This is a genomic window from Thermoplasmatales archaeon (assembly GCA_026127925.1).
Taxonomy (GTDB): domain Archaea; phylum Thermoplasmatota; class Thermoplasmata; order Thermoplasmatales; family Thermoplasmataceae; genus JAKAYB01.
The window spans coordinates 1-115,343 of sequence record JAJSLM010000003.1 but is presented as its reverse complement, the minus strand read 5'-3'; the positions used below and the strand labels follow the sequence as shown (position 1 = coordinate 115,343).

Here is a 115,343-nt window from a genome sequence, read left to right as displayed (position 1 = left end):
AACAGATCAATCCCTCAACGAATTAATTCTCTAGGCTATGACCTGAATAATTCTGGCCTGTCCCAGATACATATTGAAAGGCGTATTTATCGTATCAACCGTAATAATGATATTTTGGAGGATATAATTGGTCGAAAGGTTAAATCTGACCCCACCGTATGATGTTGTGGAAAAATTCGTGTATATCGCAGAATTTTTGATTGTTGTACTCAGCTTGGCAGAGATAGTAACCTCTGAGTCGAATAGGTATGCAGAGTTCCCTTTTGGCGCCCTCAGCGACACCGTGTAATTTCCTGGAAGCAGATCCGGAATGAAGAGATAACCTTTCGATAAACTATTGTCCACTAATCCAGCAGATTGGCTAGAATGGAAGGTCAGTGACTCGTTAAGTGGAATAATAGCCTCAGGCACACTTAGCGAGCCCTTCTTGATAATCAGAATAGAGTAATCGGAGTACTCCGCCATTATTTTCCAGCCGTCCTGCAAATAGGAATTTGCATAGCTATCGAGACTATAACCAACGCTGGAATAACTTGCCCATGAACTAGAAGATTGAACTATAACATAGTTAAAATTTCCAAGATTTGGCTCGATTGTATTGGAATAAGGCGTAGAGTCAGCATGCAAATAATTTGAAAAATACGGCATGAGATTATTCTGCGTGAGAATGTATGCATTTGCCGGTATGTCCTTTCGGATTTCCAGGAGAAAGTTCAAAGCAGGAGAGCTCCTATAACCATAAACACTGTAAAGATGCCCGTAAGAATCGCCAACATAGATGCCCTGTGGGGAAATAGGAGAGAACGGGATCGATATAAGAGTTGAGGCAATGATGACTGCGGCTATCCCCGGTTTATAATTTTTCAAGATGTTCTTAAATTTTGCTGTTTTGACCTTCCCAATCCGTCCAATCAGCCATATCACGGAAAATGGAAGAGAAACATAGAAGATTGGCTGAATCATCGAGGAATACTGGTACCCAAGAATATAGTAGGGCGAATAGGCGGAGAATATTGCGAGTGGAAGAAACGGGATAATAGGGATTAGGGCAGGAAGATACAAAATTGAGATTATTCCTGTAGTCCCTATAACAATAAAAAAAAAGTATACCTTGCTAAGATAGTTCGCGCCTACAAAGCCGAGAACATAAGCTGGAGATTTAAAGAGAGCTATCAGTAACCCGATTGGGGTTGAGGCTGCAGATTCGACCTGACTGGTCGGAGGAAGGAGGGAAAGGTGCGAGAGGCCCATTAAGAGGCCTTTGTGGAAGCCGACAAGTATTATTCCTTTCGCAAGCCCTGACAGAATCAGGTATATGAATAGAACAACAAAAGAAGAAAGTAAGATCATCAACTGATAATTTCGGGTTTTCATGGGCTTCCACTCCAGATAGTCTGCGCCTTTACGCATAAGATAGAATTCAAAAATTAGTATGCATGCAACAATGTATACGAAATTGGAATGAAGAGAGACTATTAAGGCAAGACTGCCCAAATGCGTAATTTTCTTCCCGGTCAGAAATGAATCTATTGCAAGAAAGTAGAAGAAAGGAAGAAATGAAAGGAAGTGAAAATCAAACATCACGGAACCAAATGTTAGCGGTGAAATAAGGTAGGATAAGGTTAAGACGAAAGATATTAGCAATGAGTACCTCAGATCCGTAATTCTCTTTTTAAAAATTCTGAAAGACAGATCGAAAAGAATCACAGCAGAGAAAGATAGAAAAAAACTCTGCAAAATTAGGAGCGATATGGGTGTCGGAAAAACCTTGTAAAGAGGAACTAAAAAGAATATGAATGGCTGGAAGTGAATAGCAAGTAGACTCTTTCCAAGAAGAAAAGAATAGAAGAATTTCCCATCAAGGTAGCTCGACAAAACCTGGGCATGCAGACCAAGATCCCAGGCAGTTGCGTTCGAAGAATCATATCTCAGCACGGAGAAATAAGAGTAGACTACAAAGAATATTGCAGAAAGCGCTATAGCAAAAGAAAGAGCACAATGATCTGAAGTCAAGGATCGGTATACTTTAACAAGAAAATTCTTGAACATTCCATTATTATCATGCAGAATTGGATATTAAGTGTTGTTGCTGTCCTCTAGGATAGTTTTTCTTGTGCGGTTAGAGGACGATTGGTTGTTCCATTTCCCAGCAAATACAAAATTCAATGAATGAAAACTGAGGAACGCTGAATTCATGGTTCGGCGCATACGATTCTTCTGCAAGAGAGTATTATGATTTTGAAAAATAAAATGAATATAAGATAATAGTAAATCTTAAATAGGATTATATATTGTTATTTCTTATGACCGAGAAAAACGAAGAACAAAAGAAAAAAGTCTCCACAAGGAAATATTACCTTTATTTTTCCTCGTTCTTTTTGATCCAGTTTGTTATAACATTCGCGATCCTATTCACTGACCACAACCTTCAGACGGATTTCGGAACAGTCCCGAAATACTTTATTCACTGGTACGGTCTTATGATAACCGGGATAGGAGACATAATTGCCTTCATTGTTCTGCTTGTTATTAACAGGAGACAGTTTGTACTGGTAGGCTTAATATGGGCAGCATTCATGGCCGTCTTCCAGGTTGCTGATATCGCAACATACGCGTCACTCAAGGTAGGGCTTACGGCAGGAAAATTCGCTACCTATCTCTTTGGATTTTCGAAATTTCCAGGAGCGTTGCCATACATTCCCGGACTCTATGATGTACTGTTTGCTATATATATAATAGCTGCAGGATTCGGCTTCTATGTTTACAGAAAACTGCCGAAGGAATCCCCTCAGAAGAAGAACACAGGCGATAGTACCAAGACTAAGTAAATCTCAGCCACAACTATCCGGAGAGTCTGTATTAATAAAACTCATTGCGTGTTTCTCTTTATTAGAGGCCATATGAGATAACTTTTTCCACTAATGATACGGATCTGAGCCATTGTTATTGAGAATAGTTCAATAAAGAAAACAAAAGGAAGAATAAACGCATCCTGGGGATACTTTTTCAGATAAATTCTAAGAATGTCAAAGAATATTTTTCTATTTGTAAGAACCATGGTGCTCATGACAAGTGGGTCCATTTTCATATTGAGGAGCTGCCTGTGTCCGAAATTGATCCTAATCCTCTGACGAATCAGGTCATAAGTGTTCAATGGCAAAAAATTGTGCACTATCGCGCCTGCATTATAAACCACATAATATCCACTGCTTCTGGCTGAGAGACAAAGATATGCATCATCATTCACTACGAGAGGGAGAGTTTTGAGCAGGGACCTCCTGATTCCTATAAATTCTCCACCGTGAACATTCATTCCCCTTGCAGAAAGGTACGACAGTTGAATGTCATGGAGCTTCCATATTATCGCCCCAAGGGTGCCGTGCATTCCCCGCTCTTTCCTTGGTTGAACCTTGGGAACGACTACACCAACATTATCACTGAATGAGGAGAAAGCTCTCTCAAAAATGCCGTGATCGATTTCAATATCTCCAGACATAACAAACACAAAGTCGCCGGTAACGTGAGTAAGGGCGCGGTTAAGGCATTCACATTTTCCCAATCTTTCTTCGTTCTCCTCCAGAATCAACCGCTTATCCTGGATTCCCTTAAGTGATTTCGATTCCCCGTTATGCCCTCCGTACATAACGACAACGCGTGACACATCGGAGACGAGAATTTCCTTAACTAGTCTGTAAAGGGTGAAACCATCATCATAGCTTATTACTACCGCGGTAAATTCATTCATTTATGCCCTCCTCCTTCATCAGGCGATTCATTTTTCTGTATCTTTCCGATTCGAGATAGAAATGGTGTAGACCAAGAATCGTTTCGAATTGATCATCAGGCGGTCCTTCACGGCGGATCTTGCTGTTTGTATACATGGATTTAAGCTCCAGCCAGCAGGAAAGAACAAAGAAGCAGCCTTCCTCGATTATGCCTAAACGGGCATTTCTGGTCTTATTTGAGTATCTTTCCCCGGTTAAATTTTTGCGGGGTAGGGAATAAACATCTCTTATTCTTGGCGAATTGGATATCAAATCTTCGTAATATTCCTGGCCAAATATACTGACAACATTAACAGAATCCTTCAGGGGCAGACCTGAAATCTTTTCCTTAAAATAACTGACTACAAATCTATCATCAAAGGCAAGGCTTATGCATATGTCTTTATTTCGAAACAGCCTTCTTGTTATAAACGCCTTTAGCAACCCACTCCACAACCTGTTCGTTCTGGTAATGAGGAAGATATCTATGTCATCCTCAGCTTTAGGCTTATAGGAAACAGAGCCTGAAACACCCGCAAAGAGAATATCTTTTTTGGATAGTCTGTTAACAAATCGTCTTGCAATCGCAAGTTTTTCCTCCTTGATAGCCTCTTCAAAACTGAAATCTTCTACCGAGTTTCGCCCAAGGGACGGAGGGTATTCTAACATCACGTCATCTACAATTCTGAATATAACCGCATACGATATTTATATCTTTTGTGAATCTAGGGATTACACCGTCGCTGCACTAAATTGGATTCCCAATCCTTATAAACCGCGATTAATTCTTAATTCTGTATTTCAATGAATGATTTTTCTCAACTTGACTTTGAGAAGCTGTGGAGCGGTCGCGATAATGTCACAAGGGTCGAGAATGCAATAATCCTTTCAATGATTAAATCACATACTGGCTCCACGGCTCTCGAGATTGGGGCCGGAAAAGGAAGGATTGCAAATGTAATTTCAGATTATTTTGGGACATATTTTGCCCTTGACTACATTCCAGAATTTTTAATGGATATCCAGGTTAAAGATGATCAGAAAAAGATTATCAAAATAAGAGGGAATCTGTATAAGATGCCCGTATCAGACAATTCAATAGATGTTGTTTTGATGATACGCGTATTCAATTTCCTGGACGAACCGCAGAAAGCACTTGACGAAATCTATCGGGTCATAAGGCCAGGTGGAATAGCGGTAATTAGCTTCTTCAATACGGGATCTGTATCAGAAATATTCGACACGCTGTTCAGAAACGAGAATGATGAATATGACCATGCGAGATCGATGAAAAGGGACAAGGTTAGGGTTCGTCGATCAAACTTTACGGAATACTTTTATTCAAGAGCGCTGTTTAGGCATATGGCCCAAAACTCAGGTTTTTTTATTCGTGAAATTCGCGTTTCAGGAATGGAAGATTACAGACCCTTCAAGTATTTTCCATGGCAATTCTTTGCCGGACTTTCCGATATTCTGAAGTTTTCTAAATTCATACCGCACACATTTGTTTTGATGAGTAAATCCGGAAAAGACAATGATTTGGTCTTTTATGAGGAGGATATCCTGTGCTGTCCAGACTGTCATTCTTCCATAAATTTAGATTCTTTATTTTCGTGCAGTGAAGTCGAGTGCACCAACTGCCACCACAGAGTCGGATTCAGAGACGGGATAATATTTTCCTGAGGACAAGCGAATCGGTAAGGAGTCGATTACTTAATTAAGTGGATAGCATCCATAGTTTACTATACATTATTATAGCTAGTCATAGTAAAATTTAACTATACGCATATAATTAAATCAATGTGAAGACAACTATCCAAATTAAAAAGGACCTTAAGGAAAAGCTCAATGCTTTGAGACTCTACCCAAACGAGTCTTACGATTCAGTCATAAGAAGACTTTCAGAACTGGCAGAGGACGAAGAACCTCTTTCCAAAGATACAATTGAGAAGATAGAAATGTCCCTGAAGGACATTAAAGAGGGTAGGGTATACACAATAGATGAAGTGAGGAAGAGGCTAAAAATTGCCTGATTACGAGGTAAAATGGAGAGAGACAACTGCCCGGTTGTTAGAGAAAATGGAAAAGGCTGACGCAAAAAGAATTTTGGAAAAGTGAAGCTTGTCAGCAAGAACCCGTTTCATTACATTAAACGCATGAAGGGAGTCCCACTTTATAGTTTGAGAATCGGAAAGTACAGGGTAATCATAAGTATAGAAAGGAATAAACTCGTAATCCTTGTGGTTGATGTGGGAAACAGGAATAACGTTTATGATGACTTGTAAATCCCAGCTAAGTACATTTAGACAGGTTTTGACATTCTGGTCCATGTCTTATAGAATTCTTCTGATAATCCTAAAACCTTTACAAATCCGCTTTTCTCGTAAAATTTGATAGTCGGTTTATTAATCAGCGGTGTATCTACGACAATATCTTTCAATCGATCTTTTGGTATTCCCCTTAACAGAAAGCTACCGACCCCTTTTCTTCTGTAGTGAGAATCGACTACTATCTCTTCGATATAAAAATCCCCTAACGAACAGCTATGCTCAGAGAGGATGTCAGTCTTGCCGCTTCCAGCCAGCCATCCCGCAATTATTGAATTGATCTCAGCGACCAGACACAGATAAACATCCTTTTTCACATAATCCTCACCGATACTTTTATCAATGATCAATTGAGCATTCTTAGAGGAAGAGTTGTTAATAGTCAGATACGGACTTAGCGAATTTTTCAGCATAATGTACATGCTTTCAATGTCTGTTTCTACGGGCTTTCTTAACAAAAGTTTTGTAGCATTCATTCTATATTTATAGCTTTGATGTATTAACGTTTTGGTCAAGAATTCTGCGTTGGAACTAGACGAATCAAGTGGAAAAAGATAAGGTAGGTGGCTATCCAATATTCATTCCAGCAGTTTTTGACCCATGACCATTAGAAAGTGATCTCCGAGAAACTTCGTCGGCCACACTCCTGAAAGCTTTTCATCCAGCCAGTTCATTTGTCTGTACCGGTTCTTTATGAACGGAAACAATTTCTTGTAATTTGATGGCGGAAATATAACAGGAACGCCAATTATCTCGCTTACATTGAAGTAGTCGCTAAATATACGAAAGAATTCCGAAGGCGTAAATGAATAGACATCGATACAGAATCTCGACCTACCTTCAGGTACCGGATTCCTGAACCTCCATGAAAGCTGGTTAAATTTCATGGAAGAGAGCTGGATCATAAGTTCAGATAAACAGAATTTATTATACACTCCGGCCACGAAATGGCCATCTTTCTTCAGAAGCAAACTGAGGGGTCTTGCCATCTTTTCAATGTGTGGTTCGCAATTAAGAGCCCCATAGGTAGAGTATCCGAGATCGAACATTTGTTCTCCTTCCTCACGCAAAAGGATATCGATCATGGATGCACTCATCTTTCTCGTTTCAAGCTTATCGTTTAAGCCTTCCAATTTTGCTTTCTCTTTAATATTTTGAAGCATCCTTCCAGAGATGTCTACGGCGAGCACGCTATGACCATCTTTAAGCAATTCCAGAGTTTCTGCGCCTGTGCCGCAACCTATCTCGAGGATACTGCTGTTTTTTGGAAGGTATTGCCTCAAGACCTTGAGGGATCTGTTCCGAAGTAATACGTTTACTATGTTGCCGAATATGTGTTCGTCATAATCATCTGCAACCGTGTCAAACTCCTCTTCAAGCCATTCGTAGTAGTTCTCCTTATCCAAGCCACCATCTATTCCGAGCTTTATCTTTATGATCCTTGAAGGATGGGAAAAGTACTTTGATACATATGCGTCTCCGTATTTGTTGGTAAATTTTTGAATTACTTCCCTTTTCTCTGTAAGATCCCCGATCAAATACGGCACTCCTTTCCGCTTCTGTCCCATCAGGTCCAATGCAGCACTGCGTTCCCTTAGGATATGGGAAGGCCATCTTGCACCTGAATCGGTAGAAATGACGAATATGGTGTCGTCTTCATAGACAAACGCAAGCCTGACCAACTTACCCCGTACATCCAGGGAGAGCGAGCTTTCATTTTCATTCTGAATTAACGTAATTGCTCTACTTAACAAATGTACGTATTAAATCTTATCCTACCTTTTCCTCTGCTAGAATGGCGTCATATATTTTGTCGATCTCGTACCCGTGATTTTCAACAACTTTGTCCCCGACGGGCCTCTTCCTGAAGAGTATTCCTTTTTTAGAAACTATGAAAAGAAAGGATCTCCTCTTCGTATCTGCACCAAGGCAAATACCCTGATTCGAGAAGAGGTATTTTACGGGAAAAAGCTCAGAATAGATCTTCAAACATCTCACCTGACTTGGTTTTGAAAGAGGAGCATGGCCCAAAAATCTCATCACTGCCTGACAATCTATTCATTCTTCCTCAGCTCCGGCTCTATGATCCTTCTGTCAATCGACCCCCACTTTCTTGGATTGGAATAACCGTTCAGCAATTTGAGGTAATAGATCGGTGAATAGAGAAAGTTCTTCTTGCTCTTACTGTTGATGTGCATCATGAATACGACCGTTAATGCGTTTACCAGTTGCCTGAAATGACCAGAAGGTGTGAACCTTATCTGTGCCCCCTGCCATTCAGGCCAGTAGCGGTACTTTCTGTATGTGGACCGGTGGATCATGGAATCCCTCACATAACGAACCTTCAGGGAATTCTTTCTCATCAGTTCTTCAAAATAGAAAGTCTCCCGGCCCTGGATGCTATCTGGCATATCGATCTTTTTCAGAAGTTCGAGAGGCATAAGCGTTAGCCCCAGTGGGATACCGAAGAGAAAATCGTGCCCGAGGGCACACCCAACAACGGCTCCAGTGTTCTTTATCTTAAATAGTTCCTTGGCATCTTTAGCGAAGTTAGGATTTACTATAGTGATATCGCCGTCAACGAAGAGAACATACCTAGTTTCAGCAAGCGAAATTAACATCTTTGTTGCGTAACCCAGGCCAACCTCTTCCTCGTGTACTTCTGCACCAAAACTTTTCGCTATGGAAACCGTATCATCGGTGCTGTTATGATCCGCAACAATTATTTTTCTTTTTGGGATGTGGTTCTCTACCGAAGTCAGACAATCGCGTATGGTGTCGCCCGAGTTAAATGTCCGGATAAGAACGTCCATCTCTTCAGGATTCGAAATACCCATCACTGTAAACATGCAAAATAGGGATATCTACTTTATTGATCTCACGAAATGAATAATCAATTTTTGTTAACGATTCCAATGATCATAACTTCTTATCCTCATTGAGGCCTATGCTGTTGATCACCTTTCCAGAATTTCCGTCGACGACTATAGATATTTCTTTAGATTTATAGGAAAACTTCGCAAACCATACAGGGACATGAATTAATTCCGGATCGGAAACATCATCCTGGGTCACGATCTTCTGAACCATGTGATGTTGTTGATGGACTTTCTGGCTCTGGAGTTGATCGACGTATGTCTTTGCCTCGTACTTTGCTGCATCTTCTCCTATCTCCCCATTCAGAACCTTTATGCCCTTTGGGACCTTTGATATGTCAAATGGTATTCTTTCATCCAGGTTGAAGGAGAAATCCTTCGGCTGGTATTCCAGTAGCCCCTTCACTGCAACTACAGGATAGTTGTAATTCTGGTCATATGTGTAGGCTCTAAGGTTTCCTCCTCCCATGCCCATTCCTCCACCGATCATACCCCCCATTAGAGCGCCATCCATCATTCCCATACCCATTCCTCTGCGTCCGCCCATGGCCCCGCCCATGAGGCTCATAAGTGCAACGCTGCCAGCCACTGTTCCGATGGTCGACGCTTCGCTTACTGCTGTGTACTGCGTCCTTGCCGACACAGTTACGACCCAGTATGGAATGTATGCAAGGCTTACCTGTTCAAGCTTGGATTCTTCCTCGAGGTGGCGCCTCAAAAGGCCACGATCCATATATCCCTTGAGGACGTTGACAAGAGAATCCTGGTCCGGGATCTTCAGAGGAAGCATGGAATTCTTTTCTATATTCTTCCATCCGTTCGTATTTAGGCATATACTTGCTCCGCAGTATTCACAGGTTATAACCATCTCACCGAACTGTGGTTTCAACGGGGCTCCGCAGCTCGGGCACTTGAGTTCTTGTGCATCAGGTGGGGCCACAACCTGGACAGTCTGTCCCTGAGAAGGCGATCCACCGCTATTACCCTGTGATTGACCAACCTTATATCCACATTTCGGGCAAAATACTGCATCATCTGGTATCTGTGCTCCACATTTTTCACAAAACATACTCTCACCTATAGTTTAGCACCGCAATTTGGGCAAAATTTAGTACCTGCAGGGGATTCGAAGCCACAGCTGGGGCATTTAGTCATCTGAGGAACAAGGCTCGTACCGCAATTCGGACAGAACTTTGTGCCAGGCGGTGACTCCGTTCCACATTTTGGACACTTGATCGCCCCCTGATTCTGCGCTCCCTGCAAGGGAGCCCCACAGTTAGGACAGAATGTCGAGTTTATCGGTACAATTGCACCGCATTTCGGACATGCCTTCGTCTGTTGCTGCTGAAGTCCGCCAGACATACCGCCCATCATCTGGCCACCCATGGCGTAACCCATTCCAGCACCAGCACCAAGGCCTATACCTATTCCAGCGCCTGCACCCGCTACACCCGTCGGATTCTTAGCCGCATCAACCATAGCTTTGCCAGCCTGTAACTGAAGATAGTTCACGCCAAGCACAGACATCTCCGATCTCTTATCCACTGCTTTCTGTACCTCATCTGGCAGGTTTATGTTAAGCCCAGAAATTTTGTTTATCTCCACTCCGTACTGCTGGAATTGATCAGGAGCTTCTGCAAGAACAACCTGCTCAATATTGAGAAGGTTTGCAGGTATGTCCGTAACTTTCAGACCCTTCTCTTTCATCTTTCCAAGGGCATTATAGATGAGAATGACCATCTGGTCCTTCATCCTGTCTTCAACCTGATCGGTGGTTTCGAGATTAAAAGTTCCGACAAATTGATTTATGAAATTCTCAGGATTCGATATCTTCCATCGATATTCTCCGTAGACCTTCAGGCTGACAATGCCAAACGTGGGGTCTGTAAACTGATATGGCTCAGTGCTCCCAAATTTTCCATCCAGATAACGCCTCTGAATGTAGTACACCTCAGCTTGTTGCTGGACTCCGGTAAAAAATTTCAGGAGACCCTGCACTACAGGAGCGTTAAAGTCTGTAAGGGCATACCTGTTCGGTTGATCAAAATAAGTAAGGACTTTACCATCCCTGTAGAAAACTGCGGTCTCATCTTCCCGTACGACTATGTTATCGTTTAGCCTAATGAGCCTCGGGACCTTCCACATAATGTTGCCTTCCTTAAACTGTGTTTCCCAGGCAATTGTGATTGAACCGAGCACGCTTCCCCCTTTGTCTGGTATAATCTTTGATTTTTTACCTATCATATATCCTCACATCCACTCATTTTAAAATGATTTTCTCAACACTTTCTATTCTCTTCTCCCAGTTCGTCCTGGTAGCCGCGATCAAATCCTGAACCGATCGCATTTGCTTTTGGATCGAAGCAACGTCGTTACTGTCCACAAATGAGGAAATGTCTGATGACTTCTCCAGGTTGGAAGCAGAATCAAGAAAGTTATAGTCGTATTGATAAAGATCTTTTAACTTGGAATCATCAATCCTTATTGATGGAGATATTCCCGTATACCCCTGGGCTGAATGCAGGATCTCGCCGTCTAGCTGCTGAAGCTCAGATAGAACTGATCCGATCGCAGTGAGATCCTGAAAATCCCCCTCTTGAGCCATGCGGCTTCTGGCCATTTTCAGATTGTTCATGGCATTTTGCAGGTTCGAGGAAACCTGCTTGCGAAGGAGGGCATCCGCCACTCTCAGATCATCGCCCATACGGTAGGCCCTGAATCCGGGAATAAGAAGCTGTAATTTCTTTATAATTCCCATATTTTCTGAAACTACGTCCTCGATGTTTGGATCATGATCATTGGATTCCATTTTCTCTTGACTAGAGATATTCCAATCAGAATAAATATTTATCTTAATACCCATTTGGATATTACCTATGAGCGTGGATGCTTTTGTCTAACAAATTTTATTAACAATAATTTCAGTCGAGGTTTGTGAAAAGATGGATCCAGATAACGATGATATTCAAGATAGATTTTTGTTTTCGCATCTTTCTTGAATCCCTGCTTCCATATTCCGCGATAGATTCGATCCAAGGGAACATCTGCATTGATCCGCGTCTATATAAGCGATATTCTTAATCAACAGCTCTGTTTAAAAGGAAACCTGAAAACAAGGCAATTGAAAGTCCAGCGATTTAAATGTGGACAAACGCAGGAAAAGACGTGAGATGATAAAGCAATATCCCAACTACTAGGCCGATGAAAAATAGGAATCCAAAATTCCTGTTATATATGAAAGCTGAACCAACAAACCATAATGGCCAAGCCTCTTTCGGATAATTTTCTGGCGGCGATTCTGGCCTTGACTCACTAAAGAATTTGATGGTTTTATAATAAGTCCCAAGAGTGAGAAAAACAAGGAGAGTTGGCCATGGAAGTATACCGAGAATAACAAATAACGGTGTAATTATGAGCATTGCAGTCAGTAATACTATCGTAACATATCTTGCAGGCTTTTCTCCAAGAATAACGGGCAGTGTCCTTATCTTCTTAAATGAATCATATTTTATCTTGTCTATGTGCTTCCCAAAGATAACTAACGTAGTGCCAAGCGCATAGGGTAATGAAGCCAAGACAACAAACCAAGAGAATACTCCTGTCACGATAAAGTAGGCACCTCCCACCATCAGCGGACCCCACGTTATAAAGACTGCAACTTCACCTAGACCAAATCTCTTTAATGGAAAAGGCCCACCTGAATATAGTGTTATGATCAAAAGACCAAGTGCGATAAGCACAATGACGATATAACCACGAACATAAACAAGATACCCGCCTATTACAAGACCTATTACTGTTGTTATAATCGCCCACTTCAGAAGCTGTTTCTCTGAAAGTAATCCGGAAACAATGGGTTGTGGGCCATATTTTGCCCTAAAATAATTGTCTGTGTCAACACCTTCCCTATAGTCCCAGTAATCATTAAATAGGTTACTTGCCGCATGTGAAATCACGAGACCAACGATAACTAGGATCGAAAGAAGTGCATTGGAATAACCGTAGAGAACAGCAAAGAGTACGCCCAGTAATCCACTAATAAAAGTCATTACGAGAACTGCTGAACGTGAAGCGACCAGCCATCGGGAAAATATATCGAGTTTCCCAAATTCCTGCTTACTAACTTTAGGAATAGAATAAGTCAGGTACAGCCAGTATCTAGGTCCCCCTTCAGACATAAAATGCTATGTCCTGATTAAATAAAACGTTTATCTCCATAAAAGCAACACGGATACAAACTGTCAATAATTGTAGTAAACAAGAACTAGAAATTCGCGCGCATAGGCTATCTAAGAAAATATTATCAGAGGTTAGCGACGTTTTCTGGTTTTTTTAGTTTTCTTTTTCGTATCCTTCTTAGGAGGTTTCCAGAGCCCCTTGTACTCCCCTCTTTTACCGTACTTTGTGTTCCTCTGCCGAATGGCGTAATATTTTCCATTTGCAGAATTCAGTACTCTCTTTCTCGGTTTTGTTGACTTTTTCTTTGCTGGAATATTAACCTCCCCCTATATATACAGTTATAGGATTCACAATATAATAATTTCTGCTTAAAATCTACAAAATTTAAACCGAACGCGTGTCTTCATAATATTTCATTACAGAGAATTCTCAAAAGAAATGAGTTGTCTGCGGATTAAGTTAACCTACTTCAAAGAGAAGTTGGATAATGATTTCAAGTGTGCATGCTTTTACGATGTAAATAGCACTCGACGGGAATAAACCTATAACACTGGTAATACCCACGTTTTAAATTCGTGTTTTAAATTTGTATCTTATATAAATCGTAAGAGGAGCGTATAGGCAAAAATATAAACAACATTGTCCTATGTATTTCAAAACTTACGTGGAAAGTACCTATTATGGGAGATCTTAAATTTCACATTTCAAAGAATCCTTACCTTTACACCACCATTTCGATTTCGTTAATCTTCTCGATCATTTTTTCTTTTTATACCGTGACGAAGTATCTATCGCTGAACGCATCTGCATTCGATTTAGGTTTAGAGGCACAAATCTATGCGACTACTATGCATGGTGAGTTCTTCTACACGTCACTTTTGGGCGAGAGCTATCTTGCCGAACATTTTTCACCAATCGTGTTTCTGATTTATCCCATTTACTATTTCTTCCCTTCCCCAGAAACCTTATTGATACTGCAGAGCTTTGTAATTGGTTTTTCGGCTATTCCATTATTTTTGCTTTCGACCGAATTAATGAAAAGACGTTTTAATGTTAACCCAAACGTGACAGGTATTGTTTCTGTAATTCTTTCTACTGCGTATCTGCTTTCTCCATACACAGAGAGTCCACTAAGTTTTGACTTTCATCTTATGCCTTTCTTAATTTTTCTTGTTCCACTCTCGTACTATTTGTTCTTAAGAAAACGGTGGCTGTCTGAAGGCATAACTCTGGCGCTAATAGTTGCACTTCATTCCGCCTTTGTGATCATGGTCATCTTCATTCTCCTTTCTCAACTTTGGATAATTATGAGAGACAGAAAGGGAACCAGAGCTAAGATTTCCTATCTTAATACTTCACTTTCCTTTAACACAAAAGTACTGCTTCTATCTCTCATCGCTACTGCAATTTTATATTTCATACTTGCTCCTTCAGTTAAAGTGTTTATAGCAACTGGAAGCTTCCAGCTACATCCAACTTATGTTGCTGTTTCATCCTCACCATCTCATAGTCTCTCTGGACTGATTACTTTGCTTTTTACAAATCCGAAAGTTATAGCAGGGTACCTATTTTCAAATTATCATTATAAAATTGGTTTTGCGTTCTATGCTTTTGCTGGAACGGGCTTTATTTGTTTTCTTGATCCGGTACTGTTGATAACAACCATACCTTATTTTGTTTACTCTTACTTTTCTTTTTACTTATCCTATTATCAACTTGGATACCAGTACAGCGCTATGTTAATTCCATTCGTTTTTGTAATAACGGCTTTCGCAATTTCTAGGACGATTGAAAGGCTCAGCAAACACCGAATAGGTAAAATACTAACTCCCGGGAGAGCAATTGCACTGTTTATAGTTTTGATATTGGCAGGGACAATTTTCGAATTTCCTATGACACCACTTGCACCGCCTTCAATGTTTGTTCAGCATGGAACCATGGCTAATTTCCCATCTTACCATTATGACGTAGGATCAAAAACTGCGTTCCTTTTGCAGAAAGAAATAGGTAATGGCCAACCTTACTTATTAACTACAAACAACATCTTCCCAGTCTTTTCGAATGACAAGAATGCGTACGCTGACGCATTCATTAGCGGAGCTTACTTTAAAAATATGATTTGTGATTATAAGTTTGAGTACCTTGTGAATCAACCAGGAAATGGATGGTCGAATGCAGGATATCCCAGCTTAAATTCACTTGCTTCAAATACAACATTTATATCACACTATGGGATTTTAATGAGATCATTCGGACCTTCTTCAGTTATTGTCTACAAGTTAAACTATTCTGGCCCTACACTAATTGTAGATTAATAATAAGCGAAATTTTTAGAAGAAAACTAACCTCCGATAGTAATGATAAGATTTAGTTAAGGAGAATACAGTAAAAGCAATTAATAGGCTTCTTGTTATCCTCTCTTAAGAATGCCCGATAAGCCCCTTATTACAGTGTTAATAACATGCTACAATAGAAAAGAATTTCTGATTGACGCTGTTAGCAGCGCCTTAAATCAGACGCTCCCAAAGCAATATTATGAAATACTTGTCGTAAAGAACTTTCACGACAAGGGTATAGACAAATTTCTTGATAAACACAATATAAAGTACTTTACGAAAGACGGATCTGAGCATTTTTTCCTTGAATTCGGATTACGAAATGCAAGCGGCCAAATTTTATCGTTTCTTGACGACGATCTCTTCGAACCGGATAAATTGAAAATAGTTAATGAAACTTTTAAAAATACTGAAATTTCTTATTATCACAATAATTTTGAGCCTTTTATGGCAGGCCGAGTGTTCAAGGAAAAGACAGTTACTCCACCCAACCAAACGACGTTGTTGATAAAAAATTCCGACAAACTCAAAAAAATATACTGGCTTGAACATATGCTAGCTTATGAAAACAATTCTTCCATTTCAGTCCGGAAGAATATAATCGAGCCCTGGCTTAATCAGAGCGAAAAACAGATTGAGTTGCCAGAGACCAACATTGATAGATTCCTATATCTATGCGCTTTATTATCTGACAAAAGTATGTATATAGACAATCGTAAATTAACCTATTACAGACTCCATGAAAATCAAACCAGCGCCCTTATACGCAATAATTTTGATTCGCTTTTGCAAAAAAAGTTGGAATTTATTGAAAAAAGTTTAGTCGCGCACAACAGAATGGCAAAAATGTCCAACGGCTCATTATTCGCCAATTATCTAAAAACGAGATTAACGAATCTAAAAATTGCCTATAATTTTTGGAGTTTAACTAAAAAATATAGCATTGGATTGGAAGATTACAAGCTATATCTCAAGGAACACGATATTTATGAAATTCCAAGGATTGCAGTTTTGAGCTCACCCACTTTCTTAAGAAGGGCGATAATTAAATTGATTTATCATGTTTGATCTTTAAAATGTGCTAACATATTATATGAACTTATCTATTGTATATAATTGTTCCACAATGCTTTGCATCATTCTCATTAATCGTTCCACGAAATTAACGCTCTAATCACTAGTCAGGAATTTTTTTTATCTACTTTGAATATTTGGAATCCATGGAAACTTACGTTAAAAATTTTCAGCACGTAATAATTAACTTTTGGCATCCTCACACTGCCATTTATCGGTATGTAACCTTCTTGTCTGAAGTTGGTGCTTCAACGCAGATCAATGTTGTAGATAATAGAGTAAAATAGATCGAATCTCATTCAGGCACTGATTTCTATGGTAAGTTTTCTAAGAGTTTTTTGAATGTTTTATTTCCAAGATATGCCCATAGCGATTTGACCAATTATCTTAAGGGTCTAGATACAGATCACACCATATTTCACTATGCGTCCCAGAGGGATGTTATGTTTAACTATGAAGCCAAAACACTTTTTACAGTGCACGATAATCCATTTTCACTTTTCAAAACCGACCTTTATTTTAACGGCAATGACAACATAAGAATTCAAAAGCTACATAGAATACTCGGAAAATTCATTTTCGATCCCAACTGTCTAAGGTCTCCATACATTACTACTAACACTGATTATGTCAAGAATTCACTCATAAGATATGGATATAGAGGAAAGATCGAAACAATACACCATCCTATTTCCAATATTTTCAAGGAACTTACTGAAGCAAAAGAAAAATTAAGAAGGGAACTTAATCTTCCAACTGATAAAGTATTATTACTCAGCGTTTCTACTAATGTTTTAAGAAAAAATCTGAAGTTAACTAGGGAATTGAGTAAAAGGATGGACACCAAATATAGGATTGTCAGGGTTGGTGAGGGCATTGGAGACAGCATAAATTTCAACGGTATTGATGATGTTACTCTAAATAAAATCTATAACGCTTGCGATGTACTTTTGTTTCCGAGCCTTGAAGAAGGCCAAGGACTACCGGTATCGGAAGCGTTGAGAGCAAGGCTTCCTGTTGTTGCCTCCGATATACCAGTTTTGAGAGAAATAAGTGGAGATGCTGCAATATATATAGATCCTTTTGATGTTGATTCTTATTTTAATGGAGTGAAAGAAGCACTAAACTCTAGTAACATCCTTAGAGAGAGAAAGGTTTAACACAATCAGAAAAGTATTCTTTTGATGTTTTCAAAAATAAAATGAACATGCCATATGGACGTATAGCCGGGGCTAAAAACAAAACCTAGAATAATAAATACTTCTCATTTATAATGTGATGCGAGTGATATATTCCAGATTTCAATGATTACTATTGCGTGCGACCTAAGAGATTCCGTTTTGGGCAGTGCTAATTGCATCATAAACAATCCTCCAGAAGAGATAATTCCCACAATTTAATTTCTAGTTGTCACATCGTTTTAATAGAACTGCAAATGTCGACGAAAATTTGAAAATGGAATTTCTAGCTAGAATCTTAACTGTTCATTCCTTCACTTATCGGTAAACTGATATATATGATCATAAGGATTAGGATTATTTCTTTGTTCTTGAACGCAAATTTTAATGCTTCTAGCAAAGAGACTCTGCTTTTTATATCATTAAAACCATATTTTTTTATTTCCCGCAATATCCCTATTCTTTGCTTATAAACTCTTGCTTGTATATGTTCGCTATAATCCCAACCAAAATATTGAATAAAACCGCAATACTGATGGACTAAATGTTCCATAATATCAATTCTAGATCTTGCTGACTCAATGTCATTTCCTATCTTTCTGGATATACTACTCTTGTGAATTCTAAAACCGGTTAGTTTATTCTTTAGCACTAAGATGCTCTTATCCGATTTCAAAGCCAATAAGAAGAAAAAAGTGTCCGGGGAAATATCCACGCTTTCTCTGAGGTATTTTAAATCGCCCTCCTTCATTATTCCCCTTAATATAGACATTGAGCTCAAGTTGAAATCCACACCTCGATCACTGAGGTAGCCTAAGCGTTTTCTAAACTGTGAAGGGGCTATGACGGCGTCGCGTATAATGGGCAGTCTCATGCCTATTTGAGACGCTATTTTTAGCTTATCTTCTTTAATGGGATTTTCGCTTGTGTCTATGAAAAATATGTTGTTCTTAATAAGAGAAACGTTATTGCCCGAAAACTTTTCATAAATTAACGATAATTTTTCCATAGAAAATATATCATCATCATCCAAAAAGCAAATGATCTCACCCTCAGAATTGACAATGCCAGAATAAATAAACTCTCCGAGTGTACTTTCACTTAGCATTAGGATACTCTTGTATCCAAAGGATCCTATAATAGAATCTATATCCTTATCTTCAAAGTCCTTAACTATAATGACTTCATATTTATCCTTCGAAATGTTCTGCTCTTCTAATGACTGTAAGGCTTTCAAGATATATTGCCTTCTTTGGTAAGCTGTGACTATAACTGAAATTTTCATTTGAGTAACTAAGTATGTTATAGAACGTGCATAATTAATTTTTTTTACTTAATTGTAGATACAATAGACATTTTCGTGCTCAGAACTATGACGTAATGAAACCAACTAACACTAAAAAAATGTTCAAGTATACAAATTTATCGTTGACTCCAGATATACAAAGAATTCAGTCAATCCACTATTTAGAGAACTTTGTTTAATCCATAGAGTAATAGAAGTGTTTCATTCAAGTTTTCGAAGTCACAATACGTGTTCCAGAAAAGAAAACGTGATATTGTCCTTTCAGAGAATAAATAAAGAGAAAAAATTAGAAACTGTTTTAGAAACGGCCAAAAGGTATGATGATAATTTCATAATTGCGGGTACAGTAAATGAAGGTGATCGGGAATATTACAAAAAAATTGGTCAGAGAAAAGACGGACAATGTCGATATAGTGCCTAGTCCGACAGACAAAGAAAAAAGAAATCTATTCCTCACGTCTAAAGTTTTCTTGCATACAAACAGAAAAGAACATTTTGGTATTAGCATTGTCGAAGCCATGTCACATGGTTTAGTTCCTGTTGTTCCAAAATCAGGTGGACCTTGGATAGATATCATAGGAATGGGGAAATTTGGATTTGGATATTCAAATAATGAAGAACTGATACAAGTACTAGATGAGGCAATGAAAACTACACAAGCTTTTCAGAAACAAATATTAGATTCAACAGCAAGATACTCTTTCGAGCAATTCCGATTACACATTAATTCATTTGTGCTCGATCAAATGAAAAATAATAAGTTACCTTAGCTTACAAAGTCCAAAAGAAATAAGTTTAACTAAAAAGAGCATTAATCAGATGTTCCTATAAGAATTTAAATTAGTCCAAAGGCGGATCCTTTATTGTAAATCTTAAGAGTCTTCCGAGCAGGTATTCAGGTAATCCTACGAAAATAGCCTTTGAGCCCTTAAGTTTATACTTAACCATCAGTTCGGAGTAACCAATATTATTGACAAACAGTATGTCTCTCGTTGCTATTACTCGTCTTTGGATCCGCCTGAATACGTTGTTCTCATACCTTGCTTCACTTCCGGAGCCCATTCCCTTAATCTCCAAACATTTGATAGGGACATCTAGTGATACAACTTTTAAGAGATTGAGTTTATTAGCCTTTTTATTAAAATAAAGATCTTCAGCATAGTTGAGGTCAGGAAAATTACCTACCTTCTTAAAGAGTTCTCTTCTGCCGACGTAAAGAGTGGCGTTACATTTTTTCCCTGGGATGATGTAATAAAAAATTTTACTCGTATCTGACTTTTCATAGTACTCTACAGCCCTGTATAAACCCACGTACCCGACATCAAACTCTATATGAATTATTATTTCACCATGTGAGAGATCTATTGCCGTTTGAAACCCTTTTCCTCTTGTGCACTTTTTGCTGATAGCTAATACCCGTTCCGGGTATGCTTTCAGTTTTTCAAATGTTCCATCATCAGAATCGTTGTCTACTACAACAATTTCGTAATTATCACCTAAAGAAAGCAACGGATCAATGAAGTCTTCAACTAACGAGACTGATCTATAGCTGGTAGTGCAAATTGAGTACTTAATTGGCATAGCGAAACATGGATGTCTTTTACTTATATATTTTCACGGTGTGGTGAGCCTTTGAGCATCGGAATACCCTTTGTCAAAGCCTGCAAGGTAAATACGCGACTTAAACTGCTTTGTACTTTAAACATCCATCAGAAAGATTTGCTTGATTTTGAAAGTGACCGTATAACCGAAAAAATGAAATTGGAATGGCACTTTCTGATATCGGCAAGTTGGAGAGCGGAGCATGATAATTTAGAGGTAATATAGATCTCCCATAGAATGCATTTCTCAGTTTTGGAAAAACCATAGAATGACCTATGAAGTAGCTCGTTTCGTTTCAATATTTTTCGCAACCCCGTACATGTATAGAAATAACCAGAAGAATATGCTTGCTCTCTCTTCTACATTTGAAGAACACAAGATATAATTCGAGCAAAGTTAGTAGCATAATTCTTAAAAATTATGAATATTGATAGATCGGAAATTATTTTAGTATTACAGTCATAACCAATTCATTCATGGCCAATAGTTGGTTACATCGTATAGAAACTTTTTCAGGGCATTTTTTGAGGATATGTCTATCAAACCTGCCGTTATCGCTTTATCATGACCATTATTTTGAAAAAGGTGTCTCTTTTACTATCATCACCAAAAATGACCCATGGCTTCTTGAGTCTCTTGTGTCAGTACATCATCTTGCCGACGAAATTGTGATTATAGATTCATCTGACGATGCTGATTATATCAAATATAATAATATGATTGTCAACAAACTAAAGGATAAGATCGTAATAAAGTACTTTTTCGAAGATATGAGAATAACTCAGGCTAGACGAAGAGCCAAGAGTGAATCGAGCAAAGAGATCATAGTCCATTGGGACGCAGACATGGTTGCGTTAGATAATGGAACCGGGAGCTTGAGTGAAATTATCAATCTTGTCAAGTCTATAAAAGTTAAAAAAGTTGCGTATTTTCCCCTCTTGACGCCATATAATGATCTAACTAAGGTCGTCACAAAACCTATTGATGTTGAAGGATGGATCTTCTCGAATACCACCAAGGAACTTTACAGGCCAAGATCAGCTAATCTAGATTCCAAAAAATTTGTTGAAGGATTTTCCCCACCGAAATATTTTAGGAGAATTGTTCTCAATTCCTTTGGTGGGATACACCTTAAGTATGTGATGCCATCTGAAAAAGCCATATATAAGCAATATGATGGATATCTTATTAATGATAAACTTGTTGAAGAGTATGGTGATTATAAATCAATAAGAGAGAATCTAAAAGAATTTTCTCCTGATGAGGAACCAAACTGGGAACCGTACAATGAAAGCGTTCACGGATCGTATCCAAAGATTCTGGAAAGATTCGTTGGGCTATCAAAACCGGATATACTAAAGATTAAACAAGACGAAATTAAGAATATGACAATCGCCAGCAGTATTGAAGAAATGATACACTCCTGAATCTTAATACCTGCTAAGTTATCCACATGTTCCTCTTAGAATGGGGCCAAATTCACACGATGGAATGTATTGAAGCCCACCTAAAATATTTGATGGGGGGACAAGGATCGGTTTTGTATTTGGGCGTGGAAAATTAAAGCTTTATGGCATTAACCAGTCACAGAGAGTATCTAACCAATCACACAGTATTGCCACATGACAAGAAGCTATTAATGACACGTTCATTTTTGAAACAGGAAAATATATTCATGTTTGAAGACATAGAAACCGCCTACTAAAGCCCTGTAGCGCCACAACTCAGAAGAATTCATTTTTCCTCGCGTCATGTCATAATTCTTTACTATTATAGATTTCAAGCCAAATCCCGCATCAAGAAATCTCTGCATGGAATAAAAACCAAGAGGTACCCACTTCCCCTCGCTGTATTTATCGCCGATAACCAATGCAAGGTACCTCTCATCCCCTAACACCGGTCGAAGAAGTTTTGCTAATCGACTCATACCGTCCAGAAAAAGCTCCATAGAGGCAAAGTTTGAGAAGTTCCTGTCATTCTCACTGAATTTTATTATGTCCCAATACGGAGGATGCAATAAAACAAACTGAAATGATTTGATACCCAACTCATCGACTAATGCCAGATAGTCCACGTCAAGATTATCTGACATGATAATCTTAGTTTTAGAACTATAAGTATCCTTGGTTTTTTTGAGATTTTCCTGAGCCTGCTCAATAGCCTTATCTTCCAGATCGATGCCGACTGAATTCCGGCCGAGTCTCCTGCACTCAATCAGTGTTGTCCCGCTTCCCATGAAAGGATCGAGAACCCAATCGCCCCTCTTCGTAAATCGCAGAAGCAGCTGATGCGGTATCTGAGGAATAAAGTTCCCCCAATATTTGGCATTGTGTCCTTCTCCTCGTTCCCGTTTGTCAAAAGTCCACAAACTGTCAGTGATTATGTAATCATATTCCTTCCAGCGATTAAGATTAATGTCATTGAATTTTGATGTTCTCTGCTCCGTAATCCCCTTAATTATCCTTTTAACGTAATGCTTGGCTCGCTCCGCAGTGAACGAATTAACGACTTGTTCCAGATCCGACACGTTTACCTCTAATGCGCTTTCTAAGGGATTATGGCCTATGTCCTGATTAAAGACTGGTTTGATTTCCTCGATTCTTGAAATTATCCACTTCACTTTCCTTCTTATCTCGCCTATATCATTGTTATCAAGCACACTGGAAAGAGATTTTACTATGTCTTCCCTTGAGGCAACGATAGGTGAGTTATCGAGGTCCAAGATCGATTGAATATCACGTGACTTCTTTTTTCGCATTATTATTGTGTAATAGCCTGGGACGTTTAAATATTGTGAATCCTCAGCATTGTCTAATAACGGGATCAGAGCTTGCTATAACGTGAAGCTTCATTATAGCTATTTGGTCAAAGTTAGAACGCTTTAAGTAAATTTTACGTTAGAGCCTAATGTTATCGAAAATTATTTCACTTTCTTTGGGCTTTCCAGGTAATTTGTGACGATTGCCGATTTTATTATTTAAAAACTCATGGTAGTATTAATTTACTTCGTATCTCTTTCATCGTAGATGGATTCGATCAGAGTTTTGAGGATAACTGCCAGAACGGATGCTCCTGGAGGAGTGGAACAGTACATCCGGGAAGTTAATGGTATGCTCGCCAAGACCAGGGTAGATACATACACTATTGAAATTACAAGTTCGAACACGAAATTCGACTATGGAAAGGAGAGCACAGTAATAAAAATCGATAGCTCAAGAATCAGAAGATTCATGAACGATTCTATTCCTAACGAACCCCTACTCAACCGCATAGAGGAAGTTAAAAAAACCTTCAATCCGGACATCATCCACCTACACAGATTCCGGATAGGATATTCATCCATCACTGAATTTACTAAAAATATGGACAGGCCTGTAATCTTCACTGCACACGATGCCGATCTCATTTGCCCACTTTCGACTCTTGTAATACCAGATGGCAGGATATGTGAAGGTGGAATAAAACCAAGGTGCGCATTTACAGGTTGCAAGGTCGAAGTAAATTTACCATACGAGATGATGCGTTACCGTGAGTTTATTAAGCATTTGTCTAAGCGCATAAATCTCTTTGTTGCTCCAAGCGAAGCCCTCACCAGGTACCTCAGATCGTTCAGCATAGAGAATGCAAAGGTGTTGAGGTCTTTTATCCGATTTCCTGATCATGTATCTAAGCTGGGAAAGGATGGAGTTTTTGGCTACATAGGCAGGATAGTTCCGGAAAAGGGGATGAAACAGTTGCTCCTAGCGTGTGAACTCATGAAAAGAAGAGGGAGATCATTTAAGTTGCTCATAGCCGGAACGGGAAAATATTCTGCATTCGTCAAAAGTCTCATAGATCAAAATCACTTGGAAGAGAACGTTGAGATGCTCGGGCAGATTTCTGGAAATGAGAAGGAGCAGTTCTATTCTGATATTCAATTTTCGGTTATACCTACCATTATGTTTGACAACATACCGCTATCTGCGGGCGAGTCTATGGTGAGGGTAAAGCCAGTTATAGCATCTGATATAGGGGGAGTATCAGAACTTGTACATGATTGCGTCAACGGCATTCTTGTGAAGCCGTACGATATAGGTAACCTCGCGGACGCTATAGAGTATATGATGGATCACGCTTCTGAACGGGAGAAAATGGGAAAACAAGGAAATAAAGACGCTAGGGAAATTCTGAATCCAGATAGCCATTTGAAAAACCTATTGAAGATATACGATGATCTTCTCTCAGGAAAATACCCATGTAAGGCCTCAGACTAATCTTACGTTACCTTTCCGACTATGCCATGAATATTTACTTCAAATTAAAATAGCTCAGGAGATCCACCAATGTTATTGTAAAGCTTTGGTAAGAATGTCCACTATCTCCTTTCGCATCACTTCGTCTGGAGGGCGCTTCCCTGCTCTTATCATGTCCCTAATCCTAGACATGCTCAGTGCAGATTCTTCAGGAATTCCATGCCTGCAACTACGCTCTGATACTACCGTTGCACACTTTTTGCAATAATATATTTCTTTGAACGGTATAATGTTGATTCCTAGATCAAGCGAAGATACGAACTCCTGCGCTGCGTAAGGTGAATAATACTTTCCAACACCTGCCATATCCCTGCCTATCAAAAAGTGCGTGCATCCATAATTTCTTCTTATTATGGCGAAAAATGCTGCAGCCTTTGGACCGGCATAACGCATTGCAACGTGCAGAGGACGGAGCAAAACTCGGTCATGGGGGTAGAAATTATCAGTTATGTAACGGTATGATTCCATAATAGTGTTTTCGTCAAAATCGCCAGGTTTTAATTCACCAACGACTGGGTTTATAAATAGGCCATCCATGATCTCCAGAGCAATTCTTTGAATGTACTCATGCGCGATATGCGGTGGGTTTCTGGTCTGATATCCTGCAATCGTTTTCCATCCTTGTTCTCTGAAATATTTCTTTACCTCTTCTGGTGTAGGATCGCCACCAAGGCTTTCAAGGCTGCTAAGCAGCGTTAGTTTGCCTGATAAAAATTTTCCCTTGAATGAACGCATCTGTTTAACACCTGGATGACTTTTATCCTCGGTCATATACAGTCTGCTTGCAATATCTCTAACATCAGGTTTAAAAATACTTTCTAGTCGCATACTTGCAAACGTCTCTCCCCTGTATTCGAGAAATATCTCGTCTCCTCCCTTAAAATTTTGTTCATTCTCCACGTGAAGGAATATGGGCACCGTCCATGTTTTTCCATCCGGGAGATGATCAAGAGTTAGAACAGAATTTATTTCGTTCTCATCCATGAATCCTCCAAGGGGTTTGTAGGCCCCTGTTCCTATTTTCTCCGCATCCATAGCGAAATATTTTGAAATCTCTAAAGAATTAGACCTCCTCTCGGAATCAGTTAAGAGAGCAGACTTTTTACTGTTCACTTCACTACTCAAGTCTATTCCCTCGCAGTATGAAGACCGCATTCCTTTATTCCCTCTTCCCACCACCATCGCCCGGCTCTCTCATCTTCTCCCGGTTTTACGGCCCTTGTACACGGTTCACACCCTATGCTGACAAATCCATGATCTATCAGGTGATTATAGGGCACGTCATATTTATGCAGGAAAGAAACCACTTCCGGAAAAGTCCATAGAAGTAACGGATTTACCTTGTATATCCCGTGGTGCAATGGATCCGGTTCAATTTCGTTCATCAACCTACGAACCTCAGTTTGGTTTGACCTCACCCCGGTGATCCAGGCACTATAACCCTCAATGGCGCGACCTAAAGGCTCCACTTTTCTTATTTCACAGCATTCATGTCTGTTTTCCCTTGAGAGATAGAATGAATTCGGACCTTTCAACGATGTAAAACTCTCAAGTTTAGAATTATCCGGAAAGAATATCTTTACTTGTACTTTGTATTTGTTTCTGACGTCCTCTATCAGGTTATATGTCTCCTGGAATAGCCTTCCTGTATCTATTGTATGGATCGGTATATTTAGATCCTCTGAAGCTATGACATGTAGTACTACCATGTCCTCTGCACCAAAACTTGATAAAAAAACTATATTGTTGTCGAATCTATCCATAGATTTTTCCAAAAGCTGTTTTATGCTTAGATATTTTTCATCTTCGTCCATTAGTTTTCAGCGTTTAATCAGGACCCTAACAATATCGTTTTCCATGCATGAAGATCACCAAAACAATGTGTAATATATTCCTATTATTTTCGCAAAGCGTATGAGGAAATTTCATATTGTTCTATTAGATATCGGAGCATGAAATCCTCGATTGCCGATTTCATTGACCGTTCAACAATAAAAGACACGGTCACGATGATAATTGACAGGCTCGCATTCCCTACTGAGGTCCTTTATTACTCCGAGCACAGCAAGAATACAATTGTGAAAATTGGATGGGGACTTTCGCTTATCGTCGACGAAAACATTCTTGTAAAGAGGGTCGGAGATCTTAAAGCTCATAATTTTCTTGTCTCAAATGGAGGAACAACGCTGGAAATAGCTTATTCTAAGGGCCGCTTAGATAACATTTTGAACAGGCTTAAAAGGAATGGATTCGACACAATCGAGCTTAGCGAAGGCATAATTGAAATGCCAGAAAATGCAAAAAAACGAATCTCAGAATTTGCACATTCAAACGACATGAGATTGCATATAGAGATAGGTAAAAAGAATCCCCGTAACCAACTCTCGCTTGAAGAAACCATTTACAAGCTGGAAAGGTCACTGGACTTTGATCCTGACACACTCATTATTGAAGGGAGGGAGACGGGAAAGGGTGTGGAAATATTCGACAACAATGGCGAAATAAAATGGGACTGGGTAGATCGAATCGTTTCCAGCATAGACAGGAGAAAGCTCATGTTTGAGGCACCACTGGAATTTCAGCAGGCCCAATTAATCCTCCGTCTTGGCCCAGATATAAATCTTGGAAACATATCCTTTGGGAGCTTTTATGCACTGGAAACTCAAAGACTCGGCCTTAGAGGTGACACTTTTGGCGCCTTCCCTGCCCAGATGAAATTGAAAATTTCACCTTCTGCCAGGTTCGTAATGCACGTACTTTCGACCTATGGACCTATGGAACAGGGATCGATAATGAACGCAACCGGACTTAACAGGAGAACCGTACAGAATTCGCTTGAGCAGTTAATTGAAACTGAGGTTGTGACAATATCTCACGACTTCAAGGATATGAGGAAGAAAGTTTACTCTGTGAGAACCGAAAGGAGTCAATGATTACACTCAGGCTGAGGGGAGACATATTCTTTGTTAATTTTCTATTGTGTTTGTCCATGAAGACAGATCGCAGTATCCTCTTCGAAAAGAATCATAAACTATTCCCCTGGGCAATTGAAACAAACTTATACTCGAAGCCCTGTTGCTTCATCTAATTGCACCTTGGTGAGGAGTTTTTCCTTGTGCATATATGATCTATGAAACAAATTAAATACGATCATGAAAATACTGTTGCATGTCGAACCTATTTTTGAATCCGGATGTGTATGACAATCGAATAGCATTCATTTGCTGCGATGATCTCTGGGAATATAACATAGTCAGCAAAGAGAAAAGAAAGCTGGTTTCCGGTGTAGGCGTAATTAACAATGCGCGTTACTACGACGGTGGGACTAAAATCGTATTCAGGGCCATGACCGGTGAATCCTTGAACTCCGCTGATCTATATACTGTAGATCTCTCGACAGGATCGATAAAACGCCTTACATATTTTTCAGGAAAGAGTGTGGGAAGAAGGATGTTTACTGATGTTGCAGGCTTTTCTAAGGATGGATCAATAATCATCTCCACCGACACTTTCGCACCATTTGGATCGATGACATTCCTTTACAGAGTGGTCGATGATGGGAGAGATTTTGAGCCTCTAAACCTTGGTCCTGCGACTCACATAATCTATAGTAATGATAAGACTTTCATTGGACGTAATACGTTTGATCTGCTGCACTGGAAAGAATACCACGGAGGAACGAGAGGAAAAGTATGGGCAGGGAACACCGACACTGGTTTCAGTAAAATCATCGATCTTAACAACCACATATCTTCACCAATTCTCTTTGGTGACAGGATATACTTTGTTTCTGATTTGGAAGGATCTGGGCAGATATATTCTACAGACCTAGAAGGCAAAGGTCTCAAGAAGCACACGAATTTCGACGACTACTATCCAAGACACTTGAACACAGATGGAAAAAACATAGTTTTCTCAAAAGGCGGAAGGATATTTTTCTTCAATCCCGAAACTGATTCTGTAGAAGAAATTGAGATCGGCCCTGTTTCCGACAGGGATGATGCATTATTCAGCACCCCTTCGAAATATCTTGATGATTATCATGTTGCAAACGATGATATTTTCCTGTTCGTTTCCCGAGGTCAGAGTTTTCTCAGCGACACTTACCTGAGTTATCAGGTGAAGATTCCTGATACTTTGAGAATAAGGAATGCGCAATTTGCAGGAAAAAACATTCTCTATGTTTTCGGAACAATCAATGGCGATGTCTTGAAGCTTTACGATAAAGACACCGATAAGACGGAATCTATTCCTTTTGATTTTGGTAACATATTTTCTCTCAGGACTTCTATTGATGGCAGATATGCTGTCGTTGGAAATGATAGATTTGAAATTCTTCTTGTGGACCTAAAGGACAAAAAAGTGAAGAGAATAGACAAGAGCGAGGAAGAGATGATACTTGACTTTTCGATCTCCCAGGATTCTAGATTCATAGCGTACAGTTTCCCCATCAAGGCCACTTTTCTTGGTAGCTATTCTCAAAGGATAATAAGGTTATATGATTTAAAAACCGAGAAAACGTATGATATGACATCAAGGAATTCCAATGACTATGCACCGGCTTTCGACCCAAAATCGCGGTATCTCTTTTACCTCTCGACCAGAAGCCTTGATCCAGATGCTGACAAATTAATCTTCAATTTCAGCTATAGCAGCATATCTAAACCATTTGTCATACCACTAAAATTAAACGATACAAATCCCGCACGAACTGTAGCAGAGAAGTTTATCGGAGAACCCGGAGAGTACGATCTGGAGAATGCTATCTTGAGGTCATCAATCATAGATGTGGAAAGGGCAGACTACAGATCCATCATTCCGACAGAGAAGGGCGTGTATCTGTTCAAGGTTCCACCTCATGGAGAATTCTCAGCTTATTACAATGGAACGCCTGAAAAAGGAATTCTTCAGAAATACGACTTTAAGGAAAAGAAGTCAAAGGACATTAAGAAAGATGTTGTGGATTTCAGGTTTTCTGACGACCTCAAAAAGATGCTGTTTCGCAAGGATGACTTGAAAATATACCTAATAGATCTTGAAAAACCAGATGAGGAGATCAACATTGACATTGATCGTTTGAAGCTAAGATCTTCCAGAACAGACGAATTCAGGCAGATGTATGATGAGGCTTGGAAACTAGCGAGAGACAACTACTGGGACGAGAAAAAAGCGGATAAGATATCCTCAACCATCTATGATAAATACAGAAACCTACTGCCTTATTGCCAGACAAGATTCGATCTCAGTTTCGTTATAACTGAGATGCAGGGTGAATTCAGAACCTCACACTCTTACGAGACCATTGGCCATGCTACCGAGATAGAAGCATCGAAGATCGGAAAACTTGCTGTGGATTTCTCCTATCATAATGGTGAATACTCTGTCAAGAAGATTTACTGTGGCGATCCATCTAACGAAAACGAGAAATCGCCATTTCTGACTTCAAATATTCCTGCCAAAGAGGGCGACGTTATCCAGGAGATAGATGGGATAGAGATAGGAGAGAAAACTAGCGTTTTTGAGGCTTTAAACAACAAATCTGGGGTATCCTTGAGGGTCAAGCTAAAACGAAAGGATTCTGAAACGCTCTCTCTGTATTCCAATGTACTTGATGATGATCGATACGTAAGGTACCGCTCATGGGTCGAGCAGAACAGAAAATACGTGCACGAGAAATCGAATGGCAAGATCGGTTACGTGCATATCCCTGACATGGGAATGATGGGCCTTAATGAATTTTATCGGCTGTATGTCACTGAACTTGCGTATGATGGCATGATAATAGACGTAAGATATAATGGCGGAGGCTTCGTTTCTCAACTGATTTTGGAGAAACTCCTGAACAGGAGATTGGGATATGACAAACCTAGAAGAGGGAGCCTCCATCCCTATCCCACCAACTCCGTTAACGGGCCCATGATCGCTATCACAAATGAGTATGCAGGATCCGACGGAGATATATTCAGCTATTCTTTCAAAGCCCTGGAGCTGGGCAAACTGATAGGTGTCCGCACATGGGGCGGAGTTGTTGGAATTTCGCCAAGGCGTAAGTTGATTGATGGTTCGGTTTTGACCCAGCCGGAGTACTCGTTCTGGTTCAAGGAAACCGGCTATGGCGTGGAAAACTACGGAGTCGACCCGGATGTCGAGGTGCATTACAGTCCTTTGGACTACTACAAGAACGTTGATCCTCAGCTCGACTACGCTCTGACTTCTATGGCGGAAGATATTCCAAGCTTTAACGACCCCGTCATTCCGGAGTAGATGAAATACCCTCGTTTACGTGATTTGAGAATTATACGGTTGGCTAGATAGCCGAACTGTTCAGTGATGGGTCGGATCAGAAGTCAGGAAAATACCATGCAAGAAATTGTATAATCTTTAATCTAAGAAACGTATCTCTTACTCAATGCCCTATTACGATAGTGTACCAGGGCTACAGATCTCCTAAAAAAACTATTATAAGATCTCTATTATGGTACATAATAATACAGCAATAAAGCGCTCAGAAAATATAATCCACTTATTCCAATATAAATACTAGTCATTATAAGTTGTTGTTTGTTTATGTATCTTACATCATTTTCTTTAAGAGGAACCCCATGCTCGAAAATCTTAAGTACGTATCCTTTTGCACCAAAATCATAGAAAGCACCGAACATCGCAACAAAGAATCCGATTATAAATATTACCAATGGCATTGGTTCCTCCGATGATTTTCCACGGTAATGAAACAGGGTCGCAGTGAATAGCAACAAAAAAGCCAGCAGAAGGAGAGGGGGAAGTGAAAGCTTCAATTTTGCGTGACGCGGTCCTGTGCTTTCATCTGAAGTCTCTAATTTATCCATATTTTTCCTTAAATCAACTACAGCAAAGAACTTGAATCATCATCTATCATATCATTCTTTGTAAGAGTTCCCTGATCAAAGTGACAAACGTAGAATCTATCACCGCTTCCCTTAACCGGTGGAGGAGTATCACGGCATATATCTTTACGGAAAACGCATCTGTCATAGAATCTGCACCCTTTAGGCAAATTAATGGAATTCCCGACTTCACCGATAATATCTATACTGGTTAATTTAATCCTTGGATCCGGTTGGGGAATAGCGCTAATTAGAGCCTTAGTGTATGGATGCAAGGGGTTTGCTATAAGCTCTTCAGATGGCCCCATCTCCACCATTGCGCCGAGATACATGACAACGACACGGTCGGCCATGTAACGTGTTGAGGCAATGTCATGAGAAATGTAAAGAATCGTGAGGCTATACTCGTCTCTTATCTTCTTCAGGAGATTCATTATGTTAGCCCTTATAGAAACATCCAGCATAGAGATTGGTTCATCAGTTACAAGAAACTCTGGCCGGGTAACAAGCGCCCTGGCTATGGAAACCCTCTGTCTTTCGCCTCCCGAAAGTTCATGCGGATACCTGTTCACATAATTGGAAGCGGGTTTTAAATTTGCAGTTTCTAGAGCACTATAGACCGTCGCTTCTATATCCGTATCTTTATATTTCTTCCGTTGTGCGTTCAATGGTTCGGAAACTATATCGAGAACGGACATTTTTGGGTTGATGGAATCATACGGATCCTGAAAAATTAACTGATTCCTCAGACGAAAATCCAGAAAATTCTTGTTTCTGGTTTTAAGTTTAAAGAGATCCAACTCTTCTGTTCCACTTGACGATTCATGATAGAATACCAACTTACCACTTGTGGGAGGAATCGACAGTATAAGGGTCCTACCAAGCGTCGTTTTTCCTGAACCACTTTCACCGACTACGCCAAGAATTTCTTTCCGCTTAATATTGAAGGTGACATGATCCACAGCATGCACCTTTCTTTTGCTGCCAACACTAAAAAGACGTTCGGAGGCGCTTCCTATCAGATCGTAATACTTGGAGAGATCCTTTGCTTCAATAACATCCCCTGTAAACGTTGTATACGACTGCTGAAAGTTGTCGTCCGAGCTTTCCGGAAAAGTTCTAGAGGCTTTGAGCTTACCCTGAGAGAATGCTTTAGCATAATGACATAAACTAAAATGATTTGGTGATATTTCTATAGAGTCAGGTACCTTCTCGTAACATGTCTTATCTGCATATACGCATCTTTCTGCAAAGTAACACCCAGTTGGGGGATTAAGAAGATCCGGGACAGAACCTGGTATTCCCTTTATGAGTCTTCTCGTGCTCCGAATTGATGGATAACTTTCGGCCAAAGCCTTTGTATAAGGATTAGCAGATTTAACGTAAATTTCTTCAGGTGTCCCTACCTCCATGACCTTTCCTCCATAGAGAACCATTATACGATCTGCGAGTTGGGCTACGACGCCTATATCATGCGAAATTATGACCATGGACTTAATTCTTCCAGTCTCCTTCAGCATTCTAAATTGTGAAATAATTTTGGCCTGGGTTATAACATCCAAGCCGGTAGTGGGCTCGTCGGCAATGACCAATTTCGGATCAAGTGCAAGCGCCATCGTAAGAACGGCCCTCTGCTTCATTCCGCCACTAAGTTCATGAGGGTAGGAATCCAGATAACTGGTATTAAAACCAGCCAATCTAGCAGTTTCCTGAATTTTATCATTTATTTGATCCTTGGAGTAATTCGTATGTAAATGGAACACTTCTTCAATTTGTCTCCTGACAGTGTATACAGGGTTTAAGGAGTTCATTGCCCCCTGAAATACCATAGAAATACCTTTCCACCTGATATTGGCGAGCCTTTCGTCAAGTATCCTCCTCTTTCTTGGAGGAATCTTAAAATAAGCCTTGCCCGAGTTTTTGGCAGATGTAACTTCTTCATCTTCAAATTTTACGTTACCGGAAACTATGGCATTTTCCGGAAGCAGAGACATCATACTTAACGCCAACGTCGACTTCCCCGAACCGCTTTCGCCAATTATTCCAAGTATTTCTCCTTCCTGCAGTTCGAAGTTTATGTTTCTTAGAGCGGCAACCTGACCGTCCACTGTGATGAATGATACGTCAAGGTTGTTCACAGATACTACACTGGTATGTTTTGAAATCGTCTCGGTTTCTTGCCTCATGCGATTACCTCCTCCTCAGTCTTGGGTTCACAACCTCATCCAAGCCCCTCGAAACAAAGATGAAAGCTAGAATAAAAACAGTCAAGGCTACGATCGGAGGAATAACCCACCATGGCGCGAGTATGCCTTCAAAGAAGTCCCCATCAAGTCCAGAGAGCATCCCCCCCCATGTATTTACAGTTGTCGGAGCTATACCGAGAAACTGAAGAGTCGAAACACCACCAATGGCACCACTTATGCTCAACGCAAGGAGGTAGACTAGTAAGGGTGCTATATTTGGTAATATATGTCTTCTAAGAATACTTGTTGTGCTGGAGCCGAACAGTTTTGATGCTTCCACAAAAGTTCTCGACTTAACTTGCCTGACAACACCTATAAGAGTGAACGTCGTAAAAGGCCATCCGATCACCGTCACGATGAGAATCAAATTGCCAAAGCTTTCTCCCAAAATTGAAGCCATAGCTATCAAAAGAGCCAAGCCAGGAATAAGATATATAGCAAGAGAGATAGTCTCCAGGAATTTACTAACAAAGTTTGTGAGGAAGCCAACCAGCATGGCAACTAAAACAGCGATAAATATCGTAAAAAGACCGATAGCAAGGCCCAGTTCCCAGTCGGAAGCAAAACTCTGGATAAATTGCGAAAAAACATCATTTCCGGAAGGATTTGTGCCAAGAGGAAGCCACATCCCCGATCTGGTGTTGAAAGTTGGAGGAATAGGATTGTTGTTTTTGTATAAAACATCATAGACAACTAGATGGCCATTTTGCGTGATTGTTCCGAATTCCTCCCTGCCCGTAGTAGTATCCAGGAAAAATAGAGGTTCCGTGACATTCAGTGGAGTAGGGGTTATCTGAGCGCTCCACGTAAATGGATCTGAAACATTGGATGTGGAGGCACTTACGGAAATAAACAGACCACGAGTGGAAAGAATTACAAATGTACTGGACGAATGATCATATGCCGGCGTGAACAAGAAAGAGCCAGCAGAAGTAGGGAGGTTATATCTGAAAGTACGAAACTTATCACTTGTTAAGTTCTGTGTTGTGACATAAAGGTTGTGTCCAGTTTCGGTCAACAGTACGGTGGGGAATCCAGAAGACCCGTATGTACCAGTTAACGTATAAATTCTACTGGAGGTAGTAAGAATTTCCCGCGAAGTTCCGTTTGCAAGAGACGCCATATAAACTGAATTTCCTGAAGCTACAAAAATTGAGTTATACGTAGAATCAGTTATCTGATAGCTGCGCGGAATGAAAAAAGGAACGCTAGAAATGCTTGAATTGAATTTATGAGACCAGACTAAGGCACCATTACTTGAATTAAAAGCATAGAGCACAGATCCTTGTCCTACGAGAGCCATTGTACCTTTGGATGAACTAAAAAAAGAACCATAAAATTGCGGAGACGAAACCGCAGATGTTCCAGGCAATTTCACTGTCCAATTAACTGAAAGTGGATAAGCAAAAAGTTGCGTAAGAAAGAGCGAGCTTTTATTTTCTGTAATAACCAATATTTTTCCAGGGTTACCTCCAATTGCAGATGAAACAACATTAGTTCCATAGAACGGAACGTACGTCGGTATAGTAGATTCGAGCCTTGGTGCATTTGAAACGGGAGTGGAAATAATGGAACCGTTCAACCTCACGCTTTCATTACCGCTTGTGAATGGCTGCCCTGCGCCAGGCGAATGGCCGGTCCAAGATATCTGACTTATACCGACAGTGCCGTTTGAAGTCGCCCAAACAAGGAAGTTGGAGAGGGATTCCTCAAACTGATGCTCCATGATATAATACGATGACAAAGTTATCACAGAAGGGGGGAGCATTCTATTTGTTGAGTTAACATGCACGGTAAATATCCTATATGCAGACCCGATTGAAGCGGAAGAAGTTGCTCCATCACCGACGGAATATACAGTGCCATTTGAAAGGCCAAAGGTAATTATAGTGGTACCGGAAACCGAAGGAGATGAGGCTTGAGGTGAGAAATACGTTAGTGAGGATGAATTTACTCCCGGGAGATACTCGGAGAAGCGTAATTCTGCAGAGTGGGTATCTATAGCAGGGACAATATAAGAATAGGGTTGTGGCGCCAAAATAGGCGTAAGAAGCGCAACTATAGCAAACAATAGCAGTATATAGAAACTCGTTTTTCCATACGCTGATTTATAGAAAATCTTAAAATTTTTCCTTAAGTTTCTAAATTCAGGTGACTGCAAAAATGATCTTTTTTTATTCTTTAAATCATTATCCATAAATTCTCCGCCTCATACCCTTATCCTTGGATCCAACCATGAATGAATGTAATCAATTAAAATGTATGCAACTACAGTCATCAGGGAAATAATAAAAACTGCAGCCTCAGCGAGTGGGTAGTCCTCCTGAAAAGTAGCGTCATAAAGGAGCAACCCCATTCCTGGTATGCTAAAGATTATCTCCACGATCAGAGCCCCACTGACTATCAGAGCAATCTCCAGCGCCATCCTAGTCGAAACTGGAATAATCGCATTCCTTGCAGCATGTCTTCTGAGTATCGCCTTTTCTGGTACTCCTTTTGCTCTAGCTGTGGTAATGTAATCTTCACCCAAAGTAGAGACCATTGATGCCCGCATTGTAATCAAATGTCCCGTCGCACCAACAACGGTTAATGTTATAACAGGAAGCGCTAAATCTCTTGCTATAGTTAATATTGAATTTTTACTAAGATTAAAGTAAAATTCAGAAGAAACAGGGAATATACTAGTTGAGGGATTTGCCACAAGAAAGAGGTAAAGAAAAATGGCGAGAGCAAAGTATGGTATTGAAGTAAGAATCACACTCAGGGAAAGAGTAACACTTTCTGATTTTCTGTTCCTTAACCTAGAAACAGTAATACCTAGAGGGATACCTATAACCCAACCCAGAACGGTAGCTGTTCCGACTAAAACAAGTGTATAGGGTAAGGCAGTTTTGATAAGCTGAAGAACCGTTTCGCCAGAATAATAGTCGGTCCCGAAATTACCCGTGAACATGTCTTTCATATATATGAGAAACCCAGAAAGCGACCATTTACCATTTTCAAGGCCCAATCTAATAGCAAGGCGTTTGGCATCAGCAGGCGTTGCCTTGGGCCCCAGATTGTGGATGAAAAGATCAAGTGGATTACCTGGCATTAATCTATAGACTACAAAAATGATTATAGCTACGAATATTACGAGTATAACACCCTGTAAGATCTTTCTCAAAGCTAAGTAGACATTCAAAGTTACCACTCTTTAAGCAAACTTTCACAACGAAAAAAAAAATAAATGTTAATTAGTTCCTTGCTGCGGAGGCTTTGAAGAACCGCCTCCCGAACTTTTCTTTCTAGTAAATATGACAGATACTGCTCCAATTACCGCCACTATGACGACAACAGCGATGATCACGTACAGCCAGGGGAAAGGTGCAGGTGGAGCAACTTTGTGAGAAGGAGGCGGTGTAACAGTAGGTGTTGGGGCTGTTGAGCTTCTACTAGAGACAACAAATCCAGATGCAACTGTAGAACCATTGCCAACCTCAACGGTAACTATCCAAGAGTCTGCAGGTACATAACCCGTGTAGCTCACATTTGTAAATACTGGGCTGCTCGCGTTAGAGTAAGTAAATAGGTTTGGATAGAAGGTCACATTAGCAAATCCGTGCGAATCTGTCTTAACAGCAATACCTTGAAGGTACAGGCTCCCGAATGCGGCATTTGGATTGCTGAACAGCTGATCTACCCCAGAAGGAGCATAGAAGTATCCTCTATTCGCTCCGAAAATGTTCTGCAGCATCAAATCAACACTGGCATTGGCCACTGGAGAACCGGTAGAATTAGTAACCTTTACGGTAACCGTTGATGATCCGTTATATGCTATTGTTGTGGCACTCTCGGTTATGTTCAGTTTAACGGCTGGTGCTGATGATGCGATGGTTACAGGAAACTCGATTACTTGTTGCACCCCAAACCCACCTGCATTGTTAGCAGTTGTCATTTCAGCTGGCAACATGTAACCAGGAAGTCCTCCAACCGGGGCTCCTGACACGATACTCCCGAAAAAGAGATAGCTTGTTACAGAGCTACCAAGAGCAGCAAAGTTAAAACTCGAATTTGCTTGGACGTATATATCTATGGTTCCATTTGAACCCGTTACACCTGATATCGAAGTTACGTTGTTATTCACATGGTTATTTGTATCGTTTGCAGAAACATATGGAGTTGTAGAATATGACACAGTCTGTCCAGACATCGCGGTACTGATTATTACAGCACCATTTAATGCCTGCAGTTCATATGAGAACCCAGAAAGAGGAACACCCGTACCGTTTTCCACTGTTATGGCATAAAGTTGCTTTGCATTACCGGAAATTAGAACAGGTGTCGAGGCAATCTTCAACATGAGGCTACGCGGAACAATATTGGTAGAATTATAACCTAGTCCAGGTCCAACTCCGCTTGTAGTTACAGATGCGACAGCACTTATATTCACCATTCCGGTGTATCCGTTCGTATATACCAGTGTTTGAGAATTTAATACCTGAAACTCCCAGATAGCTACTCCGGAAGAATCGGTGGTTAGTGTGTTAGATGTAATGTTTAACAGCGCTCCAGTTGGGTTATACCCAACATACACAGATGCCCCGCTAACGGGAGTTGAAGTCTTATTGTTAGTCACGGTTATAGTAACATTAGCGTATTGTCCATTGTAATACAGCAGACTTGGAATACTGACGCTAACATCCAGGTGTGAACTAACGTGTGATACGAGCGGCGTAGATCTCTTATGAACGGTCATAAATGCCCAGTACATATAACCTGCATACGGTAAAGCTGACGTTCTTGATATATTTGCAAAGGTTGAGTTGGTAAATGGTAGTATATCTACAGGATATCCTGGATTGATATTCACAGATTCTATTGCGGCGATACCTTGTATCTCATCAGAAATCTTAATTCTCTGGCCTAGTGTGTAATTTCCGTTCATTTCCACTGTGAGCTTATTCATCAAAGCATCTATTTGTTTACCGGTATAATGAACACCACCGAATGTGATTGAGGAGAATGGGCCTTCGTAGAAGCCTGTTCCAATTGAAGCATTGTTATAAAATGCAAATAAGTCACCGGTCGGATCGCCTGTTATTCCTGTGATCGCAAGTTCTATAACATTGTAATGGTAATCCTCAAGATTCGGAATAAGCGTCGTAAATGATTCGTAAGTTATGGACGTCTTAATTCCAATCGCGTCCCACCATCCCTGTGTGAGCAGTGCACCTTCCACAGCTAGAGGGGTTTCACTACTTGGAGTTATTTGAATATTGGCTGTAACCTGCTTTCCGTGATAGTACCATTCACCGGATACATTTGTCATTCCAGGTATCGATCTAATTAGTTGCTCCGCCTTGGCAGGATTGTAAGCGTACGAAGGGGTCGTATCATTTCTCCAGAGTGGATCAGATGGAGGAATGCTTGGCTGACCAAGTATTTCGTATCCGGAATCAACCACACTTGCAAGATATGCTTTGTTTGTTGCATAATTAAGAGCCTGCCTCAAAGCAGTAATGTTGAAAGGTGCGTCAGAGGAAAGGGAATTTACTTGCATAATACCAAACGTAGATGAGGGTTTGTGGTAGATGTACGTAAATGGGATAGTCTCAACAGTTGGAACAAAATTAGGACCAACGCCTTCAATAATGGTTGACACTTCACCTTTCACCAGAGCAGAAACCTCGTTTGATGCCGATGTGTAGTATTTGATCTCAATCGAATATATTTTTGGCGTATATTGCCTCAAACCGGCAGACGCATTTGTGTACTGACCGTACCAGTGAGGATTGACATAAAGCTGCCACCCATGATTTTCAAGAATGTATCCCTTAGGCATTCCATAGCCGCCATTCATCATGAACGGACCAGACCCTATTAGATCGGGTGCAAATCCAGTCGCTGCATTGTACCCAAGCTCCCAGTCGTTATATCCCATTCCTGCGTTTTTGGCGGCGAATGTCGCATTGTAGTTCCAGTAGCCCGATGTATCAGCGAAGATATGAGAATCCCAGATATGATACGGGATTATGGAGGTTTCTAAGGTGTATGTCAAAAATTCGGCTGAATAATTGCTGAGTTCGTACTCGACGGTTAGATTGTTGATTGGAATAACGTTTACGACATTAGAATATTCACCCGAGAAGTCCGTAGCAGTATTAAGTATCTCCCATGAAATTATAAAGTCAGCAGATTGAACATAATGCGTTTTCATCGTAACTGGCGACCATTTATAGGTGTGATTAAATTCCGCCCCAGTTGTGTTGTACACCGTTGTATGGTTACTGTAGACATAAGTATCTGCGGCATTGGTAGAATTAAAGTCAGTCCATTGAACACCGGGTCTGATGTGGACGATCCACGTGTAGTTAACGTCCTGTTCTGACTGAGTCAGTGGATCCCAAGTTTTCATATGCTGAGCTGTAACATTCTGTGATGAATAACTGGTTGCCAGACAATTAACTATGGTATCGTTTGGCAGAAGATTTGTCGCTGAATCGTATATTTCGTTGAATACCATAGCAGCATACAAACTTGAATAGAGGTATATACTTTCATGCCCAATATTATTCACTGTTGCGACTTTGTATGTGCCGTTAGTATAACCTGGTTCATTCATAGTCGTTGTTGGATAAGTCCAAGGAGCTGCCGAAGCGCTTGGAGTTACTGGCAAAGTGGAGCTTCCACGTGATACGTGATTTGCCCCCGGCATACCAGAATAAATAGCCACAAAACCAGAAAGCACCATTAAAAGCGCTATTCCTATAGCAATCAAAACTTTCTTTTCATTTAAATGCATGTTTCTTCTATGCACCATAATTGACCTTATCGCAATATCTGTATATAAATTTTGGCGTTTCGTAACCTTGTCGGATATTAGTTGATTTTCTCGCGATTCATGAGGCCAAACCAAGAACATGAAACATGATGGAATCATTCCTTTAAATGTGACTGAGGAAGGCGCCATACACCGAATTCAAGGGAATTTCAACGCGGCTCTACGGCTTCTCATCCGTAGGTTCTTCGCTAATTTTCATGCTTAACAATATACCAATGATGGATCTCGAACTGAAGCAAAAGGACCTAATCAGTTTCCCTACCTGAATGGCGCTCGATGTGCCACCTCCAGAATCTGGTATTTATTTCGCCCGTTTTTTTTCGTTGAATAGTTTCCCGTAGCCGATCTTTTTCAGTATTTCTTTGAAAGAAGGCTTAAGGTTCAGATACCTTACCCAGTACTCTTTTCCCAACGTGATCTTTATTATCTACACTCTTGAAAAGGAGTCAAGGATTTTCCGCATGGTTTCCCACGGCTCTCTGTGGCTGGATTCCCCAGGGAATATACAAGAGCAGCGATGAGGCGGTATGCCGTGATCATGACGAAAACACATACTCTTGCATACCTCTCCAGCCGGTGCCTTGCGGGAACGATCTTCTCCTGCGTCTTCATTGTACGGAATACCGTCTACACTAAATCCTTGTCCAGATGCATGTTAACTATCTCTTCAGCGGAAATTGATGGAACCGTGCACAGGATCGCAGATCTGCCGTCAAGCTTCTCCTATGCATTCATCGCATGCGAATGGTATCGCCATTTAATCCACTTTCCGCCTTTGCTGTTTATCCTCACGTCCATGTAGGGCCTCCATTCACCCACAACGCGATATCTCATTGTGGTTCTTCACCTTATTGCATTCCACGCATTCGGGGGGAAGGTTCTATGGTTCCTTGTCGATACGGAAAAGCTCTGAATTGAGACCCGCCCTTTCGTTCAGGGGGTTTCCAAGGTATTCAGGTATACCGCGATGCTTGTCAATGCCGTAGATATCCAATTCACGAGAGTTGCATAGACATTTGCCACTTTCGTCTTCCTGACAAAATTCTGAGGTATCTCTCTTTTTTCTGCATTGCGGATGATCTATGCTGCGGCATTCACGCTTTTCGGAATCCCCGATATGAGATTCTATGACGTGAGTTCGTTATCCTTCACATTCTTCATGGAATTATTTCCGCAAACCTATATTATTGTGCCCAGAGATTTACTGTACCCCAGTTGAGTGAGCGCGGCTAACAGATTCCTTATGGTGGCTAGGCCTGATCTTGAACCCTCAAACACCGCACGGTATTCGAGCTAGTGATCCTACTTCGAAACCATCAGGGCTATATTGATCTGGTTGATGTGAAGATGTTTCGGATTATGACCTTTTTCTGCAAGGTTGATGTTTTCCGACTGTGAGAATATAGATGATAAATCGAACGGTATGCGAGCTCCATTGCTGGTGAGCGACTCGAAAAACCGCGTCTGAGAGGCTATGTCTGATCCGATGATCCTCAGTTTTTCCAATATTGTATTTTCAGAGAGGAATGCATTGATCTGCGTTGACAGCTCTTCATATAGCGTGTCGGTTTAGGATCCTGTGCCCTAATCATGGACATAGCGATGATCTCAGGCCAGTGATCCAGAAAGTAGTGCTTGAGTTCAGGAACTATGTCCTTCACTGCGGATAGAAGGAGTTCGAAATTGCCGAACTCGTATATCGATCTCCTATTCTTCTCCACAAGGCCATGTTCATCTGCCCTCTTTGTGTATTCCGATACACCGAAACGTTTCTTCTTCTCCCTGTCCTACCACGTTGTGTCCCTGTATAGAGAGATAAGAATTTCCGCTTTTCTTGACTTTAACAGGATTCCGCGTTCCTCTCCAATCCTTTTGGCAATCTCCCTGATTTTGGGATTCATGTACTCACGAAAAAGCGAAGGATTAGGAACAATAAAGATTTTTTTTTGACTTATGTCCTAGAAAATTGAGGAGTTAAGGTTATAATTATGACCGAGATGAGAAAAATTAGGAAATCTCTGTGGCGTTATAGTAGTTTTCAGGGGCGTAAAAAGAATACTCGCTTCCTTGCACTGTGAAGGTTACTGAATAAGAGCTTTCGTAAAGAGGCATCGTGTAGTTTGAGCCGTTATCTATTTGATTGTAATTGTTAAAGGAGTAAATCGTACCACCAGGATATTGAGTACTGTCAATAAAACTGATGGAAGAAAATTGATTCAAAATTGTTGCAGCAAGGCCTATAGTAGATGCTATAAGGCTGAGAGATTCCGCGATCACAGCACGTTCTCCCAAATCAAGCTCATTTACAGCAGCAATACCGTCCACGACAGCCAAACCCAGTGAGAGAGGAGAAGAAAAAGAATAGAATAATTTCATTGCTTCTGCTGTTTTCTTAAGACCATTTGTCGCGTTTGTCCATCCGGATGTAATTGCCCAGAGTGTACTTGACTGATAAGCCTCGCCGTTCCCTTTTGTTTTAAGTTGTATTGTACCGTTACTGAATTGCAGAAGTGCATGTTGCACTGTCCACGCCACAGGTATAGGGACATCTTCGGCCGTTATCTGAATCCCGGCTGTTGAATTTATGTTTATTATCTCTCCGATTGTAGAATTTCCATCATAAATCGCTGAAACCAGTGTATCGGATATGAGGTACAGACAATTCGGATATATGTATTGGTATGTAAGTTTATAAGTATATGTATTCCTGACGTAGTGCGAGAACTGGTATTCAGCCCCCTGAATCCCTACAAACGCAGTCGTGCGGTTCATAGCATTTGAACTATTATCTCCTAAGATTTCTGATATCTTTGTCGGCACAGTACTCGTTGCATTTCCGCTTGCAGAGACATTGATACTAACAACGTGCATGAAAGAGGGGGACGTAGACATTGTAGTGGATTCCTCGCCTGAACTCGAAACGTAGACCTGGTTTGAATTAAGACCTATTGTGCCGTTCAATACAAAAATTGAACCTCCAAAAACCACCTGGGAATTTCCATCATCCGCCCTTCTGCCAATGTGAATACCTCCGAGAGGAAGTATATAATAGAATGTTTCTGTGTGCTTAAGTGTGTTCACGGTTTCGGTAACGTATCTCGTTATCAGTTCCTCTTTTCCACTGCATAAGGGATTTACAAGGGGTGAACTTAGATCGGAATGAGAAACCGCATAAGATGACGCATTATCCATAATTACTGTCTGGATTGGCTGCGAAGGGAAGGTAAGATTAAGGGTAAAGTTAATATCTGAAATATATAAGCTGCTAAATCGGGATAAATTTAATTGTGTACCTTTAAGATATGACGATAGTACAGGCGTCACATTCTTTGTTATGTTGAAATGTGTCATCCCCTGCATTGCTGGATTGAAAGGAAAATTGTTGTAGTACTGGAATATCTTTGCCGTTCCATTGTCAACAACAGTTTTGAGAGCCTCAACTGTTAAGGATGGATAATTAATACCTTCATATTTGAAAAAAAGGTCTCTCCATTCATTTGTTATATTGTTGAATGTTGGATTCATAAAGAATGAACTTGTGTTGTTTTCCGGTGTCAAAGTTACGTTTAAAACCATGTCGTCAGCACCGTTGCTTGACTGATTAGACGTTGATACATTATATCCGTATAGAGAATCCCTGAAAGATGCAGGAACTGGAAAGAACATCTGAACATTAATCGTTGTATTATTGTTGAGAAAGGGTTTTCCATTATTGACCATTACGTCAACCTTAGGGCCAAGGTAACCTACTATCCTTGACGATTCTTTTTTAGAAGGTACCGTTCTGGACACTTCATAGTATGTGAAGAATGACACTACTATGATGGCAGCAAGAACTATGGCAACAATCTTTAAAGACTTTGATATTGGCGGTTTGTCTTTACTCGATTCTGCCATGCTTAGTTATAAATTTATGATATATATATATATATATATATATATATATATATTTGTGCCAATAGCGATTGTGATGTGATGCTTAGGGGAATCGAAGGGCAAATAAGAACATAATCACATGGTTATTAATAGATCGCTGTTAGGGAGGTTGTGACCCTATACTCATGGAAATAAACGTGCCAACAAAAAAATATTTTGTGTATAAGACAGGATACAAATAGAACCAAAGTTGGAAGAAACGAAATTAAAAATAAGTTTAAGAGGATTCTAAAATTCTTTGTGAAATTTTGTCTTACAGGGATTCGTTTTTCAAGAAGGTTATTGTTCTCTGTTCGCTCTTATTTTATTGTGATATATCGAACAAACAGGAGCAAATATTTATCATAACCTTATCAGCTCCGTATATTGATCTGTTGCCTCCTCCACGCTTATCCTGACGTTTTTTTTGCAGTACCAATGAGAAAAATGTTCATCGTTGATATCTCGATTTCGAAAGATTATTTCTTGCCGTTATCATGTTTCGTAACTTTTCTTTCCCTATTTCCCGGCTACGAGTCCTCAAACCGCAATCGGGATTTATCCTCATTATTTCCGGATCACTTATGATTCCAAGCGCGTAATTTATTCGATCTTCTATGAGTTTCACCGGTTCAATAAAGTCGGTATGAACATCAGTAACGCCGACACCCAGAAACTTCTTTGCCGATAATGTCTCATTGACAGCCGCAAAATATTTTATGTCCTGGTATCCTACGCGTTCTTCATCATCCGTTCCAGGGTTTATCGTGTCCCTGTTTGCGTATTCCAGATTGTATCCATCAATATCTAGCTCCGGCATCTTGTCGTAGACTAGGCGATAATCCGTGCTGTAGCAGACATGCAAACTCTTTTCTGCTGAGATTCCGCTAACACTTCGGTTAATAGATTCCACAACGAGATCCATTTCTGATGGATGAGTGGTGGCAGCCGGCTCGTCTATTTGAATTTCCAGCTTTCTTCCATTAGAAACCTTATCCCACACGTTCTGTATTGCCTGAAGTTCCTCATTTATGACTCGTGCAAATTCCATTGCGAGTTCGCGCCTATTTGAATAAAAGTCATTGAAGGACCAGTCCATCATAGTATAGGGACCGGTCACCGGTACCTTCATTGGTTTTCTAGACGATCTTGCAACAAATTCCACCTCGTCCAGATGAAAGGGGCGAGACCTTTCAAGCTCGCTTACTACACTCCCTTTCTTATAATAACGATTATCAAAGGATCTGACCATGCCATAGAACTTGATCCCACTAAGTTTATCAGCCAGGTGTTCATACATTTCCCACCGAAACATCTCCCCTCCAACACCAATGTTATCCATACCAACTTCATCAAATACCGAGAGCGTTTCAACCGTAGCCTTTCGTGCAAGCTCCTCAAATTCAGGGGTACCATAAATCTTGTGAAAAACCTTTGAAAGATAAAGCGGCTTCCTAAAACTCCCGATTTCCTGTGTAATGAGTCCGGCCAATTCAATCACCTGCCGTTCCCAGAAGCTCCACCTTGGAATTAGCTATGGATTCGGGGAGGAAATCCAGGTAATCGTTTGTAGTCAGTATCAAATCGTCATAGTTCTCAAAATTCTTCAGTCCATCGGCTTTTTCCATAGCAGTTTTGTGAGCATCAATAAATTTTACACCCGGAACTCGAGAGTGCGCTTGTGCAACATCCAGGTATTCAGTATCTGTGATTACTGATTCTAATCTGGAATCGAATTTTTTAAAGTTATTCTCGCCCAGATTGCCAGTTGTTATGAGCGTCAAAGAAAAATTTCTTGCAAAATCAGATAAGAACGATATATCGTCATTGCCATATGGAACAGACTCAAAGAGGACTATTTTTTGAATTCCGAAAACTCGCGCGATCTTTGCATAATTATCAAGAATTGAACGGGAGAACTTTAAAAAATCTAATTCATCCGGGACTATAGACATCTTGAAAAATGTGTACGGGGATGGAAAAAACAGGGATGCATTTTTGTCAAGATTGAATAGTGGAAGAGGCGGATTCTCCTTCAGTTCGAAGAAATCCTTTGGATCTGCCTGGATACCGCCTACAGATTCTACAATGGGTTTGCGATAAAAAGTGTTTGTTTCAAGGTAACGAGTGAGAGGTCCAAGTTCTATTCCCTCCATGCTCAAGGCAAGTGGCCGGAATATATCATACCAGTTGAGGAGTGGATCCGTATAATAGGTTATTCCGTTGTCCTGAAATAATTCATATATGCGCCTCTTCTCACTGTCTATAGCCTCACAAATTTCTTTACCAGAAATGATGTCTCTTTCCCATTGACTGAGCTTCTTCCTCAAATTCTCGTTCTTTGGATATATTCCATAAACCATGGTTTTTATTCTCATACCACACCTCGAAACAATTTAAGCATCGGATTTATTGCAGATTTTTTCCCTTATTCCCGAGAGCCATTTACATCATGGTTATCCTGAGGTTAGAATTAACTTTTTTTAATACAATATTTGTGCCAGTAATAATTTTACCAACCAGATAAACGATACATAAAAGATTCATCAGATGTATTTGAGATCTTATCGCTTTCGGATAATGCCTTCGAGTTTTCTGTACCTGATCAACTCCATAAAGTACCACACGAAGAAAGCTGGCGTTTTTGTCAGTTTACTCTCTCCGTGATCCCTTTCCTTGAACTGAAACGGTATTTCTGCTATACTTAATTTCGCATTAGACGACATGATCAGCATTGGAATCTCATACCCTACCCAGTTATCAAAAATTTGTACCTTAAGATCCTTTCTGAAGGCGATGAAATTAGATAACGGATCCGATAACTGATTTACAGATCGAAGAAAATGTCTTGCCATGAATGTCGCACCACGTGATATAACGCCCCTGAGAGCCTTTCTGTCACCCGGCGAACCACCTTCCATGTATCTTGATGCGCTGACGAAATCATACCCTTCCTCCAATTTTTTATACATGTCCATTATTTTTTCCGGTGGGTGTTGCAAATCCGAATCCATGATAATTAGATATTTGGAATTGGAAACAATGATTCCTTTGTACCTTGCCAGAAGGGTACCCCTTTTCTTGTTACCAAATATGTATTTTGCATTGTGATTCTCACAGTAATCCATAATGAATTCCCTCGTTCCGTCTGTGCTTCCGTCATCCACGAAAATTAACTCGTATGGAATTGTAACGGAATTCTCAATACGGCTTACCAGTTCTGGAAGGTTATATATTTCATTGTATGTAGCCAGGATGATACTTAGATCTGCTTTCTCTTCTCTCATTTCAAGCTGAAAATAGGAATGGTTATATTAATCTCTTTCCATATGTGTGCTTAAATTATGTATGAATGAACAATTGTGGGGATCTATAATTTAAAAAGAGATCCTTTATATCACTTAATTCGTAATTAAAATCTGCATCCGGTATCGGCTAAAAAATACAACTGCCTGTTTTCTGACAAAACATGAAGCAAAAGAGTATTGTGAAAATGATTGTCTCAGGATGTCCCATCCTCCTTTGCCCTGGAAACTCTCTTCATAGTGAAATAATACGCAAGATACATCACTATCGCCACTGCAGCAATTATTGCAAAGAGTATGTAGACATGATGTCCCTCGAGAGCGTATGAGAGCGCGTAAAACCCAAGAGTGAAGAGGACAATGTCCCAGACAAAAGTACCGATGAAAGAATAGAGAAAGAATTTTTTCAACGGCATTTTCGCAAACCCAGCAGGGAAACTTATAAGTCCGCGGATTCCCGGGATCAGCCTTATTATCAAAACTGCAGCAGGTCCATTTACAACGAACCATCTATCGAACGCATCGAGGCTCTCCTTCTTTATGTGAAACCAGGCCAGATGCTTGTAAACAACTTCTTTTCCAATTCCGTAGGCAATGTAATAATCTACGGCCATCCCGATCAATCCGCCAATAACTGCCATGGTAAAGGCAAGAAATGGATTCAAAACACCTATCTTTGAGTAATACCCAGCAATGGGCATTATTATCTCGCTGGGGATCGGCAGAGAGGCGGATTCAAGAAGCATCAATCCAAATATCCCCTCATAACCGTACTTCGATACTATCTCGGTAACGAGGGAGGATGAGGCATGAAGAAGGCTAAGTATGGATTCAATGAAACTCATTTAAAAGGGAAAATAAAAGTTGTTTAAAGATGTTTGTGTTGAAAAATTATGTTGCAGAACTTACATGGAAGCGTAATAGGCTTCATCGTATGGTTCTGGCTTCAGGCCCTTGCGTTCCCTTATCTTTCCGACTATCTCAGGTTGAAGCTCGCGGGGAACCTTCTGGTACCCGGAGTTCTCGGAATTCCATAGAACCTTACCGCCGGTGGCGCTCCTTATCGCGGAAGCAAAGCCGAACATATCAGCAACCGGGACCCTTGCAGAAACGATTATCTCGTCTCCTTCCTGGTTCATTTCTTCTATTACTCCCCGTCTCTGTTGCAATTCGTTCGTGACCGATCCCATAACTTCCTGCGGAACATTGATGTAAACCTTCTGTATCGGCTCCATAAGGATCCTTTCGCCTTGTGTCATAGCTCCGTATATTGAGTTTCTACCCGCGGGGATAACCTGTGCGGGTCCCCTGTGGATACTGTCCTCGTGTAGCTTGGCATCAACGAGCCTTGCCTTAACACCGTAAACCTTCTCGTTTGCGAGCGGGCCTCTTGCCATGACCTCATCGAATGAATCTATAAGGAGTTCCATGGTTTCATCGAGGTACTGTATTCCCTTTGTCACGTCAACCATAAGATTGTCTCCACTAACTGCCTCTAAACCACGTGCTTCTTCCCTGCTCAATCCAGCTTTCTCAAGCAGGTCTGTTATTACCTTTTTGTCCTTGAAACGTGAACCCTGAGGTATCGTGCCTTCCTTTATCAGATCTATGACCGCAGGTGGGAGAGGTTCGACTTCAAAATAAAACCGGTTGTGCTTATTCGGCGACTTCCCTTCAAACGGACCACCTTTATGCTCAACTGTTTCCCTGTATACAACGATCGGATCGGAAGTTGTTACATCAACCTTATAATCGTTCCTGATTCTGTAAAGCGTAATCTCTAGATGAAGTTCCCCCATACCAGAAATAAGGTGCTCGCCGGTCTCCTGATTTATATCCACCTGAATCGACGGGTCAGCCTTTGAAACACTTCGGAGGACATCGATCAATTTCGGTAAATCCGCGGTATGCTTTGCCTCTATAGCAAGCGTCACGACTGGTTCAGAATAATGCACCATCGGTTCGAATGGCTCCATATCCGGAAGTGACGAGACGCTGGATCCCGCCATGGCAGCCTTGAGACCAACCATTGCTGCTATGTTTCCTGCGGCTATCTCATCCACCGGTATTCTATCCGGACCCACCATCATAGATAACATCTGGATCTTGTATTTAGTGCTTCCCTGACCGGATATATACAGTTCGCTTCCTTTTACAATTGTCCCACTGAATACCCTGCCAACGGCTATTTCACCTGCGTGCGGGTCGACGATTATCTTTGTAATCATTACGCTTACCGCACTATCATGTCTGCAACCTAGCATTGCTTTTCCCAAGTCCGAATCAAGATCCCCTTTCCAGATCTGCGGAATTCTGTACTTCTGGGCTTCCTTTGGATTCGGAAGATGTTTGATAACAGCGTCAAGAAGAACACGATGCAGTTGTGCTTTTTTTGCAAGTTCCTTTTGCTTTCCGTCCCTTACAAGATCAACAATATCCTTGAATGATATCTTATACAGAGCCATTGCTGGGACCGATATAGCCCAGTTATTATATGCGGATCCGAAGATGACTTTTCCGTTCTGCACATTCAGTTGCCAGTCGTTCCCGAACTCAGGATGCGAATACTTTGTTATCAGCCTGTTGACGTCCGTAATGATCTTAACGAAGCGTTTCTGCATCTCGTCCGCATTCAGCTTCAGCTCGTTTATGAGCCTGTCAACCTTATTGATAAAGAGTATCGGCTTTACGCGTTCCTTGAGAGCCTGTCTAACTACGGTTTCCGTCTGCGGCATAACACCTTCTACGGAATCTACAACTATGACTGCACCATCGACAGCACGCATTGCTCTTGTAACGTCACCACCAAAGTCAACATGACCCGGCGTATCTATGAGATTGATCAAATATTCCTTCCCTTCAGAATCATGAACCATAGAAGCAACGGCAGCGTTGATCGTTATGCCACGTGCCTGCTCCTGCTCGTCGTAGTCAAGCATCAGCTGTTTTCCTGCGAGGTCTTCACTCATCATGCCAGCTCCGGCAATAAGGTTGTCACTAAGTGTCGTTTTTCCGTGGTCTATATGCGCGGCTATGCCTATGTTCCTGATTCTTTCGGGTTGCTCGATAAGTTTCATAGCCTTGGCAATATTGTCTTCTTTTCTTCCCATACCCAATTCATTCCTTAAAAATTGAAAATGTGTAATACCTATGACTTGATCTGTATTTCTATCTGTACACCGTCTGGAATTGGAATCCTCATCAGTTGCCTCAGGGTCCTTTCGTCTGCATCGACGTCGATAAGTCTCTTGTGGACTCTCATTTCCCATCTGTCCCACGTAGAAGAGCCTTCTCCATCGGGGCTCTTCCTGACCGGAACAACTAATCTCTTTGTCGGGAGAGGAATCGGACCATGGATCTCGACGCCCGTTCTGCTTGCGATACCCTTTATTTCGTTGCAAACTAGGTCCAATACGTTATGTTCTGTACCACTCAAGGAAATCCTTGCACTATATGATGCCATAATTAATCGCCTTATTTTACTTCAAGGTCAATGCATTGACCGGCGGCGACAGTCTGACCCATATCCCTAATAGCAAATCTTCCAAGCTGAGGGAATTCAGATACCTTTTCTATTACGAATGGCTTGTCTGGAACGATCTTAACTATAGCAATGTCACCTGTCTGTATGTAGTCTGGATGATCCTTGAGTGTTGTTCCATCCTTGGGATTGAGTGTTTTTACTATTTCCTCGAAGCGGCACGCTATCTGGGTTGTATGGACATGAAAGACCGGCTTATAACCTGCTGCTATCACACTCGGATGATTCAGGACCACGATCTGCGCTGTGAATCCTTTGACGACCGTGGGTGGACTCGACAGAACACCGCAAACGTCTCCTCTCTTAACGTCGTTCTTTGCTATGCCCCTCACGTTAAAACCTACGTTATCTCCAGGCTCGGCCTGTTGCATAGGTTCATGGTGCATTTCTATTGATTTAACTTCACCCTGCTTGTCAGCTGGCTCAAATATGACCTTATCGTTAACCTTAAGGATACCAGTCTCAATTCGTCCTACCGGAACTGTTCCGATACCAGTGATTGAATAAACATCCTGAACAGGGAGCCTCAACGGTTTGTTTGTTGGTTTATCTGGAACTTTCAGAGCATCAAGAGCTTCCAGAAGTGTAGGGCCACTGAACCATTTCAAGTTATCTGATTTCTTTACAATATTGTCGCCTTTGTATCCGCTGATCGGTATTATCGGAATGTCTTTATATCCAACAGATTTAAGCAATTTCTCTATCTCTGCCTTGACCTCATCGTACCTCTTCTGCGAATATGGCGGCTGCGTCGCATCCATCTTGTTTATAAGAACGATCAATTGCTGAACGCCAAGTGTTCTGGAAAGGAAGACGTGTTCTCTTGTCTGAGCCATTACACCCTCTCCTTCCCTTGCCGACACAACAAGCATGGCAGCGTCAGCCTGGCTTGTCCCTGTAATCATGTTCTTAACAAAGTCCCTGTGGCCGGGAGCGTCGATCAGCGTAAAATAATACTTTGACGTTTCGAATTTCCTATGGGCAAGATCGATTGTAACTCCTCTTTCTCTCTCTTCCTTAAAGCGATCCATCACCCAAGCGAACTCGAATGTCGCCTTTCCCTTCTCATCGGCTTCTTTCTTGTACTCGTCGATAATGTGCTGTGGAACCTCCCCGTGCTCGAAGAGCAGACGCCCTACAAGTGTGGATTTTCCATGATCAACGTGTCCTATTGTAACCAAATTTATGTGTGGTTTCTGCTGTGCCATTTTACATTTCACCTAGATTTTTTGAGTAATTGGAATTATTCCCAATTTTAACCGAGATTGCTTGGACTATATATAGACTTTTTTCAACTTATCGGTTTACGAGGAGTATTATTTGCGAAACTATTCTTAATTGAAGCGAAAAATGATGGTGGATTTTTTCCCCCAGTTTGAGTTTTATTGAAAGGCAAAATGACTCAAAATTTAGCCGCATCATAAAGAGGAGTGAAACGTGATGCATATAAACACTTTTTTTCGCACCCACCCATAGAATTCATCAGGAAATGCTGACATGAAGGTGGTATTTCTGGGAATTCTTTTTGAAAGAATAAGCTTAACCAAGCTAGTAAAAGGCTGCATACCAAGGTGATCAATAGTAAACCGCGATTTGCACCTTCCAAGATTCGTTTTCATCGCTGAGAACCGATTCTTCGATAGATCGAAAGAGTCTTAGAAAATGTTATTATCCATTATTCTATTATTGATAGATTAAAAATGTCTAGACTTGTATTACATGAGAGAAACAGACCATACATTGTTAAAGTGGGCGATCAGGAGTTGCATCTTTGTGGATGCGGTCTTTCAGAAAACAAACCGTATTGCGATGGGCACCACAAGTTAGCCCTTGATGAAAAAGAAGGCACATTCTTTTATGACAGTGAGGGAAAAAGAGTTAAGATGACGAACTTTTATGAAAATCCTAAGTGAGAGGATCAAAAATCTTTTTCTTTCAAATTTTACATGATTTATTAATGAAGGGATGCGTCCTTACTTTTTTTTACGCGAAAGTTAAATTAATAAATATGAATCACGGTTCGTTAGGAGAGCGATAAATGTCAAGAATGCACACACGAAAAAGGGGAAAATCGAAGTCAAGAAGGTTACACACACCAGAAGAGGGTAAAATAAGCCAGCTTACAAATGACGAGATAATCAAGACTGCAGTGGATTTAAAGAAAAGTGGACTTACGAATTCCGTTATAGGCGTAAGATTACGTGATCAGTACGCGGTACCAGGAACTAGAACAGAACTGGGAGCCAAATTGAACACGATATTTAAGGAAAACAATCTTTCAGATCCAGTTCCTGAGGATCTTATGAGTCTCATCAAGAGATACAAAAATGTCAAGGCGCATACTGAAGTGAATAGAAAGGATCAGAGCAATATACGTGGTCAAGGACTTATCATGGCAAAAATCCTCAGACTTGTTAAATATTACAAAAGAGAGGGCTACCTTCCTGAAGAGTGGAATCTAAACAGAGTGCTTTGAAGTATCTTTAATGCTAAAAGACATCATTAGCTCCGAATTCTATAGCGTTTTAAAAGAAGGTTCAAAAAAAATACTAGAGAATGAAAGAATAAGAGTTTTAGTCCATAATGACGGTGACGGAGCATCATCTGGCATTATTCTGTGCAATGTACTGAAGAGAAGCGGGATTGAATTTGATCTTAGCTTCATAAAATCCCTTGACCCAGATGGCTTCAGAAGAAAAGTTCAGGAATCCTCTGACATTTTTACCGTAATAGCGGATGCGGGATCAGATCAGGCGCAATTTATTCCTGAGTTTGATAACATCGTCATACTAGATCATCATTTCTACAAGAAAAGCGAGTTCAAGGGTCTGAATATCAACGCACGTGATTATGGCGTAGACGGAACCAGGGAAGCATGTGGCGCAACGATGTCTTTTCTCATGGCCCTCGCCATCAGCGAGAAAAATTCCGATCTATTGCCATTCATGATTGCCGGACTAATAGCTGATAAACAGGACATAGGTGGTTTTAGGGGTCTGAATGCCACTATTGTTGAACACTATGGAAAATCTCTCGAGGAAAAACACCCATTGAACCTTGAGGGCGAAAATATAGGGGATGCACTTACTTTCTCTATCGATCCTTTCATTTACAACCTCTCGGGAAAACCGGAAAACGTAAAAACAGCGCTAGAAGGCATTGGCTTGGACCCGAGCATCGCCTTGAATTCAATAACAGATTCAGACTCAAAGAAATTGTTTGAATTCCTTGCTCTTCGACTGCTCCAACAGGGTGTTTCGTCGGAGAGCATAAAGTATCTTGAAAGTGACATCTTCTTCTTCCGGGATCTCGGTTTCTCGTCAAAAGAACTCTCCACAATCATAGATGGAAATTCGAAGCTTGGTGAAAACGGAGTCCCAGTTGGTTACTTCCTCGGCGAAAAAGGCTTACAGGATGCTATGATAAATAATTGGAAAATCTACAAGTCAAAACTCATTGAATATACCTATCGTGTCTTTAAAGAAATTTTTGAGGAAAAAAATGTAAGGTATTTTTATGCTCCCGAGCAGGAGATGACAGGTGCAATTAGCGGCATACTAACCCTTTACGTCCTAAAACAAGACAAGCCGCTCGTTGGCATTAATGTTGGCGATAGCGACACTAAAATAAGTTCCAGGGCTGCTAGGCCGCTTTTAAGTCGAGGGTTAAACCTCTCCACAGTAATGAAAGAATCAGCTTCCCAGGTAGGCGGCAGTGGTGGGGGACACGATATTGCAGCCGGGGCGATTATACCACGAGGAAAAGAGAAACAGTTTATAGAAATCGCTAACAATATCATAGGCGGTCAGCTAGGGCATCGGGAAACTACTTGAATTTCCACATTTGGTTCAATTACACAAAGTAGCGAGTCGAAGTACACTGATTGAATATTACGGGACGAATGGGAATTACTCTTTAACAAAACATCAGTCCATGAATGTTAAAAAATACCCCAATCCATTTTCGGGGGTAATGTTCTTGTCCTATCCTGCCGGGTTCGAGCCAATGGACCATTCACGAGATAGATGAATGATTCACTAAGTGAGCCGTTATTCACGAGTTAACATCACGAATCTGTTCTTATTTGGCAATAAGTTGACCGAATGCGCGTTGGTACTAGGATAGTTCCAAGAGAATTCACCTAAAGAGTGAAAGTAAAAGGCACTAATTTCAGAAACAGAGTAAGAGCAAAATTAAATTTAGTATGAACTCAAGTTTAACAATGTGAAAATGTTCATGCAATAACATATCTAAGCTCACATTTGCGATACGATCTCTGATCCAGTTATCCGGTTTACCCCTCAAAATTTTAAAGAAACTTCCACAAAACCTTTAATCCAATGAAGAATTATATGTTGAATGCCTAGGGTTGGGGTTTTTACCCATGATTTCAAATTTTACCACGATTCAATCCAGTTGTTGAGGAGATGGAATCTCCCTTTTGCGAGCCTTATAGACCTACAAAACGTTCCCCCCGATGTAAAAGCCGTCCTAAGTTCGTCCAAGGATCAAGAATGCTCTGAAATCCAGTTTAAAGCAGATACCCCGAGAGAAGGACTTAGAAAAGCATTGCCAGCTCTCTTCCTGAAGAATTCCTTTCGTGAATTATTCATAGGAATTGATCCAGGACCGTATCCGGGAATAGCGATACTTGCGGACGGAATACTAACGGAAGCCTACGAATGTTCAAGCCCAGAAAAACTGCTGGAAGACATTACAGGAATTATCTACGAGTACAAATATGAATTTTTAGAAGTCAAGATGGGCAATGGGGATATCCCTAACAGAGACTACATAAGGCGATTGCTGTCTGAAAAGGATATACATGTGAAGGTAGTGGACGAAAAATACACAAGCTTTCCTCATAAATTACATGACAATGCATTATCTGCAGCGCGAATAGCAGGCGTTGAAGAAAACTATAGAATTTCTCCAGAAATTCAAAATGGGATACACAGAAAAGATGCTTATGATCGTGAATTCATCACATTAAGAAGAGCCATTATGGCGTCTCAAAACTGATTCTACGCTTTGCCTTTCCATTCTTTTGGTTAAGGGAACATCTGTATAATTGACGGGTGGTCACTTATCCATAAAATAGGATGATGATTATTGTTGAACTTCGCGACCATATCGGCTTGACTCACAGAATTCCAATAGTATGGATCTTAAAATGTTCCACCCTAACTTCAAATTAGATCCGTTTCGATCAATCCACAAACTGTATGATCATTATACTGTATCGTTAGCCATTCATCAATAACTTTTCTAATTCGCATTATAAGAATATCCAGGAAAAATGTTACGTTTTCCACTTGGGTTTCGAAACCTTTGGTTTATTTCTTCTGCCGGCGGAATACGCGAGGAGAGCCATGAATACCGCAACGACGGCTGCTACATAATATATCCAGGTATAGTTTGGAGGCGATCCGTAATAGAACTTTATGGTCACGAGCCCGGTCTTACCATTAATTTCAATCAAAGGATTCGAAGTAGACACACCTAGTGTATGGACTCCGTTTGAAATTGCGGGATTTGTATAGTTGTATGTCACGTTAACCGAGCTTCCGGGACCTAGTGATGAAATGACTTCCGAATGCACTTGAGTACTATCCATGTAAAAATCTATTGTCAGATTCTTTACATAACCGGTTCCAGGATTACTGACAGATACAACAAATGTAATCGGCGCAATGACCTTTATGCTCGTATTATACTTCGGAGAACTAACTGTTTTACCGTTATAATTTCCTGTTGAGAACACCTGCATGTGCAAAGTTTGGGCATAAAATGGAGCCTTAAAGTTAATAGCGAAATTCGGAGACTTTGAAGTGTTGTGATAGGAAAATGATGGGCTTGCCCCAGTCATATTCTGGCCTGCTATGTAAACAGTTACTGAATAATTGGAGAATCCGGTTGTGTCGTTCACGTAAAGCGTAAAGTTCTGCCCTTCACCGATATATGATGGAAGCGTGAGAGTGGAGGCAAGCGGAGGAGCGTAACCAGATGCATTGGACACAACCAGAAGAGATGATCCCAGGAGTATCATTACAACAATGAGTGCCAAAATAACTTTCTTCATCTCTTCCTACCTCTTAAGATTGTAACAACGAACCCGGCAACAACTGCAACAGCTATAACAATTAGCCCTGTGTAAAGTGCCTCGTAGGGATTTCCAGTATAATTAGATATGATCTTATTCCCGGTGACATGTGAACCCACCTGGATCGACCCCAGATGTACCACACTCAAGGTCTGATTCTGATACCCGACGGTTTTATTGTAAATTTCAATATTGAAATTAAAATTATAGATGGGAGAACTATTATTCGAAGGCTTCAACAGAACATTTAGAACCGTACTGGAATCATAATTAACCGTTGTGGAATTTGATGTTACATTGTTGATCTCCAATAATGGAGTCCATGATCTGTTCGTAATGTATGTTGGATCAATGATCCTGAAATTTAAAGTAATTTTAGCATTCCCAGTATTATTCAGAACCACGGGAATGTCTAATTTTCCCCCAACCATAGATTCAGGGGACTTATGAACGGAATAGGATAGGAATTCATTAACGAATACAGGGAGGGTATATGATTTGGTTGAGTTAGAATAAGTTACGCTGATGGGTACGGAATTGTTGCCATAAGCGACATTTCCCACATCGCTGAAATTACCAGTCACGTTTGCAATTTGGCCGGGTTCGAGATTCATTGTAGATGTGTTAAAAGTAGCTGTCCAGCCTGTCGCCCCTGAGCTCAGTTTAATGAACTCTGCAACATTGCCTGTATTTTGAATCGAAAATTTATAACTAAATGGTACCTTCGGTGTGATATTAGGCTTATGTTGCTCTGGTGTTAACTTAAAGTCCGTCTTTGGTATTATTTGCATGTTCAAGAAAACAGAACTTGGTGAATTAATAAGAGTTGTTGACGACGCACTGTAAGCGACAGATATGGACGAATTGTTAGCAGCAACCATGGAACTGGAGAAGGATGTTTCAAAAGTGTATGTCCCATACGGGAGCAGAAGCGATACACGTGAACTATTGAACATATAGTTACTGCCCAGATTGGTTGATAGTGTTACATTATTATTAATTGTGGATGTCCCCAAGGTCACATAAACCTTGACCTTGTAAGCAGGTTGCATACTAATGTTATAACTTAGACTGCTGGTAAAAGGAGATATCGCTAGGTTCTGTAAAAATGCAGAATCTAGACTGTTGTCCTGAACGTACACCGTGTAGTTTGAAGTAGCCAACGAAACAGAATACTCACCTGCAATATTGGTATTTGCCACCTTGGTGTAATTTGCCGAATAAAACACTATAGTGCTTAAGCTAGATGCTACTCCGTTGAATGACAATACACCTTTTACTGTTGTGAGCATTGGCTTAGCTAAGACCGGAACAGATACAAATGTGTTCTTAGTCACATAAACTTGGATTGTGCCAGCTAGCGAATAGGATCCAGATGAATTTGCCATTCTTCCATGATACACTACTGAATAATACCCTAAAGGTACAGGAGTAGATCCAGAAGAAAGAGATATGCCAAATCCGTTACCAACGAGAAGATACGTTCCCTGATTATTTCCGAGAGTGTTACTTAGATTTAACTGTGCATAGGGATTATATTTTGGGGAGAATGATATGAAACCATTAACATTGACCAGAGAGATGTTTACACCTTCAGTCGAGGAATATGCATAAACGTAATATTGCCCGAAGATCAGCTGTTCAGGCGAACTCACTTCTGTGCCATTAAGATAATAGATGTTCGTGGTCGTCGATCCGTTTGCTTTAACGGACCCGAAATTCGATAATGTATGGTTGGAGAGAGGCGATCTTCCTTCATTGACTCCGATAACAGGGTTATCTGCCAAGAAACCGGACTTTATTCCTTCAACTGCAATATAGTATACGCCTACTGGAATTCCAGAATTAATAAGATCGAATGTAATATTATTATTTTGGATCGTTGCAGAGAAGTTAGCCCCGGAATTATATAATGCAACCTTGGTACCGTTTGGACTCACTTCTGGATCGATGAAATGCAAAGAACCAGAAGTTACAATAGGGCTTGCTCCGAATGAAACTGAGCGGCTTTTCACGTTGATCTCTTGCGAATGGAAGCTGGAACTAAGATAACGGACGTACATGCCGTTTAGGGAAATACCGGGATACAACAATGAGAACGCGCCAGAGGAAAGATTTCCAAATGATACAGGTAAACCAGAAGAAGAATAAAGAACAACAAGACCAGAAGGAGTGGCCGTATAGTTTCTAGACGACATTGAGTTTATAGCTGTTACATTGACGTAATTAGATTTTACAGCAGTTATACTTATTTTCACGAATGGCCCGACGGAGTTAATAACATTACCGTACACCGTTCCATTCGAAGTAGAAGCAAGTACTGAAAAACTGTACATTCCTATTGGTATCTGAACAGTGAGCGGAATAGTGGATGTGAAAGGAAACGAGATCATAGCTGAAGAATTCATTATCTCGTAATCACCAACATAGGCTGTGGATACCCCTGGACTATGCGAGGAAAGATTTACAAAGCTTGACTTCTGCCATTTCCCTGCCAAATTGAAGGAGGAATTCGCTCTAATATCAATAGTCTTCAGGTATGAATAATTACCATTCGCAGCGTGATTCGTAGCATATATGGTGTATACACCAATCGGTACATTTGCCACGAAGGATCCATTGCTGCTCTTCTCAGCAGTTACGTTAGCGGACATTTTTCCGTTCTTGAGAAGCTCTACGTTAGCATTTCCTGAAATGGCATGACCAGGAATAATAACAACACGCACTGCTGGAGAAAGAGAATAATCTGAGGTATAGTTTTTACCCCATGTCGAAAATGACACTTGCCCTACCATTGACATTATCGACGAGTTCCCAGCGAAAACAGAATAATTACCTGGGGTGACCCAGGCAGTAGCTGTGCCATTGGAATCTGAAACTACCTGCTTTACAATTAAGCCGTTTGTCGTTGTGATATTTAGAGGAATACCGGAGATCCCAATTGAACCAATAGAGATTTTGGCTAATATACGATCAAGAATCACGGTAATATTTTTGGTTGTAGTAGAATTTGCCACCACGCTCACGTTTCCAATATTATGGTAGTAATCTCCTGCAGAAACGAGAGAAATGTTGTAGGTTTCAGGGGGTACATTCAATTTCTCAAAATACCCATTAGAAACGGTTATGTTAAAACTGTTGTTGTATGTGCTGTTCTTGAATATTAGTGTCCCGCTGTTAAAGGGTATGGCAGCCGAATTTGAGTTAGATGAAGAGTAAGTTAGGCCAATAGTACCGCGTACTGAATCTTCGGGTAAGGTAAGATTCTTGATAATATAGTAGCCAGGGAGTCCGGTTGTAACGTTTATAGAGCTGTTTGTCCGTTCAGCCTGTGAATTGCTCACATTCAGACTGTAAGAAGCTATCGTTGAGCTCCCGGAAAGCTCCAAAGTGTTGTATTTCCCGGTGGAAAATAGAAGCGTATCGTTTCCAGGAACAGCATTCAACTTGTACTCTCCAGATGCATTTGTCTTCACGACTTCGTGCGGAATACCATATTGGTCGAAGAGCGTAACATATACGCCTGGTGCAGGTCTCCCGTCTCCAGAGACAACTTTACCCTGAACAATGGCTCCAGGGTAATATGAAACTATCGGATCCCATTCATTATTGACACTAACGAGGTCAACAGCCGGAGGAAATAAGACAACTGTTCCATTATTTTCCTTGTACAATTTGTACGCTTGTTCAAGTGGTATGTATTTTCCAGCGGAAAGATGATTCTGGTAATCTTTGTACGGATTGTAATAACTGGAAGAATAGACAATTTCGAAGTTACTCATATTCCACGCAGGCATAACCGGATAACTCGAATTACCAGTGCTGACTCCAGGTATTCCGCTTGTTAAACCGACCACCGAAGGTGGATAACCTATGGTAAATCGATATATGCTTGAGTTGTAAAAACTCTGGGTATAGGAAATATTAGTTCCAGTAATTGTGGCGTCCTTCGGAGTTTGATTCAGTGGAAACGTTCCGTTAGAAGTGGTGGCTATAATGTTATAAAATGGATATGGAACTACTTCACCCTGGTAGTCATATGACTGATAATCGGTTAGAAAAGCAGGTGCATAAAATATACCTGGATCACTAGCAGAGATCGGAAAGAGCCCAGACGATCCGACTGTTATCTGATTATACTCTATGTTATAACCGGTCTCAGAGATAAGCTGTTGATATAGATCATTCAGCGATTGAAGCGAATATTTTGATGATAATTGACCATTAAGATAGGCAAAATAAACGTTGGCGCTCGAAATCTGGGGAATAAAATTACCGTACAGTGATGGATCAGACAATACTATTGATGTGTAACTACCTGGATTTTGTGATACTCCAAGTACATTTTTGTACTCTGCGTTTCCAAGGTACTGAATGAGCGTGTTTTTGACATTGCTGCTAAAACTATTACTGTTGTTTACATAATTTCCCTGTATGACACGCGCAATATATAAAGACAATATCTGGCTCTGATTCTGCGCTAGAAGTACCTGCCCAGCGACTTCATACCCCTGCTGGAAATCGTCCGCCACGGTGGGATGTTGCCCCTGATACATTTCCTGAAATCCGTAGTCCCACCAGGAAAGGTACGCAGGTCGTTTATCAAATGGCACGTTCTTGTTCTGACCGGCAAGCCATAAGAATGATTGAACCTGTGGATCTGTCTTATTTACTATCGATAGACCGGAAGCTCCAGCAAATGCAATCGTGCTTGCGTTCAACCCAAAGAATGAAGGCAGCGCAGATGCAAGTTCACTATTTACATGACCAGCGTTATTTGTGGGAATACCAGATGACACAGTAGATAATCCAGAAGGAACAACAAGAGCAATAACGACAAGCACAACAAAGGCAACCTGCAAGCCCTTTATATTCCCTCTTATACTTTTAGCTGGCGACATCTCTGAACTAACGCGTCTTTTCTTTAGATCCTGCAACCTCACTATTCCAATGAAATAAACGAGAAGTCCAGCAGTTAATATTGCATACACAGGGGCGACATCTATATTAAACTTGAAAGATTCAAAACTCATGAAAATTGAAACTATGGAAAAAATTGCAAAGAAGAGCATGAGTTCTGAACGTGTCTTTAGGAATTTATAGATCACATAACCTAAACCAGATAGACCTAAGATAAACTCCGCCCCACCATAACCACTTATGTAGGAACCAAGGGTTGATATTGTTACCCCTGAAGCCTCAGCTATGGTTGTATATACCCTGCTTTTTATAAAGTAACCATAACCACCTAATACTTTCACCAGAAGTGACGGGTAAAAGTGCGCAAGACCAACAATGGCAAGTCCGGCAGCGAGGATAAGTGCGGGGATTATTAATATCCATGGCCTGCGGCTGATAAGATTCATTAGAACAGCAAAGCCTATGATAATCACGCCAAGAAGCAACTCTGTGTTGTACCATTGTGGTCCTTCACCTAATATTTGGTAATAATAGGCGCCCATTGCGAAACCTATCGCTATGAAAATTATGGTATAGAATGTGAGATAACCGCTTGGTTTCTTAACTATCAAGTTGGTAAGAATCTGAACAGCGACATATATCAATACTATCGCTTCGATGTAGGCATAGCCCTGCCATGAAAGCATTAAGCCACCCAGAGAAGCTCCAGCGAGCATTACATAAACAACAGCTACTCGATTGTTTCGATAAAAGTTAACTAGATTTGATCCTAATGAACGAGCATTACCTATCTTATCAAGCAAATAAGTTGGTTTCGTAGCCTTCATGGCCTTTATGTAGAAATATATTACGAATAACGCAAAGAGTAGTTCTGGAGTGTGCATCCTTCCGTCAGAGAGAACACCAGCGGAGAGATTCACTGACATGATTGCGAAGAGGAAAGCCCCGATAAGGCCCCCACGCCTGCCAAAAATTTCCTTTCCAATTAGGTAAACAGGAATTATCATTATTGCGCCGAAGGCTGCGTCAAGTTCCTCAAATGCATAGAATGCCACTGTTTCTACACCGACATGGAATATCGGGCCAAAGGTCTCAGCTACAACTATAACAAGCATGTGAAAGAAAGGATTCCTAGGGTTTATGGTTCCGATAGGGTAGTTCATCCTCGGATCGAATACTATCCAGTGATGATATGTAATAAAGTAAACAATGTTCATCCAGTTGTAATATGGATCACTTCCACCTGATGTGGGCAGAACAGCGATCCCACCACCTGTTACAAACGTAGGGCCCCATGCAAAATAATTGGACACAAATAGGTAGAATACCATAAGAATTCCAACTACTATGTATTCAACATGCTTCTGGACCCAGATTGATAAATTCTCCGTCCTTTCGTTATCACTATATGTATACATTATGTTTGTACCTGAAGGAAGCTAATTGAATTAGTGTATAAAAAACTAATCCGATTGGAAAAGTGTCCAGATGTGAATATAGGGATGGAGGAGAACAAAGATATAAATAGAGGGATTTCACTTAGTAATTTTTGCTTCATACCTCAGACTTTCACGCTTAATATTTCGGTTTATGTTTATTGTACATTTCTCTTAGCATACTGTCGTCAACATGAGTATAAATCTGGGTTGTGGCTACGCTTGCATGCCCCAGTATCTGCTGTATAAACCGTATGTCGCCCCCATTTCTGAGAACCGATGTGGCAAAGGTGTGCCTTAATACGTGAGGTGTGACCTTTTTTCTTATACCTGCTTTTTCTGCGGTTCCCTTTACAAGGCGCTCAATTGAAGAAGAATCATACCTTCTTCCTCTCCGACTGAGAATCAATGGCTCAGGATCGCCAACTGCATCATATCTCTTCATGAGATACTGATCCAAGATCTCTTTACATTCGGAGGGCATTATGACAATTCTATCCTTATCCCCTTTGCCAGACCGTATCCGTATCACGCCTTCCTCAACATCAACATCCTGTATGTTTAATTTACAAAGTTCCCCGACGCGAATACCAGTATATGCGAGTATATTGATAATCAGATTTGCTTTAAGGTCATTCTTTGAAAATGTGATAAGTGTCCTTGCTTCACTCTCGTTCAGGTATGAAGGCATATGCACGGGTCTCTGCGGAGCCGTAAGATTCAAAGGAGGTACAACCGATCTCGACTTAAAAAAAAACCTTATGGCTTTTATAGCTAAATACTGACTGGTTTTTTTATATTTCTTCTCCACGGAGACAAAGTGCTTGAAACGTTCAATATCAGCAGATGTACATTGCTCGGGCTTCTTTTTGACGAAATTGAGGAAAAGAGAGACAAGAAAGGAATATTCCTTAACCGTGTAGGGACTTTTTCGCTCACCGATCATATACGAACGAAAATTTTCAATGTCTTTATTGAAATTAATGTCGCGCAAAAGATATCAATTGAGGTAAACAAAAGCACAATAAAAATGTATAGATGAATTTTCCTTAGGCTATTTAGAGCTAAAATTCGAACCTCTTTAGATCAAAAACATAATGCTCTAGTGAAAACAAGTCATGGTCAACCTCCATAGGAGAATTTCACAACAATGGAAAGAAAAAATCGTTGGCAAGAGTAAAAATCACAGATTTATTCCACTTTAGAACAAAAGCAGAATTTGAGTTAATGGCTGCCAAAAGATCTTGGGCATATCTTCACAAATGATCGGAATACTTCCTACCATTCTAAAAAATAAAAGCTTAGCTTTATCAATAACTCTTTTAAATCAGAGTTGAATCAGAATATAATGAAAGCTGCAACTATAGGTCCAGAATTTGGTAATGAACATTTAAGGGTAACAGAAAAGGATATGCCGTCGATAGCGACCGGGGACGTGCTGATACAAGTGGATAAAGGGGGCTTGAATCCCGTAGATTATAACCTAATTAATGGTAAACTTATATACAATATTAGTCCTATACCACATGTCCCGGGTACAGAAGTGATTGGGACAGCAGTAACAGATGGCAAGTTAATAAACAGAGGAGATCGAGTCATAATATACAACAGAGTCTTTGACGGCACTTGTGAAAAGTGCATCACAAACAGGGAACACCTCTGCATAAATGGCGGAATTTGGGGCGTAATCACGGACGGGGGTTACCAGGAATACGTTTCTGTTCCAGAAAAGAATCTTTTCAAAATGGAGGATTATTTGGATGAGGACGTAGCCGCTAGTCTTCCCGTTGCTGGACTAACTGCCTACCATGCTCTGAAACGCGTAAGTGCAAGAAGCGGAGAATCGATTCTTGTATATGGGGCTTCAGGGAATACTGGAATGTTTATTGTTCAGTTTGCGAAAATTATGGGAATGCACGTATATGGCGTTTCTAGGAACCTATGGATTAAGTCCTTTGGATGCGACGAGGTATTCAGTACAAAAAGTGTGCCTCAAGATCTCACTGCGGATATAGTGGTAAATTCTCTTGGCTCAGAATTTTGGGATGAATCGTCGAAGCATTTATCCGTCTCAGGAAGATTGGTGACATTTGGAATTCAAACTGGGAAAGAAGCTTCGCTTGACATATCAAAGATTTATTCCAGAGAAACAACAATCGTTGGCTCAACCGGCGGAACAAGGAAAGATCTTCACGAAATAATTTCTATTGCCCGCGATTACCAATTGCGGATAAAAAAATTCAAGGAGTACCCGATTAGCGAATTAAAACAAGCTCTTTCGGACTTCCAGAAAAGACATGAGGGAAGAATCCTAATAAATATGAAAAAGTGACATTTTTATTTTTCCCTTCGCTTCATGCCCGGCACATCTTTTGGACTCCATGATCCATCTTCGTTCCTGGTATACCCAAGATCATAATTTTCATCCAGATCTTTCGCACTCATTATTGATTCATAAGGCAGCGAATTTGACCAGCCTATGCCACGAAGAAGAATCTCATTATGATCGGGATAATAAACTAAATCTTTTGCAGTCCTGGTCGCATCAGGCCATACCTCTATATCGAGAATTTTTAGTTCCTCTCCTCTGTCTGCAATAAACTGACTTGTCATATCTGGCCCTGTCGGTTTAGAAATAAGCATACCTGGTTTCATGGAAATCTCCTTCCCGCCCATGCGCAAAGTTCCTTGACCGTTCAAAACAAGGTAGTATTCATCAACGGCAGAATGACTATGGAGTCTTGAATAAGTGCTGTCTTTTCCAATCCAGTAGGTTCGCATAAATGCCCGCCCCATTCCGAGCAGAGGCATGAGAAACCTTGTCGTGCCTTCCGGCTCCTTCAGTGTCAACGCCTCCTCTTCCGGGAACAGCGATTCGTCCGAAAAAACATCGGTGGTAGGGGGAATCCATGCCTCCTTTTCTGATGGAACGTTACCATCAGGTGCACGGTATTCCTTGACTTCATCAGACCACATAGAAGCAATGCGTTCCACATACCTGAATCCAGCATTGTCAAGATCAGGAACCATAATCCATAACTTTTCAGGGAGGTCCTTCCTTAGGCGTCCGCTGAATTTACCAAGTTCGTTCCACAAAAAATTCGTAAGAGACATGAAGTCTCTATCATTGCCTCCCGTTGGTATTTGGCCAAAGGAATTTGGAAGGAAAAGTTTCCAAGCAATATCTAGCCTTATTGCAGTAGCTGGTATTTCATTTAAATCAGTTTTTTTCGCAACAATTATTTTCATATAACCACTAAAAGTAGATATAAGAAATTAACTATTGAATTTTTCTTGGTCTCAGATGTAAATTCAAGCCTTTGGCAAGGATTTAAGCGCCTGAATAGGTTCTTTAATCCCATTCGAGAATATATATGATGCGGAAACAAGGATGTCCGCGCCTAGTTTTGCACACTCATTCCCTGTAACATCATTCACTCCGCCATCAATCTCAATCTGAATCCCGAGGCCGCGCTCATCAATTATCTGTCTAGATTCAGAAATTTTTGGTTTTACATAATCTAGGAACTTTTGGTATGAGAATCCGGGGTGAACAGACATGATGACCAGAAGTTCTGCACCATAAAAATCTGGGAGAATATCCGAAATTCGAGTCTCCGGATTCACTGCAATACCCATTTTTTTGCCTTCCGCATAAATTTTCTTCCGAAGATCGACAAAATCCACCAAACACTCGGAATGGACAGTTAGTATGTCTGCTCCGGCATCTATGAAGCTTTTATAATAGTGATCGGGCCGCTCGATCATTAAATGTGCCTCAATCGGCTTTGCCGTGCATCGTCGCACTGCCTTTACAAAATCAGATCCAACGGTTATATTTGGAACGAAATGGCCATCCATAACGTCCACGTGATAACTATAAGCACCGGCACTATCGCACTCAGAGATTTGATTTTCTAACTGCTCCAAACGCGAAGATATCAATGATGGCGAAACTTTCACGAAAAAGTAATTGCTAACTATGATTAAAACATGTTCAATGACTTTACATTCAGCGTATTCTTTTGCGGTTCAGGTTAACTTCTCTATCAAATGACCATTTGCTCTAAAAACCTATATATAATATTTATAGGTGTAGAAATTTCCATGGAAATACTTATTAAGGTGAAACCATTCGTTGATTGTAATGATAAGCCACGAGAACCAAAAACCTAAGTCAATATCCGGTAGATCACAGAAAGATCTGACCAATGAGATATTTCAACGTGTAATAAAGCTAAAATTAAAATTGATAAATCAGTACCATAAAATGTACCAAGAATCATCTCTGGATCATGTAAGGAAAATATTGACTAAAGTTGAAAATTCCGAGAAAGAGGATACTGAACTCATTAAATCTGCTATAGAAACAGGTTCCCTAGACGAACTCTCACCAGATTCCCAGCCAGTTGACTACGAAATGCTTGATCACATCATTGCAGAAGATTCGGACGAAACAGACCCAAATGATTTGAGAAGTGTACTGATATTTGCGATGAAAATGTCAAACGATTTCAGTAAGATATTCTCTTTGATGGCTGAAGAATATAAAGGTCTCCAGGTAACAAATGCTCTCAGAGTGCTTACCGACAGGGAGCTGGATATGAAAAATTATCTCACTAATCTTTACGATGACTTAATAAATAAGGACTACTGGTGATTATCTGGATTTTTTAAAGTTTAATTTTTTCAAGGCAAAGAGATGACTCTATTATTCCCCGCATTGAAAACTGCAATTTAAGAAAATTCCATCACTTTAATCAAGAACATCCATGACAACCTTCATAGAATTTTAGGAGGATGTCACCGATAACGTATTAAACCGAAAATTAATTAATGATATTATGCCATCCAAAACTAAATCTTTCTGGCAAAAAAAGTTGGAAGAGATGGAGCGATCAAAGGCGGGTTTCAATAAAGATTATGACACTTGGAAGAAAAGAACATTGAATCCTTGGAATGAAAAGACACATTTTTCACCCACAGAATATACGAATTCATCGAGTTTTGACCTGAAGGAGATTTACTCATCCGAAGACATTCCGAGCGATTATGAAAAGAAGAGGTTAGGGATGCCTGGTGAATACCCCTTTACTCGAGGCATATATCCTAACATGTACAGGGGAAAACGATGGACAATGAGAATGTTTTCTGGTTTCGGTACTCCAGAGGACACAAACCATCGGTTAAGATATTTGATAAAACATGGAGAAACCGGACTCAGTATAGCTTTTGACATGCCCACTCTCTACGGTTACGACTGCACCAATGAAAGGGCTGAGGGCGAGGTTGGGAAATGCGGCGTAAACGTGTCATCCTTGAAGGACATGGAGATCATTTTCAAAGGAATCGATCTCTCAAAAGTGAGTACATCCATGACCATAAATGCCCCTGCTGCGGTTCTCACCGCAATGTACGCAGTTGTAGCCCAGAAAAAAAACATTCCTATAGAAAGACTCGCGGGCACTGTCCAGGCAGACATTCTCAAAGAATATATAGCACAAAAGGAATGGATATACCCACCAGAAGCGCACATAAGACTGATTAGGGACATGATGGTATTCTGCACAAACAACATGCCAAAATGGAATTATATAAGCATATCCGGATACCATATAAGGGAAGCTGGTGCAAGTGCACTTCAGGAATTAGCTTTTACGCTCGCAGACGGTTTTTTCTACGTGGACCTCGGCCTTCAAGCAGGTCTTGAAATCGATAGATTTGCACCAAGACTTTCATTCTTTTTCAATTCGTCCATAAACTTTTTTGAGGAAATTGCTAAGCTTCGCGCAGCAAGAAGAATATGGGCGGAAGTCCTAAAGGAGAAATACGGAGTAACGGACAAGAGGAGTCTTGGCCTTAAGTTCCATACACAGACATCAGGATATACCCTAACTTGGCAGCAACCTCTTAACAACATAGTGAGGACAACGATAGAGGCAATGGCAGCGGTTCTTGGTGGAACACAGAGTCTTCATACAAACTCATACGACGAAGCATGGGCACTTCCATCCGAGGATGCAGTTAAGGTTGCCCTCAGGACCCAGCAGATAATATCCGAGGAAAGCGGAATACCCGATGTCATCGACCCACTCGGTGGATCGTACTACCTTGAGTGGCTAACTGACAGGATGGTTGAGGAAACATACAGGTACTTTTATGAGATCGACAGACTTGGGGGGATACTCGAGGCTGTAAAAAAGGGTTACATACAGAAGGAAATAGCTGCAACATCTTATAAAAGACAGATAAGGCTTGAGCAGGGCAAGGAGACAATGGTTGGAGCAAACAGATATGTCGAGGAAAATGAGAAGCCCATAAGTATTCTGAGAATAAGCAAGAATGCCGAGAAGGCTCAGGTTACGCGGCTTAGGAACGTAAAAAGCAAAAGGAACGAGGCTCATGTGCAGAAAACTTTGCTTGATCTGGAAAACGCCATGAAAACCGAAAATGAAAATACGTTCCCTTACATCATGAAAGCTGTTGAAGCTTATGCCACGCTCGAAGAAATATCAAACGTTGGGAGAAAGATCTTCGGTGAATGGAAAGAACCAATCATTGTTTAAGGATCGGCCTATAAAGGTCCTTCTGGCCAAGCCCGGGATTGATGGGCATGATAGGGGAATATTTGTGCTCTCCAAGGCGTTCAGGGACGCAGGAATGGAGGTCATATACCCGGGATTGCTTCCGAAGCCTGAAGACGTAGTTGAAATTGCAGTAAACGAAGACGTCGATGTAATTGCGCTTAGCCTGCTCAATGGAGCCCATCTCACTGTTTTCAAGAAGGTGATAGATATCATGAAGAAACGTGGCATTAAGGACATTGCCGTTGTCGGGGGAGGCACGATCCCTGATGAGGACAAACCCAAACTCGAGAAAATGGGTATCACAGGAAATTATGGGCCAGGAACACCCCTTTCCGTAATTATAGAGCATGTCAAAAAAAGAGCCCAAGAGGCCAGAAAGCTGAAGATGGCGTGATTTCTTGAAAATAAATGAAATAATAAGTGGCATTCTCCGTGGAGATAAAACCTCGATCTCCAGGGCAATCTCTATTGTGGAAGGAGAACCAGGTTCAGAAATTTCCAGGATTCTTATGGAGAAGATTTACAAAAACATCGGAAATGCTCATATTGTAGGAATAACCGGACCGCCGGGAATAGGGAAGAGTACCATGATAGGCCATCTAGCTGAGATGATTGCAAAGCCCGGGAAACGCGTCTCTATCGTTGCCATAGATGCTTCCAGTCCGTTCTCCGGCGGTGCATTTCTCGGTAACAGAATAAGGATGCAGGAATCTCTTGCAAGGAACGGTATTTTCATGAGAAGCATCGCTTCCAGGGGTATGGAGGGCGGACTCACCGCCTCTATCTGGGAAACAGTCAAAATACTCGATGCTGGAGGATCAGATTACATAATTGTTGAGACAGTCGGAGCTGGCCAATCAGACATAGAGGTTGTGAATCTTGCACATACGGTAGTGGTAGTTCTCGGACCTGGTCTTGGTGATCAGATCCAAGCATTGAAAGCGGGCATCATGGAGATAGCCAGTATATTTGTTGTAAACAAGATCGATCTTCCGGGTGCTTACATCGCACTGAAGGACATACAGGACACCCTAGCTATGTCCCCGCAAAAGGGATGGAAAATACCAGTTTTAGGAGTTAATTCTTTAGACGGAACTGGATATGAGGAGTTAATTTCCAGAATAGGCGCGCACATGGATTACATTCAGGCTAACGACAGTGCGAAAGAGGAGATAATAAGGAAAGAACTGAAAGTAGTCGCTATGGAAGAACTTAGGAGAACTTTTGAAAGAAAAATGAATACATTTCTCTCAGAACAAAAGAATAGCAAGACCCTGCTAAAAGGTGGCGTGGATATCTACAGCGTTGTTGATGCGATCCTTCACGATGAAGATAAGTAATTGTTGTGTCTGTGCGCCAAGCACCATTTTCTTCATTTCAAAGCGAATAAAGATTCGGGCGGATTTTTTCGATGACTTCTCTTGAGTTACCGGAGAATTCACCGATATTGATGTCGCATCTATACCCGCTCATCCTGTTATTCATGAACCTGTTACATATGTGTTGTTGAGCAGAAAGCCCCATTGTCTCAAGATCGCTTTCTATCTCTGCACTCTGCAGCACGCTAAGTTCGTCAGGAGTTGTTACCAAAACGAATCTTGATTTCTGGAGGGTATTCCATACCCTTGCTGATAGATCCTGCCAGCTCTTTATAATCTTGATTGCACGATCCTTGCTTATCCCGGATTTAATCCTAAGAACGAATTTTATGTCTCTTCCAAGGTGCTCATAAAATTCTCTCTCTACCTTGAGCAGGTGCATCGTTGACGAGGAGGCGGGAGTATCCCAGACAATGTTTTTGTATGAATCCGAATCGTCAAGATCTGTTATCTTGCTGATAATGAATTCTTCCGCTACGCCAGGACTCGTTGCTATATGATCCAGTATAGATCGATCTGTGTCGACAAATTCACTCACTATTGAATAAACCTCCTCTCCGTAAGCGGATTTCCACATCTCAGAAACTTCACTTTCACTGAGAGTCATTACGTCCAAGTTTTTCACGGCTTCGGTAAAAATGTACGAAAGCGAACTCATGAAATCAGTGGAAACAAGAAGCGTTTTTGATTTCTCGGAAAGATTGAGTGCATATGCGGAGGCAATGGAAGTTTTTCCGACGCCTCCTTTGCCGACAAATGCCGTTATCATTTCATGAAGAACACAGGCTAAAATAAATTTCTTTGCCCGTTCGCTCAATTCCGTTTGCTAAAGGAAAAGACCGTACATTCTTATGTGCATTAAATGACGTTGTTCAATTTCAATTCTGATAAAATGGACCCTATTAAAGAACCATTTCCATGCAATTGGCCTACTCTGGAATAAAAGGTCGCTAAGCAAGAAAAAAATCGTTTGCAACCAAAATTAACATAGACTGTTATCGCTAGCAATTGACCATGATCTTTAAATGCTATCTGCTGATTTTCTATTAGATAAAGCTATGCAAGATCAGTATCCTATGGCAATAATTAAGGAGCTTCGCTTTAGAATTGACCAGGAAATAGAGTCTTTTTTCGATGAGTGTATTCCAAAAAATCTAGACAGTATCGGAAAATCTGTCTCAAAATTGATTACGGAGTTCACCCTTTCCGGAGGCAAACGCCTACGACCTATTTTCGTAATAATGGGTTACAGATTGTTTAGAAAAGCTGATGATCGCATATTCAGAGCTGCTATATCTATAGAGCTTGCCCAGAGTTATCTCCTCATACACGACGACATCATGGATCAGAGCGAAACACGACGAGGAAAACCGAGTTTATATGTCAGAGCAAGATCGCTCGTAAATGCAGAACCTGAAATCGCCAACCGTGTTTCACAAAACATCGCGATCATAGCGGGGGATCTTGCGGATGCTCTTGCCCATAAGGCACTTCTTACCAGTGGTCTGGAAGCTGAAAACCTGATCCGGGCAAATTTGTTACTTTCCGACATAATAGAAACGACAGGTTACGGGCAATTGATAGATATAGATTCGGCTTACAACAAGAACTTCAAGCAGAACGACCTTTTCAGAATGCACATATACAAGACCGCAAAGTACACCATCGAAGGGCCACTCATGCTCGGTGCGATCCTTTCAGGAACAAATGAGAATCTGGCTCCTCTAAGTTATTACGGCTCTTTACTCGGGACGGCATTCCAGGTTTATGACGACATTCTGGGACTCTTTGGAAAGGAAGACGAAACTGGCAAATCGATAAAGAGCGACGTAAACGAGGGAAAGAAGACGCTTTTAATGCTTAAAGCCCTGGAGAGATCGAATGATAAGGATCGTGCTTTCATCCACAAATGCTTGAGTTCGGGCAATGTTTCGGATATGGATTTTGAACGTCTTAAGAAGATTGTCGTAGACACAGGATCCTATGATTATTCATTGAAAATCGTGAGAAACATGTCTGATAAAGCTATAGAATACTTATCCATGATCAACGGTGATAGGCAAGTAAAGGATTTTCTGAAAGGCCTTGCGTACTACGTCATAGATAGAAAGAATTAATAGCAGTCAAATTCTGTTTTGGTCACTGATGCTAAATGTCCTCTGAAAACATATCCTGCGGAATCGATGAAGCCGGCAGGGGTCCAGTAATCGGGCCTCTTGTCGTAACGATTGTATGCGGAAATAATGATGTCCTTGCAGGACTCGGGGTTAAAGATTCGAAGAAGCTTAGCCCAATAGCAAGGGAGCGATTATATACGGAGATTATGGCCCATGCGGAGATCATTAAGACGGAAATCATAACAGCAGCCCAGCTAAATTTACTGATGGATACCGAAAACCTGAATTACATAGAACAATTGAGCTATGTATCCCTTGCCAGGATGTCTCCGGATGAATGTACAGTATATGTGGATTCGTTTGACGTTAATCCTGGAAGGCTCGGTAGATTGATAGAGTCTGAAACAGGAAGGAAGGTTGTGTCTGCACACAAGGCAGATGAGGTCTATCCGGTAGTCTCGGCTGCATCCATAATCTCAAAGGTCATAAGGGATCGGGAAGTGAAGGCGATCGAAGAGAGATATGGAACGATGGGCTCGGGCTACCCGTCCGATCCTAGAACGATTAAATTTATTCAGGAATCGCTGAAGAATGGGACAGACCTCTCAGGGATAGTAAGGACAAAGTGGAAAACATATAAAACTCTCGTATCACGTCTCATGAACAGCAAACTTTTTTGAACTCCATGATCAACGTATGCGCTTTCTCGGATGGAATGCCCATTGCTGCCCATTCCATGGATGCTCGAACGAATGATTAAGATAATATAGAATAGCTTACTACACCTTTGTGACAGAAAACTACGGAAAAATGTCAGTGTCGGAAATGGCAGACGATTATAACGAACGCGGGATTTCTTATTTTAATCTTAAGAAATATGCAGAGGCAATTAAGGAGTTCACAAAGGCAATAAAATTGATCAGCAACGAGCCAGATTTTTACTTCAACAGAGGACTGGCTTATTATTCCATGAAAATGTTTGATCAGTCCATCAAAGACTACACGAAATCTATTGAACTTGACCCAGAAATTGCAGATTATTATAATGCACTTGGATCCGCTTACGATGACATCGGAAAGACGCGAGAGGCCGTAGAGAACATTTCGAAGGCAATCTCTATCGAAAATGACATCCCAGATTATTACTACAATAGAGGAAACGCCTACTGGAGGGCAGGAAGATACACCGAGGCGATGAATGATTTTGACAAAGCGATTTCACTGAATTCCTCGGATCAGATTTTTCTTTATAGGAAATTTGAGTTGTTAATGAAACTTGAAAAATTTGAGGATGCTTCGTTGCTCATGGACAAAGCCATCGCGCTTTCCCCTGGCAACTACCAGTACTATCTTGATAAATCACTTGCACTCGAACAACTTGGAAAGATAAATGACGCCATATCGCTGTTAAAGGAAGCGGAAGAATTATCCACAGACATATCCGCTACAAGAGAAAGGATAGAATATCTTGAAGGCAAATTGCAAAGCGATAAAAGTGAGAGTATGTGACGGATGAACACGAACTAAGAGGATACCAAAACGATCTTATCAGGTTCATAACGGAATCCCTAAAGATTTCTAATTCGGTTTCGATAGAATCTCCAACCGGATCCGGAAAAACAATTATTGCACTCATAGCAGCGATCAAAATTGCCAAAAGTAGCGGGAAGAAGATTGTTTACCTAACCAGGACGAACTCCCAGCAAGAGCAAATAATATCGGAGTTGCGAAAGATCCCAGAAGAATTTAGAATGCGTGCGGTTCCGATGCAGGGCAGACAGAATCTCTGCCTTCTCTCGCGTGATCTTGAGACTGATGAGAACTTTTCTCCGGAATCGCTCTCAAGGTTTTGCAACGACAGAAAAAAGAAAGTAATGTCTGGCCTGAAGAGTGCGTGTGAATATTTCAATGATAATGTGTTCTCTGATCAAATCTCAAATCTTATTTTTACCACTATTCCAACAGCTGAAGAATTTCTGGCTTATGGAATCAGGCACAACGTCTGTCCTTACGAAGCGTTAAAATTTAATGCATCTAAGGCAGATTTAGTGATATCACCTTACTCATATTTCCTGAATCCTGAAGTTGCGGAAAGGTTTCTTTCCAGATGGGGCGTATCAAGGGAAGATCTTATCATAATCCTTGATGAAGCGCATAACCTTCCTGATATCGCCAGATCGGCGTCATCATTCAGCATAACTCTCAACATGATTAACCTGGCGGAAAAAGAAGCTCACGAATTTGGGGATATCGAGCTAGTAAAGAGAATTAAACCTACAGACTTCTGTGAAATGCTCAGGAATGCCTTGCTTGATATGCAAAGGGACTTTCTGAACGAACGTGATGAGGCGAAGATCAAGTTCTCCGATCTTTCCGACTATGTAGCGATAAGCAACAAGATGAATCCAGATACGTTCTGGTACCTTTCATCACTTTTTGCCGATTTCGGGGAGAATATATTGGATCACAAGGAAAAAGACGGCAAGGTACCAAGGTCGCATGTATACACGCTTGGTTCACGGCTCCTCAATTGGAAATTGATGGAGGACGAAAAATACATCGCGATCTTGTCACTTAAGGACACCGTAAAAATAGAGGCGTTCTGCATTGAACCTACGGCGATACTTGAACCACTCATGAAATCGAAGACGATACACATGTCAGGTACTCTTGCGCCATTTGATGTTTATTCAAACATTACCGGGTTCACAAACATGAGATCAATGGCGATAAGAAATGTCTTTCCTACGAACAACAGGAGGATTTTCTACTATGACTCGGTCTCAACAAAATATGAGGAACTAGACGCTCTTGAGACACAAAAAATACACGACATCTTAGAAAACTTGATTAACGGGCTAAGGAAGAAGACCATTGTTTTTTTCACATCATACAATGTCATGCAGAGAATAACCAGCATGAAATTCCATTTTGATTATATATCGGAATCGAGGGAAATGAGACAGGATGCATTGATGTCCACAATACAGAGATTCAGGAACGGCCAGGAACCTCTCTTTGCCGTAATGGGTGGAAGGATATCTGAAGGCATGAATTTTCCTGGGGAACAACTTCAGCTTGTGATCATGGTAGGTCTGCCGTACCCAAAACCGGACGCAAAACAAAAATCACTTTACTCGTATTATGAGCACAAGTACGGAAACGGGTGGCTTTATTCCGTCACTTTTCCAACGTCAATAAAGATCAGGCAAACGCTTGGAAGACTGATAAGAGGAGAAAATGATGTAGGTGCCTCTGTTATATTGGACCGTCGTGCCTCTTATTTCAGGAAATATGTACCGGACATGATGCTAAGCAAGGATCCTTTAAAGGATATCCAGAACTTCTTCGATTCTGTATCCCCTGGATATCAGAAAGAAAATTCTTACATATAGAATAAAATTGTTTAGTCAGCGCTCATCTTTATCGAATACAGTTTCATGGATTTAAACATTTTTAATATTTGGTAAGTAAAATTCAATACCGACAGGACTCGATCCATCATTGGACTAAATGGAAGAAAAAGCAACTTTTTTTTAAACAAGTTTATAAAGTGATTTGCAATTACTTATGCTTGCTAAGTATTGAAAAAGAATGATTAACATGGTTAATAATAACGATAAAAATATTAAGCGAAACTATACGAACCTTAAGGAATTGGCTATTGCAATCAGCAAGGGATTAAGTCTCCAGAACAGGGTCATGAATGAGGAGGAGGCCGTTGATGCTGCAGAGCATTTAATAAATTTCTTCGGTTATAGTGACAGGGTCATTGACAACATGCTCGAACCTGAGGATAGAGATTCATTTTATACCATGGAGGACATTGGCGTTCTTCAAACTGAACGAGAGGAAACAACCCTGTACGACGGTAGGGAATGGAGAATACATTACTGGATTCTCAATGTTCCTCATATAATCCGATTGTCAAAAATGAAGACGCCCATCGCAGTCATAGAGAAGAGCGACGCGTCACAGATATACGAGGAAATTCCGGACGAGTACTGGAAACCGAATTAAGGGATACAGGTGCACGTCGCAGTTCTTGATAGGGAACGATGCCATCCTAAAAAATGCAACCACGAATGTCAATATTATTGTCCTCCAGTTAGGAGTGGGACACCAACAATAGAGTTTCCAGATCCAAATTCCCAGCCCATAATAAATGAGCCTTTATGCATTGGATGTGGGATATGCGTACACCGCTGCCCCTTTGGGGCCATAAAAATTATTACGCTTCCGGATGAGCTGAACAAGGACCTAAGTCATCAGTATGGACTCAATTCTTTTCGCCTGTATTCTCTTCCTATACCGTTAAAGGGTAAAGTTTCCGCAATTCTTGGGCAGAATGCCCTGGGCAAAAGCACCACGTTGAAGATACTTTCTGGCGTGATTATCCCAAATTTTGGAAATTATGAGGAGAAGCCGAGCAAAGAGAACGTCGTCCGGAAGTTTGCTGGATCCGTTCTCGGTGACTACTTCAGGGACCTTTATGATGGAAATCATGTCGCGGTTCTTAAGGACCAGAATGTGGATCTGATTCCGAAAGTTACTTCTGGAACCATCGGCGAAATCCTCAAGAGAGATGATCCGCAAAAATTGTTTGATGAAATAGTTTCATCGCTGGGACTTGCGGAATCCCTGGATAAGGATGTAAGCTACTGTTCTGGAGGGGAGCTTCAAAAACTTGCCGTGGGGAGGGCACTGATGAAAGACGGGGACATATATCTTTTCGATGAGACAACTTCCTACCTGGATATCTCCGAAAGGCTCCGCGTAGCAGGGTTGATACAGAAACTCTCAGCTTCCAAGATTGTTTTTGTTGTTGAGCACGATTTGGCCATAATGGACTGGATGGCGGACAATGCTCACATTGTTTATGGTCAGCCTGGAGCTTACGGAATTGTCAGCGAACCCAGGACATCCAATAAAGCAATAAATTCGTTCCTGGAGGGTTATCTTCGCGAGGAGAATGTTAGAATCCGAAATTATGCAATAAGTTTTCAGAAAAAATCCTCAAAACGCGATACAACCGGTATAGACCTTTCTTCATGGACTGATCTGAAAATTAACCTCGGAAATTTCAGGCTCAACGTTTCGGCAGGATCCCTGAAGAACACACACGTTGTTGGAGTTCTGGGGCGAAATGCTCTGGGGAAATCCACCTTCGCAAAGATCCTGGCGGGCGTGATAAAGGATTACGAAGGAACTCTTTCGAATCCGGTCAGAATATCTTACAAGCCACAGTACATATCTACAGACTATGACGGCACCGTCCTTTCCCTGTTTCATTCGGTACTTAAGGAAGACATGGAGAATGCATTCGTAAGGAATGAGATCATTCATCCGCTTGACATAGAATCCCTGTATGATGAAAATGTGCAGGATCTGTCTGGCGGAGAACTTCAGAGAATGTCCATATGCCTCACACTTTCGCGCGACGCCGACCTGTATATTCTGGATGAACCATCCGCACACCTCGACAGTGCTTACAGAATGCTCGCTGCCAAGGTTATCAAAAGAGTTATGGAAAACAACAAGAAAGGTGCATTGGTCATCGATCATGACGTTTACTTCATTGATCTCATTTCTGATGAGCTCATGATATTTACGGGAACCCAGGGCATTGAAGGAGACGCTTTTGGGCCCATGCCGATGACCCAGGGCATGAATGCCTTCCTTAAAGAGATAGAGATAACGTTCCGAAGGGACGCCCTTACAATGCGGCCCAGGATTAACAAGCCGAACAGCAGGCTCGACAAGGAACAGAAAGAGAGCGGCAACTATTATTATGCGGAGTGAATGGGCGGAAGATGATCGGTGATCTGGAAGTTGAAGAGCGTGACGGACTTGCAAGAATTGCAAAATTTGAGACTGCACATGGGACCGTAGAGACACCATCGTTCATGCCTGTGATCAACCCGAACATCCCAGTATTGACGATAAAGCAGATGACTGGCATGGGCGCAGAAGCCCTTATAACTAACTCATATATCATCAGGAGAACACCGAAACTCGACGAGGCTGCCAGGAAATACGGATTGCACTACCTTCTTGACTACGATGGCCCAATAATGACCGATTCTGGGACTTTCCAGTCACATGTTTATTCTGACATTGAATATTCGAACGAAGACATTGTAAACTATCAAAAACTGATAGGGAGCGACATAATAACGATCCTTGACATTTTCTCTGAACCGGGGTTTTCGCGAGAGAAAGCAGAGTACGCTGTAGTCGAGACGAAGAAGAGGCTTGAGGAAATCGGTGATCTCGGAACATCGATTTTGGCTGGGCCCATACAGGGATCGACGTTTCCCGATCTCAGGCGCCTTTCAGCGGAACTCATGAGCAAATCACGGGCGGGATACCTCCCTGTTGGTGGAGTCGTCCCCTTGATGGAATCATACCGGTATGATTTGACTGCAGAAATAATCATAAACTCGAAAATTCGATCGGACTTCTCCAAGCCCGTTCATCTGTTTGGTGGGGGGCATCCGATGTTCATGGCGCTCTCTGTCCTCCTGGGTGTTGACGCTTTTGATTCTGCATCTTACGTAAAATATGCGAAAGATGACCGCATGCTATTCCCTTCAGGTTCAAAGGAACTCTCTAAAATTTCAATTCTCCCATTCTGGAGCCCGCTTAGAGACAGATATACGATAAAGGAGCTCCAGGGGCTTAATTCAAAGGACAGATTTGAGGCTCTTGCACTGCATAACCTTAAAGCCATATTCAATGAGCTCAGCAGTATAAAGGAATGCATTTACGAACAGACGCTGTGGCAATATGCGGAGTCAAAAGCAAGGACTCATCCATTCCTTTTCAGGGCATTCCTAAAAATACTGGAATACAGAAAAGAGCTTGAGAAATTCCAGGAATTGTCTAAAAAATCAACATTTTTCTATTTCGATGACTACAGCAGGAATCACCCAATTGTACAGAGACTCAAAGAATTCTCGGAAGCGGTTACGGCATCAAGCGCAAAAAATTATGTACTCAAAGGTTACAACCTATCACCCGGATTCTCAATGGGCCCGGAATATGCCAGAACATATCAACAGGCAGATGGCAGTATATTTGCTTCATGGAACGGGATTTACGTCCCGGTCGAGCTTGAGAGCACATTCCCTGTGGAGCAGGTTGTTTCCTCATATGATCCTTCGAAAGACGGAAAAACGATCGGAGATGTTTTTGAATTGCAAGAACTGACCGCGTCAGAGGATGTCGGAGATCAAAAAAATGAGAGCATACCTAAGATCATAGAGAATTATAACATCAAAAAGGTAAGACGTGTTGCCGATTATCAGTTCGGCCTAGGCACTGGAGAGAATATTTTTCCGGACGGGACCGCAGTCACGGTTTCAAAAAATACGGGAAGGATACGCTCGGTACTGCTTGATTCTACACTTCTTGCCACTCTTCGCGCAAGGGATGGATTCTTCACTCTCACAATCGAAGGGGCAAGAAGGCTTCATGAAGCATCAGAGTTTCCACGACACAGAGTGATAGTGAATGATGACAGCGCCCCGTTTAACAGGAAAGGATACAATGTGTTCTTCAAGTTTGTTATTGATAAGGACCCCAAGATAATTGCGGGAAACGAGGTCCTTGTTGTAGACCAAGAGGATAACCTTCTTGCATGTGGCAAGAGCGCCTCATCTGGCTGGGAGATGCGCAATTACAGGAAAGGAATTGCGGTAAAGGTTCTTCATTCCACATCTGACATGAACAGTGGATCAGAGATCAGTAGCGATTCGGCCCGGATAGTTCCTTGAATAAATTAAACACCAAAGATGGATGGCTCAGCAGGGAGCGGACAATCAATCCAGACGGATAATCTATGTCCCCAAGCCTGTTTATTGTGTCGATCATCTTGGGATCCGATAAAACCGAGAAGAGCCTGTTCAGGGACCGATCACTGAGTGAAGCGAATACTCTCTGGACGATTCCATCAACAAACAGCTCTTTCCCTATGTCCTTTTTCCATGATCGCTCATAACTTGAAAGGAAAGATTCTCCGAAATTGTTATTTTCAAACGCATTCAGGATCGTTGCTGATGCATGCTTAGCAGATACAAGGCCGGTGTATATCCCTCCGCCTGTAAGAGGCTTGACTATTCCCGCCGCGTCCCCTACCAAGATAGATCGATCAGAGTAAGTCTTGCCAAGATAAGATATAGGTATGGGCCCGCCCGTTACCGTTATTATTTGCCCGGCTCCGAGCATGGACTGTAAAGCTGCGATGTAATTTTTTGCACCACCTCCGACCGTACCCAGGCCAACCCTCGAGATCGGCCCTGTGGGAACAGCCCAACCAAAAAACCCATGGGAAAACTTCGACCCGAGAAATACGGAAACAGAATCCTGATCGACCATTCTGTGAGCATAATCAATCTGGTAAGTCGATATAACGCGTTTTGGAAATGTGCCGAACAATTCCTTCCTAACAATGCTGTTCGCCCCATCTGCACCGACAATAATTTTTGCTGATTCCGTCTTAGTTTCGCCAAGTTGGTTATATTCAACTTCAACTGATTCTTTTAAGCGTTTTACAGAGCGCACACGTGAACCGAGCCTCATATCCGTCCCGGCGGATATGGACATACCTGCCGCATCTTTATCAAAAGAGTCCCTGTATATGATCAGGGTCTCCTCATTCTTTGCTATATGAAGTGGATGTTTATCACCAAAATAGACATCTGCACCATGCACTCGATTAGCGATGGATTTTGTATCGACATAATCAAGAATCCTTTTCGTAACTACTCCGGTACACTCAACCGGCCTTCCAATCTCCTCGTGCTCTTCCAGATTTAAAACATCAAGACCGGAACTAGACAGTACATATCCAAGGTACGATCCGGCTGGACCAGCCCCGACTATTATTACATCCCTCAATATTTTATGCCATTGTTTCCGCCTTATTCACTTTTTCCATATTCACAACATATTTGAGGTATAACAGAAATGATATTGAGAAACTAAACGCCTGCAAAGTTTTAATTAACCGTCTGTCTATTACTTCTAACTTAAACGAGTGATCTGATGTCGACTACTAGAATGACTATATCAATAAAAAATTTGAAGGAAATTGCTGATCTGCTAAATACTGTTGTGAATGAGGCAAAGTTCAAGCTTGATGCCAATGGGTTATCCGTCAAGGCGGTTGATCCTGCACATGTAGCGATGATAAGCATAGATGTACCAAAGGAAGTATTCCTGGATTTTCAGGTGGATAGCGAAGAGGAGATATCCATGGATATTGAAAAACTAAAATCCATTATAAAACTTGCAAACTCTAATGACACCGTTACTATGATCAAGGAAAAAGAGAAGCTGAAATTTGAGTTAAACAACATAATAAAAAGCGTATCGCTGCTGGATAACAACACTGTTTTTACCCCAAGGGTTCCACAAATTTCTTCCGAATCTTATGTTGTTGTGGCTAAACCGGAACTTGAGAAAGGACTAAAAGCTGCAGAGGATGTTTCAGATTCGATCAGGTTTATGCTATCCCCGGATGACTTCAGGGCAAGATCCATATCAGATTCAGAGGAATCCGAGCTGATCCTCACAAAGGATCTGCTGAAGGAAATCAAATGCCCCAACCCGGTGAAGAGCTCATATCCACTCGAATATCTCTTGAAACTCATAAAATCACTGTCAAGCTCGGAGGATCTGAAGCTGGGCTTCAAAGATGATTACCCACTTACTATAGAATTTAAGTTCGGGATCCCAAGATCCGGGGACGCGACAATCATTAGCGGATCTTTTCTGTTAGCTCCAAGAATGGAACAGTAAATATTAAAATTATAAATAATCATAACTTTAAACGATGAAAAATTTATTCCATCACCTTAATACCGCACGGCATAATGCGCCATCATAGTCCATCTTTAAAGGAAGGCACAGAAGTTCGTATTTACCAGGCTTAACATTTAAAAGGTTCAACCCTTCAATTATAACTATGTTTTTGCTCAACAATATCTTGTGGACTTTCATGCCCTTTGTACCAAATTGCTCGATGGAAAGGTAATCTATACCAACTGCATCCACTTTCAAGTCGACGAGCCTGTTTGCTGCGTCCTCGGCTATGTAGCAGAAATCCGTGTGGAATGTGTCGTACATGCCAGAGTTTTTTGTCTTGAACAGTACCCTCTTCTCAACATCATCGGGTATGTCCTTGGCTGAAATTCGGTCTCCTTTCACCTCGATGACTGAAGCTGGCCCTATAAGGCTTTCAATATTGATTGAGCCGGCTGTCTTGCCTCCCGGGATCGCGTGAAATGGTGCGTCAAAATGCGTTCCAGAGTGAGTTTCCATTATTAATCTTGTTATGTGAACTCCGTTCTTCTCGTGTGTCATGTAAGGGTACTCTTCAAACCTGGCATCCCCAGGGTAAGTTAGCATGCTCCATTCCAATGGTATTGATATATCTTTCATACTCAGTCATTTCTAATTGCTTTATATTTTTTGGCAAACCGCTTTAGCCGATGTCCGCAAATCGGACAAGCATCGGAATATTCACTGAACCTCTGCCCGCAACCCGTGCACCTGTACCCCCATGTGATTTTATAGCCAATCTTTTTTAGATCAGCGCCTTCAAATTTTATTCCAAGAAAATTTGCTACGTTTTCCATTGCAAAATCGTCTGTTACCAGCGTAGAGTCTGTCTCGAGTGCAATAGCTATTAATCCTATATCCGTGTCACTAAGCTCTTGCAAATCACCGGTTTCCTTAGCAGCGGCTTTAACTGCAATAATTGTCTTATCGCTTGGGATGACTACCCTGAGACTCGAAATGCTCATGTTAAGTAGACGAGAGACTTTGCCGAGTTTTATCTCGTTGATGACATTCCTTGAGATAAGGAAGTTCCCCTCCGAGAGGTTAAATTTTCCGGAAAAGATCGCGGAAGTGTCAAGCACATACGTTTTCCCTTTTTGCAAATCAATGTGACTATTGTCGGTCATCAATAGGTACGAATTCCTTAGGTCCCTTGTTGCCAACATACAATCCTCTGGGGCGGAATATCTTGTTGTCACTAAGATATTCCAGGGATCGTGCTGTCCATCCTGAGATTCTTCCGACTGCGAATATAGGCGTAAAGATACTCGGATCAAAACCAACAGAATAATACAGCAAGCCGGAATAAAAGTCTACATTCGGGAATATGCCCTTAGAACCAAGCGTTTGCGTCATTATATTCTCGATCCTTTCAGCAGTCTGGAAAAGATTCTCTTGGCCATTCTTTGTGGTGACAGTTTCGACGAATTTCTTAAGGATCTTCGCACGCGGATCATAAACTTTATAGACGCGATGACCGAACCCCATAATCTTTTCCTTGCTTGCGATCATATTTGAGATTACTTTTTCGGCGTTTTCTGGATTGCCCACGCGCTGAATCAAGGCCAGGGCTCGCTCATTCGCACCACCGTGTAGCGGGCCCTTTAGAGATGATATCGCAGCTGTCACAGCAGAATACATGTCGGATAGTGTTGATATTACTACCATTGACGTAAAAGTAGAAGCGTTCATTCCATGGTCTGCATGAAGAATTAGGGCTTCGTCGATCATTTTGGCTTCATCCTTATCCGGCCTCCTACCAAGAGCCTGGTAAAAGAAGTTGGATGAAAAAGACAAATCGTCATCTGGTGGGATAAATTCTTTGGAATTATGTGCTCTGTTTATGGCTGCAACAACAGATGGAATTTTTGCAATCAGGTCTATGCTGATATTTTTCTGTGTTTCTAGATCCGGTTCTATGGACCGATTGTCACGTGCTCCGATAAAAGAGATCACTGTGCGGAGGGCAGACATTGGGTGGGTATCTTTCAAATCCTTTATCAGGTTCAGAGTGTCATTATCAAGTTGTCTCTTTTTCCTCAGAGATTCTGAGTAGTTTTTGTACTGGTCTGTGTTTGGCAACTCACCATTCAGAAGTAGATAGGAAACTTCTTCATAGTCGCAATTTTCTACTAATGTGTTCACGTCGTAGCCACGATAGACTAGTTTTCCAGCAAGCCCGTCTACATAGCCAACACTGGATTCAGCCGCAACAATACCTTCTAGACCCTTAGAGAATTGTACATTTTCTTGATTTGATGACGTCATTTAAATCAACTTTATCATTATCGCGTCTAAATTAATTAAGACTTCCATGATATTTAATGAAATCGCATATTTTGTTCAATAGAATGGACTCACCAAAGAATGAAGTTCCTATCATTTTCGCCCGTAAAAATTTATATATGATGCTTACGTAATGATTTTATGAATACCAAAGATCAGGAAAATAGTGCTGTCCTTCTGAAAAGCATTCTTGAGGATCTAGTTGAATCTGTTAAACTTTCTGATGGTTACGGCAACTGCTTGAATGAATATTCGTCCCTGACAGAAATCAAACAGAATTACCTGACAAAGGAAAAAAAATTATCTGATGACCTTGAAAAGATTCTCAAGACCTATTATGAAAAGGAAAAAATTGAGATATTCCTTCCATACAAGAGCAAGATTTCAAGTTTCCTGGATTCCACACTTGGTGACTACCTTTCCTCCCTTATGGCCGATATCGATAAGCAGATCTCGAATAAGCAACGGGAATGCGACGGTTACGTCCAGAAAATCAAGACCATATTACAGAATTTCCTTTTGAATGATCCCTTTGTGATAGATTCTTCGGAAATAGTATGTCGGTTTTCCGATGGTAAATATGGCGCCGAACAAACAATTAACTGCAAAAACAACATAGATTACCAGTATTCTCTTGACACATCGCAGGTCGAATTTTTAAGGAATAAATCTACAGGATCAAAACTTTCAAAGGGATTGCGAATACCAGTGAGAGCTGGCAAAAAATGGTTGAGCAAAAAGGTTGCATTGGATTTTGAAAAATTCGACCCCTATTATCTAAACAGAGCGACGCTAACGCAAGATTTATTGACTCTCGAATTCCAGAATGACGAGATGGCTTCAAAGATAATTATTGAAAGCGCCCAAACGATTAAGAAAGACCTAAAGGTGTTCTATAAAGACGAAGTGCAAAGTGTTGAGATTACCGGGAATCAAGATCTCCTTAGCGGCCTTAATCTGGATGCCATTCATTCAATTGCCAACCAGCTAGAACTCGGCATTAATTTCATTTCAAAGTACCGGTTAGCACTTCTCTCGTTGAAAGTGAAGAATATAGAGATACTCACGTCAATGAAGGCTTTTGATTTCCTCTATGCCGGCTGCCAGAATTTATCAAAACAGCTGAGTCCGCTTGTTGTAGGTATTCTATCCGGGGCAGAAATACCTGGAACCGATGAAAATAGTACCGTTACAAAAGACTACATAAACCAAAGATTATCGCTGCTAGGCCAAAGGTCTTCACTAATAAGTCCCCTGCTTGGTGTTCCCTCAGTCTCAATTATAAAAAATACAAAGAAAAAAAAGCATGATGGACCTTTAAATTTAAAATAACATAAAACATCTCCTTACAGAACAACTAAATGTTACTCCCTGTATTATTAAGACGCGTAAGGAAGATTCTGAAAAGAGGGATCGGTGCTGCGGCTTTAGCTTCGATCATAGTCATCGTATACGCGACGTTTTCTGAATACTTTATCGAGCGAAACCTGCCTGGCTCTGGCATACATTCGTTGTTTACGAGTTTGTGGTGGACTATGCAGACGATAACAACGGTTGGATACGGTGATACCCCTGTAGTTGGATATCTCGGCCGAACAAATGCAATATTCATAATGATTTTCGGTATAGGGAGTTTAGGATTCATGTTAAGTTCTCTTGCGGCAAGTTTGATAGACAATAACTTGAAGAGAAGATTAGAAGGTGTTATCGTGAAAGAAAAAAATCATGTTATAATATGCAATTACGATTCAACAGGTAAGCAAGTAGTGCTTGATCTTATGGAAAAAGGCTATCCGATCGTTATGCTCTCAGATACAGAGATAAAGGATCGGGAACTGGACTTTGACTATGTCCGAGGAAGTGCCCTGAACGAATCGGATCTGAAGAGAGCCGGAATAATGAAGTGCAATTCGATCATACTTCTTGCTAGCAAGCTAACTGAAAGCAGGGAGGCTTCCGAAATAGACGCTCTTACAATAGTTGCAGGGATGAAAATCAAAAAAATTAACCCAAAGGTAAATGTGATAGCCGAAATATTGACTCCAGAAAGCGCGATTAATGCCAAGGATGCCGGTATAGATGAGGTTGTTGTCAGAGGTGCGCTTTCTTCATCGGTAATATCTAAGTCGGTTTTTACACCGGGAATGTCTGACCTGCTTTTACAGATACTTTCAGGGAAAAACGACATAGACATCAAGGAGATAGATGCCGCCCAATATAAGGAGAAGAGCTTCAGCGATGTGCAGAAGATCTTTCACTCCGAGGGGAAGTTCATTGTGGGATTCAGGGTTGCATCTGACATATTCGCAAGAATTCCAAAGGACGGATTAAAAGGGTGCGATTCAATAATATACATGGAAAGATCCGGAATTAAATAAATTACCCTAATTTTTGTTCAGCATGCTTCACGTCCTGTGTCTTCATTAGTTTATTAATAGCTATATAGTTGGAGTTAAATCCCTCACTTCTCAACTTGCTTGCTATAAAGGCACTCTGAAGGCCCTTCTGACAGTAAAAAACATAATTTCTATTTTGTCCATGCTCCTGGATAAAATCCCCGATCTTGTCTGCAGGTACATTGAAGGAACCAGGAAAGTGCCATCCCTTGAATTGTTCCATTGACCTGAGATCAACAATTATAGAATCGGGTCTAGGTTCCGGTATATTAAATTCCTCCGTTTTGAACAGCGTCAACAGATCATCTATCTGGCTCGCACGGTATATTTTTTCAGAATTGATAACAGCAGAAAGATCGCCGAAACGATCCATATCGCCATTTATGTCCGTCGGCTTGGAAGTTGTTACTGGTTTGCTGCTAAAGAGTGCGCAGAATTCACCATGCGTATCCTCGACGTATGTCCCAATCTTCCGAGCCAAGCTCGTAGTTTCGTCCTTGTCGAAACCTATAAGGGGGCGGTATATAGGGAAATCTATCGTTGCGTTTATAGATAAAAGATTATCTGGTGTCTGCGAAGATACCTGTCCGAGAGATTCCCCAGTGACTATGCCCTTTGCACCCACTTCCTTTGCGATTGATTCGGCTATTCGGTACAGTATACGCTTGTAAGTTAGGCCCGGAACTCTGTAATTAGTGCCGTAGGCCAGTTCGGTAACAACCTTTGTCCCGTCCACTATATGTATTAACGGGTCCGTTCCATATGACCATTCCTTAACAAGCGATTTTATGGTTCTCAAGAAATCAACCGTATCAACAGGATGTGCCAAAGCAAGGAAAACAAAATCGACCGGCGATCCTCTCTTCATCATGAACCAGCTCGCAACTGGAGAATCTATACCACCGGAAACAAGAGCCACCATCCTAGATTCTGATCCGAGGGGCAGACCTCCTGGGCCAGGAATAATTTCTGTGAAGGTATAAGCAACACCATCCCTGACTTCGATGTAAATCTCGACATCAGGTTTTTCAAGATCGACACCTGATGAGAATGGAAAAAGTTCTTCTCCTGCTTTTATGCTTAGCTCGCGCGAACCAAAGGTATGAATTCCAACGCATCTGGCCCTTATAGCAAATTTCTTCCCATTGACGATGGAGGAATAGGTACTTGAAACTTTTCCGGTTAGATCTTCGAGATTAGTAAATTCAAAGCGATTAACATGAGAGTAGGATTTTACTCCGAACGTATGAGACAGAGAAAAATTCACTTTGTTCTCTGGACCATCAGATTCCACGAAAATGCGCCCTCTCTCCGAGTGTATGGAAGCTCCGCATCCGTTTGATTCGAGGGACTTCGCTATATTTCGTTTCAGGAGATTTTCCATGCGTTTTCTCGCATAGTCTCCCTTAAGACCGATCTCAGAGTACCTGACAAGTGTATACATTTAAGACTTTACCTTCCACTGACGCAATTCACATAGTACCGATTTCATCGAAGGAACTGATGTAATCTCCAACAAATATTGGTTCCTCCTTTATAATCCATTTTCTCGCTGTAGCCTCTCGCAATTTTCCAGTAACATGAGACCATTTCATAAGATCATCTACCTCATACATGACCACAAACTCCTGATCACCAAGACCAAATGAATAGGTCGTGAAGGAACGAATTCCTTCGCCCTCCGGATTTGTAGTGGCCATTCTTATGTGCTCTTCCATGATCTTTTTCCGCTCATCATATGGAATCAGGTACCATTCAGGGGTTTTACTCATTGGGTATGCGACGAAGTGCTTGAGCGGTGCCTGGTCGAATACATTCTCAGGTTGCTTTCCCTTGTGAAGATAAGGCGATGGTTCGTATATCGATATTAGACTGTAACTCAGGTGTCCAAACCCGCCAAAGTTTTCCTGGATATTACGCTTTAGAAGCTGCAAACCCTCGGCGTTTCTTGAAGAACCCCAGAACAGTATATCAGCATCGTGCCTGGAACAGGTGTAAATCTTAAGATGGTTCAATTTCTTTCTTACGCCCGAAAAGATCAATGAAGTATTTTTTAAGACACGCTTTTTTTCTTCCTCTTCCATTCGCCAGAACGATTTGTTGAACTTGAAAGAATAAACTACAACATACACTGAACCGTTATCCATTATGATTACCCTCTGGTGTATTGCGTTTCTATTATTTTCACTTTCTTGTCGACCGTGACTGATGCCGATAGTGTATCTCTGAAAAACTCAGAACAAGATAGCACTCCGCACCTCACGCCTATGGGAATTGCAAGAGTATAAGAAACAAATGAAGAACATACGCCAAGGCATGATATAAAATATCACGCTAATTAGATAATATTATATAACCGAATCAGCATGTTATTTTATGGATAACGAAAACCTTTTTGATTCAATAAACTCGATAGAATTTTACGTCGGATCAGCTAGGCAGTGGGCTTATTACCATGAAAAAGCCTTTGGCTTTCAACTGAAAGCCTATGCCGGTCCGGAGACCGGTGTAAGGGATCGGGTATCGTACCTTCTCGAGCAGGGAAACGTAAGATTGACTTTCACGAGCTTCCTTGGTCCTGATACACCGATAGCAGATCATGTAAGATTGCACGGTGACGGGGTAAAGGATATTTCAATGACAGTGGAAAATCTGGATGATACATTGGAATTCCTGAGACAGAAGAATGTCGTTAAGATTAAATCACAGCAGAACCTGAAGACCGGAAACGGCGTACTAAAAAAAGCCGAACTCTCAACCTACGGTGAAACCATACACTCGCTCTTGGACACTGGAGAATATGAATCTGAAGCCCCGCCTGGTTTTGAACTGGTGGAAATTAAAAACAAATCTACCGGCCTCCATAAAGTCGACCATGTAGTGGGAAACGTGGAAGAAAACAAGATGGATCCATGGGTAAACTATTACATAAAAGGGATGGGTTTTAATCAGCTGATCAGCTTCGATGACAAGCAGATAAGCACGGAATATTCTGCTCTAAAATCAAAAGTCGTTCAGTACGGTGACGGGAAGATCATATATCCTTTGAATGAACCCGCGATCGGGCTTAAAAAGTCACAGATTCAGGAATACCTTGACTATTATAACTCTCCGGGTGTTCAGCATATTGCACTATCCACGAATAATATAATCAAAACCGTGAGCGAGCTGAAGAAAAACGGTGTTGAATTCCTCTATACTCCTCCGTCCTACTACGAAACTTTAAAGGAACGCGTTGGCAAACTTGATGAAAATGTTGATACCCTTAGAGATCTCAATATTCTTGTGGATGTTGATGAGCACGGATATCTGCTTCAAATTTTTACGAAACCAATAGGAGATAGACCAACATTCTTCTATGAAATTATACAAAGGAAAGGGGCTAAATCATTTGGTGCTGGAAACTTCAAGGAACTCTTCAAATCCATAGAAAGAGAGCAGGAAAGAAGAGGGAATCTGTAAAGGGTGTCTAATGAAAATTGCGAGAGTTATTTCTGGAAAGGCACAGCACACCGTTGTAGAGAAAGGTAACGAGTTTTTTGACATCGCGGATATATATGGAACGGAACTAACAGACGATAACTACTTCGATTTGATTATGAACAAGACTCATACAGACATTACCCAGCAAACCGATAAACTCCGTGGGATTGCTCCCGATTCATTTCTTCTTCCTATTCCCAAGATCGGACAGATAAGAGATTTCTATGCATTTGAGGAACACGTTAGAACTGCAAGAAAATTACGCGGCCTGGACATGGCAGAGGAATGGTATGAATTTCCAGCTTACTACTATTCCGGGAATTCCTCGGTCTTTCCTGGTGATGCCAAGATTAATTATCCAAGCTTTTCCAGTGAACTTGACTACGAACTTGAGATTGCTGCGGTTATAGGAAAAGATGGCAAAAACATCAGGGCAGATGAGGCCTGGAACCATATTCTGGGTTTTACGCTAGCAAGCGACTGGAGTGCGAGGGATCAGCAGAGAAAGGAAATGAAAATTGGACTCGGACCTTCAAAGAGCAAGGATTTCGCAACCTCCTTTGGAAAAACGATTACAACGTCAGACGAAGTACTGAGGCACACTGACAGAAATTTTCGCATAGATTGCACTGTCGCCGCAACAGTAAATGGCAAGCTGTATACAAGAACAAATATAATGAACATGCACTGGACTTTCCCTCAGTTGATAGAGTGGGCATCGAAGGAGGTAGAACTTAAGACCGGGGACATAATCATGAGTGGGACTGTACCGGGTGGATGTATCCTTGAACTCGGATCTGATAAATATGGATGGCTGTCAAGAGGGAACAGGATAAAATTCAAGTCCGAATATTTAGGTGAACTTGAAAGTGAAATTATTTGAGGTGAACTGAATGGTATTTTATGTGAAACAGGGCGAGATGCCAGAATCTCGACACACGTATAAGAGCAGGGAGAATTTATTGAGAGAAGAACTTTTTGGAGAGGAAAGCTTTGATGGTCCGTACTCTCTTATTTATCATAAGAACGAACCCACCCGCATTAAGAACTTAAGAAGAGAGGAGAAGGTAAACGTCCCTGTTGCAGTAAATAAGGAATTTATGCATAGACACCTTGACGGTTTGAAACTAAACAGAGAGGGCAATTTCCTTACAGGAAGGCAGTATCTGCTGGTGAATTCAAGGGTGTACATTGGTATAACGAAACCAGCTGAAAAGTTCAATGATCTTTTCAGGAGCGCACTCACCGATCAACTCTTCTTCATTCACGAAGGAAGCGGGACTCTGAGATCCGTGTTTGGTGATCTGAGCTTTTCATCGGGGGATTATGTTTATGTACCTAAGGGCACAACGTATGGTATTGATTACTCCAGTGATCTTGTGGTTTTCTTCCTCGAATCCTCCGAGAGAATAGGAATACCACCGAGATACCTGAATGTCTATGGCCAGATAAAGGAAGGTTCTCCATATTATAGCCGCGATATAAGATATCCCGTTCTAAGCAAAGAGAAGAAATCAGGAACCGATATCTATAAAGTGTACGTAGACTACACGGGTTATTATGCTGTTGAGGAAAGGGATGAGAGCCCAATGGACGTAGTCGGCTGGGATGGTTATCTCTACCCATTCGCCATAAACGTAAACTCTATGGCCCCAATTGTTGGCAAATTGCATATGCCGCCTCCAGTGCATGAAACATTCAGCGGAAAGTCTTTCATGGTAGGAACCTTTTTACCACGGAAATTCGATTTTCATCCACATTCGATTCCGATCTCGTATTACCACAGCAACATAGATACAGACGAGGTTCTTTTCTACTCTTCCGGAGATTTCATGAGCAGGAAAGGCATATCAAAAGAATCTATCACGCTGCATGTGAGAGGCCTGATCCATGGTCCACAACCTGGCGCAGTTGAGGGTGCTATCGGCAAAACAGAGACGAACGAGATTGCAGTAATGATAGAGGCATATGACCCACTTGGAATAACAAAAAAAGCAGAACAGATAGAAAATCGGGAATACATGAAGTCGTGGTATAAATGATCTATAACTACCTTCCTATAAAATCAGTATACGCTGGACCCAATTCGACAGACGAAATCAGGAGGTTGCTAGAGGAAATTCAACCTTCAAGAATCATGCTTATGACTAACCACTCCGTGTCGCTCACAAATTTCTATCAGAATTTCATTTCAAGACTTGATTTCCCGGTTACAGAATTCAAGGAGGTGACACAACATTCCCCGATGGAGGAGGTGGAGCATGCTGTTGAACTGATCAGGAATAACAACTGTGATATTATCATTTCAATAGGGGGTGGAAGTGTAATAGACGCTGCAAAGACTGCAAGGTATTATTACAAATCATTGGAGCAGATCGCTATTCCCACCACGCTTTCCGCCGCCGAATTCTCCCATATAGCCGGCTACACAATCGGAGACGAGAAGGTAGGTGTTAGAAATAAGGCCCTTACTCCGCAGTATATATTCCTCGACCCAAAGGCGACAGTGGAAACCCCGGAAGATCTGTGGAGATCGACAGGCATAAGAGCCCTGGATCACAGTATAGAGACCGTTATCTCTAACGGAGAAAGCGATATAGCAAGGACCTTTGCTATAAAGTCGATTAAAATGCTGTTTGGCAACCTGGGCCTCAAATCAGAATTCTCAAGGTTTCAATGTCAGCTAGCCGCCTGGTATTCATATTTTGAGGTTTATGATGCCCCTATGGGGCTAAGCCACAACATTGGAAAGATCATTGGAGCAAAATGGAATATTCCACATGGTATAACAAGCTGCATAACCCTCCCTTCCGTGCTAAGACATTATGCTCTGTCGAAACCAGAGCCTCTGGCAATGATCGCAAAAGAACTTGGTTATGAGGGATCAAACGTTAATGAATTGGCTGCAGCCTTCGCGAGGTATGTCGAGTCTTTCATCAGCAGTCTTGGTCTAACGCATACGCTCACCGATTATGAAATAAGCGAAAAGGATCTGGATTACATAATATCAAAAATAAAGGGGACCGATGATAATATCAGAAGTATACTGACGTCAATGCTTTGAACGAAGTATGGTTAGTTCGCTAAGGCCCGACGCAGGATTCTTCTCTCTTCCAAGTTTTATTCCGTCAAATTTTGTGATCTTTACCTCTAACAGAGGATCTGCTACACCGGAAAAGAAATGCCCACCCACGACAGAATGATCCTTATTCGCACCAGCGCAGTGGATGTGCAACCTTGGTTCGTTCTCGGCTATACTTCCATGGAAAGATACGATTTCCAAATTTTCAGGATACATCTTTTTAAGATACTCTTTACCGTCAAAGTAGCCTACTTCCAGGTTCCGAATCATGCCTATCGCAAATGTTACCTCGCCACTCATGATCTCATAAAGGTTGAGAGCACCCAAAATCTCATTCTGCACGGATTCGTTCTTCTCAATCTTTAGAAAAAGTTCTCTCCTATCCAAAAAATGTTGCATGCCTAGGAGAATTCATAAAATTATATGAAAGTATGGAGTAAGTTGACCGCAGCAAAACCTGTAGACTTCAGCGAGAAAGCGCCTAAATTTAAATCTACGAACGTCTACACATTATACTGGATTGCTAGAAATCCTGAGATGCAAGCTTCGGTATACCTACGGAATTTTCATATATACGAGTTTCCAAGTTCCGTTGTCCTTTTTGTAGCCTGTTATAGAGCAATTGGTGAACGTTCTTTTTGAATACCCCAAGGGCAGGTGAGTTTCATAAAACGATCTTTGAAATCCGCCGTGAGTGACAATCAAAATTCTCTTATTCTCGAATTCCCGATACAGATCATCAACCGTTTTATTAACTCTAAAAGTAAAATCTCTTGACTTTTCAACTCCAGGGAGATGATCTATCTGGTCCGAAAGGATAGTTGCGAAGTCGATGCCGAAGCGTTCCCTAATTTGACTACTGGTTAGCCCTTGTACCGGGCCGCAATTCCGTTCCCTCAATCTTTTGTCGACTTTTACTTCTATTCCTAATTCTTTGGCTACTATCTCAGCGGTTTCTCTTGCCCGCTTAAGATCACTGCTTACTATGACTTCAGGGTTAATTCCGCTAACAATATTCTTACTGTTTTCGGCCTGCATTATGCCAAGAATATTCAGGGATTCGTCCTGCCAGCACTGCCACAGACCTAGAGCATTCAATTCCGTCTGGGCATGCCTCATCAGGAATATATTTCCGTCATTTAACCGATCCAGATCCTGCATATTAACCAGCATCATAAATTAAGATCAAGCAATAATTCATATCCTTGCCGTGAAATCTTCTGATGACCACACCTCTTTAGTATAGGCGTTATACCTGAAACTGAGAGTCCAGTTTTCCGAATTCTTTTTAAAACCAGCGATCGAGCAGTTAAAAAGATACTCTTCATCATCAAAAGTCGGAATTCCGTTGAGTTCATAAAACATTCTTATGAAAGCACCGTGTGTTACTATTAATACTTTCGAACCTGGCCATGCGTTTGTAACGTAAGAGATTGCGCTCTGAACTCTTTTGGCAAACTCGATTATCTTTTCAGTGCCAAATATTGGATCAAGGCTTCCCTTTGGGATTCCCCTAGAATCGGCGAAATTTGGATACTGTCTCTTTATTTCTTCGTGACTCATGCCCTTTAACTTACCGCCATCAATTTCTCTGAACAAAGGGTTATGCAGAATGCTCTTAGCAAACCATCCATTTGATATTAACTCAGCAGTCTGAATGGCGCGCAATGAATCGCTACTCAAAATAACATCAGGAAAAATAGACTTTACAACAGAAGCTGCCTGAAGCGCCTGCTGCCTTCCATAATTGTTGAGAGGATCACTTTCTAGTGGCCACCCACCATCTATATTAGAATCTGTTTGCGCGTGGCGCATTAGAAATAGTTCTTTAACTTCCGTGTTCACTGTCCACGAATACAAAAAAGGATAAATCAGTTTCTACTATCCGAAAGACCTAGCCAAAACTGTTCTTCCAATTTCAGTATGCCATCAGCTCCACGGAAGAATTTTTCTCTAGCATCCGGATCATTTTTATGAACTCCGAGGACGTTTTCCATGGCATCCTCATGGTGCTCCTCTATTTCCCGGTGAAATGTAAAATACTTCAGATCCATGCCCGCGTATTCGGGGTGCTTCTTTTTCCATATTTCGAATCCGGACAAGAGTTTGTCCCACATTGGAATAGCCATGTTTTCAAGTCCAAATTCTGCACCCAGTCCCTCAAAATGGTCCCCGGAAAAATACTCTCTCATTCCATCCAGCCATGCCTTAGTTGTTCGTAATTGTGCCTGCTTGACAATCTTAGCGGGTTCGATATCAAGACTTCTAAGGTATGCTCTATAAAGCAATTCATGCCTCTTCTTCGGACTGCCATCTCCAAGTTCTGAGACAAGTATAGATGTGAGATTTTCAGCATCTTCTTCGTTTGGAGTATTCACCAAAAGAACCGACAGGATAGATGGCCATTCTCTGGTAAAGTGATAGAATTCTTCAGAAAACCTTTTAAATTCGGTATCTGAAATCTCTCCCCGCGAAAAGCGATTTATAAAATCATTGTTCGTAGCAGCATGCTTCTTGACAAAATCGTAAACTTCAGAATAGAAATCTCCTTGTGCTTGCATTAGTTCACCTAAAAAATATAACCAATGATGATATAAATACCTTTTGTTGTTTTATGCAAATTTTTTCCAGGATTTTCTTAAATATGAATGACACAAAATTATGCTATTGATAATTTATCTATAATTAATAATTTTATTTCACATACATAAATGTATTTTTATAGTACCAAAATATGCGATGGGGCAATGACAGACATAATAAGAAAATCATTAGCAGAGTTAGTTGGAACATACATTTTCGTCCTTTTCGGACCGGGTAGCGTTGTAGCTTTTATAGCTGCATTCCATTCAACACTAAACCCATCTACGACGTTCTTTTTGGCTACAACTTTCGGTCTAGGTATCTCTATTGGAATAATGGCAGTAGCAAACATCTCTGGTGGACACGTCAATCCGGCTGTGACTATTGCTATGTTCGTAGTTGGCAGATTTCCAGGCAAACATGTAATTCAGTACATCGTAGCTCAACTGATAGGCGCAGTTATGGCTTCAGCGACAATAGGCCTATTATTCGGTTACAATGTTGCCAATTCGGTGCAATTCGGAGCCACTATCCCTGGAGTCAGAGGGCCCTGGATCGCTTTTGCAGGAGAATTTATTATGACTTTCTTCTTCCTGTGGACCATAATGGGCGTAACGTCTAGGACCAATAATACAGCGATAATAGCAGTGGTAATAGGTATTTACGTAGCCATAATGATATATATTCTAGTAACAGTGAGCGGAGGATCAATTAATCCTGCAAGGTCGTTCGGACCTGCGGTCCTATCCGGAATTCTGTTCAAAGGGCAATATTATCAATGGATATACTGGGTAGCACCAATTATAGGCGGGTCTCTTGGAGCTCTCTCGTACAAGTTCATGTACCATGAGAAAGGAAGGATTCATTACTCTCCGACGAATTGATTGTGAAAACATTTTCTTAAAGCATTTAATTTTTCCATATATCAGACTCCAATAACTTGTACAGATATCTTGGTTACAGGGTTCTTACAAGAATTTATTTGACTATTCTATCTTTCCTTACTAAGAACAAGTCTATGCATTTCTCAAACATGTCGTCTAGGTATCCCTTCCTTAATCATGATTGCCATCTTGTTCATTGAGCTCGTACCAATTATTCTGGTCATTTTATTAAAAAATAAACGAAATAGATAACTAGAAATCACATGAAGCGAAACGTCTTGAGTCTATAATATATCCATAAAATCTTCGAAATGTAGATTTATATTATTCAATTTCTATGTCATATAAGGATGTTATACTTTTATTTGGTGCAATTTAAAGAAAAAGTTTTGTTCATTATTTGGCTATAAATATTATTTATTCTATTGAGAAAGACGAAATATTGAAGGAAAAATTTAAATAATGATAGTTGGTAACGTTTAACAAGGTGAACAATAGAGTGCCTAAAGAGTATGTAGCAACAGAACCAGAATCGAATAAATTGAGAAGGGGTATGCGTTTTAGAGATCTCTACTTTGCGGGTATAACTGCGGTAATAGGATCGGGATGGCTGTTCGGAAGTTATCTGACGTCGGGTGCGGCAGGTCCAGCGTCTATACTGTCTTGGATAATAGGCGGCATATTTATTTTGATTATTGCCCTCGTGTGGTCAGAGATTGCAACAGCAGTTCCAATTGCTGGAGGCGCTGCGAGATATGCTAATTTCACTCACGGAGGAGTGGCTGCGTCGATAATTGCATGGAGCACTATATTAACATACATAGCTGTGCCGGCTGTTGAAGCTGTTGCCGTAGTATCAGTTCTTCAAGGTGCAGTAAGTTATTATTACCCAAGCAGCACGATAGTACTTATGAATTCTTCAGGGATACCATCCTTTTTGGGTGTTGGAATAGCTGTAGCTTTGTCAGCAGTTTTCTTCTACGTGAATTACATTGGCCTGAGAGGACTCATAAAGACAAACTTTGGTATGACCATTTGGAAACTAATAATACCGCCGCTGGCAATCGCGTTGCTCCTAGTTGTTGGTCTTTCACACGGGCTTGGATCTAATTTTACGCATTTGACTGGGGGATTCATGCCTTATGGTATAGATCCAGTTTTTACTGCTATTCCTGCTACCGGCGTAGTATTTGCATACCTAGGATTTCGTCAACCAGTTGAGATGGCTGCCGAGGCAAAGTCACCTGGGAAAGACATATGGAGGGCATTAATTGCTGTCACTCTCACAGGAATAGGAATGTACACTTTGCTTCAAATAGCGTTCATAGGAGGCATAAAATGGAACAGTGCCGCTTTTGGAACCGCTGGAGTAATGCCTGGAGACTGGGCTGGACTAACATCGAGTGTTACCATGTCGTCTTTTCCTTTCTTCTTTGAAGCTGTTGGCCTTGGAATGGGTTTATTAGGAATATTATTAATAATAGACGGCGCGGTCAGCCCGACAGGGACATTAAGTCAGTACATGGGTTCTACAGCAAGAGTTCTCTACGGTACTGCGAAAGAGGGATATCTCACAAAGAATTTCTTTGCTGTACATACAAAGTACAGAGTCCCTGCCTTTAGGATTATCATTACGCTCATAGTCACAATTATACTGCTCTTACTTGCCGGCATTGGATACTTAGTATCATCTGTTGGTGGTGCGTGGTCAGCATTAACTTCAATCGTAACCACAACTGGGGTATTTTCTTATATAATAGGCCCAATAGCTCTTTCCACATTTAGAAAAGCACACCCGAATCTAAATCGCCCTTTTAAGCTTCCTGCCTATGGTATTATCGCTCCGGTAGCCTTCATAGTTTCGGCCCTTATGGTATACTGGGGTGCTGGCAGCTTGATAACAAGTGCGGACCCATACGGTGGTTACGCTCTATTGATAATTATACTTGCAGGCATATTACTATACGGCTATGCAAAAGGGAGAAATTTCCGTGACGATCTCAAGTCAGGGGCATGGGTCATAACTTTCATTGTTTTCAATCTCGTTCTTCTTTATTTTGGAGAGTACGGACCTGTCAATAGATTGGCAATTCCAGGTTATCCCACTATCCCAGTTGACTGGTTTATCGAAATTATAGCAGCCATAATATTCTATATATGGGCATTGAAAACCTCTGTAAAGAATTATGACGTTGTAAAAGCTGTTGATAGAAGCATAGCGTTGACAGAAAGCGCGGATTAATCTTCTTTTTTTCTTTAATATTTACATTATTTTATTTTTATTCTTCGTCCAGTTGAATTCTCTCTTTACCTTTGTATCTCTCAAGAACACATAATTGGAACCACAGACATGCATATAGATAAATCGGTATCAATTGAAATACGGCCAAGTTAAAAGCGTCCAATTAAAAAATTAAGCTGTATCATTTAGAGATCTAATTTTATTGAATCTCCAAACATCTCAGATTCCTTTCATAAAATAGGCAAGTGAAAGATTTTTATAGGATCTGTTGTTGACGAGCACTATATGGGTATTGCTACTTCGATTGCAGGAATTTTAACTTTAATCGTAGCTTTCATAGTATCCTGGGCCATTTCTGCATTCTTTATCTGGGTTGCTGCTAAGATTGTCACGGGTAAGAGAGCCACGTTTGGGAGGGCTCTTTTGGCTGCTTTGCTTGGTCCGATAATATTCTCGATTTTCTATTTCATATTTGCTGTTGGCTTATCGTTCATAATTGGCCCGGTCTTAGGAGACTTCATTGCTATCATAATATCCATACTAATACTAAGTGCCCTCTATGGGTCTATCTTCAGGACAGGCATTCTAGGAGGATTCCTTATTGCCATACTCGTCGTGGTAGTTACGTTTGTAATACTCTTCATCATCGGCCTTATACTAGGGATATCAATAACTAGCTCCCACTTGTTGATCCTCGCTACGCCTATTTGCGGTTTCTAGAGGAATGGTTTTTTAAGCAGTATTATAAAAATTCAACTTTTAATTTATACTACAATGAGTTGTTTTTAGAGATATTCTGGAATTTTTACATTGCTCTCAAGCTTATTTCGCGCATACTCTATTCCTAACTGAAGAGCTTTTTTGTTTATATCAAGAAGTTTCCTCTCAAATCTTTTTGAAAGTGAAATTTCCAGGTCTTCTAAGGAAATTGGGAGAATAGATGAAGCCAGAGCAGCCCCTATCATTACTGTATTCACTGCACGTACACTCCCAGCTTCAATAGCCATAGAGGAAGCATCGAGAAATACCACACGCTTGAAATCTAGGAGCTTGCGAGAAATAAAATCGTCCGATGGATACTCCATTGCCTTCATGCTTAACGATACAGGAACCTGTTTTTCGGAATTTATCAGCACATATGTGTCTTTATGGCCCCTATACGCTGCCCTAACCGCTTCAATAGGTTCGAACCCCATAACTATGTCTACCTTGCCCTGCGGAATAATCGGGCTGTAAACGTCCCCTATCCTGAGCTCAACGGTTACTGAACCACCACGCTGTGCCAAACCGTGGATTTCTGACATGACCACATTTTGGCCTTTACTGGATAACGTATCAGCTATCAAATAGCCCGCAGTGATGACACCCTGGCCGCCAACTCCAGCGATAATAATATTAGTCTGCAACTGGAACGACCTCCTTGATTGCCCTGTATGGACATACATAAGCTTCTGCACAGACCCCACATCCGTCACAGAGTGTTGGATTAATTTTTACTGATCCCTTATCTACGTAAATTGCAGGACATGAAAAAGTTGTCACGCATCGCATGCATTTTGTACACTTATCCTGATCGATCTCAAACGTCTTCCATGTTCTCTCTTTCCTCATGCGATTGTCTCTAAGTATAGCGCATTCTCTCTTTGCAATCACAACGGATATGCCTTCATACCTCAAGGCCGAAGAAACTGCGAGCAGAGTGCTCTTCAAATCATACGGGTCGACAGTTACAACGTTTACAACACCAAGTGCCCTTACAATATTTTCTATGGATTCTTCATAAGATGAATCACCCATTCCGTTGATTGGGACTCCAGGATTTGGCTGCTGGCCTGTCATTGCTGTGGTTCTGTTGTCCAGTACGATAAGCGTCATTACAGATTTGTTCCTCACTGCGTCAATGATGGCAGGTATACCGGAATGGAAAAATGTCGAATCACCTATGAATGATATTATACGTTGATCTGTTGCTTTCGCAAGTCCCGTTGCGACGCCTACAGAGGCCCCCATAGCCAGCATAGTGTCAGCCATTTCAAAAGGGGGATATGAGCCCAGTGAATAACATCCGATATCCGATGAATAAACAACACCGTCAAGTTTCGCCATTTTCACAGCCCTCCTGACCGCGTAGAACGTGGCCCTGTGAGGGCAACCGGGACAGAGGACAGGAAGCCTCTTTGGAAGATCCGAAATTTCAACCATGGGTTGTGGAATTTTAAAGTCGAAACCCAGAATCTTGGAAAGGCCCAGCGAAACGATGTCAGAGTTGTACTCATGGCTGTAGGGAAAATACCCGTCCATTTTTCCATAAATCTTTTTGGATAGGCCATTTTCCTGTGCAAGGGCCCTTACCCTTTCCTCGAGGAAATCGTCTAGCTCCTCCACAACAATAATTCTTTCATGCGTATTCAGAAAATTTAACAAGGTGGAAGATGGAAGTGGGTTTGTCATGCCTATTTTGAATATATCTGCTCGCAGATCATTTTCATTAAGGGAATCCATGAGTGTATTGTAGGCTTCACCGGATGTTATTACGCCGACATCGCTGGCTCCATTGTCGACTAGTTTGTTTATATCTAAAGTGTTCGAAAATTTCTCAATTTCCTGCATCTTCTTAACTAATTTCTCTTTGAGAAAATATGAATTTGAGGGAAGGTCTACATAGTCTCCCTTATCATAAACAAACATACCCTTGGTCAGCGAAGTGTCTGGTATTTTAGACAATTCCACTGTTGCTCTCTGGTGACTCACCCTGGTTGTTGTCCGGAAAAGAACAGGTATATTGAATTTCTCAGAGACCTCGTAAGCAGTCTTAAGGAAATCCTTAGCCTCCTGCGGATTTGAAGGTTCAATCATTGGAATATGCGCAAGCTTTGAATATTCCCTGTTATCCTGTTCGTTCTGGGATGAGAACATTGAGGGATCATCAGCAGACATTATTACAAAACCCGCTTTTGCTCCAGAGTATACCGTACTCATGAAACTGTCAGAAGCAACGTTCAGGCCTACATGTTTCATGAATACAAACGATCTGAGACCAGACACGCTCCCAGAAAATGCCATCTCAACCGCAACTTTCTCGTTTACGGAAAATTCGAAGTACATACCTGCCCGTTTAGCAATCTGAGAAAGTACATCGCCAATTTCACTGGATGGTGTACCTGGATAAGTTGTCGCGACCTTGACACCAGCCTCAAGCAATCCCCTTGAAATCGCCTCGTTGCCTAATAAAAATAAACGTTCACCAGATTTGCCGGTAAGGATTTGGTCTATAAGATTCATACAAACCGCATGATAAATATCACAAACGGGTATAATAATTATTGGAAATACCGTGATAGAGCGTATCTCTCAGTAACTAGGTATATTTATTTTAGCCCATCATATAATTGTGCTTTTTGATCTTATTTGTTTACTGCCCTACAAGATACGTTAAGGTTCTAGATCAATTGTTCCCTAAATAGATATACTTTTTACACTTTTTGAGCCACGTTGATTTCAAAGACAAATTACATACTGATGTGTGTGATCGCTGTACTATATTATGCGGTTATATGCAAATATTGACAACCTCGAGAAAAAGATAGTATCCTGTAAACTCTGCCCCAGGCTTGTATCATTTAGGGAAACCTGCCTATTAGATAGCAAGAAGTATGAGAGGGTCGAATTTTGGAGAAAACCCGTTCCCGGTTACGGGGATATAAATGGAAAGTTGCTCATCGTCGGTCTCGCCCCAGCTGCCAGTGGCGGAAACCGAACGGGGAGAGTCTTTACTGGAGATAAGAGCTCAGATTTTCTCTTTTCATGCCTCTATTCACTCAAGCTTTCAAACAAACCCACGTCTGTTTCAAAGAACGACGGCCTGGTGTACAATGGAATGTTTATCACAGCGGCTGTTAAATGCGTCCCACCGGACAATAAACCAACTAACGACGAGATCAAAAACTGCTCCGTATATCTGGATAATGAGTTACGGCTCATGAAAAATTTAAGATCAATAGTGTGCCTGGGAAAAATCGCATTCGACGCAGTGGACGCGCTTTTTAGAAAACAAGGCACTACTAGAAACAGGAATATTTTTAAAAATGGAAAGTTCTATTCTTACGGAAAAATAAGGATATATTGCGTCTATCATCCAAGTCCCAGGAATGTGAATACAGGAAAAATTACAAAAGAACAATTCACAGATATACTGAGAAAAGCCAAGACATATGCAGAATATGAGACCTCATCCTAGCGCCATATCAATTACTGCGTCGGCCTGATCGATAAGCGAGATTACATCGCTCTCGTTGAATCCCGCAGAAAAACCAATTGTAACTACCTTACCGTCGTACTCAAACTGTGCTACACAGGGTCCGGTATTTCTTCGGCACAATTTTGTCACCCTACGGGTGCCTCCCCCATTACTAAAATTATCGTAAAGATAATTTCCAGGCCGGAGTTTATAAAAAGCGTATGGGATTTTTATTTCGCGATCTGTGATTTCTAACCAGACACACCTATGAAAATTGTCTTCCTCCAACACCAGAATGCGCTGCTCTTTCCCGGCAACGGGCAGAGATCCCAGGCCGCTTGGAGATAGTGTTTTGCCGTTGGCTATTAATGGCCTATATTCCGATCTTTGCCAGTGAACTCTGCTAATCCTTTCGCCTTCAAACCAGTCACCGTGTCTCCCTTTGGCAAAAAACGAACGATCTACGTACTGTGAACCATTAAGTCTCTGTAAATCCACTTCATTAACTCTAAGATTTGAAAACACTTCGACAATATCCTTCGGTTCGCAGGATTGTGTCTCGATTTCCACCTGCGTACCGTATACAAAAGAACTCAGGGCGTGCATACTCTTATAGTCATTCCCGATGAAGGCAATGAAATCATTGATCTCTTTATCCGTTATTTGCGAGTACGATTCAGCAAAATTTTTCATCAATGATTTTGGAAATCCAAGGAAGAACCAATCAAGGAAGAATTCCTTAATTCTGTATTCAATTCCGTTTTGCCTTACTGTGAACCGAAGGCTGCACCATCTGGTACCCTCAGGGCGGAAAGAAATATCGGAGATAGCCATATCGACTGGTTCAACGCGTGGAAACGGTAATCTAATTTCATCTAGCTCTCTAAAAGAACTGAGATTCAAGTTCTGCACCTAATCAATAAGTATTGCCGCAATATTAATGGTGTCGTCGTTACCTACGAATCTCTCCCGAAATAACGTGGCGTTTTCCTCTCCAAATATTTCCATTATTTTATTCGACGGATACTCAATTGCATTTCTGTTCTGGGTGACCATTTCGCTCAGTAAAAATTTCCTTATCTCCGGAAAAGGCAGATTGTTAAGAGTCAATACTGCCGAGCCTTTAAGAAGATCTTCAAGATCGAGGGGTTTATGAAAATTCAATCCAAAAATTGAGGAAGTATCACTAACTTCCACAATGGAAAAATTCATGACGGAAGATAGCGCATTTTTTCCCTTTCTTTTAATTAGAGAATCAATGTTTCTTTCGGACAAAAGCGTCTCTAAAACATTTGAATGAAACCCTGACGGAACAAGAAACACAATCTTGTGATCATAGTAATTGTACAGTTTTTCCCGAATCCGGCTCTTATTTACTATGTCAGAAACTTCTACTTCTGCGATAAACCTTGTGCCACCATAATAAAAAATGCCGTCCGGAACAAGACCGTTAATCTTTATGCCACGCTCCAGCTGAATCTTGTGATCCTTCAGGAATATTTCAAACTGGTCAAGAATATGTTCGTGAAGATCTAGGAGGGGCTCCTCATCTTTTTCTATATTAGTGCCATATTTCTCAATGCTTTCTTCACGCAAGCGATTGAAGGACTCCAAATCATCCTTGATACCACATAGCTCAGGTACAACAGATAACGGGCCTGAAATACCAGTCTCTCTTTGAGACCAGAGAACGCATTTGTGAATTGATTGTGAGGTGAGAACATGGAAGAGTTGCGTAGAAACAGGGTCCGAAAAGAAATTCCTTGAAATTGTTCTGGCTTCGTCATCCGATACTGAAAAGGAAATAAAATTGGAGGCATTTCCTTTTACAGTCTCCATGATCCTGTCATTGTATTTTCCGATAAACTGGGTTGCCATTATAATGTGAAATCCAAATTTCCTGCCTTCTCTGAGCAACCTATCAAGTACGTTCTCGGAGAGAAGCTGTGCCTCATCCACTACTATGTATATAGGAATGCGCTCTTTGATATCATAGATCCTTGAAGTCCAGAGTTTGAGAATAAGAAGCACAGAAATAATTCTGTAATTTTCCTCAGAGGTAACTTCCTTCCATATTTCCGGAATAAGAATCTTTGAACCACTCTGTAAGAACTCGAGCAAATCCGTTGAATCCAATCTTCCCGAAGCAATATTTTTTAAGCCTTCATCTGCAATTACTGGCAGTAACTTGTTTATCGAACTGGCAACATATTGATTCCAACCACGCCAATCAGCCATCTGGGACTTGAGGAATTGCCTGAGGTTGTCGTTCTTTATGACTTTCAAAAAAAGCCTCATTTTAGAAGGATTTGCTAGGAGATCTAGGAGATCGGCAAGATTAGCATCGTCCTTCGAGAGGATAAGTTCGTTCATGACAGAGGTGAATATCAGTTCCAGTCTTGGCCCCCATGTTCCCTGCGAAAGTGTGTTTTCAGAAGAAAATGCGTCCCTCACCCAGCCACCAATTACGGACGGATCGTTTTGCTCTCCCTTGATTTGAAGCGGGTTAAGTGTTATTGACTTCTGTCGAATTCCGGAAAATACAGATCTGGGTGAGAGTACCATGGTAGAATCCACATATCTGCACGCAAGGCTTCTAGCCATATTCCCATGAGGATCAAGAATGACAACCGATCCCAGTTTCTTGTCAATAATTTCACTCACGATCCTCTTAAGGATGTTTGATTTACCTGTACCGGTTTTTCCTAGAACTACAAGATGCCTTCTCAGTGCATCAGGATTTAAAAAAACATCTTTTCCAGTAACTGAATGCCCTAGTAATATTCCCAAGTCGGAAAAGAAAAAATCTGGAGAATACGATATTATTCTGTCATGACGGTAGTTCATTATCTGGTGTATGTATCGTCAATTATTTTATGTTTCAGTGAACCAATGCCTGCTACCTCAATTTCCACGACATCTCCGGGAGAGAGGAAACGTCTTGAGGAGTGCTCAGCCACTCCGGAAGGTGTTCCTGTGGAGATAAGATCGCCAGGTTCCAGTGTTACGATTTGTGAAATTCTTGAAATAAGCTCCCCGACGGAAAAGATCATGTCATTTACAGATCCGTTCTGTCTTAGCTCGCCGTTAACATATGTTGTGATAACACAATTGTTGAAATTTATGCTATCAGCAGTTGTGATCCATGGACCAATGGGCAGGGCTGTGTCTGCACATTTACCCATGACAAAATCTTTTCCATACGATGGATCGGTATTCATCTGGTAGTCCCTGATGCTCACGTCGTCTACAATCGTGTATCCAAAAACATATTCCAAAGCCTCTTCCCGACTGAGATATTTTCCTTTCTTTCCGATGATTATGCCGATTTCCCCCTCATAATCGAAGCGGGAGATTCCCCTTGGCTTGACAACGCTTCCTCCATTGGGAACAAGGGCATTTTGGAATTTTGTGAAAAAGTATGGATTGGCGGACTTTGTAGAATTTGATTCGGATACATGACTCTTGAAATTGAGTGCCGGAAGGAACATCTTTCTAGGAATTACTGGTAGATCATACGTTATTTCTCCTTTAACCTTATCACCTATTAATGAACCGAGATCCGCCCCATCTTCTATCAGTTGTACCGTAGGTTCAGATGCGATTTTTGTATCTTTCAGATCATAAAACGCACCGTTCTGCTCAATAACTGTAACACTCTTACCCATTTTCTTATTCTTTAAAATATTCATACTTATCGTATGCGTTATCCTTTTTTCTCTTATTTAGTGTTGCCAAATTTCCCATTTCAAAGGCCCCGTCATCTGAATGAGAGATTTCTACCTTTAGATCCTTAAATCGCCAAGTAAAGTCATTATGCTGGGGCAAAACAGCGAAATAGAAATAAAGACTCTTGACATTTCCCAGGTATGTATGACTGCTCAAAAATCAACAGGTTAACGGTAATCTATAAATCAGTAGGACCAGGAAGGTATGCAGGTGAAAATAGGGAGATTATTGAAGGCGAGGATGCGAAGGCTATTTGCGAGGAGGCAAACAGACGGGAAGTTTCCATAGAACATTTAATGAAACTGAGAAGCGATGTAGAATCAGTTGTGATAAACATGATAACCCCTTTACCAGGGACAGAAGACGATACACCAGGAAAAAGACCAGAACCAAGGGCCGAATCCTGAGATCGCTTTATTCTACATCATTCAATGTGTCACGATTTCACCGGAATGGAATTACTATGATCCTTTTTTCGCGCAAGTGTTAAATTGCATATTATTCTTAACGTATTATGACCGATGATCTTCCTGAACATAGAGACAAACCGCCTTATGTAATGTACGATATGATAAAGGAGATACCAAAGGGAATTCAGGCAACCCTATCCGTGTTACAAAATACTGATCTCCATTTTTTAAGCGACGAACTGTATTTTACCGGAAATGGGACCGCATTTCATTCGGCGACAGTTGGTGCACAGGTGCTCTATGAAACACCCAAAAAATGGAAATCTATCCAGGCTTACGAAATGGAACACTTTTATCCCCCAAAAGGTACACTCATCGCTTTTTCTCATACAGGAAAAACCAAATCGACTGTAGACGCTGTTAAAAAATATAGAGATCAAGTTCGAACGGTCGCAGTCACTCACTTTGAAGAAACTCCGCTGACCAAAGCAGCGGAGGATTCAATAATCATAAATTCTCCCGATCGCTCCCTTTGCAATACAAAAGCATTCTTTGATAATGCGTTTGCTTCTTTGGAAATAGCCAGCGAGTTTGGCGAAATAGAATATGATCGGAAAGAATTGCACAACATAGTGGAGCGAGAGGTTAACTCAAGTGACAAGGAGATTGCAGAAATATCAAAAAATCTTGACTATGTCAAAGATGTCTTTGTTCTTGGTTCTGGTCCAAACTTCATCGCGGCTAGAGAGATCGCTCAAAAGTTAAAGGAAGCAACACACCTTCACGCAGAAGGTATAGAACTTGAAGAATTCAATCATGGCTGCACTTCGGTTATCGACAAGAATTCTCTCGTTATAATAATTGATTCGGAGGTTGACAAGAAAAGAGCATCCCAAATAGTCAAGGCTTGTGAATATACAGACACGCGCACTCTGGTCGTGAATGGAGATGGCAGCTATTCTCTGGACGTGAACGAGGTCTCAATGGCCGCATATTTTCCCTTTACATACATGGTACAAATGTATTACTTGGCCTACTATATGGCGGTAGATCGAGGGATAAATCCGGATTATCTGCGTTTTGAGGACAAAAGATACAGGGATTTTGACAACGTGGTTTTTCCGCCGGGTGCGCATTAGTCCACGAACAGTGAAGCAAAATGTACCACTCCAATGTAGATTATAAATGAAATTTCCGAGATTACAGTTTTTAATAGTAAAAAAAAGGCTCAATCTCTTTAATTATTTGGGAAGCCTAATAGGAACTCGCCAACATATCCTACTTTATTTCCCTATATAGGATTTGTATTTACTTATTATCTCGTTCAACACGGAATCCACGTCTTTTTCAGCCTCTTCTCTGGAATCAAGATGTGACGAGACTTCTATGTCTAGGTAAGGGTTTGATACCTCTATAGAACCGGGATGGCTTTTGATATACACTTTATTTCCCCACAGTTTCATTTCTTCCTCGATAAGAGGGGCGATAGCACTTTCCATGATGCCACGCAGCCTTACGGTCTTTTCCACATAACTTTTTCCGGATGATTTAAGTTTATCCATCGCTAGATCAAGAATTCCCTTCATCTCTGCAGGAACGCCAGGTAGGCATACTATTGCTTTGTTATTATAGCTTATGAATACGCCAGGGGCTGTACCAACAGGATTCGGTAAAGGATAAGATCCCTCAGGTAACATTGCCATTTTTCTTCTTTGATCAGTGATTGGTATGTTTAGATTCTTATATTTGTCCTTTATCATTTCAAGAGCTTCTTCGTTAAGAACGAGGCTCAAACTGAGTGCATTTGCTATGCTTAAAAGCGTCATGTCATCATAGGTTGGGCCTAACCCTCCGCTCGTAACGATTAAATCACTCGAATCAAGCGCAATCTTTAACGCGAATCCAATTTCATCTGCGATATCTCGTACAATGATTCCACGCCAAACATCATATCCGGCATTTGTCAACGCACTTCCAATGTAAGCAAAATTCGTGTTTACAGTTTTTCCCTTAAGAATTTCATTTCCTATTGTGATTATTGAAGCTCTCAACTTGATCGATCACATATTTCTGGCATGTTTTTCAATCTTGTCTTTTAGCTTTTTCAGATCAAAATCATTAATAGGTGCTTTTTTTTTCTGCACCCATTTTCTTAATTTTTCTCTGTAAGTTGGATCGGTACATTGAGCAAGTGCATTTTCTTCATACTTTTCAAGATCCCTTAAATGGGCCATCGAACCACCAAGTCACTATTTCTCGCCCTTATAAAAATTATTCGCATAACTCTATGTAAATACTAACCCGTGTGCTTAGAGAGCGAAGCCTGAGAAAAATCAGGAAATTGCCTTCACGCTGCCACATGTCATGGAATTCATTATATATGTGTGATTGGGATTTAGGTGGCATGAATCCAGATAGCTGGATAGTAAAGAATAACCGGATTTCCGCTCCGATAATTGCCACCTTGGCATCCGTAGGAGTATGGTACGCGTCCTTATACACAATATCCGATTTAATTTTCCTTATTCCTGTAGTGATATTTTTTGTATTTCATTTTACTGGCCTCTGGAGAATAAAGTTAAGGTTGCTTGGAGGGGCGATTGTACTTGTCGCTTTCATGCTTATCATTGGAGGAATAGTGACTGGTGTAACTGTCAGTGCCCATCCTGTTTTAACTTATGACATGATTCACGGCACGTCCAAATCCAACACAAATGCTACAGTATCAGTAAGTCCGTTTTCCGGCCAGAAAGGACCCTACCATTACGACATAATCATTAATTCAAGTGATATTGCGAGTTTAAACTTCACAACTTTATCCGTGAATATTACAGCCTCTGGGAATTCAACAGCATATAAGATCGTGACGTATTCAGAGATGTCACCGATGAAAAATATATCAAGTACTGCAAAAGAATTCAGCTTCAATGTCTCCAGTTTGCCTTCTGGGATTTATGGATACAATGTAAGCATCAGCAACAGTACAACAGTAATATACACTACCCCCGTTGAAGGTCCTTTGACCGCTTCACCTTATTCCATTTATGTCCTTGTAGTTGTATCCGACTATCTCATAGCGGTGCTGATTCTCTATGTCATATTCGCTGTCGGAGTATTCCTTGCAAGATCTATATCAAAATCCAGGGTTCCTCCACAACAGACACCGCCTGTAAATCAGCCACCATATTCCCCGCCTCCCTTGCAGCCCCCTTCCAACCCATGACTTACAGCAGATATTCACCCGTATTGGATAGTCTCCTCAAAACTGACGCATAATAATTCTAAATATATGCTATGGATTTCGGCGCATGAAGTTACTGTCGCTTAAATCTGATCAGATAGAACTTACAAATGATCTTAGAAAAGAAGATGCAGCAGTTATCGCAAAAAATGCCAGTGATTATGAGATATACAGAAATATAGGAGGACATTCCTTCCCATTTCCATACACAGAGAGCGACGGTCTCTACTTTATAGAGAAACAAAGAGAATCGGGGAAAGAAGTTTTTTCCATAGACTTTAAGATATTGTTTGAGTGCACTTTTACTGGCGTGATTGGACTGAGTGATATAGACACCGCTAACAGAAGTGCACATGTAGGCTACTGGATTTCGAAAGACTTCAGAAATCGAGGGATAGCAACCACTGCGTTATCCCTGATATGTGACTATTCCAGAGATAGCCTGAACATGAACCGACTTCATACGAAGGTCCTGGAATACAATCCAGCTTCTCTGAAGGTACTAATCAAAAATGGATTCGCCATAGAAGGGTATCAGAGGGATTCTTACTTCTTTGAAGGGAAACCGTATTCAGAGTTTTTGCTTGCGAAATTACTGCGATAGAACCATATATAGGCCATGCACACGAGTACTACATTGATAACGTGACCTTATATGTAGTATATTTAGTAATGTGAAAAATATATATAGATTGGAGTTATTCTATTTATATGGTTACATTTACAAGAAGATTACAGTTAACAGGCGGATCTACATATATTATTTCGCTGCCGTCGAAATGGATAAGAAGTAACAATCTTCAGAGAGGAAGCGAGATCATCATATCCGAACTGGACGACTCTCTTCAGTTATCGAGCGGGCATCCAAAGAAGGTTGAAATTTCAAAGAAGATCATGATCAACGATCAAATAAATGTGAATGAATTCCAAAGAATTCTCATTTCAGTATATATTTCTGGATTCAATACTTTAGTGATTGGCAGCAAGGATTACCTCGATGAAGAACTAAGAGAGGTCATAAAGAAATTCTCAAGACTCGTAATGGGGATAGAGATATTTGAGGAATCATCAAACTCCATAACGCTGCAGAATGTTCTCGATTCATCTTCTTTCCCCCTCTCTAAAGCAGTAAGAAGAATGTCCCTGAATGTCGAGGCCATGATCAATGATACCATAACCGGTATAGAAAATTCAGAAGTCAGATTATTGGAGAACGTTATAGAGAGAGATGACGAGGTTGACAGATATTTATATTATCTTTACCGGGAGGTTAGAGCGGGTACCGAAGAGGGCAACAACGCAGTTTATTACCTCATTTTCTCAAGAATTTTAGAAAGGTTAGCGGATCATACCGTAAACATATGCAAAATCTGGAAATCCAAGGCCCCAAGTGATAAGACCAGTCCAAGCGGTATTGTTGACTATCTTAAAGAGTCTCTGGGGTTATTCAATGAATCCGTAGAAGCATTTTATTCCCGCAGATTTAATATTTTGAATGGGTTGATCGAGAAGAAAGCGAGCATCATAGAGATGAAAGACAAACTCATGGACGAAGCAAGAAGCGAAAGGCAATCGAATGTTGTGTCTTCAATTTCCGAGGAAATCCTCAGGATTGGTCTTTATTCCACAGATATTGCAGAACTGGCAATGGACCTGTTGCTTGGAGAAAGAAATGAAATAACGATCGGTGACAAATAGCCTTAAATCTCTTTTGAAATTATTGAAGAGTTACGGACTCCAATTTAGGATTTTCTGGATCGCCGGATATGTAACCCGCAGGTATTTCACCGTCATGATTGAATATACAAATCGCATGATCGCGGATAGCCTTCCTGATCAGGAGTTTCTTCATTCTCACGGTTTCAAGGGGTTCTATGTCGATAGCGGTTACGTAAGGCAATTTTATATGAAATGCGGACGGAATAAGATCACCGAAGTATATGAATTCATTACCTGGAGAACCAATAACTATAACCTGGTGCCCCTGAGAATGGCCACCGGTAAGAATGACGCGCAGATCAGAATTAATTCTTTTAGATCCCTCAACGGATATGATTCTGGAAGCAGGTATTTTTGAGTTGCCCGACATGTAATTTCCTTTTGTGAACTCATCTGGCTTACGAAATGCGTTCAACTCTTTTTTCTGTACAACAATCTTAGCATTTTTAAACAAGAATTCTCCATCCTGGTTCTTAACGAATGAATTCCCCGAATGATCAAAATGAAGATGAGACTGCAAGATATAATCGACCTTATCAGGCTTGACGTATTTCTCTATGTCCTTAACAAATCTTTGATTCTCCTTTACTTCAAATATATTAGAAAGTTTTTCGTTAGCCATATGGCCAATCCCAGAATCTACGAGTGCGTTGTATCTCTCCCCACGGACAAGTAAAACATTAAGTGAGAGAATTACGCGTCCTCTTGCGTCAAGAGAAAAACGTTTTCCCCACAACGGTCTCGGAACTATGCCAAAGTAAGCACCTGGGTCAAGAGAAAAATTACCATCAGACAAAAGGTGAACCTCAGGTTTTCCGCTTGTCATAATTGAAGTATATTGTAAACTAGTATTTTGAGATCGCGCATTGACCTATAAGGGCATACTAGTGACATCCTCCCCCAGCTAACGCAGGGGGCTTCCCGTTTCAGTGACCGGAGTTACCATTGCTGGCAGAGCTCCAATCTCCACGGGCGTGAATTCGGGAGTGCCCCTCCCTACATTTATGATTTCCTTCAGTTTCTCCATGCCTTT

97 protein-coding genes are annotated in these 115,343 nt (G+C 41.0%); 43 read left to right on the top strand and 54 right to left on the bottom strand.

Annotated features, from left to right (window positions below):
* Nucleotides 1-30: 30 nt before the first annotated feature.
* On the bottom strand, nucleotides 31-2,049 hold the full coding sequence (locus LVQ96_04005; protein MCW6170317.1) for a DUF2079 domain-containing protein: 2,019 nt from the start codon (nucleotides 2,047-2,049) through the stop codon (nucleotides 31-33).
* 254 nt (nucleotides 2,050-2,303) lie between these two features.
* Here LVQ96_04005 and LVQ96_04000 point away from each other — a divergent pair, with 254 nt between their 5' ends.
* Nucleotides 2,304-2,828 carry a hypothetical protein gene (locus LVQ96_04000; protein MCW6170316.1) on the top strand — a complete coding sequence of 175 codons (525 nt, stop codon included), beginning with the start codon at nucleotides 2,304-2,306 and terminating at the stop codon, nucleotides 2,826-2,828.
* A 41-nt stretch (nucleotides 2,829-2,869) separates the two neighbouring features.
* Here LVQ96_04000 and LVQ96_03995 read toward each other — a convergent pair whose 3' ends face one another.
* Complete coding sequence (locus tag LVQ96_03995; protein MCW6170315.1) at nucleotides 2,870-3,745, bottom strand: glycosyltransferase; 876 nt, start codon at nucleotides 3,743-3,745, stop codon at nucleotides 2,870-2,872.
* Nucleotides 3,738-4,433 (bottom strand): hypothetical protein, encoded by a 696-nt coding sequence (locus tag LVQ96_03990; protein MCW6170314.1) that lies wholly within the window; start codon nucleotides 4,431-4,433, stop codon nucleotides 3,738-3,740. The genes LVQ96_03995 and LVQ96_03990 overlap by 8 nt, the downstream gene beginning before the upstream one ends.
* Nucleotides 4,434-4,568: 135 nt before the next feature.
* Between LVQ96_03990 and LVQ96_03985 the strand changes: the two genes are divergently transcribed.
* The gene (locus tag LVQ96_03985) at nucleotides 4,569-5,447 is read left to right on the top strand and encodes a class I SAM-dependent methyltransferase (GenBank protein MCW6170313.1); all 879 of its coding nucleotides are present in this window, start codon (nucleotides 4,569-4,571) and stop codon (nucleotides 5,445-5,447) included.
* A gap of 119 nt (nucleotides 5,448-5,566) precedes the next feature.
* On the top strand, nucleotides 5,567-5,797 hold the full coding sequence (locus LVQ96_03980) for a hypothetical protein (GenBank protein ID MCW6170312.1): 231 nt from the start codon (nucleotides 5,567-5,569) through the stop codon (nucleotides 5,795-5,797).
* A gap of 269 nt (nucleotides 5,798-6,066) precedes the next feature.
* On the opposite strand, the gene LVQ96_03975 is transcribed toward LVQ96_03980, so the two are convergent.
* The 8 genes from LVQ96_03975 to LVQ96_03940 all read right to left on the bottom strand — a co-directional run bounded on the left by LVQ96_03975 (nucleotide 6,067) and on the right by LVQ96_03940 (nucleotide 13,145).
* Complete coding sequence (locus LVQ96_03975) at nucleotides 6,067-6,567, bottom strand: GNAT family N-acetyltransferase (GenBank protein ID MCW6170311.1); 501 nt, start codon at nucleotides 6,565-6,567, stop codon at nucleotides 6,067-6,069.
* Nucleotides 6,568-6,669: 102 nt separating this feature from the next.
* Entirely contained in the window at nucleotides 6,670-7,845 is a 1,176-nt protein-coding gene (locus LVQ96_03970) for a methyltransferase domain-containing protein (GenBank protein ID MCW6170310.1), read from the bottom strand.
* A gap of 16 nt (nucleotides 7,846-7,861) precedes the next feature.
* The gene (locus LVQ96_03965; GenBank protein ID MCW6170309.1) at nucleotides 7,862-8,080 is read right to left on the bottom strand and encodes a hypothetical protein; all 219 of its coding nucleotides are present in this window, start codon (nucleotides 8,078-8,080) and stop codon (nucleotides 7,862-7,864) included.
* A 65-nt stretch (nucleotides 8,081-8,145) separates the two neighbouring features.
* Nucleotides 8,146-8,928 carry a glycosyltransferase family 2 protein gene (locus LVQ96_03960; GenBank protein MCW6170308.1) on the bottom strand — a complete coding sequence of 261 codons (783 nt, stop codon included), beginning with the start codon at nucleotides 8,926-8,928 and terminating at the stop codon, nucleotides 8,146-8,148.
* Nucleotides 8,929-9,010: 82 nt separating this feature from the next.
* Nucleotides 9,011-10,036: a zinc-ribbon domain-containing protein gene (locus tag LVQ96_03955; GenBank protein MCW6170307.1), complete on the bottom strand. Its 1,026-nt coding sequence runs from the start codon at nucleotides 10,034-10,036 to the stop codon at nucleotides 9,011-9,013.
* Nucleotides 10,037-10,044: 8 nt separating this feature from the next.
* Nucleotides 10,045-11,211, bottom strand: coding sequence for an SPFH domain-containing protein (locus tag LVQ96_03950; GenBank protein MCW6170306.1), 1,167 nt, complete (start codon nucleotides 11,209-11,211; stop codon nucleotides 10,045-10,047).
* Between the two features lie 16 nt (nucleotides 11,212-11,227).
* On the bottom strand, nucleotides 11,228-11,830 hold the full coding sequence (locus tag LVQ96_03945; protein MCW6170305.1) for a hypothetical protein: 603 nt from the start codon (nucleotides 11,828-11,830) through the stop codon (nucleotides 11,228-11,230).
* 274 nt (nucleotides 11,831-12,104) lie between these two features.
* Nucleotides 12,105-13,145: a prenyltransferase gene (locus tag LVQ96_03940; protein ID MCW6170304.1), complete on the bottom strand. Its 1,041-nt coding sequence runs from the start codon at nucleotides 13,143-13,145 to the stop codon at nucleotides 12,105-12,107.
* A gap of 681 nt (nucleotides 13,146-13,826) precedes the next feature.
* Between LVQ96_03940 and LVQ96_03935 the strand changes: the two genes are divergently transcribed.
* From LVQ96_03935 to LVQ96_03925, 3 genes are all read left to right on the top strand, one after another.
* Entirely contained in the window at nucleotides 13,827-15,461 is a 1,635-nt protein-coding gene (locus LVQ96_03935; GenBank protein ID MCW6170303.1) for a DUF2079 domain-containing protein, read from the top strand.
* A 111-nt stretch (nucleotides 15,462-15,572) separates the two neighbouring features.
* The gene (locus LVQ96_03930) at nucleotides 15,573-16,550 is read left to right on the top strand and encodes a glycosyltransferase family 2 protein (protein MCW6170302.1); all 978 of its coding nucleotides are present in this window, start codon (nucleotides 15,573-15,575) and stop codon (nucleotides 16,548-16,550) included.
* 449 nt (nucleotides 16,551-16,999) lie between these two features.
* Nucleotides 17,000-17,716, top strand: a complete 717-nt coding sequence (locus LVQ96_03925; protein MCW6170301.1) for a glycosyltransferase — start codon at nucleotides 17,000-17,002, stop codon at nucleotides 17,714-17,716.
* A 316-nt stretch (nucleotides 17,717-18,032) separates the two neighbouring features.
* Here the strand turns inward: LVQ96_03925 and LVQ96_03920 are convergent, their stop codons facing one another.
* Nucleotides 18,033-19,019 carry a glycosyltransferase family 2 protein gene (locus LVQ96_03920; GenBank protein ID MCW6170300.1) on the bottom strand — a complete coding sequence of 329 codons (987 nt, stop codon included), beginning with the start codon at nucleotides 19,017-19,019 and terminating at the stop codon, nucleotides 18,033-18,035.
* Nucleotides 19,020-19,390: 371 nt separating this feature from the next.
* Between LVQ96_03920 and LVQ96_03915 the strand changes: the two genes are divergently transcribed.
* A complete protein-coding gene (locus LVQ96_03915; protein MCW6170299.1) occupies nucleotides 19,391-19,810 on the top strand; it encodes a glycosyltransferase in 420 nt (139 codons plus the stop codon).
* Between the two features lie 70 nt (nucleotides 19,811-19,880).
* Here LVQ96_03915 and LVQ96_03910 read toward each other — a convergent pair whose 3' ends face one another.
* On the bottom strand, nucleotides 19,881-20,621 hold the full coding sequence (locus LVQ96_03910) for a glycosyltransferase (protein MCW6170298.1): 741 nt from the start codon (nucleotides 20,619-20,621) through the stop codon (nucleotides 19,881-19,883).
* 659 nt (nucleotides 20,622-21,280) lie between these two features.
* On the opposite strand from LVQ96_03910, the gene LVQ96_03905 reads away from it, so the two are divergent.
* A complete protein-coding gene (locus LVQ96_03905) occupies nucleotides 21,281-22,069 on the top strand; it encodes a hypothetical protein (GenBank protein MCW6170297.1) in 789 nt (262 codons plus the stop codon).
* A 221-nt stretch (nucleotides 22,070-22,290) separates the two neighbouring features.
* Here the strand turns inward: LVQ96_03905 and LVQ96_03900 are convergent, their stop codons facing one another.
* The gene (locus LVQ96_03900; GenBank protein ID MCW6170296.1) at nucleotides 22,291-23,400 is read right to left on the bottom strand and encodes an RsmD family RNA methyltransferase; all 1,110 of its coding nucleotides are present in this window, start codon (nucleotides 23,398-23,400) and stop codon (nucleotides 22,291-22,293) included.
* Nucleotides 23,401-23,668: 268 nt separating this feature from the next.
* Between LVQ96_03900 and LVQ96_03895 the strand changes: the two genes are divergently transcribed.
* A complete protein-coding gene (locus LVQ96_03895) occupies nucleotides 23,669-24,895 on the top strand; it encodes a glycosyltransferase family 4 protein (protein ID MCW6170295.1) in 1,227 nt (408 codons plus the stop codon).
* Between the two features lie 72 nt (nucleotides 24,896-24,967).
* Here the strand turns inward: LVQ96_03895 and LVQ96_03890 are convergent, their stop codons facing one another.
* Together LVQ96_03890 and LVQ96_03885 are read right to left on the bottom strand one after the other, a co-directional pair.
* Nucleotides 24,968-26,089 carry a sulfate adenylyltransferase gene (locus LVQ96_03890; GenBank protein ID MCW6170294.1) on the bottom strand — a complete coding sequence of 374 codons (1,122 nt, stop codon included), beginning with the start codon at nucleotides 26,087-26,089 and terminating at the stop codon, nucleotides 24,968-24,970.
* Nucleotides 26,062-26,748, bottom strand: coding sequence for a phosphoadenylyl-sulfate reductase (locus tag LVQ96_03885; GenBank protein ID MCW6170293.1), 687 nt, complete (start codon nucleotides 26,746-26,748; stop codon nucleotides 26,062-26,064). Before LVQ96_03885 ends, LVQ96_03890 begins: the two co-directional genes overlap by 28 nt.
* 138 nt (nucleotides 26,749-26,886) lie before the next feature.
* Between LVQ96_03885 and LVQ96_03880 the strand changes: the two genes are divergently transcribed.
* Both LVQ96_03880 and LVQ96_03875 read left to right on the top strand, forming a co-directional pair.
* Entirely contained in the window at nucleotides 26,887-27,867 is a 981-nt protein-coding gene (locus LVQ96_03880; GenBank protein ID MCW6170292.1) for a phosphosulfolactate synthase, read from the top strand.
* 235 nt (nucleotides 27,868-28,102) lie between these two features.
* Entirely contained in the window at nucleotides 28,103-31,198 is a 3,096-nt protein-coding gene (locus LVQ96_03875) for a S41 family peptidase (protein MCW6170291.1), read from the top strand.
* A 209-nt stretch (nucleotides 31,199-31,407) separates the two neighbouring features.
* Here LVQ96_03875 and LVQ96_03870 read toward each other — a convergent pair whose 3' ends face one another.
* From LVQ96_03870 to tuf, 14 genes are all read right to left on the bottom strand, one after another.
* On the bottom strand, nucleotides 31,408-31,782 hold the full coding sequence (locus tag LVQ96_03870; GenBank protein MCW6170290.1) for a hypothetical protein: 375 nt from the start codon (nucleotides 31,780-31,782) through the stop codon (nucleotides 31,408-31,410).
* A gap of 17 nt (nucleotides 31,783-31,799) precedes the next feature.
* A complete protein-coding gene (locus LVQ96_03865; GenBank protein ID MCW6170289.1) occupies nucleotides 31,800-33,986 on the bottom strand; it encodes an ABC transporter ATP-binding protein in 2,187 nt (728 codons plus the stop codon).
* A gap of 4 nt (nucleotides 33,987-33,990) precedes the next feature.
* Nucleotides 33,991-36,243 carry an ABC transporter permease subunit gene (locus LVQ96_03860; GenBank protein ID MCW6170288.1) on the bottom strand — a complete coding sequence of 751 codons (2,253 nt, stop codon included), beginning with the start codon at nucleotides 36,241-36,243 and terminating at the stop codon, nucleotides 33,991-33,993.
* 12 nt (nucleotides 36,244-36,255) lie between these two features.
* Nucleotides 36,256-37,212 (bottom strand): ABC transporter permease, encoded by a 957-nt coding sequence (locus tag LVQ96_03855; protein MCW6170287.1) that lies wholly within the window; start codon nucleotides 37,210-37,212, stop codon nucleotides 36,256-36,258.
* Between the two features lie 66 nt (nucleotides 37,213-37,278).
* Entirely contained in the window at nucleotides 37,279-40,848 is a 3,570-nt protein-coding gene (locus LVQ96_03850) for an ABC transporter substrate-binding protein (GenBank protein MCW6170286.1), read from the bottom strand.
* A gap of 1,514 nt (nucleotides 40,849-42,362) precedes the next feature.
* Nucleotides 42,363-42,590 carry a hypothetical protein gene (locus LVQ96_03845; GenBank protein MCW6170285.1) on the bottom strand — a complete coding sequence of 76 codons (228 nt, stop codon included), beginning with the start codon at nucleotides 42,588-42,590 and terminating at the stop codon, nucleotides 42,363-42,365.
* 286 nt (nucleotides 42,591-42,876) lie between these two features.
* Nucleotides 42,877-44,766: a hypothetical protein gene (locus tag LVQ96_03840; protein ID MCW6170284.1), complete on the bottom strand. Its 1,890-nt coding sequence runs from the start codon at nucleotides 44,764-44,766 to the stop codon at nucleotides 42,877-42,879.
* A 469-nt stretch (nucleotides 44,767-45,235) separates the two neighbouring features.
* The gene (locus LVQ96_03835) at nucleotides 45,236-46,276 is read right to left on the bottom strand and encodes a methionine synthase (GenBank protein MCW6170283.1); all 1,041 of its coding nucleotides are present in this window, start codon (nucleotides 46,274-46,276) and stop codon (nucleotides 45,236-45,238) included.
* Between the two features lies 1 nt (nucleotide 46,277).
* Nucleotides 46,278-47,162 (bottom strand): hypothetical protein, encoded by an 885-nt coding sequence (locus tag LVQ96_03830; protein MCW6170282.1) that lies wholly within the window; start codon nucleotides 47,160-47,162, stop codon nucleotides 46,278-46,280.
* Between the two features lie 186 nt (nucleotides 47,163-47,348).
* Complete coding sequence (locus LVQ96_03825; GenBank protein MCW6170281.1) at nucleotides 47,349-48,071, bottom strand: glycosyltransferase; 723 nt, start codon at nucleotides 48,069-48,071, stop codon at nucleotides 47,349-47,351.
* Between the two features lie 215 nt (nucleotides 48,072-48,286).
* Nucleotides 48,287-48,934, bottom strand: a complete 648-nt coding sequence (locus tag LVQ96_03820) for a DedA family protein (GenBank protein MCW6170280.1) — start codon at nucleotides 48,932-48,934, stop codon at nucleotides 48,287-48,289.
* A gap of 60 nt (nucleotides 48,935-48,994) precedes the next feature.
* Complete coding sequence (locus LVQ96_03815; GenBank protein MCW6170279.1) at nucleotides 48,995-51,199, bottom strand: elongation factor EF-2; 2,205 nt, start codon at nucleotides 51,197-51,199, stop codon at nucleotides 48,995-48,997.
* 38 nt (nucleotides 51,200-51,237) lie between these two features.
* Nucleotides 51,238-51,552 carry a 30S ribosomal protein S10 gene (gene rpsJ, locus LVQ96_03810; GenBank protein ID MCW6170278.1) on the bottom strand — a complete coding sequence of 105 codons (315 nt, stop codon included), beginning with the start codon at nucleotides 51,550-51,552 and terminating at the stop codon, nucleotides 51,238-51,240.
* An 11-nt stretch (nucleotides 51,553-51,563) separates the two neighbouring features.
* Nucleotides 51,564-52,838: a translation elongation factor EF-1 subunit alpha gene (tuf, locus tag LVQ96_03805; protein ID MCW6170277.1), complete on the bottom strand. Its 1,275-nt coding sequence runs from the start codon at nucleotides 52,836-52,838 to the stop codon at nucleotides 51,564-51,566.
* 492 nt (nucleotides 52,839-53,330) lie between these two features.
* Between tuf and LVQ96_03800 the strand changes: the two genes are divergently transcribed.
* The 4 genes from LVQ96_03800 to LVQ96_03785 all read left to right on the top strand — a co-directional run bounded on the left by LVQ96_03800 (nucleotide 53,331) and on the right by LVQ96_03785 (nucleotide 56,652).
* Complete coding sequence (locus LVQ96_03800) at nucleotides 53,331-53,543, top strand: CDGSH iron-sulfur domain-containing protein (protein MCW6170276.1); 213 nt, start codon at nucleotides 53,331-53,333, stop codon at nucleotides 53,541-53,543.
* 125 nt (nucleotides 53,544-53,668) lie between these two features.
* Complete coding sequence (locus LVQ96_03795; protein MCW6170275.1) at nucleotides 53,669-54,106, top strand: 30S ribosomal protein S15; 438 nt, start codon at nucleotides 53,669-53,671, stop codon at nucleotides 54,104-54,106.
* A gap of 10 nt (nucleotides 54,107-54,116) precedes the next feature.
* Entirely contained in the window at nucleotides 54,117-55,463 is a 1,347-nt protein-coding gene (locus LVQ96_03790; GenBank protein ID MCW6170274.1) for a DHH family phosphoesterase, read from the top strand.
* A gap of 526 nt (nucleotides 55,464-55,989) precedes the next feature.
* Entirely contained in the window at nucleotides 55,990-56,652 is a 663-nt protein-coding gene (locus LVQ96_03785) for a hypothetical protein (protein MCW6170273.1), read from the top strand.
* Nucleotides 56,653-56,932: 280 nt separating this feature from the next.
* On the opposite strand, the gene LVQ96_03780 is transcribed toward LVQ96_03785, so the two are convergent.
* The 3 genes from LVQ96_03780 to LVQ96_03770 form a co-directional block, all read right to left on the bottom strand.
* Nucleotides 56,933-57,712, bottom strand: coding sequence for a hypothetical protein (locus tag LVQ96_03780; GenBank protein ID MCW6170272.1), 780 nt, complete (start codon nucleotides 57,710-57,712; stop codon nucleotides 56,933-56,935).
* A complete protein-coding gene (locus LVQ96_03775; protein MCW6170271.1) occupies nucleotides 57,709-64,071 on the bottom strand; it encodes a glycosyltransferase family 39 protein in 6,363 nt (2,120 codons plus the stop codon). Before LVQ96_03775 ends, LVQ96_03780 begins: the two co-directional genes overlap by 4 nt.
* Before the next feature lie 157 nt (nucleotides 64,072-64,228).
* Nucleotides 64,229-65,083, bottom strand: a complete 855-nt coding sequence (locus LVQ96_03770) for a tyrosine-type recombinase/integrase (GenBank protein ID MCW6170270.1) — start codon at nucleotides 65,081-65,083, stop codon at nucleotides 64,229-64,231.
* A gap of 354 nt (nucleotides 65,084-65,437) precedes the next feature.
* Between LVQ96_03770 and LVQ96_03765 the strand changes: the two genes are divergently transcribed.
* Nucleotides 65,438-66,421 (top strand): alcohol dehydrogenase catalytic domain-containing protein, encoded by a 984-nt coding sequence (locus LVQ96_03765; GenBank protein ID MCW6170269.1) that lies wholly within the window; start codon nucleotides 65,438-65,440, stop codon nucleotides 66,419-66,421.
* Between the two features lie 5 nt (nucleotides 66,422-66,426).
* Here the strand turns inward: LVQ96_03765 and LVQ96_03760 are convergent, their stop codons facing one another.
* A complete protein-coding gene (locus LVQ96_03760) occupies nucleotides 66,427-67,338 on the bottom strand; it encodes a cupin domain-containing protein (protein ID MCW6170268.1) in 912 nt (303 codons plus the stop codon).
* A 63-nt stretch (nucleotides 67,339-67,401) separates the two neighbouring features.
* On the bottom strand, nucleotides 67,402-68,052 hold the full coding sequence (rpe, locus tag LVQ96_03755) for a ribulose-phosphate 3-epimerase (GenBank protein MCW6170267.1): 651 nt from the start codon (nucleotides 68,050-68,052) through the stop codon (nucleotides 67,402-67,404).
* A gap of 307 nt (nucleotides 68,053-68,359) precedes the next feature.
* Between rpe and LVQ96_03750 the strand changes: the two genes are divergently transcribed.
* From LVQ96_03750 to meaB, 4 genes are all read left to right on the top strand, one after another.
* A complete protein-coding gene (locus tag LVQ96_03750) occupies nucleotides 68,360-68,749 on the top strand; it encodes a hypothetical protein (protein MCW6170266.1) in 390 nt (129 codons plus the stop codon).
* Nucleotides 68,750-68,933: 184 nt separating this feature from the next.
* Complete coding sequence (locus tag LVQ96_03745) at nucleotides 68,934-70,655, top strand: methylmalonyl-CoA mutase family protein (GenBank protein ID MCW6170265.1); 1,722 nt, start codon at nucleotides 68,934-68,936, stop codon at nucleotides 70,653-70,655.
* Nucleotides 70,627-71,070, top strand: a complete 444-nt coding sequence (locus LVQ96_03740) for a cobalamin B12-binding domain-containing protein (protein ID MCW6170264.1) — start codon at nucleotides 70,627-70,629, stop codon at nucleotides 71,068-71,070. The genes LVQ96_03745 and LVQ96_03740 overlap by 29 nt, the downstream gene beginning before the upstream one ends.
* Before the next feature lie 4 nt (nucleotides 71,071-71,074).
* Nucleotides 71,075-72,016: a methylmalonyl Co-A mutase-associated GTPase MeaB gene (gene meaB, locus LVQ96_03735; protein MCW6170263.1), complete on the top strand. Its 942-nt coding sequence runs from the start codon at nucleotides 71,075-71,077 to the stop codon at nucleotides 72,014-72,016.
* Nucleotides 72,017-72,053: 37 nt separating this feature from the next.
* Here the strand turns inward: meaB and LVQ96_03730 are convergent, their stop codons facing one another.
* Nucleotides 72,054-72,824: a hypothetical protein gene (locus LVQ96_03730; protein ID MCW6170262.1), complete on the bottom strand. Its 771-nt coding sequence runs from the start codon at nucleotides 72,822-72,824 to the stop codon at nucleotides 72,054-72,056.
* A gap of 307 nt (nucleotides 72,825-73,131) precedes the next feature.
* On the opposite strand from LVQ96_03730, the gene LVQ96_03725 reads away from it, so the two are divergent.
* The 7 genes from LVQ96_03725 to tgtA all read left to right on the top strand — a co-directional run bounded on the left by LVQ96_03725 (nucleotide 73,132) and on the right by tgtA (nucleotide 81,950).
* Complete coding sequence (locus tag LVQ96_03725) at nucleotides 73,132-74,172, top strand: polyprenyl synthetase family protein (protein MCW6170261.1); 1,041 nt, start codon at nucleotides 73,132-73,134, stop codon at nucleotides 74,170-74,172.
* Between the two features lie 35 nt (nucleotides 74,173-74,207).
* The gene (gene rnhB, locus LVQ96_03720) at nucleotides 74,208-74,852 is read left to right on the top strand and encodes a ribonuclease HII (protein MCW6170260.1); all 645 of its coding nucleotides are present in this window, start codon (nucleotides 74,208-74,210) and stop codon (nucleotides 74,850-74,852) included.
* A 109-nt stretch (nucleotides 74,853-74,961) separates the two neighbouring features.
* Complete coding sequence (locus tag LVQ96_03715; GenBank protein ID MCW6170259.1) at nucleotides 74,962-75,681, top strand: tetratricopeptide repeat protein; 720 nt, start codon at nucleotides 74,962-74,964, stop codon at nucleotides 75,679-75,681.
* Complete coding sequence (locus LVQ96_03710; GenBank protein MCW6170258.1) at nucleotides 75,678-77,567, top strand: ATP-dependent DNA helicase; 1,890 nt, start codon at nucleotides 75,678-75,680, stop codon at nucleotides 77,565-77,567. Before LVQ96_03715 ends, LVQ96_03710 begins: the two co-directional genes overlap by 4 nt.
* A 208-nt stretch (nucleotides 77,568-77,775) precedes the next feature.
* On the top strand, nucleotides 77,776-78,192 hold the full coding sequence (locus LVQ96_03705; protein MCW6170257.1) for a hypothetical protein: 417 nt from the start codon (nucleotides 77,776-77,778) through the stop codon (nucleotides 78,190-78,192).
* Between the two features lie 9 nt (nucleotides 78,193-78,201).
* Entirely contained in the window at nucleotides 78,202-79,974 is a 1,773-nt protein-coding gene (locus LVQ96_03700; protein ID MCW6170256.1) for a ribosome biogenesis/translation initiation ATPase RLI, read from the top strand.
* 11 nt (nucleotides 79,975-79,985) lie between these two features.
* Nucleotides 79,986-81,950 carry a tRNA guanosine(15) transglycosylase TgtA gene (gene tgtA / locus LVQ96_03695; protein ID MCW6170255.1) on the top strand — a complete coding sequence of 655 codons (1,965 nt, stop codon included), beginning with the start codon at nucleotides 79,986-79,988 and terminating at the stop codon, nucleotides 81,948-81,950.
* Here the strand turns inward: tgtA and LVQ96_03690 are convergent.
* Nucleotides 81,919-83,073 (bottom strand): NAD(P)/FAD-dependent oxidoreductase, encoded by a 1,155-nt coding sequence (locus LVQ96_03690; GenBank protein ID MCW6170254.1) that lies wholly within the window; start codon nucleotides 83,071-83,073, stop codon nucleotides 81,919-81,921. The genes tgtA and LVQ96_03690 overlap by 32 nt on opposite strands.
* Before the next feature lie 147 nt (nucleotides 83,074-83,220).
* Here LVQ96_03690 and LVQ96_03685 point away from each other — a divergent pair, with 147 nt between their 5' ends.
* Nucleotides 83,221-83,976, top strand: a complete 756-nt coding sequence (locus tag LVQ96_03685) for a DNA polymerase sliding clamp (protein ID MCW6170253.1) — start codon at nucleotides 83,221-83,223, stop codon at nucleotides 83,974-83,976.
* 51 nt (nucleotides 83,977-84,027) lie between these two features.
* On the opposite strand, the gene LVQ96_03680 is transcribed toward LVQ96_03685, so the two are convergent.
* The 3 genes from LVQ96_03680 to LVQ96_03670 are packed head-to-tail and all read right to left on the bottom strand — an operon-like array spanning nucleotide 84,028 to nucleotide 86,286.
* Nucleotides 84,028-84,618 (bottom strand): cyclase family protein, encoded by a 591-nt coding sequence (locus LVQ96_03680; GenBank protein MCW6170252.1) that lies wholly within the window; start codon nucleotides 84,616-84,618, stop codon nucleotides 84,028-84,030.
* A 2-nt stretch (nucleotides 84,619-84,620) separates the two neighbouring features.
* The gene (locus LVQ96_03675) at nucleotides 84,621-85,145 is read right to left on the bottom strand and encodes a hypothetical protein (GenBank protein ID MCW6170251.1); all 525 of its coding nucleotides are present in this window, start codon (nucleotides 85,143-85,145) and stop codon (nucleotides 84,621-84,623) included.
* Nucleotides 85,132-86,286 carry a citrate/2-methylcitrate synthase gene (locus LVQ96_03670; GenBank protein MCW6170250.1) on the bottom strand — a complete coding sequence of 385 codons (1,155 nt, stop codon included), beginning with the start codon at nucleotides 86,284-86,286 and terminating at the stop codon, nucleotides 85,132-85,134. The genes LVQ96_03675 and LVQ96_03670 overlap by 14 nt, the downstream gene beginning before the upstream one ends.
* A gap of 159 nt (nucleotides 86,287-86,445) precedes the next feature.
* On the opposite strand from LVQ96_03670, the gene LVQ96_03665 reads away from it, so the two are divergent.
* Together LVQ96_03665 and LVQ96_03660 are read left to right on the top strand one after the other, a co-directional pair.
* Nucleotides 86,446-87,636 (top strand): hypothetical protein, encoded by a 1,191-nt coding sequence (locus LVQ96_03665; GenBank protein MCW6170249.1) that lies wholly within the window; start codon nucleotides 86,446-86,448, stop codon nucleotides 87,634-87,636.
* Between the two features lie 29 nt (nucleotides 87,637-87,665).
* Complete coding sequence (locus LVQ96_03660; GenBank protein ID MCW6170248.1) at nucleotides 87,666-88,682, top strand: NAD-binding protein; 1,017 nt, start codon at nucleotides 87,666-87,668, stop codon at nucleotides 88,680-88,682.
* A gap of 1 nt (nucleotide 88,683) precedes the next feature.
* On the opposite strand, the gene LVQ96_03655 is transcribed toward LVQ96_03660, so the two are convergent.
* Nucleotides 88,684-90,144, bottom strand: coding sequence for a THUMP domain-containing protein (locus tag LVQ96_03655; protein ID MCW6170247.1), 1,461 nt, complete (start codon nucleotides 90,142-90,144; stop codon nucleotides 88,684-88,686).
* A gap of 28 nt (nucleotides 90,145-90,172) precedes the next feature.
* Nucleotides 90,173-90,847: a chlorite dismutase family protein gene (locus tag LVQ96_03650; protein ID MCW6170246.1), complete on the bottom strand. Its 675-nt coding sequence runs from the start codon at nucleotides 90,845-90,847 to the stop codon at nucleotides 90,173-90,175.
* 229 nt (nucleotides 90,848-91,076) lie between these two features.
* Between LVQ96_03650 and hppD the strand changes: the two genes are divergently transcribed.
* Genes hppD through LVQ96_03630 form a run of 4 tightly spaced genes read left to right on the top strand, consistent with a single transcriptional unit; the run spans nucleotide 91,077 to nucleotide 95,247 of the window.
* Nucleotides 91,077-92,162 carry a 4-hydroxyphenylpyruvate dioxygenase gene (gene hppD / locus LVQ96_03645; GenBank protein ID MCW6170245.1) on the top strand — a complete coding sequence of 362 codons (1,086 nt, stop codon included), beginning with the start codon at nucleotides 91,077-91,079 and terminating at the stop codon, nucleotides 92,160-92,162.
* 10 nt (nucleotides 92,163-92,172) lie between these two features.
* Entirely contained in the window at nucleotides 92,173-93,066 is an 894-nt protein-coding gene (locus LVQ96_03640) for a fumarylacetoacetate hydrolase family protein (protein MCW6170244.1), read from the top strand.
* A gap of 10 nt (nucleotides 93,067-93,076) precedes the next feature.
* Nucleotides 93,077-94,225: a homogentisate 1,2-dioxygenase gene (locus LVQ96_03635; GenBank protein MCW6170243.1), complete on the top strand. Its 1,149-nt coding sequence runs from the start codon at nucleotides 93,077-93,079 to the stop codon at nucleotides 94,223-94,225.
* The gene (locus LVQ96_03630; GenBank protein MCW6170242.1) at nucleotides 94,222-95,247 is read left to right on the top strand and encodes an iron-containing alcohol dehydrogenase; all 1,026 of its coding nucleotides are present in this window, start codon (nucleotides 94,222-94,224) and stop codon (nucleotides 95,245-95,247) included. Before LVQ96_03635 ends, LVQ96_03630 begins: the two co-directional genes overlap by 4 nt.
* On the opposite strand, the gene LVQ96_03625 is transcribed toward LVQ96_03630, so the two are convergent.
* From LVQ96_03625 to LVQ96_03610, 4 genes are all read right to left on the bottom strand, one after another.
* Nucleotides 95,236-95,664: a DUF296 domain-containing protein gene (locus LVQ96_03625; GenBank protein ID MCW6170241.1), complete on the bottom strand. Its 429-nt coding sequence runs from the start codon at nucleotides 95,662-95,664 to the stop codon at nucleotides 95,236-95,238. The genes LVQ96_03630 and LVQ96_03625 overlap by 12 nt on opposite strands.
* Nucleotides 95,665-95,820: 156 nt before the next feature.
* The gene (locus LVQ96_03620; GenBank protein MCW6170240.1) at nucleotides 95,821-96,441 is read right to left on the bottom strand and encodes a histidine phosphatase family protein; all 621 of its coding nucleotides are present in this window, start codon (nucleotides 96,439-96,441) and stop codon (nucleotides 95,821-95,823) included.
* Nucleotides 96,442-96,462: 21 nt separating this feature from the next.
* Nucleotides 96,463-97,110: a histidine phosphatase family protein gene (locus LVQ96_03615; protein ID MCW6170239.1), complete on the bottom strand. Its 648-nt coding sequence runs from the start codon at nucleotides 97,108-97,110 to the stop codon at nucleotides 96,463-96,465.
* Between the two features lie 26 nt (nucleotides 97,111-97,136).
* Nucleotides 97,137-97,826 carry an iron-containing redox enzyme family protein gene (locus LVQ96_03610; protein ID MCW6170238.1) on the bottom strand — a complete coding sequence of 230 codons (690 nt, stop codon included), beginning with the start codon at nucleotides 97,824-97,826 and terminating at the stop codon, nucleotides 97,137-97,139.
* A 186-nt stretch (nucleotides 97,827-98,012) separates the two neighbouring features.
* Between LVQ96_03610 and LVQ96_03605 the strand changes: the two genes are divergently transcribed.
* The 3 genes from LVQ96_03605 (at nucleotide 98,013) to LVQ96_03595 (ending at nucleotide 101,694) form a co-directional block, all read left to right on the top strand.
* Nucleotides 98,013-98,732: an aquaporin gene (locus LVQ96_03605; GenBank protein MCW6170237.1), complete on the top strand. Its 720-nt coding sequence runs from the start codon at nucleotides 98,013-98,015 to the stop codon at nucleotides 98,730-98,732.
* Nucleotides 98,733-99,219: 487 nt separating this feature from the next.
* Nucleotides 99,220-100,974, top strand: a complete 1,755-nt coding sequence (locus LVQ96_03600; GenBank protein MCW6170236.1) for an APC family permease — start codon at nucleotides 99,220-99,222, stop codon at nucleotides 100,972-100,974.
* Nucleotides 100,975-101,259: 285 nt separating this feature from the next.
* Nucleotides 101,260-101,694 carry a hypothetical protein gene (locus tag LVQ96_03595; protein MCW6170235.1) on the top strand — a complete coding sequence of 145 codons (435 nt, stop codon included), beginning with the start codon at nucleotides 101,260-101,262 and terminating at the stop codon, nucleotides 101,692-101,694.
* Between the two features lie 65 nt (nucleotides 101,695-101,759).
* Here LVQ96_03595 and LVQ96_03590 read toward each other — a convergent pair whose 3' ends face one another.
* Together LVQ96_03590 and iorA are read right to left on the bottom strand one after the other, a co-directional pair.
* A complete protein-coding gene (locus tag LVQ96_03590; GenBank protein ID MCW6170234.1) occupies nucleotides 101,760-102,380 on the bottom strand; it encodes an indolepyruvate oxidoreductase subunit beta in 621 nt (206 codons plus the stop codon).
* Nucleotides 102,370-104,256: an indolepyruvate ferredoxin oxidoreductase subunit alpha gene (iorA, locus tag LVQ96_03585; GenBank protein ID MCW6170233.1), complete on the bottom strand. Its 1,887-nt coding sequence runs from the start codon at nucleotides 104,254-104,256 to the stop codon at nucleotides 102,370-102,372. The genes LVQ96_03590 and iorA overlap by 11 nt, the downstream gene beginning before the upstream one ends.
* Before the next feature lie 262 nt (nucleotides 104,257-104,518).
* On the opposite strand from iorA, the gene LVQ96_03580 reads away from it, so the two are divergent.
* Nucleotides 104,519-105,211: a uracil-DNA glycosylase gene (locus LVQ96_03580; protein ID MCW6170232.1), complete on the top strand. Its 693-nt coding sequence runs from the start codon at nucleotides 104,519-104,521 to the stop codon at nucleotides 105,209-105,211.
* Here LVQ96_03580 and LVQ96_03575 read toward each other — a convergent pair.
* The 3 genes from LVQ96_03575 to LVQ96_03565 are packed head-to-tail and all read right to left on the bottom strand — an operon-like array spanning nucleotide 105,203 to nucleotide 108,903.
* Nucleotides 105,203-106,114, bottom strand: coding sequence for a hypothetical protein (locus LVQ96_03575; GenBank protein MCW6170231.1), 912 nt, complete (start codon nucleotides 106,112-106,114; stop codon nucleotides 105,203-105,205). The two genes, LVQ96_03580 and LVQ96_03575, sit on opposite strands and share 9 nt — an antisense overlap.
* 9 nt (nucleotides 106,115-106,123) lie before the next feature.
* Nucleotides 106,124-108,058 carry a DUF87 domain-containing protein gene (locus tag LVQ96_03570; protein MCW6170230.1) on the bottom strand — a complete coding sequence of 645 codons (1,935 nt, stop codon included), beginning with the start codon at nucleotides 108,056-108,058 and terminating at the stop codon, nucleotides 106,124-106,126.
* Nucleotides 108,058-108,903 (bottom strand): fumarylacetoacetate hydrolase family protein, encoded by an 846-nt coding sequence (locus LVQ96_03565; GenBank protein ID MCW6170229.1) that lies wholly within the window; start codon nucleotides 108,901-108,903, stop codon nucleotides 108,058-108,060. The genes LVQ96_03570 and LVQ96_03565 overlap by 1 nt, the downstream gene beginning before the upstream one ends.
* A 177-nt stretch (nucleotides 108,904-109,080) precedes the next feature.
* On the opposite strand from LVQ96_03565, the gene LVQ96_03560 reads away from it, so the two are divergent.
* Both LVQ96_03560 and LVQ96_03555 read left to right on the top strand, forming a co-directional pair.
* Nucleotides 109,081-109,347, top strand: coding sequence for a hypothetical protein (locus tag LVQ96_03560; GenBank protein ID MCW6170228.1), 267 nt, complete (start codon nucleotides 109,081-109,083; stop codon nucleotides 109,345-109,347).
* 107 nt (nucleotides 109,348-109,454) lie between these two features.
* A complete protein-coding gene (locus LVQ96_03555) occupies nucleotides 109,455-110,489 on the top strand; it encodes an SIS domain-containing protein (GenBank protein MCW6170227.1) in 1,035 nt (344 codons plus the stop codon).
* Between the two features lie 144 nt (nucleotides 110,490-110,633).
* On the opposite strand, the gene LVQ96_03550 is transcribed toward LVQ96_03555, so the two are convergent.
* Nucleotides 110,634-111,401: a nicotinamide mononucleotide deamidase-related protein gene (locus LVQ96_03550; GenBank protein ID MCW6170226.1), complete on the bottom strand. Its 768-nt coding sequence runs from the start codon at nucleotides 111,399-111,401 to the stop codon at nucleotides 110,634-110,636.
* A 9-nt stretch (nucleotides 111,402-111,410) separates the two neighbouring features.
* Nucleotides 111,411-111,584, bottom strand: a complete 174-nt coding sequence (locus LVQ96_03545; protein ID MCW6170225.1) for a hypothetical protein — start codon at nucleotides 111,582-111,584, stop codon at nucleotides 111,411-111,413.
* Nucleotides 111,585-111,754: 170 nt separating this feature from the next.
* Here LVQ96_03545 and LVQ96_03540 point away from each other — a divergent pair, with 170 nt between their 5' ends.
* The 3 genes from LVQ96_03540 (at nucleotide 111,755) to LVQ96_03530 (ending at nucleotide 114,289) form a co-directional block, all read left to right on the top strand.
* Nucleotides 111,755-112,573: a hypothetical protein gene (locus LVQ96_03540; protein ID MCW6170224.1), complete on the top strand. Its 819-nt coding sequence runs from the start codon at nucleotides 111,755-111,757 to the stop codon at nucleotides 112,571-112,573.
* An 85-nt stretch (nucleotides 112,574-112,658) separates the two neighbouring features.
* Entirely contained in the window at nucleotides 112,659-113,195 is a 537-nt protein-coding gene (locus tag LVQ96_03535) for a GNAT family N-acetyltransferase (GenBank protein MCW6170223.1), read from the top strand.
* Between the two features lie 107 nt (nucleotides 113,196-113,302).
* Nucleotides 113,303-114,289: an AbrB/MazE/SpoVT family DNA-binding domain-containing protein gene (locus LVQ96_03530; GenBank protein ID MCW6170222.1), complete on the top strand. Its 987-nt coding sequence runs from the start codon at nucleotides 113,303-113,305 to the stop codon at nucleotides 114,287-114,289.
* Between the two features lie 19 nt (nucleotides 114,290-114,308).
* On the opposite strand, the gene LVQ96_03525 is transcribed toward LVQ96_03530, so the two are convergent.
* Nucleotides 114,309-115,106 carry an MBL fold metallo-hydrolase gene (locus LVQ96_03525; protein MCW6170221.1) on the bottom strand — a complete coding sequence of 266 codons (798 nt, stop codon included), beginning with the start codon at nucleotides 115,104-115,106 and terminating at the stop codon, nucleotides 114,309-114,311.
* Nucleotides 115,107-115,343: the final 237 nt, after the last annotated feature.

Excerpts from the sequence above, each read along its gene's own strand:
- LVQ96_04005 (MCW6170317.1), bottom strand. The coding sequence starts at position 2,049 with ATGTTCAAGAATTTTCTTGTTAAAGTATACCGATCCTTGACTTCAGAT.
- LVQ96_04000 (MCW6170316.1), top strand. The coding sequence starts at position 2,304 with ATGACCGAGAAAAACGAAGAACAAAAGAAAAAAGTCTCCACAAGGAAA.
- LVQ96_03995 (MCW6170315.1), bottom strand. The coding sequence starts at position 3,745 with ATGAATGAATTTACCGCGGTAGTAATAAGCTATGATGATGGTTTCACC.
- LVQ96_03990 (MCW6170314.1), bottom strand. The coding sequence starts at position 4,433 with ATGTTAGAATACCCTCCGTCCCTTGGGCGAAACTCGGTAGAAGATTTC.
- LVQ96_03985 (MCW6170313.1), top strand. The coding sequence starts at position 4,569 with ATGAATGATTTTTCTCAACTTGACTTTGAGAAGCTGTGGAGCGGTCGC.
- LVQ96_03975 (MCW6170311.1), bottom strand. The coding sequence starts at position 6,567 with ATGAATGCTACAAAACTTTTGTTAAGAAAGCCCGTAGAAACAGACATT.
- LVQ96_03960 (MCW6170308.1), bottom strand. The coding sequence starts at position 8,928 with ATGGGTATTTCGAATCCTGAAGAGATGGACGTTCTTATCCGGACATTT.
- LVQ96_03955 (MCW6170307.1), bottom strand. The coding sequence starts at position 10,036 with ATGTTTTGTGAAAAATGTGGAGCACAGATACCAGATGATGCAGTATTT.
- LVQ96_03950 (MCW6170306.1), bottom strand. The coding sequence starts at position 11,211 with ATGATAGGTAAAAAATCAAAGATTATACCAGACAAAGGGGGAAGCGTG.
- LVQ96_03945 (MCW6170305.1), bottom strand. The coding sequence starts at position 11,830 with ATGGGTATTAAGATAAATATTTATTCTGATTGGAATATCTCTAGTCAA.
- LVQ96_03940 (MCW6170304.1), bottom strand. The coding sequence starts at position 13,145 with ATGTCTGAAGGGGGACCTAGATACTGGCTGTACCTGACTTATTCTATT.
- LVQ96_03935 (MCW6170303.1), top strand. The coding sequence starts at position 13,827 with ATGGGAGATCTTAAATTTCACATTTCAAAGAATCCTTACCTTTACACC.
- LVQ96_03930 (MCW6170302.1), top strand. The coding sequence starts at position 15,573 with ATGCCCGATAAGCCCCTTATTACAGTGTTAATAACATGCTACAATAGA.
- LVQ96_03925 (MCW6170301.1), top strand. The coding sequence starts at position 17,000 with ATGTTTAACTATGAAGCCAAAACACTTTTTACAGTGCACGATAATCCA.
- LVQ96_03920 (MCW6170300.1), bottom strand. The coding sequence starts at position 19,019 with ATGAAAATTTCAGTTATAGTCACAGCTTACCAAAGAAGGCAATATATC.
- LVQ96_03915 (MCW6170299.1), top strand. The coding sequence starts at position 19,391 with ATGAAGGTGATCGGGAATATTACAAAAAAATTGGTCAGAGAAAAGACG.
- LVQ96_03910 (MCW6170298.1), bottom strand. The coding sequence starts at position 20,621 with ATGCCAATTAAGTACTCAATTTGCACTACCAGCTATAGATCAGTCTCG.
- LVQ96_03900 (MCW6170296.1), bottom strand. The coding sequence starts at position 23,400 with ATGCGAAAAAAGAAGTCACGTGATATTCAATCGATCTTGGACCTCGAT.
- LVQ96_03895 (MCW6170295.1), top strand. The coding sequence starts at position 23,669 with ATGGATTCGATCAGAGTTTTGAGGATAACTGCCAGAACGGATGCTCCT.
- LVQ96_03890 (MCW6170294.1), bottom strand. The coding sequence starts at position 26,089 with ATGCGGTCTTCATACTGCGAGGGAATAGACTTGAGTAGTGAAGTGAAC.
- LVQ96_03885 (MCW6170293.1), bottom strand. The coding sequence starts at position 26,748 with ATGGACGAAGATGAAAAATATCTAAGCATAAAACAGCTTTTGGAAAAA.
- LVQ96_03880 (MCW6170292.1), top strand. The coding sequence starts at position 26,887 with ATGAAATCCTCGATTGCCGATTTCATTGACCGTTCAACAATAAAAGAC.
- LVQ96_03875 (MCW6170291.1), top strand. The coding sequence starts at position 28,103 with ATGTCGAACCTATTTTTGAATCCGGATGTGTATGACAATCGAATAGCA.
- LVQ96_03870 (MCW6170290.1), bottom strand. The coding sequence starts at position 31,782 with ATGGATAAATTAGAGACTTCAGATGAAAGCACAGGACCGCGTCACGCA.
- LVQ96_03865 (MCW6170289.1), bottom strand. The coding sequence starts at position 33,986 with ATGAGGCAAGAAACCGAGACGATTTCAAAACATACCAGTGTAGTATCT.
- LVQ96_03860 (MCW6170288.1), bottom strand. The coding sequence starts at position 36,243 with ATGGATAATGATTTAAAGAATAAAAAAAGATCATTTTTGCAGTCACCT.
- LVQ96_03850 (MCW6170286.1), bottom strand. The coding sequence starts at position 40,848 with ATGGTGCATAGAAGAAACATGCATTTAAATGAAAAGAAAGTTTTGATT.
- LVQ96_03840 (MCW6170284.1), bottom strand. The coding sequence starts at position 44,766 with ATGGCAGAATCGAGTAAAGACAAACCGCCAATATCAAAGTCTTTAAAG.
- LVQ96_03830 (MCW6170282.1), bottom strand. The coding sequence starts at position 47,162 with ATGAGAATAAAAACCATGGTTTATGGAATATATCCAAAGAACGAGAAT.
- LVQ96_03825 (MCW6170281.1), bottom strand. The coding sequence starts at position 48,071 with ATGAGAGAAGAGAAAGCAGATCTAAGTATCATCCTGGCTACATACAAT.
- LVQ96_03820 (MCW6170280.1), bottom strand. The coding sequence starts at position 48,934 with ATGAGTTTCATTGAATCCATACTTAGCCTTCTTCATGCCTCATCCTCC.
- LVQ96_03815 (MCW6170279.1), bottom strand. The coding sequence starts at position 51,199 with ATGGGAAGAAAAGAAGACAATATTGCCAAGGCTATGAAACTTATCGAG.
- rpsJ (MCW6170278.1), bottom strand. The coding sequence starts at position 51,552 with ATGGCATCATATAGTGCAAGGATTTCCTTGAGTGGTACAGAACATAAC.
- tuf (MCW6170277.1), bottom strand. The coding sequence starts at position 52,838 with ATGGCACAGCAGAAACCACACATAAATTTGGTTACAATAGGACACGTT.
- LVQ96_03800 (MCW6170276.1), top strand. The coding sequence starts at position 53,331 with ATGTCTAGACTTGTATTACATGAGAGAAACAGACCATACATTGTTAAA.
- LVQ96_03795 (MCW6170275.1), top strand. The coding sequence starts at position 53,669 with ATGTCAAGAATGCACACACGAAAAAGGGGAAAATCGAAGTCAAGAAGG.
- LVQ96_03790 (MCW6170274.1), top strand. The coding sequence starts at position 54,117 with ATGCTAAAAGACATCATTAGCTCCGAATTCTATAGCGTTTTAAAAGAA.
- LVQ96_03785 (MCW6170273.1), top strand. The coding sequence starts at position 55,990 with ATGCCTAGGGTTGGGGTTTTTACCCATGATTTCAAATTTTACCACGAT.
- LVQ96_03780 (MCW6170272.1), bottom strand. The coding sequence starts at position 57,712 with ATGAAGAAAGTTATTTTGGCACTCATTGTTGTAATGATACTCCTGGGA.
- LVQ96_03775 (MCW6170271.1), bottom strand. The coding sequence starts at position 64,071 with ATGTATACATATAGTGATAACGAAAGGACGGAGAATTTATCAATCTGG.
- LVQ96_03765 (MCW6170269.1), top strand. The coding sequence starts at position 65,438 with ATGAAAGCTGCAACTATAGGTCCAGAATTTGGTAATGAACATTTAAGG.
- LVQ96_03760 (MCW6170268.1), bottom strand. The coding sequence starts at position 67,338 with ATGAAAATAATTGTTGCGAAAAAAACTGATTTAAATGAAATACCAGCT.
- LVQ96_03750 (MCW6170266.1), top strand. The coding sequence starts at position 68,360 with ATGTACCAAGAATCATCTCTGGATCATGTAAGGAAAATATTGACTAAA.
- LVQ96_03745 (MCW6170265.1), top strand. The coding sequence starts at position 68,934 with ATGCCATCCAAAACTAAATCTTTCTGGCAAAAAAAGTTGGAAGAGATG.
- LVQ96_03730 (MCW6170262.1), bottom strand. The coding sequence starts at position 72,824 with ATGATAACGGCATTTGTCGGCAAAGGAGGCGTCGGAAAAACTTCCATT.
- LVQ96_03725 (MCW6170261.1), top strand. The coding sequence starts at position 73,132 with ATGGCAATAATTAAGGAGCTTCGCTTTAGAATTGACCAGGAAATAGAG.
- rnhB (MCW6170260.1), top strand. The coding sequence starts at position 74,208 with ATGTCCTCTGAAAACATATCCTGCGGAATCGATGAAGCCGGCAGGGGT.
- LVQ96_03705 (MCW6170257.1), top strand. The coding sequence starts at position 77,776 with ATGGTTAATAATAACGATAAAAATATTAAGCGAAACTATACGAACCTT.
- tgtA (MCW6170255.1), top strand. The coding sequence starts at position 79,986 with ATGATCGGTGATCTGGAAGTTGAAGAGCGTGACGGACTTGCAAGAATT.
- LVQ96_03685 (MCW6170253.1), top strand. The coding sequence starts at position 83,221 with ATGTCGACTACTAGAATGACTATATCAATAAAAAATTTGAAGGAAATT.
- LVQ96_03680 (MCW6170252.1), bottom strand. The coding sequence starts at position 84,618 with ATGAAAGATATATCAATACCATTGGAATGGAGCATGCTAACTTACCCT.
- LVQ96_03675 (MCW6170251.1), bottom strand. The coding sequence starts at position 85,145 with ATGACCGACAATAGTCACATTGATTTGCAAAAAGGGAAAACGTATGTG.
- LVQ96_03670 (MCW6170250.1), bottom strand. The coding sequence starts at position 86,286 with ATGACGTCATCAAATCAAGAAAATGTACAATTCTCTAAGGGTCTAGAA.
- LVQ96_03665 (MCW6170249.1), top strand. The coding sequence starts at position 86,446 with ATGAATACCAAAGATCAGGAAAATAGTGCTGTCCTTCTGAAAAGCATT.
- LVQ96_03660 (MCW6170248.1), top strand. The coding sequence starts at position 87,666 with ATGTTACTCCCTGTATTATTAAGACGCGTAAGGAAGATTCTGAAAAGA.
- LVQ96_03655 (MCW6170247.1), bottom strand. The coding sequence starts at position 90,144 with ATGTATACACTTGTCAGGTACTCTGAGATCGGTCTTAAGGGAGACTAT.
- LVQ96_03650 (MCW6170246.1), bottom strand. The coding sequence starts at position 90,847 with ATGGATAACGGTTCAGTGTATGTTGTAGTTTATTCTTTCAAGTTCAAC.
- hppD (MCW6170245.1), top strand. The coding sequence starts at position 91,077 with ATGGATAACGAAAACCTTTTTGATTCAATAAACTCGATAGAATTTTAC.
- LVQ96_03640 (MCW6170244.1), top strand. The coding sequence starts at position 92,173 with ATGAAAATTGCGAGAGTTATTTCTGGAAAGGCACAGCACACCGTTGTA.
- LVQ96_03635 (MCW6170243.1), top strand. The coding sequence starts at position 93,077 with ATGGTATTTTATGTGAAACAGGGCGAGATGCCAGAATCTCGACACACG.
- LVQ96_03630 (MCW6170242.1), top strand. The coding sequence starts at position 94,222 with ATGATCTATAACTACCTTCCTATAAAATCAGTATACGCTGGACCCAAT.
- LVQ96_03625 (MCW6170241.1), bottom strand. The coding sequence starts at position 95,664 with ATGCAACATTTTTTGGATAGGAGAGAACTTTTTCTAAAGATTGAGAAG.
- LVQ96_03620 (MCW6170240.1), bottom strand. The coding sequence starts at position 96,441 with ATGATGCTGGTTAATATGCAGGATCTGGATCGGTTAAATGACGGAAAT.
- LVQ96_03610 (MCW6170238.1), bottom strand. The coding sequence starts at position 97,826 with ATGCAAGCACAAGGAGATTTCTATTCTGAAGTTTACGATTTTGTCAAG.
- LVQ96_03605 (MCW6170237.1), top strand. The coding sequence starts at position 98,013 with ATGACAGACATAATAAGAAAATCATTAGCAGAGTTAGTTGGAACATAC.
- LVQ96_03595 (MCW6170235.1), top strand. The coding sequence starts at position 101,260 with ATGGGTATTGCTACTTCGATTGCAGGAATTTTAACTTTAATCGTAGCT.
- iorA (MCW6170233.1), bottom strand. The coding sequence starts at position 104,256 with ATGAATCTTATAGACCAAATCCTTACCGGCAAATCTGGTGAACGTTTA.
- LVQ96_03580 (MCW6170232.1), top strand. The coding sequence starts at position 104,519 with ATGCGGTTATATGCAAATATTGACAACCTCGAGAAAAAGATAGTATCC.
- LVQ96_03570 (MCW6170230.1), bottom strand. The coding sequence starts at position 108,058 with ATGAACTACCGTCATGACAGAATAATATCGTATTCTCCAGATTTTTTC.
- LVQ96_03565 (MCW6170229.1), bottom strand. The coding sequence starts at position 108,903 with ATGAATATTTTAAAGAATAAGAAAATGGGTAAGAGTGTTACAGTTATT.
- LVQ96_03560 (MCW6170228.1), top strand. The coding sequence starts at position 109,081 with ATGTATGACTGCTCAAAAATCAACAGGTTAACGGTAATCTATAAATCA.
- LVQ96_03555 (MCW6170227.1), top strand. The coding sequence starts at position 109,455 with ATGACCGATGATCTTCCTGAACATAGAGACAAACCGCCTTATGTAATG.
- LVQ96_03545 (MCW6170225.1), bottom strand. The coding sequence starts at position 111,584 with ATGGCCCATTTAAGGGATCTTGAAAAGTATGAAGAAAATGCACTTGCT.
- LVQ96_03540 (MCW6170224.1), top strand. The coding sequence starts at position 111,755 with ATGAATCCAGATAGCTGGATAGTAAAGAATAACCGGATTTCCGCTCCG.
- LVQ96_03535 (MCW6170223.1), top strand. The coding sequence starts at position 112,659 with ATGAAGTTACTGTCGCTTAAATCTGATCAGATAGAACTTACAAATGAT.
- LVQ96_03530 (MCW6170222.1), top strand. The coding sequence starts at position 113,303 with ATGGTTACATTTACAAGAAGATTACAGTTAACAGGCGGATCTACATAT.